Here is a 113,779-nt window from a genome sequence, read left to right on the forward strand (position 1 = left end):
GTGGCCTCCCTGGTGCTCGGTCTGGCCGGTGTCGCTCTCGGTCTGGCCGTCGTCCTGTTCTGGATGTCGTGGCTGCCGGCCCTGCTCGCCGTGATCTTCGGCTTCATCGGGCTGAGCCACGCGCGCAAGGGGCTGGCGACCAACAAGGGGATGGCGCTGGCCGGCGTGATCCTGGGCGGGGCCGGTCTGCTGATCGCGGCCGGCCTCGGGACGCTCGCCGTGGTGGGGCTGAAGATGGAGGCCGACGACGCTCGCGCGAAGAAGGCGGCGGACAGGGCGGCGGTGGCCGAGGAGAAGGACCGGCAGGCGCGGGAGAAGGAGCGCGAGGAGCGCGAGGAGCGGGCCAGGCACCTGGCCTTCGGCGAGGCGTACACGTTCAAGAACGGCCTCAAGGTCACGGTGGCCAAGCCCGAGCCCTTCGTACCGGACGAGTTCGCGTTCGGCCACACGAAGGGGAACAAGGCGATCCAGGTGACGATCACGGTCGTCAACACGGGCAAGGAGCGGCTCTCGATCGAGTCGGGGCTGCCCAGAGTCAACGACGCCGACGGGGCCTCCACGGAGATGGTGATCGACGGAAGCGGCCGCCAGAAGGTTCTCAGCGGCTACGTACTCCCCGGCAGGGAAGCCGTGGGTAAGTACGCCTTCTCCCTTCCGCCCGACGCCGCCGACAAGGTCGAGGTCGAGTTCACCCCCGACGCGGGAGAGTGGGAGGACTCCTACTGGTCAGGACCCAACTGACGCGCCGCGCCGCGCGCCCCGGCCTCACGCGCCCCGGCCTCACGCGCCCCGGCCGAATGCGGGCGGACCGGCCTGCGCGGCGGGCCCCGTAGTCGCCGGGGCCCGCCCCGCACGTGCACCGAAACGGGCGTACGGACGTAGCGGATGTACAGCTGTAACGGATGCACAGCCGTACGGCCGTAAAGCCGTCAGCGCTTGTCGTCGGGGCCCTTGGTGTCGGCCTCCGCCTCGGCCTGCTTGGCCTGGACCTCGGGGTCGAGGGTGGCGCCCGCGCTGCCGTCGACGGCGGTGAGCGGGGTGCGGTCGGAGACCTCGGTGGGGGCCGGGGGCTCCACGAGCCAGTCCGGGTTGGCCTGCTTGTCCCACCACTTCCAGACGGCCGCGGCGCCGCCCGCCAGCACTCCGAGTACCAGCAGCCGCTTCGCGAACTTGCCGGTACGGGCGCGGCGGGCGCGCTTCTTGGCGAGCTTGTCGATGTCGGCGGCCGAGACCTGGCCGCGGAGCGCCGCGATGGCCGCGCTGCCGCGGGCCACGGCCTCGTCCCGTACGGGTTCGGCGGCGGCGCGGGCCCGCAGCGCCGCCTGGTCGACCTTGGGCGGCAGGGCCTCGCGGGCGTGCTCGATCCGGGGGGCGAGGTGGGCGCGGTACTGCTCGCCGGCGGTGGAGCGGGCCTGGTGCGCGGCGGTCGACACCTTGGGCGCGAGCCGTGCGCGCGCCTCGTGCGCAAAGTGCGCGGCGGTGTCCTTGGCCGTGCCGGCGTAGGGCGCCACCACATCCGCGGCGTGCCGCACGCTGTCCTTGGCCGTGCCGGTCGCGGCTCGCACGCTGTCCTTGCGGGTCACGGTTCCTCCTCCTCGGTGGCGTGTCCGGGGGCTTGGCGTTTGTCCCCAATGAATGCAGTATCTGTCGCCTGTCCCCGCGAATGAAGATCATGCCTGTCCGGCGGCCTGACGGCATGTGCGGGCGGGCATCCGGGGCATAAGGAGCTTCGGCTGACGATGCCACGGTTGGCGGCCGGGCGCGCCCCTTCGGCGACTACTCGCGGTGGGAAGCGACGGATAAGCGCCGAGGAGGTGTCCGAAGACGCCCTTAGGCGGCGGTCGGGCGACGTCCGCGCGCGTCCGTGCGAGGATCGGGGAACGTCAGTGAAGTCTATGGAAGGTAGATCGTGGCCGAGCAGCTCTACGCCACCCTGAAGACCAACAACGGTGACATCGTGATCCGGCTGCTGCCGGACCACGCGCCCAAGACGGTCAAGAACTTCGTCGAGCTCGCCGAGGGCACTCGCGAGTGGACCAACCCGGAGACCGGCCAGAAGTCCACGGACAAGCTGTACGACGGCACGATCTTCCACCGTGTCATCAGCGGGTTCATGATCCAGGGCGGTGACCCCCTGGGCAACGGCACCGGCGGCCCCGGCTACAAGTTCGCGGACGAGTTCCACCCCGACCTCTCGTTCAACAAGCCGTACCTGCTGGCCATGGCCAACGCGGGCCCGGGCACCAACGGCTCGCAGTTCTTCCTCACGGTCTCCCCGACCACGTGGCTGACCGGCAAGCACACCATCTTCGGCGAGGTCGTCGACCCGGCGAGCCAGAAGGTCATCGACGCCATCGCGGCCACGGACACCAACCCGCGCACGGACCGCCCGGTCAACGACGTCGTGATCGAGTCCGTCGTGGTCGAGCGCCGCGAGGGCTGAGCCCTCAGCGATAGCCGTAGCGGAAGCCGCGGCGGATCCGTAGCGGAAGCCGCGGCGGAATGCGTATCGGAATCCGCGGCGGAATCCGTACGGGAACCCAGCGCCCCGCCCGTCCGTAGAGAGGGGCGGGGCCTGCGTACGTACGCGAAGGCCGGAAGCCGACCGGCAGGGGGCAAGGGGCAAGGGGAGACGATGGAGGACCAGGCGGTCTGCTGCTACCGGCATCCGGACCGGGAGACGGGCGTGCGCTGCGTGCGCTGCGAACGGCCGATCTGCCCCGATTGCATGGTCAGCGCCTCGGTGGGCTTCCAGTGCCCCGAGTGCGTGAGCACCGGCTCGGGCACCGGGCAGTCCCCGCGGGCCAACACCCCGCGCACCGTCGCGGGCGGCGCCGTGACCGCCGACCCGCGCCTGGTCACCAAGGCCCTGCTGGGCGTCAACCTCGCGGTCTTCATCGCGGTGTATTTCGTGGGGGACTCCCTCACCGACGCCCTCACCTTGATCGGGAAGGCGTACGACCCGAACCTCCCCGGCGAGGTCGGCGTCGCCAACGGCCAGTGGTACCGGCTGCTGACCTCGATGTTCGCGCATCAGGAGATCTGGCACATCGGCTTCAACATGCTCTCCCTGTGGTGGCTGGGCCCGCCGCTGGAGGCCGCCCTGGGCCGCGCCCGGTTCCTCGCGCTGTTCCTGGTGGCGGGGCTCGGCGGCAACGCGCTGGCCTATCTGCTCTCGCCCCAGAACATGGGGACGCTCGGCGCCTCCGGGGCGATCTTCGGGATGCTGGGCGCCACCGCGGTGCTGATGCGGCGCCTCAACTACGACATGCGGCCGGTCATCGCGCTGCTCGCGCTGAACCTGCTCTTCACCTTCACCTTCGCCGGCATCTCCTGGCAGGCGCACCTCGGCGGACTGGTGGTCGGCACGGTGGTCGCGTACGGGATGGTGCACGCGCCCCGCGACAAGCGGGCCCTCGTGCAGTGGGGCACCTGCGCCCTGATGCTGCTCGTGATCGCCGCCGTGGTGATCGTACGGACCGTGCAGCTCAACGGCTGACGACGGCTGACGAGGTCTGACGACGGCTGACGCGGGCTGACCACGGCCGGTCTTGCCCCCTGCCCTCCCCGCCCTCTCCCCGTGCCCTCCCCGCCCTCATCCCTGCCTTGTCCCCGCGCCTCATCCCCGCGTTGTCCACAGAGAATGACCGATCTTGTGCACGCTGTGGGGAACTGCTGTTCGCGTCGTCCCCGATCCGCGTTTGCCCAGGAAGACGGCGGTGTGATCGTGCGCACGCAGAGCGGTCACCAGTCACACCGGCGTCAACGCCGGGGAAGTTATCCACAGATCTTCTGAGTTTTTCCCCAGTGTGGATGAGGGTGTGGATAACTCGGCGACAGGCTCAGGGCAGAGCCGTCGGCTGTATGGCCCAGCAGACCCCGGCACATGGCCCAGCGAGGGCGCGACGCCTGACCCCGCTGGCCCCGCTGACCCCGTACAGGCCCGGCCGGGCTACTTCCACTGGGTGGAGACCACGAACCCCGCGGCGATGAAGCCGAAACCGATCACGATGTTCCAGTTGTGCAGGGCCGAGATCGGCAGATCTCCGCGCGTCACATAGAAGACGACGATCCATGCCAGGCCCAGGGCGAACATCGCCAGCATCAGCGGGGCCACCCAGCGGCGCCCGCTGTTGAGCCTGACGTTCTGCTGCTTGGCCGCCGGCGGCGGGGTGAAGTCGTCCTTCTTGCGGATACGTGACTTCGGCACGAGGAACTCTCCTGTCGATGCGCTGCGTGACCGCGCGGGGTACAAAACTGTCCGCCGGAACGGGCGGCGGCGGGGGTCGCCGCCGTGCCCCGGCCGTCCGTTAGCGTAGTGCTTCCGCGGCGTCGGAGAGGATAAGGGTACGTTGAGCAATTCTGCCGACTCCACCAGCACCGGCCCCCGGCGTTTCCGGCCGGTCCGGCTGCTCACCGCCGGTGTCTTCGCGCTGGCCGGCCTCATCTTCTGGATGAGCTTCAACACCGCCCAGGGCACCGATCTGCGCACCGACGACTCGATGCTCCGCCTCTCCGACCTCATCCAGGAGCGCAGCCACAAGAACGCGACCCTCGACGAGAGCGCCGCGGGCGTGCGCGCCGAGGTCGACGCGCTGGCCCGGCGCGACAACGGCAGCTCGGACGCCGAGAACAAGCGCATCGCCGCCCTGGAGAAGAGCGCCGGCACCAAGCCGCTCACCGGCAGCGGCCTGAGCGTGACCCTCACCGACGCCCCGCAGGGCGCCACCGCCCGTATCCCCGGCGTCCCGGAGCCGCAACCCAACGACCTGGTCATCCACCAGCAGGACCTCCAGGGCGTCGTCAACGCCCTGTGGCGGGGCGGCGCCAAGGGCATCCGGATCATGGACCAGCGACTGATCTCCACCAGCGCCGTGCGCTGCGTGGGCAACACCCTCATCCTCCAGGGCCGCGTCTACTCCCCGCCGTACAAGGTGACGGCCGTCGGCGACCGCGACGCCCTGCGCAAGGCGCTGGACTCCACGCCCTCGATCCAGGACTACAAGCAGTACGTGACCGCGTACGGGCTCGGCTGGAAAGTCGACCAGCACGATGCGGTGACTCTTCCCGGCTACTCGGGCACAGTGGATCTCCACTACGCGAAGCCCGCGTCCTAGCCGCCGCCGTGCCCGCGGGCGGCGGGCGCGAGGCCCCAGCCGACGACGGGAGCGGCAGTGAAGGTGAACGCGCGTGTGATCGTCCGGACCTTCAGCGAGCTGTGCGTCACCGTCGGCACCCTGATCGTCCTGTTCGTCGTCTATGTCCTGTACTGGACCGGGGTGCGGGCCGACAGCGCCATGAACGGCGAGCTCGACCACCTCCAGGACAAGTGGTCCACCGGCTCCGTGTCGTCCGGCAGCGCGCGGCCGGGCCCGTCCGGGCAGCCGGGCCGGCCCACAGGGACGCCGAACCCGCCTCCGCAGCCCTCTTATAAAGAAGGCGAGTCGTTCGCGGTGATGTACATCCCGCGATTCGGGTCCGGCTGGTCCAAGCCCGTCCTGGAGGGCACCGGCGCCTCCGTGCTGAAGAAGGGCCTCGGCCACTACTCCGGCACCGCGCGCCTCGGCGAGACGGGCAACTTCGCGGTGGCCGGGCACCGCCGCACGTACGGCGATCCGTTCAAGGACTTCCCGGAGCTGCGCCCCGGCGACGCGGTGGTGGTGCGGGACGGGGCGACCTGGTTCACGTACCGCGTCGACCGCAGGCCGTACAAGACGCTGCCCTCCGACGTCGGCGTCGTCGACCCCGTGCCGCGGAAGTCGGGGTTCAAGGGGCCCGGCCGCTATCTCACCCTCACCACCTGCGAGCCCGAGTGGGGCCACAGCCACCGGCTGATCGACTGGGCGCATCTGGACGCGACCCAGCCGGTCGAGCGGGGCAAGCCCGCGGCTTTGCCCAGGTGACCCACCCGTCACAGGCACGGGCCTTACCCTGGTGCTGCACGTGCCGCCGCGACCCGTCGCTGCGGCGGGAATTCCGTCTTCGTCATCGGCAAGTAGGGACAGCATGTACGGCTGGATCTGGCGGCATCTGCCGGGCAACGCGTGGGTGCGGGCGCTGATCTCGCTCGTACTGGTGCTGGCGATCGTCTACGTGCTCTTCCAGTACGTCTTCCCCTGGGCGGAGCCACTGCTTCCGTTCAACGACGTGACGGTCGACAACGGAATGGCGGGTACGGCCCGGTGAGCGCTCGCATCCTGGTCGTGGACAACTACGACAGCTTCGTCTTCAACCTGGTCCAGTACCTCTACCAGCTCGGCGCCGAGTGCGAGGTGGTCCGCAACGACGAGGTCGAACTCGCGCACGCCGAGGACGGCTTCGACGGCGTGCTGCTCTCCCCCGGCCCCGGCACGCCCGAGCACGCGGGCGTCTGCGTCGACATGGTCCGGCACTGCGCGGCCGGCGGCATCCCGGTCTTCGGCGTGTGCCTGGGCATGCAGTCCATGGCGGTCGCCTACGGCGGCGTCGTCGGACGCGCCCCCGAGCTGCTGCACGGCAAGACCTCGTCCGTCACCCACGAGGGCGTCGGCGTCTTCCACGGCCTGCCGTCGCCGTTCACCGCCACCCGGTACCACTCGCTGGCCCTCGAACAGGGCACGGTGCCGGACGAGTTGCAGGTCACGGCCCGTACGGACACGGGCATCGTGATGGGGCTCAGACACCGCGACCTGCCGGTGGAGGGCGTGCAGTTCCACCCCGAGTCGGTGCTCACGGAGTGGGGGCACCTGATGCTCGCCAACTGGCTGGTGATGTGCGGCGACGAGGCCGCCGTGGACCGCTCGGCGGGGCTCGCGCCGGTGGTGGGCAAGGTCGGCGCGTGACCGCACTCCGCCCCGAGCGTGAGGGCGCCGCGCAGGGCGCCCAGGAGCCCGTGCCGCCGTACGACCCGTACGAGGACACCGGCGCGTTCGCGGCGGCCGTCGAACTGCTCGACGACCCGCTGAACGACCCGCTGCCGGGGCGGCCGGCGCCGCCGCCCGCCCCCGCCCCGGAACGGGAGAGCCGGCCCCGGCACCAGCGCCCCCAGGAGCCGCAGCGGCCCCAGGAGCCCGTACAGCCGCAAGCACGGGACGTACGCGCGCAGGAGCCCGTACGAGCACAGGAGCCCGTACGAGCACAGGAACCCATACGCGCGCAGCAGCCCGTACCCGCCCACGAGCCCTCACCCGCCCACGAGCCCGTACGCCCGCAGGCGTCCCCTCCCCGGCGGCAGGCCGCGCGGCCGCTGCCGCCCGAGCGGCCCGCGGAGACCCAGGGCTCGCCCTGGTTCCGCCCCCACGACCAGCCGGAGCCGGCCGCGCCGAGGCCGCCCGTGCACAGCCGCGCCCCGCGGCCGGCCCCGCGGCCGGCCCCGCCCTCGCCTCCCGACGGCGGGACCCTGACCCTCGACCTCGGCCCGGACTTCGCCGCGGCGGCCGACCCGCGCCGCGGGGGCGATGAGGGGGCGGTGGACGACAGGACGGTCGCGCTGCGGCGGATCGACGCCGACGCGCCCCTCACGGCGGCGGCTGCGGACGAAGTGACGACGCCGCAGCCCGGTGGCCGGGCCGCCCGGCGCAAGGCCGCCCAGGACGCCGCCAAGCGCGCCGGCCGGGGCCGCCGTACGCCCACGCCCTCCCCGGCCCCCGCGCCCGAGAGTTCGACGGCCGCGCCGCGCACCAGGCTGGAGGCGCGCCGCGCGCAGCGGGCCCGCAAGGACAGCCCCGGCGTGATCGTGAGCCGGCTGCTCGGCGAGGGTTTCATCACGATCGGCGTGCTGATGCTGCTCTTCGTGACGTACCAGCTGTGGTGGACGAACGTGATAGCCCATCAGCAGGCGGGCGGCGCCGCGAACAGCCTCCAGCACAAGTGGGACGAGGGCGACGGCGACGACCGGAGCGCGGGCGCGTTCTCGCCCGGCCAGGGGTTCGCGATCATCTACATCCCGAAGCTGGACGTGAAGGCGCCGATCGCGGAGGGCATCAGCAAGCCGAAGGTCCTCGACCGCGGCATGGTCGGCCACTACGCCGACGGCGCGCTGAAGACCGCGATGCCGTGGGACAAGAAGGGCAACTTCGCGCTCGCCGGGCACCGCAACACCCATGGCGAACCGTTCCGTTACATCAACCAGCTCAAGCCGGGCGACAAGGTCGTCGTGGAGACGAAGAGCGCGTACTTCACGTACGAGATGACGAGCGCGCTGCCGCAGACCTCGCCGGCCAACACCGGCGTCATCCGCCCGGTGCCCACGGGGTCCGGTTTCACGAAGCCCGGCCGGTACATCACGCTCACGACCTGCACGCCGGAGTTCACCAGTACGTATCGAATGATCGTCTGGGGCAAGATGGTCGACGAACGGCCGCGCGGCAAGGGCAAGCCGGACGCGCTCGTCGAGTGACACCGGCCCGGCGGCCCGGCGGCGGGCGTACGGGCCGTTCGGCGGGGCGGTACATCCAACGGGGCCGACAGACCAGCGAATCAGTGAACAAGGGGTACGAGCGCCGTGGCACGGACCGAGCACGACGAGCCGCGACCGGCAGCGCGCCGCGGCCGAGGGCGGATCGCCGCCACCGTCAGCTTCATCGGCGAACTGCTGATCACCGCGGGCCTGCTGCTGGCCCTGTTCGTTGTCTACTCGCTGTGGTGGACGAACGTGCTCGCCGACCGCGAGGCGTCCCGCCAGGGCCACCACGTCCGCGACAACTGGGCCAAGGGCGGCCCGGGCGCGCTGAACACCAAGGACGGCATCGGCTTCCTGCACGTACCGGCCATGAAAAACGGCGAGGTCCTCGTAAAGAAGGGGACGAATACCGGCACGCTCAATGAGGGGGTCGCCGGGTTCTACACCTCTCCGGTGAAGTCGGCGATGCCGTGGGACAAGAAGGGCAACTTCACGCTGGCCGCGCACCGCGACGGGCACGGCGCGAAGTTCCACAACATCGACAAGCTCAAGGACGGCGACGCGGTCGTCTTCGAGACGCGCGACGTCTGGTACGTCTACAAGGTCTACGCCGAGCTGCGCCAGACCTCGAAGTACAACGTCGAGGTCATCGACCAGGTCCCCAAGGAATCCGGCAAGAAGAAGCCCGGCCGCTACCTGACGCTGACGACCTGCACCCCCGTCTACACCTCCGACTACCGCTATGTCGTCTGGGCGCAGCTGGAGCGTACGGAGAAGGTCGACGCCCGGCGCACGCCCCCGGCGGAGCTGCGGTAACAGCCCCTCCGACGAAAGGCCCCGGCGCCCTCCCCCAGAACTTCGGGGAGGGCGCCGGGGCCTTTCTCAAGCGTCGGGCGGCTCGGGTCTCAGGCGCGCCTAGTGGTGATGGCGGCCCTTCCCCTTCCCGATGAGGTCGTGCCACAGCGGGGAGTCGTTCCCGTCGCCGTCGCTGTCCCCCCAGTCGCCCGAACCGGGCGTGGTGGTCAGCGAGACCGTCTGGCCCTTGCTGACCTGGGCGCCGGGGAGCGGGTTGGACATGGCCACGGTCGCGTCGTCGTCCTGGGGGCCGGAGACGCCGCCGAGGGTCAGCTGCGCGTCGCTGATCTCCTTCTTGACGTCCTTGAGCTTCTTGCCGAGCAGCGAGGGCATCGCGAACTTCTCGGCGGCCTTGGCGACGGTCAGGGTGACCGTCGAGTTCGGCTGCGCCTGGGTGTTGCCGTCCGGGCTCTGCTTGATGACGGTGCCCGCCGGCTGGTCCGACTCCTGCTCCTGCTTCTGCGGGGTGAAGCCGACGTCGGTGAGCTGCTTGCTCGCGTCCTCCCAGCTCTTGCCGACCACCGGCGGGACCGTCTTGGTCTGCGGGGCCTGGGCGATGGTCAGGGTGACCGTCGCGCCCTTCTCCTGCTTGGAGCCGGAGGCCGGGTCCTGATTGAGGACCGTGTTGGGAGTCTTCTCGGACTCCTCCTGCTTCTGCTCGACCTTGAAGCCCTTGTCCTTCAGGGTGGACGTCGCGTCGTTCAGGGAGAGCCCGGTGACCGGCGGCACTGAGACCTTCTCGACACCCTTGGACATGACGACCTTGACCTCGCCGTCCCGGTCGACCTTGGAGCCGGCTTCCGGGGTCTGGGTGCAGACCGTGCCCTTCTTCTGGTCCTCGCAGAACTTCGAGCCGCTCTCGACGACCTTGAAGCTGCCGTTCTCACCCATCTGCTTGGCCTTCGCCAGCGTCTCGCCCGCGAGCGCCGGCACCGGCACCTGGGCGTCGTTGTGGTTCTTGCTCATGAGGGCCTTGCCGATGAAGATGGCGCCGATGAGCACCAGGATGCCCGCGGCGATCAGCAGGATCGTCGAGACGCGGCTCTTCTTGCCGCCGCTGCTGCCGCGCCGCCGGTCCGGGCGGTCGTCGTACCCGCCGTAGCCGCCGTCGTCGTCGCGCAGCGGCGGCAGCATGGAGGTCTGGCCCATGGCCGGGTCCTGGGGGCGGAGCATCGCGGTCGGCTGGTCCTCGCCGTAGCCGACCGCGCCCATGGCGGCGGTGGCGGCGACGGGCTGGCCGTCGAGGGCCGCCTCGATGTCGGCGCGCATCTCGTCGGCCGACTGGTAGCGGTAGTCCGGGTCCTTGGTGAGCGCCTTCAGCACGATCGCGTCCATCTCGGGCGTGATCTCGGGGTCGAAGTTGCTCGGCGGCTGCGGCTCCTCCCGTACGTGCTGGTAGGCGACGGCCACCGGGGAGTCGCCGACGAACGGGGGCCGGACGGTGAGCAACTCGTACAGCAGGCAGCCGGTGGAGTAGAGGTCGCTGCGCGCGTCGACCTGCTCGCCCTTGGCCTGCTCGGGGGAGAGGTACTGGGCGGTGCCGATGACGGCGGCGGTCTGCGTCATGGTCATGCCGGAGTCGCCCATGGCGCGGGCGATGCCGAAGTCCATGACCTTGACCTGCCCGGTGCGCGTCAGCATGACGTTGGCGGGCTTGATGTCGCGGTGGACGATGCCGGCGCGGTGCGAGTACTCCAGGGCCTGGAGGACCCCGATGGTCATCTCCAGGGAGCGCTCGGGCAGCAGCTTGCGGCCGGAGTGCAGGAGCTCGCGCAGGGTCGAGCCGTCGACGTACTCCATGACGATGTAGGGGATGGAGACGTTGTCGACATAGTCCTCGCCGGTGTCGTAGACGGCGACGATCGACGGGTGGTTGAGCGAGGCGGCGGACTGTGCCTCTCGGCGGAACCGGGCCTGGAAGGACGGGTCGCGGGCCAGATCCACCCGCAGGGTCTTCACAGCCACGGTGCGGCCGAGCCGGGTGTCATGGGCGAGGTAGACCTCCGCCATGCCACCGCGGCCGAGCACCGAGCCCAGCTCGTACCGGCCGCCGAGGCGACGCGGCTCTTCCATAGATCCAGCCCTCTCCGTCAATCCTGACCGCACCGGTGTGGGGTCCGGCGGTGTGCTGTCCGGGCATACCGTACCCGGCGCGCCTGTAGTGATCCGGGCGCGACCGTCACCCGATATCAGACCGGTACCGCCACGTGCGGCGCTCGGTTGCGGGGGTGACCGGGGTCACTTCTCTGTCTTGAGTACCGCCTCCATGACCGCCTTCGCGACGGGCGCGGCGAGCTTGCCGCCCGCGATGTCGTCGCGCAGGGTGTCGGAGCTCTCGATGACGCACGCGACGGCGACCGGGGAGCCCTTGTCGGTCTTGGCGTAGGAGACGAACCAGGCGTACGGGTTGGCCTTGTTGTTCTCGCCGTGCTGGGCGGTACCGGTCTTGCCGCCGACCGTGACGCCGGGGATCTTGCCGGCTTTGCCGGTGCCCTCCTCGACGACGTTCTCCATCATCTCCTGCAGCTTCTGGGCGTTGGCGCTGGAGAGCGGCCGGCTCCTCTCCTTGGGCTCCGTCTGCTCGATGACGTTGAGGTTCGGCGCCCGCAGCTTGTCGACCATGTACGGCTGCATGAGCTTGCCGTTGTTGGCGATCGCCGCCGTGACCATGGCCATTTGCAGCGGACTCGCGGTGGTGGACGCCTGGCCGATACCGGCCATGGCGTTCTGCGGCCGGTTGTCCTTGGGGTACTTGGACTCGGCGGCACGCGTCGGCGTGTCGACCTTGTCGTCGTTGAAGCCGAACTTCTCGGCTTCCTTCTTCATCGTCGCGTTGCCCAGGTCGGCGCTGATCTTGCCGAAGACGGTGTTGCAGGAATACTGGAGCGCCACCTTCATCGTGGCGTTCTCACACGGGATGTTGCCCTCGTTGGGCAGCGGCTGCTTGTTCGTGTCGGGCAGGTAGTACGGCAGCGGCGACTTCGTGGGCTCGTCGATGCTGCTGTAGAGACCGTTCTCCAGCGCCGCCGACGCGGTGACCAGCTTGAAGGTGGAGCCGGGCGGATAGGTCTCCTGCAGCGCCCGGTTGAGCATCGGCTTGTCGCCCGTGTCCGGCGACAGCTTCTTCCACATCTCCTCGTCCTTCTTGCCGCTGCCCGCGATCACGGACGGGTCGAACGACGGGGTGGAGGCCAGCGCGAGGATCTTGCCGGTGCGCGGGTCGAGGGCGGCGACGGCGCCCTTGTTCTTGCCGAGGCCCTTGAACGCGGCCTCCTGCGCCTTGGTGTTGAGGGTGGTGACGACGTCGCCGCCCTTCTTGCCCTTGCCGGTGATCATGTCGATGGTGCGGTTGAAGAAGAGCCGGTCGTCCTCGCCGGTGAGGATCTTGTCCTCCAGCTTCTCGATCCCCCGGCCGTCGTAGACCTGCGAGGCGAAGCCCGTGACGGGCGCCCACATCGGGCCGTCCTTGTACGTCCGCTTGTACTTGAAGTCGAGGCTGTCGGTCTTCGTGGAGCCGGTGATGCGCTGGCCGTCGACGATGATGTCGCCGCGCGGCTTGCTGTAGGTGGCGATCGTGACGCGGCGGTTGTGCTTGTGGTTCTTGAGCTCGTCGGCCTGGACGAACTGCACCCAGTTGTCACGGACCAGCAGCGCGAGGACCAGCAGTCCACAGAAGATCGCGATACGGCGCAGGGGTTTGTTCACGGTCGGACCACCTGGGTCATCTCGGCGTCGGGGGACGGGGCGGGGGCCGGAGCCGGTCTGCGGGCGGTGTCGCTGATCTTCATGAGGATGGCGATCAGGGCCCAGTTGGCGATCACGGACGAGCCGCCCTGGGCGAGGAACGGCATGGTCATACCGGTCATCGGGATGAGGCCCATGACGCCGCCCGCGACGACGAAGACCTGGATGGCGAAGGCGGCGGACAGGCCGACGGACAGCAGCTTGCCGAAGGGGTCGCGGGCGGCGAGTGCGGTGCGTACGCCGCGCTCCACGATCAGCCCGTAGACCAGCAGCATCGCCATCGTGCCGGCCAGCCCGAGCTCCTCGCCGACGGTGGCGAAGATGAAGTCGGAGTTGGCGGCGAAGCTGATGAGGTCGGAGTGGCCCTGGCCCCAGCCGGTGCCGAAGACGCCGCCGGAGCCGAAGGCGAAGAGCGACTGGGCGATCTGCTCGGTGCCCTGGCGGGTCGTGAAGACGTCGAAGGGGTGCAGCCAGGCCATCACGCGGACGTGCACGTGCGGCTCGAAGGTGCCGATGACCGCGGCGCCGCCGACGGACATCAGCAGACCGAAGACGATCCAGCTGGTGCGCTCGGTGGCGACGTACAGCATGACGACGAACATGCCGAAGAACAGCAGCGAGGTGCCGAGGTCGGTCTCGAAGACCAGGATGAGCAGCGACAGCACCCAGACGACGATGATCGGTCCGAGGTCGCGGCCGCGCGGCAGGTACAGGCCCATGAAGCGGCGGCTGGCCAGCGCGAGGGCGTCCCGCTTGACCATGAGGTAACCCGCGAAGAAGACCGCCAGGATGATCTTGGCGAACTCGCCGGGCTGGATGGAGCCGAGACCGGGGAGCGTGATCCAGATCTTGGCGCCGTTCTTGCCGGGGAAGAAGATCGGGGCGACCAGCAGGATCAGCGCGACCACCATGGAGATGTAGGTGTAGCGCTGGAGGATCCGGTGGTCCTTGAGGAAGATCAGGACGGCCACGAACAGGGCGATCGCGATGGCCGAGAACAGCAGCTGGTTGGGGGCCGACGCCTGGAAGGTGAAGCCCTGGGCCTTGGCGGTGCGCGCGAGCCGCTCGGACTGGTCCAGCCGCCAGATCAGTACGAGGCCGAGCCCGTTGAGCAGCGTCGCCAGCGGCAGCAGCAGCGGGTCGGCGTACGGGGCGAACTTGCGGACCACGAGGTGGCCGACGCCCGCGAGGAGGCCGAGCCCGACGCCGTAGCCGAGCATGCCGGAGGGCATCTCGTTGCTGAGCGCGAGGCCCACGTTGGCGTAGGCGAAACACGGGATGACGACGGCGAAGACCAGCAGGGCCAGTTCGGTGTTGCGCCTGCTGGGCGGCCCGATCGTGCTGATCGTGGTGGTCGCGGTGGTGGTGGCGCTGCTCATCGGTAGACGGCCCCCTATGCCTTTACTGCTGGCTGCTGCTGCACTGTGGGACCAACTTCTGCTCTTCCTCGCTCAGAGTGGGGCCGGGGGTGGGCGTCGGGGTGGAGTTGAGGCGGGTGCCGCTCTGGTTCGTCCCGTGCAGCGGCTTGGAGCCGACGGTCCCGCCCGCCTTGTCCTTCTCCGACTTCTCCTTGTCGGCCTTCTCCTGTTTCTCCTTCTGCTTCTTCGCCTCGGCCTCGGCCTTCTTGCGCTCGTCGAGCTTCTTGCAGGCGCCGGCGACCAGGCCGAGCTCCTTGGCCTTCTGCTCGGCCTGGTCGCGGTCGGCCATCGTGATGGTGTCCTGCACGCGGCTGCGCTGGTCGACCGGGAGGTACTTGAGTTCGATCTCGGGATGGTCCTGGTAGACCTTGTTCAGCTTGAACCAGGCGAGGTCCTGGCTGACGCCCTGGTAGACCGCGAGGTGCTGGTCCTTGGCGCCCACGTAGTACTGCGACTGGGTCCAGCGGTAGCCGCCGTACAGGCCGCCGCCGACGATGCCGAGCACCACCAGGGTGATCAGCGAGCGCTTGAGCCATTTGCGGCCCGCGGAGGGTTTGACGTAGTCGTCGTCGGCGTAGTCGTCGTAGGCCCCGTCGGAGGGCTGGCCGTCCTGCTGGTCGCCGCTGCCCGGCGGCCCGAAACCGCCGGGCTGCGACGGTACGGGCCGGTTGGCGCGGCCGAGCTCGGCCGCGCGGCCGGCGGGCGTCTGCATGGCGGCGCCGCCGTCGCCCATCTGGAGCTGGTTCTCGGCGACCGCGCCCACGATGACGGGGGTGTCGTTGAACTGGCTCGTGTGCGCCTCGCCGCTGTCGACGTCGAGGACGTCGGCGACGATGCAGGTGATGTTGTCGGGCCCGCCGCCGCGCAGGGCGAGCTCGATGAGCATCTGCACGGTCTCGTGCGGGCCCTGGTAGCTGGCGAGGGTCTCCTCGATCGTCTGGTGGCTGACGACCCCGCAGAGACCGTCGGAGCAGATGAGGTAGCGGTCCCCGGCCCGCACCTCCCTGATGGACAGGTCGGGCTCGACGTGGTCGCCGCTGCCCAGCGCGCGCATCAGCAGGGAGCGCTGCGGGTGGGTGGTGGCCTCTTCCTCGGTGATGCGGCCCTCGTCGACGAGGCGCTGCACCCAGGTGTGGTCCTGGGTGATCTGGGTGAGGACGCCGTCGCGCAGCAGGTACGCGCGCGAGTCGCCGACGTGTACGAGGCCGAGGCGCTGGCCGGTCCAGAGCAGGGCGGTGAGCGTGGTGCCCATGCCTTCGAGCTGGGGGTCCTCCTCGACCATGACGCGCAGCTGGTCGTTGGCGCGCTGCACGGCGGTGCCGAGCGAGGTGAGAATGTCCGAGCCCGGCACGTCGTCGTCGAGCGTGACGAGGGTGGAGATCACCTCGGAGCTGGCGACCTCGCCGGCCGCCTGGCCGCCCATGCCGTCGGCGACGGCGAGCAGCCGGGGGCCGGCGTAACCGGAGTCCTCGTTGCCCTCCCGGATCATGCCCTTGTGCGATCCGGCGGCGAAACGCAGTGACAGACTCATGCGCACCTCGCCCGTCGGCTCCGGGAACAGCCCCTTTGCTGCCACGCTGCCCACCCTCCGGTCGTCATGGTCCTACTACTTCCGCAGCTCGATGACGGTTTTGCCGATGCGGATCGGCGCGCCGAGCGGGATCGGGGTCGGGGTGGTCAATCGGGTCCGGTCCAGGTACGTGCCGTTGGTGGAGCCGAGGTCCTCGACGATCCACTTGCCGTCCCGGTCCGGATAGATCCTGGCATGCCTGCTGGAGGCGTAGTCGTCGTCGAGGACGATCGTGGAGTCGTGGGCGCGGCCCAGCGAGATGGTCTGGCCCTGGAGCGCGACGGTGGTGCCGGCCAGGGTCCCTTCGGAGACGACGAGCTTGCTGGGGGCGCCGCGGCCGCCCCCCTTGGCCCGCCGCCCGCCGGACTGCTGGCGCTGCTGCGGCGGCGTGGCGGCGGTCTGCGCCGCGGCCCCCCGCTGCGGCTGCCGGTCCTGGGCGCCGCGGCGCGAACCGCGCTGGGTCACCCGCGTGCCGAACAGATCGCTGCGGATGACCTGGACGGCCACGATGACGAACAGCCACAGTACGGCGAGGAAACCCAACCGCATGACCGTGAGGGTCAGCTCTGACATTGCCCCCGCTTCACCCTTCGGCTTGCCGGTAAACGATGGTGGTACTGCCCACGACGATCCGCGAGCCGTCGCGGAGCGTAGCGCGGGTGGTGTGCTGCCCGTCCACCACGATGCCGTTTGTGGACCCCAGGTCCTGAATTGTCGCGGGGGTGCCGACCCGGATCTCGCAGTGCCTGCGGGAGACGCCCGGGTCGTCGATGCGTACGTCCGCCTCGGTGCTGCGGCCCAGTACGAGCGTGGGCCGGGAGATCTGGTGGCGGGTGCCGTTGATCTCGATCCAGCGGCGGGTCTGGCCGCTCGGCAGGGGGCCGGCGCCGGGCGCGCCCGTACGGGGCACGGGGCGGGCGGCCGAGGGGGGCGGTGCCGAGGGCATGGGGGGCGCGCCGGTTGGCTGCGCGGGGTATCCGCCGCCGTGGCCGGAGCTCGCCCCGGAGCGCGGGGCGGTGGCCCGCTCCGCGTACGGATTGTTGTCGGTCGGCGGCTGCTGGCTCTCGCTGGAGGCGAGGGTGCGGCTGCGGACCCGGTAGAGGCCGGTGTCGAGATCGTCGGCCTTCTCCAGGTGCACCCTGATGGTGCCCATGAAGGTGTAGCGCTGCTGCTTGGCGTAGTCGCGCACCATCCCGGACAGCTCGTCGCCGAGCTGGCCGGAGTACGGGCTCAGCCGGTCGAAGTCCGGGGTGCTGAGCTCGACGATGAAGTCGTTGGGCACGACGGTGCGGTCGCGGTTCCAGATGGTGGCGTTGTTGTCGCACTCACGCTGAAGCGCGCCCGCGATCTCGACGGGCTGCACCTCGGACTTGAATACTTTGGCGAAGGTGCCGTTCACGAGACCCTCGAGACGCTGCTCGAAGCGCTTCATAACTCCCACCGGGCACCTCCTTCCTCGGTGTCGGGCCGAGTGTCGTCCTGATACTGCTTACTGATCGTATCCACGCGTCGTGGAAACGGCTGGTTCCCCTTTGAAGCCAGGAGTGACGAGTGTCGCGTTCCGTGGCCGTCTCCGCGAGGTTCCACTAGGGATCGTAGAGGCGGCCCCAAGTCAGTGTCCCGCAACCGGGGTGGTCGTCGGCGGAGCGGTCGCTCGACAAGGGATGTGAATCCACCCCCACCGGCGTGCTAATCTTCTGGATGTCGGAAGGCGCTCGCACCAGACCCGAACAGGCCAGTTCGGAAGCTGTGAGAGAGTCTGAGGACAGCACCCATGCGCGGGTGGCGGAATAGGCAGACGCGCTGGATTCAGGTTCCAGTGCCCGAAAGGGCGTGGGGGTTCAACTCCCCCCTCGCGCACGTATCAGTGATACGGGTCTCATCGGTCGGCGAAAGTCACCGATGGGGCCCGTTTCTCGTTGTCCGGGACCGTTGCCGGGACCGATGCCCCCCTTCGCGGGTCTCTGCGGTTCTCTGTGGGTCTCTGTGGGGCGCGCCCGCGACCGTATCGCTTTCATTGTTGGCGGGAATCTTTCTCTCCTGCGGGGGCATGGCCGGATCGCCGCATGTCGGCGGGGCCGCGGTGGGAGCATCGACCTGTAGTCGCACTGGGGCGCTGCGTGAGGCGTCAAGTCGCGTTGGGCGTGCGGTTGGAGCGCCGCTGGTTCGGACTTCGCCGATTCGGGTGCGTGGAGAGCCTCGTCGTCTGTGACCGGAGTACCGGAGTGGGGGACGATGTGGCGTTGGGCCAGGCGTCTTGGCTGACGGAATGGGTCCTGCCCGCGGCGGTGTGCGCGGGGGTGGCGTGGGTGGGCCTGGTCTACCGCTTCCGTGAGGACGGGCGCCTGCTCGGTACGGTCCGGTCGGCGGCGCTGGCGGTCGCCGTCGTGCTGTGGACCTCCGGGGTGGCGGCGCTGGCCAGCGGTTTTCTGCTGCCGCACGCGTCAAGCGTGCCGCCGATCGCGGTGGGCGCGGTGGCCGGTTCCGGTGTGGTCCCCAGGGGGCGCGGCGAGCAGACGAGCGGGCGCGCGCTGCTGGCCGTACTCACGCTGGGCGACTCGCTGCTGCTCGCCAGCCTCGCGCGCCGGCTGCAGGCCGACCGGGCCGACTGGTGCGACCGGCTGGTCCTCGGCTTCCACGACTGCTGGGACCTCGACGTCTTCTCCGACGAGGTCAAGCGGCACCTGCTGATGCGCGTCGATGTGCGCGGGCGTACGCAGCGGAGCCGCAGCAGCATCCGGCGCGAGATCACCGACCGCTACAAGGACGTGCAGACGGCGGCGCAGAAGTGGGCCAAGGCCGAGACGGACATCGGCAAGACCTGCCTCCAGCAGTGCCGGCCGCGCACCCGCGAGGAGGAGCGGCGCGCGAAGCGGGCGTTCGGGGAGGCCGAGCAGTACTGCCGGCATCTGCTGGAGCTGGCGCACACGCATGGGAAGCGCAGCAGCGATCGGAAGATCGCCGAACTGAGAGCGCGGCATCTGCCGATGCGGCACCCGATGGCCCTGCCCGGCGTTCCGGGACCCCGCAGACGCACCCTGGCGGGCCTGCTGCGGCACCGGCGCTGACCGACCTGAGCCGCCGGACGGCGGCGCGGCGCGGGGGAGGCTTGAGCGGGCCGTATGTGGGCGAGTCCGGACGTGGGTGAGCCCGGACGGCCATGCTCGTAAGCCCGTAAGCCCGTAAGCCCGTAAGCCCGTAAGCCCGTAAGCCCGTATTGCTGCGGCTGCGGCTGCGGCTGGCGGCAGGTGCTCAGCGGTAGGTCGGCACGAAGCGCCGGGCAGGATCGGCCTCGGGCACGGATGCCGTCGCGTTCGGATTATCCGTCGGCGAAGGGTCGTAGAACGATATCTCCACATGGGCGTTGAGGGACTCCGCGACCGCGGCCAGTGACCGCAGGGTGAGATTCTCGTCGCCGGAGAGGATCTGACTGACCCGTCCGGGGGATACTCCCAAACAGTCGGCCAGGTCCTTGCGGGTCATGCCGCGCTCCGCGAGCAGCCCGGCCAGGGACGCCGTGGCCTGTCTCGCCAGACGGGCGCCCGCCAGCTCCGCGGCACGACCGTGCTCGGCACTGTTTCGCCAGGCCATGGCGTACCCCCAAGAAGCTAGGTGGACTCTGGCGTCCTCGTCTCTAGAAGGATGCCACCTTTAGGCATGGCTAAAAGCTTAGTTTCAGCTAAAGATTGCGCCACCGTCGCCGATCACCGCCCGCCACCCCGCGCTGACCAGCGGCTACGGGGTGACCGACGGTTTTCGGTCATTCTCAACTCTGCGGCTGCGCAGCGGAGTCGGCGTGGCGGGCGGCCAGTTCCCGGCCCTTCGCGGCGGCGGCTTCGAGGGCCGCGGCGCGGGACTTCTCCGCGAGCGGCACGAGGTCGGCCATCGCGGGGTTGACGTGGGCGAGGGTCAGCTCCGGGACGATGAAGTCGACCTCGGCGCCGAACATGGTGAACACCTTCTCCAGGTAGTTCTGCACGAACTCGAAGCCCTCGCGCGGGGTGCCGGGGGCGTACGAGCCGCCGCGGCTGGCGACGACGGTGATCGGGGTGCCCGCGATGGGCTGCTTGTCCCCCGCGGTGCGGCCCATGATGATCACCTGGTCCAGCCAGGACTTGAGCGTGGAGGGGATCGTGAAGTTGTACATGGGTGCGCCTATGAGGATCGCGTCGGCGGCTTCGAGCTCCTCGACGAGCTCGGTGCGCAGGGCGGCGGCGGCCTGCTGGGCGGGGGTGCGCTCGGCCGGGTCGACGGAGCCGGCGGACGCGGCGACGGCGTCGAAGTGCGGCACCGGGGCGGCGTCGAGGTCGCGGTAGACGACCGTGCCGTCGGGGTGCTCGGCCAGCCAGGCGTCGCGGAAGGCGGCGGTGACGGTGCGGGAGGCCGAGGACTCGGCGGGGAAGACGGACGAGTCGATGTGCAGCAGCGTGGCCATGGGGGCTCCAGAGCGGGTTGGGCGTGGGTGGATGGTGGTGTCGGTGGTGTCGGTGGTGGCGCGGATCTGCGTTGACGCGGTTCGGCGCCGGTGCGGTTCGGTGCTTGCCCGGTTGGTGCTTGCCCGGTTCCGCGTGCGTAACTATTGATAGCACAGCAGCTTACTTTTCTACAGTCCCATACGGGAAAGCAGTACCCTGTCCGTATGGCGGACCGTGGGGAGCAGCAGTGCAAGAGCGTCGATGTGGGGATGACGCGTGTCTTCGAGCTGTTCGGCAAGCGCTGGACGGGGCTGATCGTGGCCACGCTGATGCCGGGGGAGGTGCACTTCGCCGAGTTGCGGCGGGCGATTCCGGGGATCAGTGAGCGCATGCTCTCGGACCGGCTCACGGAGCTGGCCGGGGCCGGGCTGGTGCTGCGGGAGGTCGACGCCGGGCCGCCGCTGCGCGTCGCCTACCGGCTGACCGCCGCGGGCGAGGCGCTGGAGCCCGCGCTCAAGGAGCTGGGGCGGTGGGCGGAGGAGCACCTGGCCGACGGGGGCGGGTGTCCGGGGCGGCCGCAGTAGCCCCGCGGGGCTTTCAGGGACTTTCGGGGGCTTTCGGGGCTTCGGGGTCCTCCGGTGAGCCGCTCACTCCATCGCTTCCTGGGCGGCGTTGTAGCGCAGCAGGTAGGAGGCGAAGCGGTCGAGGTCGGCCTCGTCCCAGTCGGCCAGGCGCTCGTGGAAGGCGACGCGGCGGCTGGCGGTGACGTTGCCGAGCATCTCGGCGCCCGCGGCCGTGAGGTGCAGCACCTGTACGCGGTGGTCGTCGGGGTCGACGCGGCGCTCGACGAAGCCGAGCCGCTCCAGCGCCGAGACCTGCCGGCTGACCGTGGACTTGTCCAGCAGGTAGTGCGCGGCGAGGTCGGTCGCGCGGCATCCCCGCTGGTCCTCCAGGTGGGCCAGGAGCGTGAAGGAGACGAGCGAGAGCTCGGGGTGCATTCGGGCGGCCGTGGCGCGGGCCCGTCGGGCGAACGCGGTCATCTCGCGCTGGATCGTCTCTACGGAGTCGTCTCGATGGGTCACGGGGCTGCCTTTCGTTCAGCTGGTTGTATAGTACAACCTGAAGTAAGAGTTGTAGAAGCCAACTACTGGGTCGGCTGCCAGGCCGGCCGTTAGAGAAGTCCGACGTCGACGTCAGAGAAGACCGACGTCTGAGAAGTCCGACGTCATAGAAGACCGATGTCAGAGAAATCCGAAATCCCGAGCAGAAGTCCGGGAAGTAGTCCGAGAAGGCCGCCCATGAGTTCCGCCCACCGCGCCGTTCCGGCCGGTCCGGCCCGCCGTTCCGGCGACGCCGCCGCCCTGCGCCACGTCCTCACCCATCTGATCACCCCGCTGCTGATGTGCGTAGGCATGGGATTCGCCTATCTGGGCGCCTTCGCGCACCCGGCGCCGCACCGGCTGCCCGTGGCGGTCGTCGGCTCCGGGCCGGCCGAGCGGGTGCTGGCGCAGACGCTCAACGACAAGTCGGGCGGCGATCTCATGGTCCGTACGGTCGCCGACCGGGGCGAGGCGGTGCGGCAGCTCAAGCAGCAGGACGTCTTCGGCGCGTATGCCGCGGGCGCGGCGCCGGAGCTGCTGGTCGCCACGGCCGGGTCGGACACCACCGCCTCCGCCGTGCAGAAGGTCTTCACGCCCGTCGCCGCGGCGCAGGGCGCGCCGCTCAAGGTCACGGACGTCGTGCCGTCGTCCGAGGGCGACCCGACCGGGCAGGGCGTCTTCTTCCTGCTGGTCGCGGTCAGCATCGGCTCGTACGCCTCGGTCGCCGTGATCGGCGGGGCGGGCGGCGCGCTGCCGATGCGGCTGCGGGCGCTGCTGGCGGCCGGCATGTCGCTCGTGGTCAGCGTCATCGGCGCGCTGTTCGCGGGGCCGGTCTTCCACCTCGTCGACCGCGGGCTGTGGGGGGTGTGGGGCATGGCCTGGCTCTATTCGGCGGGGATTCTGCTGATCGGCACCGGCCTGCACGTCTTCCTCAAGCGGTGGACCACGCTCGGGGTGATGGCGCTCTTCGTGATGCTCAACTTCACGAGTTCCGGCGGGGTGTTCCGGCCCGAGCTGCAGAACGGGTTCTTCGCGGCGCTGCACTCCTTCTGGAACGGCGCGGGATTCCTGGAGGGCACGCGCAGCCTCGTCTACTTCGACGGCACCGGGCTGGGCGGGCATGTGTGGACGCTGGCGCTGTGGCTCGTCGCCGCGCTGGCGGTGCTCGGCGCGGCGGGGGCGGTGGAGTCGCGGCGTGCCGGGCGGTCCGCCGCGGATTCTTCGGTCGCGGATTCTTCGGCCGCGGACGGCCGGGCCGAGGGGGCTTCGGGACAGGCACGGGACGGTGCTGGAGAGGCGCGGGAGCGGCAGGAGCAGGAAGGGGCGGAAGAGGAGATGGAGGAGGCGGTCGGGGTCTGACCGTTGTCAGTGGGGAGCGGTACGGTCATGGACAGTTGACGTTGCGTGACGCTGTGCCATGGGGTGAAGGGGGAGGTGGCCGCGATGTCGCGACTGCCGTACGTACCGGGGTTCGCCCGGCTGGGAGGCAAGGGCCAAAGCGGCGCCGAATCGCCGAAGGCGGCGGGGAAGGCGCTGCGGGGGCGCGTGGCGCGGCGCGACCACGCCGCGCTGGAGATCGGGGCCGGGCGGCCGGGCGCGGTCGAGGCGGTCCAAGAGTCGAATGCCGGGCGGCTGCCGGAGCTGGTGCCGATCCGGGTCGGGCGGATGGCCGTCTCCCCGTTCGCCTTTCTGCGCGGCACGTCCGCGCTGATGGCGTACGACCTGTCGACCACGCCCGTCACCGGCGCGGGCGCGCAGATATGCGGGGACGCGCACGCCGCCAACTTCGGTCTGTACGGGGACGCGCAGGGCCGGCTCGTCATCGACCTCAACGACTTCGACGACACGGTGCACGGCCCGTGGGAGTGGGATCTCAAGCGGCTCGCGGCGTCGCTGGTGCTGGCCGGCCGGGAGACGGGCGCGGACGGCGACGCCTGTCGCGGCGCGGCGCGGGACGCCGTCGGCGCGTACCGGCGCACGATGCGGCTGCTGGCCGGGCTGCCCGCCGCCGACGCGTGGAACGCCGTCGCCGACGAGGAGTTCGTCTCGCACGCCGACGCGCGGGACCTGCAAGGCGCGCTGCGGCGCGTCGCCGACAAGGCGCGGCGCAACACCGGGGCCCGCTTCGCCGAGAAGTCGACGCGGCAACTCCCGGACGGCACGCTGCGGTTCGTGAACGCGCCGCCGGTGCTGCGGCGGGTCCCGGACGGCGAGGCGGCGGCCGTGGCCCAGTCGCTCGGCGGGTATCTGCGGTCGCTCCCGGAGGACCGGCTGCCGCTGCTGGGCCGGTACGCGGTGCACGATGTGGCGTTCCGGCTGGTCGGCACGGGAAGCGTCGGGCTGCGCTCGTACGTGGTGCTGCTCCTGGACCACCGGGGCGAGGCGGTGGTGCTCCAGGTGAAGGAGGCCAGGCGGTCGGCGCTGGCGCCGCATGTGGAGAAGGCCGGGTTCGTGATACCCGAGGCCGCGCACGAGGGGCGGCGCGTGGTGCGGGGGCAGCAGCGGATGCAGACCGTCAGCGACATGCTGCTGGGCTGGACGACGGTCGAGGGGCGCCCGTACCAGGTCCGGCAGTTCCGCAACCGCCAGGGAAGCGTGGACCCGGCCGCCCTCGAACCCGGCCAGATCGACGACTACGCGCGGATGACGGGCGCGCTGCTGGCGCGGGCGCACGCGCACAGCGTGGACCCGAGGCTGATCGGCGGGTACTGCGGCAAGAACGAGGAGCTGGACGAGGCGGTGGCCGCGTTCGCGGTGGCGTACGCGAACCGGGCGGAGGCGGACCACGCGGAGCTGGTGGAGGCGATACGGGACGGGCGCATCGCGGCTGAGATGGGGGTTTGAGGGGGCTTACGGGCTCTTCGGACGGTAGGCGGGCCTGGGGTGTGCTGGGGGGCGTACGGGCTGAGGCGGGGCGCGGGTGCGTACGGGCTCGGGTGCGGTCGGGGGTAGGGGCCGGGTGCGGGGCCGCCGGTCATCGGTTTCTCGCGTCCGGAAATTCGGCCCGGCACCGGAAAACCTCGGCTCGTTTGAGACGCTGTACGGGTGACGAACCCGGAAGCCGAGCAGGCGCAGCCAGAGGCCGAAGACCACTCCGCAGATTCGGCCGCAGGCCGGGCGGCCGGTGCGGGGGGCGACCGTACTTCTGGTGCCACTCCTGGTGACGCTTCTGGCGACGCCGGCTCGGGCCATGGGGAAGGCGGCTCGGGCGATGCGGTCGGCGGTTCGGGGGACGGCGGCGAGGAGCGGGCGACGGACCGGCTGGAGCAGGCCGTGCGGACGGCCGAGCAGGCGCTGATCGAGTTCGAGATCGCGGTGGAGACGTTCCGGGTGGAGGTGGAGAACTTCTCCCGCCTGCACCACCAGCGGCTCGGCCCGATGTACTCCCGCCTCGACGAGCTGGACGCGCTGGTCGCGGAGGCCGTCGCGGCCCGTACCGGTGACGCGGAGGACATCCGCCGCGCGCGGGAGGCGCGGTCGCTGGTGCAGCCGATGCCGCAGGTGGACGAGTTGTTCGGGGGCTGGATGGACTCCGAGGGGCTCTCGCCCGAGGCGTCCTCGATGCTCACGGAGCGGCCGGTGCAGCCGCCCAAGCGGGTGCGGCCGAGCGAGGAGGCGCGGCGCGTCTTCCGGGAGCTGGTCCGCAAGGCGCACCCGGACCTGGCGCGGGACGAGGCGGACCGGGAGCGGCGCGAGGCGTTCATCGTGCGGGTCAACGCCGCGTACGGGGACGGCGACGAGAAGGCGCTGCGCACGCTCGCCGAGGAGTGGGCGGCCGGGCCGGTGGCCGAGGAGCGGCGGCCGAGCCGGAGCGAGGAGCTGTACGCGCGGCTGGAGTGGCTGGCGCAGCGCAAGGAGCTGCTGGCGGCGGTGGCGGCGGAGCTGGAGAACAGCGCGATCGGCGCGATGATCAAGATGGCGCCGGAGGACCCGGACCGGCTGCTGGAGGAGATCGCGGAGCGGTTGCAGGCCCAGGTCGCCGAGCGGGAGGCGTATCTGGCCTCGCTGGTCGGGTAGTTTCTTCCGGCCCGACCCGGGCCGACCCGGCTTCGACCGACTCCGACTCCATCCCGACTCCGATCCCGATACGCGAACCGAGAGAGGTTTCCATGAATTTCGCCCAGGTCCCCGAGGTGGACGCGGCGTCCGTGCCGTCCGACGGCTTCCTGCTGGACGTCCGGGAGGACGACGAGTGGGCGGCCGGTCATGCCGAGGGCGCTCTGCACATCCCCATGAGCGACTTCGTCGGCCGCTACGGCGAGCTGACCGAGCGGGCCCCGGAGGGCGGCAAGGTGTATGTGATCTGCCGCTCCGGCGGCCGGTCGGCCCAGGTCGCGCAGTATCTGCTGCAACAGGGGCTGGACGCCGTGAACGTCGGCGGCGGCATGCAGCTCTGGGAGGCCGCCGGCCGCCCGGTGACGGACGGTACGGGCGCCCCCGGCTCGGTCATCTAGGCCGCTGCCTGCCCGGCCGGGGCGCGCGGCACGTGGTCACCGCAGCGCCTCAGACCGTGTAAGATCATTTACGCAACTCCGGTTCGCGGAACGGGAGTCGCGCGTCTGTGGTCCAAGGCAAGACGCCCGCCATCCAGCGGGAAATGCAGGTGCAAGGCCTGCCGGGCGCTCCATATGAAGGCCCCGTACTCGGTGAGCGAGTACGGGGCCTTCATCGTTCTCCGCGCCCCCCCACATCGGTTCAGGAGCGGCTGCCGCTACCCGAGGGGGTGGGCCGCGATGAGGTCGCCGAGGGCCTCCTCGTGGGCGGCGGCCGGGCCGAGCGAGAGTTCCAGCTGCTTGGCCCAGGCGTGGTAGCGGTGCAGCGCGTAGTCGGTGTCCGCGCCGAACCCGCCGTGCAGGTGCTGCGCGCTCTGCACGACACGGCGCACCCCGTCCGCCGCCCAGATCTTGGCGACGGCGATGTCCGCGGCGGCCGGCAGCGGGCCGCCGGCCGCGGGGTTGCCGAGGCGCCAGGCGGCTTGCCAGAGGGTGGCTTCCATGGCGCGCAGGTCGATGTAGCGGTCGGCGGTCTGGACGGCCACGGCCTGGAACGTGGCGATGGGGAAGCCGAACTGCTCGCGCTTGCCCGCGTAGTCGCTCGTCATGGACAGCACGGCCTCGCCGAGGCCGAGCGCCAGCGCGCAGGTGCCGGCGGCGAGGAGGCAGCGCAGCCACTCCCAGCAGCCGTCGTCCGTGATCATGTCCTGGTCCGGGACGCGTGCGGCGTCGAGGCTCAGTCGCGCGTACCGCTCGCCGCTGGTGGAGACCTGGTCGGCGAGCGTGAGGCGGTCGTGGGAGCGGGGGAGCAGGGCGAGGACGGCGCGGCCCTCGCCGGTGTGGGCGGGCAGCAGGACGTAGTCCGCTGCCTGGGCCCAGGGGACGGCGGTGTGGACGCCGTCGAGGACCCAGTCGCCCCCGTCGTCGTCCCGGCGCGCCTCCACGGAGAGCTCGGCCGGGTCGTGGCCCGTACGCCCGTTGGAGGCGACGGTGATGACGGCTTCCCCGCGGCCGATCCGCGGCAGGAGCTCGGAGCGCGCCGCGTCGCCGCCGTAGGTCTCCAGGGCGAGCGCCGCCGCGCTCGTCTCCAGCAGTGGCACTCGGGCGAGCACCTTGGCGGACTCGCGCAGCACGAGGCAGAGCGCGACGGCGTCGAGCCCCGCTCCGCCGCGCTCGGGGGCGAGGAGAAGGCTCAGCAGGTCGGCCTCGGCCAGGCGGCGCCACAGCGGCCGGTCGAAGTCGTCGGCGACGGCGCCCGGGGTGAGCGCCGGGCTGGGCACGCTGTCGGGGGCGACGCCGGAGAAGACCGCTTCCGCCGCTTCGACGGCCGCTTGCTGCTCCTCGGTGAAGGTGAAGTCCACTGCCTGTCCTCCCGCACACCCCGACTGAACTGACGGGTCGTCAAGGTAGAACAGGTTGCAGGAATTGGGAATGGGGTTCAGCGGTCGAAGTCCAACTCCACCCTCTCCGTCGCCGGATGCGACTGGCAGGCCAGCACATACCCCGACTCGACCTCCTCCGGCTCCAGCGCGAAATTCCGGTCCATCCGCACCTCGCCCGAGACCAGGAACGCCCGGCAGGTGCCGCACACCCCGCCCTTGCACGCGTACGGAGCGTCGGCGCGGTTGCGCAGCACCGCGTCCAGCAGCGACTCCCCGTCCCGCACCGGCCACTCGCCGCCGCGCCCGTCCAGCGTCGCGGCGACCGAACTGCGCGCGGGCACCCGCGCCCCGGCGGCCTCGGCGGCGGCTCCGGACACGACGGCGGCTCCGGTCCCAGCGGCGGCTCCGGACACGGAGGTGGATCCGGTCCCGGCGGTGGTGGATCCGGTCGCGGCGTCCAGCGGCACCGCGACTGTCCCGTCCGCCACGTGGAAGATCTCCTGATGCACCCGGCGCCGGTCGACCCCGAGCCCGCGCAGCGCCCGCTCGGCGCTCCGCACCAGCCCGTACGGACCGCACAGGAACCAGCCGTCCACCTCGCCGACCGGCAGCAGCGCGGGGAGCAGCGACGACAGCCGCTCCTCGTCCAGCCGCCCGGACGCCAGGCCGGCCTGCTGCTCCTCGCGGGAGAGCGCGTGCACCAGGTGGAAGCGGTCGGGGTAGCGGTCCTTGAGGTCCGCCACCTCCTCCAGGAACATCGTGGACGCGGCCGTGCGGTCGCTGCGGATCAGGCAGAAGCTCGCGTCGGTCCGGCGCGCGAGCAGGGTCGCGGCGATGGACAGCACGGGCGTGATGCCGCTGCCGCCGACCAGCGCCGCGAAGCGGCCCGCCCGCGGCTCCAGGACGAAGCGCCCGGCCGGCGCCATCACGTCCACCGTGTGGCCGACGGCCAGCTCCTTGAGCGCGTACGTCGAGAACTCGCCCCCCTCGACCCGCCGCACCCCCACCCGCAGCGACCGCGGCCCGTCCGGGTCCGTCACGGGCGCGCAGATCGAGTACGTGCGCCGGATCTCCGCGTCGTCCACGAACAGCCGCACCGCGACATGCTGGCCCGGCGTGTAGCGGAACGTCGCGCGCAGCTCCTCGGGGACGGCGAGGGTGAGGGCGACCGCGTCGTCGGTGAGGCGGTCGACCGCCGTCACCCGCAGCGGGTGGAAGGCGCCGTGGCGGGCCCCGGCCATCTACAACTCCTTGAAGTGGTCGAAGGGTTCGCGGCACGACTCGCAGCGGCGCAGCGCCTTGCAGGCCGTGGACGAGAAGCGGCTCAGCAGGGTGGTGTCGGTCGAGCCGCAGTGCGGGCACCGGATGGCCAGCCGGAGCGCTACGGGCCCGCTCGGGACCGGCCGCGGCGGCGCCACGCCGAACTCCGCGAGCTTGCGGCGGCCCTCGGCGCTGATCGCGTCCGTGGTCCAGGGCGGCGAGAGGACCGTACGGACCTCGACCTCCGGTATGCCGTGGTCGTGCAGCACCCGCTCGATGTCCGACGACATCGTCTCTATCGCCGGGCAGCCGCTGTACGTGGGCGTCAGCTCCACCTCGACCCGGCCGGGCCCGAGCACATGCAGATCGCGCAGCACGCCCAGCTCGGACAGGGTGACCACGGGCAGCTCGGGGTCCGGCACCGAGCCGGCGAGCTCGCGCAGCTCCGCTTCGAGGGCGGTGTCGGTCACCATGCCGCCCCCGGGTGGCTGCGGTGCAGATGCTGCATCTCGGCGAGCATCCGGCCGAACGCCTCGGTGTGGATGCCCTGCCGCCCGGCGCCCGCGCTCCAGCCGCCGCGCTGCGGGCCGGTCGGCACCGTCAGCGTGGCGCGCTCCACGACGCCGGCGACGCTCGCCTGCCAGTCCTCCCGGAGCGCGTCGACGTCTGCCTCCAGCCCCTCGACGGGCTCGAAGAGCTCTCCGGTGAACCGCCACAGGGCGTCCAGCCCCCGCTGCATCCGCTCGTGGCTCTCGGCCGTGCCGTCGCCGAGCCGCAGCGTCCAGTGCTCGGCGTGGTCCCGGTGGTAGGCGACCTCCTTGACGGCCTTCGCGGCGATCGGCGCGAACGGCCCCTCGCCGTCCGCCAACTGCCCGTACAGCAGCGCCTGGTAGGTGGAGAAGTACAGCTGCCGGGCGATGGTGTGCGCGAAGTCGCCGCGCTCCTGCTCGACCAGCTGGGTGTTGCGGAAGGCGCGCTCCTCGCGGAGGTAGGCCAGCTCGTCCTCGTCGCCGACGAGGGAGAGCAGCAGCCGCGCCTGGCCCAGCAGGTCCAGCGCGATGTTGGCCAGCGCCACGTCCTCCTCCAGCACGGGCGCGTGTCCGGCCCACTCGCCCAGCCGGTGCGAGAGGACGAGCGCGTCGTCGCCGAGGGCGAGCGCGGCCGCCGTGGTCGGGCCGCTCGCCGTGGTCGGGCTGCTCACAGGTGCCGCACCCCCTCGGGGATCTCGTAGAACGTCGGGTGGCGGTAGGGCTTGTCGCCGGACGGGGCGAAGAACGGGTCCTTCTCGTCCGGTGAGGAGGCGGTGATCTCGGCGGACGGCACCACCCAGATCGAGACGCCCTCCGAGCGGCGGGTGTACAGGTCGCGCGCGTTGCGCAGGGCCATCTCGGCGTCCGGCGCGTGCAGGCTGCCGGCGTGGGTGTGGGACAGCCCGCGGCGGCTGCGCACGAACACCTCCCACAGCGGCCAGCCCGATGCGGATGTCGTCATACCCGTGCCTCCCCGTGCTTGGCGGCGTACGCGCTCGCTGCCTCGCGGACCCAGCCGCCCTCGTCGTGGGCGCGCCGCCGCTGTGCGATGCGCTGTTCGTTGCACGGACCGTTGCCGCGCAGCACCTCGTGGAACTCGGACCAGTCGATCGGCCCGAAGTCGTACGCCCCTCGCTCCTCGTTCCAGGCGAGGTCCGGGTCGGGGAGGGTGAGTCCGAGCGCTTCGGCCTGCGGGACGCAGATGTCCACGAAGCGCCGGCGCAGCTCGTCGTTGGAGTGCCGCTTGATCTTCCAGGCCATGGACTGGGCGGAGTGCGAGGACTCGTCGTCCGGCGGGCCGAACATCATCAGCGACGGCCACCACCAGCGGTCCACGGCGTCCTGGGCCATGGCGTGCTGGGCCGGGGTGCCCCGGCTCAGGGCGAGGAGCAGTTCGTACCCCTGGCGCTGGTGGAAGGACTCCTCCTTGCAGATCCGCACCATCGCGCGGGCGTACGGCCCGTACGAGCAGCGGCACAGCGGGACCTGGTTGGTGATGGCGGCGCCGTCCACGAGCCAGCCGATGGCTCCGACGTCGGCCCAGGTCAGCGTGGGGTAGTTGAAGATCGACGAGTAGCGCTGGCGGCCGGCGTGGAGCTTGTCGAGCAGCTCGTCGCGGCTCGTGCCGAGCGTCTCCGCCGCGCTGTAGAGATACAGGCCGTGGCCCGCCTCGTCCTGGACCTTGGCCATCAGGATCGCCTTGCGGCGCAGGGACGGCGCGCGGGTGATCCAGTTGGCCTCCGGCTGCATTCCGATGATCTCGGAGTGGGCGTGCTGCGCGATCTGCCGCACCAGGGAGGCGCGGTAGGCGTCGGGCATCCAGTCGCGCGGCTCGACGCGCTCGTCCGCGGCCACGGTGGCGTCGAACGCCGCTTCCAGGGCCGGCTCGTACGCCGCTTCGGTGTCCGGCGCCATCGTCGTCATGCGGTGCCCCCTGGCTCTCCACTGGCTATGTCGTCTGGCTATGTCATCGGGTCACTGGGCGCTGGTCGGGGATGCGGTCGCGCGGTCGTGCAGGCGGTGCAGGTGGTGCATGTGGTGCAGTCGCGCGGGCATCCAGCCAACCGACCGATCGTTCGGTTCAATGGTGTGCCGAGCCCTCGTAAGGTGTCAAGCCTGTGGATAACTGAAGGAGTGCTGTGCTCTGCACGGAGGCGTGGGTACGGTTCCGTGACACGACAGGGACGCGGGGACGCAGGCGTTACGCGGGATCGGGGCGGGTGTGGAGCCGGACGAGCAGGAGCCAGCACGTGGAATCGCCGCGCTCTCCCTGCCCGCCCGCATCGCCGTGGCCCTCGGCGTCGCGGTCGCGACCGTCGCCGCCACCATCCATATCGCGATGATGTTCTTGCAGGTCACACCCCCGAACACGGTCACCAAGAAGCACGGCGCGGCCGTCGATGACTACGTGTATCCGGAGTTCGAGCAGAACTGGAAGCTCTTCGCGCCCAACCCCCTCCAGCAGAACGTCGCGGTGCAGGCGCGGGCCGAGGTGCGCCGCGCGGACGGCCGCCTGGCGACCGGCGGCTGGGTCGATCTCACCGCGCAGGACGCCGCGGCCATCCGGCACAACCCGTTCCCCAGCCACACCCAGCAGAACGAGCTCCGCCGGGCCTGGGACTCCTACGTCGCCAACCACGACGCGGAGGATCGGCCGAACGGGTTGCGGGGCGAGCTGTCCGAGCAGTACCTCCGGCGCGTGGTGATGTTCCGCTTCGGCGCCGAGCGCGACGGCGGCAGGGTGCAGCGGATTCAGCTGCGGTCGGCGACGACCAACGTCGCTCCGCCGTCCTGGAGCGACGAGAAGACCGACCTCAAGACCGCGTACCACGAACTGCGCTGGTGGCCGGTGACCACCGCCGACCTTCCGGAGGCGAAGAGCCGGTGACCGACTCCCCCGAGCCGCCGGCCTCCGAGCCGTCCGCCGCCGCCCAGCCCTCCTCCGCCCGCCCCTCTGGAGTCCAGCACTCCGACGCTCGACCCTCTGCTGTACGGCCCTCCGCCGACGTGCCGCTCACCGTCCGCCTCGACCGTGTGCTCACCGGCGGCCTGGCGCGCGTCACCGGAACGTCCATCGGCCCGTACCAGACCGCCGTCATCCGCATCGGCTTCTCCTTCACCTGGCTGTTCTTCCTGCTCCGCGAGTGGCCGCACCGCCATGAGCTGTATGGGCCGGGCGGTACGTGGAACTGGGACATGGCCCGGCAGCTGGTCGCCGACAACCACTCCTTCACGGCGCTGATGTGGTCGGACGGCCGCCTCTGGTTCGAGGCCGTCTACTGCCTCGCCATCGCCGCCGGCGCGCTGCTGATGCTCGGCTGGCGCACCCGCACGATGTCCGTCCTGTTCATGCTGGGCGTGCTGTCGATGCAGAACCGCAGCGTCTTCGTGGGCGACGGCGGCGACAACGTCATCCACCTGATGTCGATGTACCTGGTCCTCACCCGCTGCGGGCAGGTGTGGTCGCTGGACGCCCGGCGGGCCCGGCGCGACGGCGAGCGGGGACGGCCGGGCCGGGATGCGACCGGCGTCGTGCTGTGGGCGGCGGCGGGCCTCGCCCTGGCGACGGCCCAGCTCCTCGGCGCCGCCCACCTCTCCTGGACGGCGGACGGACCTCTTCCCGGCCTCGGCTGGGCGACGGTGCTGTGGGTCCTGTGGCTCGTACACGCCGCGTGGTGGCTGGTGCGGCGGTACGCGCCGGGGGAGCCGCGCACCGTGCTCGACGCGTTCGCTCATCTCGCGCACAACAGCGCCCTGTTGGTGATCATGGTGCAGGTCTGCCTGATCTACGCGACCGCCGGCTGGTACAAGGTCCAGGGCTCCCGCTGGCAGGACGGCACCGCGCTCTTCTACCCGATGCACCTCGACTACTTCTCCCCGTGGCCCGCGCTGTCCGACGCCCTCACCAGCAGCGGGGTCATCACCATGGCGGTGACCTACGGGACGGTCATCGTGCAGGTCGCCTTCCCGTTCACGCTGTTCAACCGGCGGATCAAGAACGTGCTGCTGGCGCTGATGATCGTCGAGCACCTCTCCATCGCGTTCTTCCTGGGACTGCCGTTCTTCTCCCTCGCGATGATCACGGCCGACGCGGTCTTCCTGCCGACGAACTTCCTGCGGGCGGCGGGACGCCGGATCGGCGGCCTCCGCGCCCGGCTGCCCGCCGTGCGCGGAGCGGCGCTGCCCGCCCAGCGCGCGGGCGACGGGGAGGCATCGCCCCGGACGCTCGTGGGCTGAACCGTGTGCCGGCGGCAGCGCTGTGTCCAGAGCGGAGGCGTCGTGGGCCGAGCGGGGACGTCGTGCGCCGAACGGAAGCGTCGTGTGCCGAGCGGGGGCACAGTGTCGCCCGGCGCCTCTTGAGGTCTCCTCCGTAGGCTGAGGGAATGATCGAAGACGAGGCGCCGGCCGCCGCGGAGCTATGGCGGGCGAGCGCGCCCGGCGCCGTGCTGCTCGACGGCTTCCACGCGCTCAAACACGCCCTGCGGTTCGGCGCGGACGTGCCCCTGGCGCTCGCCGCCGACAAGGACTCCGTCCTGGCGCTCGCGGACGAGCTGGCCGACGACCTCACCGAGGCGCTGCGCCGGTCCGTCGTCGAGGTGCCCGCCGCCACCCTGCGCGAACTCGTGCCCAGGCTCCACCCCACGGGCGTGGCGGCGCTCGCGGCCCGCCCCGAGCGCCGCGCCAACCTCGACCGGCTCGCCGAACTGCCCCGCCCCTCGCCGGTCGTCGTCCTGGACAACCCCCGCAACCTCGGCAACGTCGGCGCGGTGATCCGGCTCGCCGCGGGCTTCGGTGCCACCGGGGTCGTGACCACCGGGGACCTCGACCCCTGGCACGGCAACGCCGTACGGGCGGGGGCGGGCCTCCACTACGCCACCGCCGTCGAACGGCTGCCGCTCGACGACCTGCCGCCCGGCCCCCTCTACGTACTGGACCCGGAGGGCGAGGACATCCGGTCCCTCGCCATCCCCGATGACGCGCTCATCGCCTTCGGCTCCGAACGGCACGGGATCTCACCCGAGCTGCGCGCCCGCGCCGAGCACCTCGTGGCACTGCCCATGCGGCCGCAGGTCTCCAGCTACAACCTCGCCACCAGTGTGGCCATGGCCCTCTTCCACTGGGGCGGCACCTCGCCCGGGGCCCCGGAAGAGGCCCCGGAAACCGCTGCCGCGTAACGGCCGGGCCGCGGGGCCGGAGCGGGGCCAGGAGCGGGTGCGCGCCCCGCTCCGGGCGGCTCAGGCGGGCTTGCGCACCTCGACCGTACGGAACCGGGACGCGACGAACGCTCCGTCGCACAGCGCCGCGTTGGCGGACGGGTTGCCGCCCGAGCCGTGGAAGTCGGAGAACGCCGCGGTCTGGTTCACGTACACCCCGCCGGTCAGGTTGAGCGACAGCTGGGCGCACTCCTCCAGGCACGCCTCCTCGACCAGGCTCTCGACCTCCGGCGAGGTGGTGTACGCGCCCACCGTCATCGCGCCCCGGTCCCGGACCGTGCGGCGCAGCAGCTCCACCGCGTCGGCCGCCGAGTCGACGGCGACGGCGAAGGACACCGGGCCGAAGTGCTCGGAGAGATAGGCGGCTTCGGCGTCGGGCTTGGCGCCGTCGAGCTTGACGATGACGGGCGTACGGACCGTGGCGCCCGGGAAGTCGGGGTTGGTGAGGGTCCGCGAGGCCAGCGCGACCTCGCCCAGCCCGGCCGCCGCCTCGACGCGCTCCTTGACCTGGGGGTTGACGATCGCGCCCAGCAGGGCGTTCGCCCGCGCGTCGTCGCCCAGCAGTCCGTCGACGGCGGACGCGAGGTCGGTGACCACCTCGTCGTACGTCTTGGGCCCGGCGTCCGTCGTGATGCCGTGGCGGGGGATGAGCAGGTTCTGCGGGGTGGTGCACATCTGGCCGCTGTAGAGCGACAGGGAGAACGCCAGGTTGGCGAGCATTCCCTTGTAGTCGTCGGTGGAGTCGACGACGACCGTGTTGACGCCGGCCTTCTCCGTGAAGACCTGGGCCTGCGGGGCGTGGGCCTCCAGCCAGTCCCCGAAGGCGGTGGAGCCGGTGTAGTCGATGATGCGGATCTCGGGCCGCTGGGCCAGGGACTTGGCGATGCCCTCGCCGTCCCGCTCGGCGGCCAGGGCCACCAGGTTCGGATCGAAGCCCGCCTCGGCGAGCACCTCGCGCGCGACGCGGACGGTGAGCGCGAGCGGCAGCACCGCGCGCGGGTGCGGCTTGACGAGGACCGCGTTGCCGGTGGCGAGGGAGGCGAACAGGCCGGGGTAGCCGTTCCAGGTGGGGAAGGTGTTGCAGCCGACCAGCAGGGAGATGCCGCGCGGCACGGCCGTGAACTCCTTGCGCAGGTCGAGCGGGTCGCGCTTGCCCTGCGGCTTGGACCAGTCGGCCCGCTGCGGCGTGCGGGTCTGCTCCTCGAACGCGTACGCCACGGCTTCCAGGCCGCGGTCCTGCGCGTGCGGCCCGCCCGCCTGGAAGGCCATCATGAACGCCTGGCCGCTGGTGTGCATGACCGCGTGCGCGAACTCGTGCGTACGGGCGCTGATGCGCGCGATGATCTCCAGACAGACCGCCGCGCGCGCCTCGGGCCCCGCGTCCCGCCAGGCGGCCATGCCCGCGCGCATGGCGGGCAGCAGCACGTCCGCGTCCGCGTGCGGATACTCGATGCCCAACTCCAGCCCGTACGGCGAGACCTCGGCGCCGGCCCAGCCGTCGGAGCCCGGCTGGTCCAGCTCGAAGCGCGCGCCGCGCAGGGCGTCGAAGGCCGCCTGACCGTCGGCGGCGCTCAGGCTGCCGCCCTCGCCGTACGCCTTCGGGTGCTCGGGGTGGGGCGACCAGTAGGCGCGGCTGCGGATCGCTTCCAGAGCCTGGTCGAGGGTGGGTCGGTGCTTCTCGATCAACTGCGCGGGGGTGAGCTCGGCGGTCACGACTGACCAACTCCTCGTCGAGCCGGTGGTGAGGAGCGCGGGCGCGCTCTCTCAGCGGGCGGTAGTGGAGACGGGCGGGCGGTGGACCGGCCCCGCGGGAAGAGCGCGGGGGCGCGGAACGGAGACAACACCGCTAGATTAACCGAACGATCGGTCGGGGCAAGGGGGCCTGGCGAACCTGTGGACAACTCATCGGGGAGGATCAGCGGCATGACCGAAATCGAGGGCAGCAGCACCGTCACCGGCACCGTGGCCGTCGTCGGGACCGGCACCATGGGCCAGGGAATCGCCCAGGTCGCACTGGTCGCCGGCCACCCGGTCCGGCTGTACGACGCCGCGCCCGGCCGCGCCGCGGAGGCGGCGGCGTCCATCGCCGCGCGCCTCGACCGCCTCGTCGAGAAGGGCCGGCTCGCGGTCGCCGACCGCGACGCGGCCCGCGACCGTCTCCACCCGGCGGCGGTGCTCGCCGAGCTGGCCGACGCCGAGCTCGTGATCGAGGCGGTGGTGGAGGAACTGGCCGTCAAGCAGAAGCTGTTCGGCGAACTCGAAGAGGTCGTCCCGGACACCTGCCTGCTCGCCACCAACACCTCCTCCCTCTCCGTGACCGCCGTCGCGGGGGCGCTGCGGGCGCCCGGCCGCTTCGTCGGACTGCACTTCTTCAACCCGGCGCCGCTGCTGCCGCTCGTCGAGGTGGTCCGCGGCTCCGCCACCGACGAGGCCGCCGCCGACCGGGCGTGCGCGACGGCTGCCGCCTGGGGCAAGACCCCCGTGCGCTGCGCGGACACCCCCGGCTTCATCGTCAACCGCATCGCCCGGCCCTTCTACGCCGAGGCGTTCCGCGTGTACGAGGAGCGCGCCGCCGACCCCGCCACCATCGACGCGGCGCTGCGCGAGAGCGGCGGCTTCACGATGGGGCCCTTCGAACTGACCGACCTCATCGGCCAGGACGTCAACGAGGCCGTCACCCGGTCCGTGTGGGAGTCCTTCTTCCAGGACCCGAAGTTCACGCCCTCCCTCGCCCAGCGTCGCCTCGTCGAGTCCGGGCTGCACGGACGCAAGTCGGGCCGCGGCTGGTACGACCACGGCCCGGACGCCGCGCCCCCCGCCCCGCACACCGCCGAGTCCCGCACGGCCCCGCGCGAGGTCACGATCGAGGGCTCCCTGGGCCCCGCGGAGGTGCTCCGCGAGCTGATCGAGGAAGCCGGAGTCAAGGTCGTAGGGGAAGACGACCCGGCGGAGCCGGCGAGCCAGGCGGGCTGCGTCGTGCTGCCCGGCGGGGCGCGGCTGCTGCTGTGCGACGGCGGCACGGCTTCGGGCTACGCGTCGTCCGGCACGCACATCTACTTCGACCTGGCGCTCGACTACCGGGCCGCCACCCGGATCGTCCTCGCGCCCGCGGATTCCGCCGCGGCCGCGGACGTGGACGAGGCGATCGGCCTCTTCCAGGCGCTCGGCAAGCAGGTCAGTGTGATCGACGACGTCCCCGGCATGATCGTGGCCCGTACGGTCGCGATGATCGCGGACTTCGCGCTCGACGCGGTGGCACGCGGCGTGGCGGGCCCGGAGGACGTCGACGTCGCCATGCGGCTCGGCGTGAACTACCCCGGCGGGCCGCTGGAGTGGGCCGGCCGGCTCGGCGCGACATGGCTGGAGGGCGTTCTGGACACGCTGCACTACGCGTACCCGACCGGCCGCTACGGGCCGTCCCCGGCGCTGCGCCGCCGTGCGTCCGACGAGGACCGGGTGCTCTAATCATGACCATGACCAAGCGCGACACCTACACGCCCGAATCGCTGCTCGCGGTCGCCGTCCAGGTGTTCAACGAGCGCGGCTACGACGGCACCTCCATGGAGCACCTCTCCAAGGCGGCCGGGATCTCCAAATCCTCGATCTACCACCACGTCAAGGGCAAGGAGGAGCTGCTCCGCCTCGCCATAGCCCGTGCGCTGGACGGCCTCTTCAGGATCCTCCAGGAGCCGGGCGCGGCCGAGGGGCGCGCGGTCGAGCGGCTGGAATACGTGACCCGGCGCACCGCCGAGGTGCTGATGGCCGAGCTGCCGTACGTCACGCTGCTGCTGCGCGTCCGGGGCAACACGGACACCGAGCGGTGGGCGATGGAGCGGCGGCGCGAGTTCGACCAGGAGGTCGCGGAGCTGCTGAAGCAGGCCGCGGCCGACGGCGACCTGCGGGCGGACGTGGACGTCCGGCTCGCGACCCGGCTGCTCTTCGGCATGATCAATTCGATTGTCGAGTGGTACCGGCCGCACAACGGCGTGGCGACGGACGGCGAGCAGGTGGCGGACGCGGTGGTGCGGATGGCCTTCAAGGGGCTGCGGACTTAAGGCCGGGACCGGGTGTCCGGGCCCGGTTTCGCCGGTCGCCCCGCGCGCGCCCGCGCGTGACGAACTAGTTCGACGGATTGGCTGAACTAGTAACGGTCGTCCCGCGCGCGCCCGCGCGTGACGGCACCGTGCGCCTACAGGAGGCCCTGGTTCTCCTGTAGGTCGGTCTCCTCGAAGACCAGCAGCGTGCGGGTGCTCAGGACCTCCTCCATCGACTGGAGGCGGGTGAGGACCAGTTCGCGCAGGGCCCGGTTGTCCTCGGTGTGGACGAGGAGCAGCACGTCGAAATCCCCGCTGACCAGCGCGATGTGGGTGGCGCCCGGCAGGGCTTGCAGCTTCTCGCGCACGCTGCGCCAGGAGTTCTGGACGATCTTCAAGGTGATGTACGCGGACGCGCCCTGACCGGCGCGCTCCTGGTCCACGCGGGCGCTGAACCCCCGGATGACCCCGTCGTCGATCAGCCGGTTGATACGCGCGTAGGCGTTGGCGCGCGAGATGTGCACCCGCTCGGCCACCGAACGTATCGAGGCGCGGCCGTCCGCCCGGAGCATGTGCAGGATGTCGCGGTCGATGTCGTCGAGCGGCCGGGCGGGCGGCCTGCCGCCGGATCCGGCCATCTGTTCGTCCCGCATGCCGTCGTGCCTTCCGCTGATGGACGTACTGCTTTCATCTCAGGCTGTGGAGAACCGTTTGTCCACAGGCTCGGGCCGCCTGTAGCCAAAATGTGCCGGCGACCGAACAATCGGTAGGGAGAGCGGGGCGGCTACTCGGCCCGGCCCTCAGCGTGCTCCCAGCCCGCCCATACGAGGAGGTGCTCGACATGACGGTCCTTGAGCAGCCCGGCTCCTACCGGCCCACGCCGCCGCCCGCCTGGCAGCCTCGCACTGACCCCGCGCCGCTGCTGCCCGACGCGGAGCCGTACCGCCTGCTGGGCACCGACGCCGCCGGCGGCCTGGACCCGCAGCTGCTGCGCCGGCTGTACGGGCAGCTCGTGCGCGGCCGCCGCTACAACACCCAGGCGACCGTCCTCACCCGGCAGGGCCGGCTCGCGGTCTACCCCTCCTCCACCGGCCAGGAGGCGTGCGAGGTCGCGGCGGCCCTCGTGCTCCAGGACCAGGACTGGCTCTTTCCCAGCTATCGCGACACCCTCGCCGTCGTTGCCCGCGGCCTCGACCCCGTGGCGGCGCTGACGCTGCTGCGCGGCGACTGGCACACCGGGTACGACCCGCGCGAGCAGCGCATCGCCCCCCTGTCCACGCCGCTGGCCACCCAGTTGCCGCACGCCGTCGGGCTCGCGCACGCCGCGCGGCTGGCGGGGGACGAGGTCGTCGCGCTCGCCATGGTCGGCGACGGCGGCACCAGCGAGGGCGACTTCCACGAGGCGCTGAACTTCGCGGCGGTCTGGCGGGCCCCGGTCGTCTTCTTCGTGCAGAACAATGGATTCGCGATCTCCGTGCCACTCGCCAAGCAGACCGCGGCCCCCTCGCTCGCCCACAAGGCGGTCGGCTACGGAATGCCCGGCCGGCTCGTGGACGGCAACGACGCGGCCGCCGTCCACGCGGTGCTCGGCGAGGCCGTCGAGCGGGCTCGGAGCGGCGGCGGCCCGACCCTGGTGGAGGCCGTCACCTACCGCGTGGAGGCCCACACCAACGCCGACGACGCCACGCGCTACCGCTCGGATTCCGAGGTCGAGGCGTGGCGCGCCCATGACCCGATCGCGCTGCTGGAGGGCGAGCTGACCAGGCGCGGCCTGATCGACGACGAGGGGATACGGGCCGAGCGGGACGCCGCCGAGCGGATGGCCGCCGACCTGCGCGACCGGATGAACGACGACCCCGCGCTCGACCCGATGGACCTCTTCGCGAACGTCTACGCGCGGCAGACCGCGCAATTGCGGGAACAGGCGGACCAGTTGCGGGCCGAGCTGGCGGCCGAGCAGCCGTCCGGAGCGGGGAGTGAGCAGCCGTCCGAGCCGACGGCCGAGCAGGTGGCCGGGCGGTCGGCAGAGGGGGAGGAGCGACGATGACGACGACGGCAGTGGAGAGCGCGCGCGGCACCGCCCGCAAGCCCGCGACGATGGGGCAGGCGCTGACCCGTGCGCTGCGGGACGCCATGGCCGAGGACCCAACCGTCCATGTGCTCGGCGAGGACGTCGGCACGCTCGGCGGGGTCTTCCGGGTCACGGACGGGCTGGCGAAGGAGTTCGGCGAGGACCGCTGTACGGACACGCCGCTGGCGGAGGCAGGCATCCTCGGGGCCGCCGTGGGCATGGCGATGTACGGGCTGCGGCCCGTCGTGGAGATGCAGTTCGACGCCTTCGCCTACCCGGCGTTCGAGCAGTTGGTCAGCCATGTCTCCCGGATGCGGAACAGGACGCGCGGCGCGCTGCCGATGCCGATCACCGTGCGGGTGCCGTACGGGGGCGGGATCGGCGGAGTCGAGCACCACAGCGACTCCTCCGAGGCGTACTACATGGCCACGCCGGGCCTCCATGTGGTGGCCCCCGCGACCGTCGCCGACGCGTATGGGCTGCTCAGGGCAGCCATCGCCTCGGACGACCCGGTTGTCTTCCTGGAGCCGAAGCGCCTGTACTGGTCCAAGGCCGACTGGTCCGCCGACCGGCCGGAACCGGTGGACCCGATCGGCCGGGCGGCCGTGCGCCGGTCCGGTACGTCCGCGACGCTGATCACCTACGGGCCGTCCGTGCCCGTATGCCTGGAGGCGGCCGAGGCCGCCACCGCCGAGGGCTGGGACCTGGAGGTCGTCGATCTGCGCTCGCTGGTGCCGTTCGACGAGGAGACGGTGTGCGCGTCCGTACGGCGCACCGGGCGGGCCGTCGTCGTCCATGAGTCGCCCGGATTCGGCGGACCGGGCGGGGAGATCGCCGCGCGGATCACGGAGCGGTGCTTCCACCACCTGGAAGCGCCGGTGCTGCGGGTCGCGGGGTTCGACATCCCGTATCCGCCGCCGATGCTGGAGCGGCACCATCTGCCCGGCGTGGACCGGGTGCTGGACGCCGTGGCGCGGTTGCAGTGGGAGTCCGAGTGGACCGAGGGCGGTGTTCGGTGATGGCCGTGGTGCGCGAGTTCACCCTGCCGGACCTCGGCGAGGGGCTTACCGAGGCGGAGATCGTCCGCTGGCTGGTGGAGGTCGGCGACGTGGTCGCCGTGGACCAGCCGGTGGTCGAGGTGGAGACGGCCAAGGCGATGGTCGAGGTGCCGTGCCCGTACGGGGGCGTGGTGACGGCCCGCTTCGGCGAGGAGGGTTCGGAACGGCCGGTGGGATCGCCCCTGTTGACGGTCGCTGTGGGGGAGCGGCCCGGGGGCGGGAGCGGTTCCGGTGCTGGTGGGGGCGGGGCCGGGAGCGGTGTCGGGGATGTGGCCGGGAGCGGTGATGGTGCCGGTGCCGGTGCCGGTGGGGACGCGGCGGGCGGTGAGGGGTCCGGCAATGTGCTCGTCGGCTACGGCACGGCGGCCCCGGCGGCGCGTCGCCGCCGGTTGCGGCCTGCGGCCTCGATCCCGGCTTCGGTCTCGGCGGCTTCGGTGCCTGCGGCCTCGGTTCCGGCTGGTCAGCTGCCGGTGAACGGCGGCGGTTCCGGCCCGGACCGGGCTGTTGGTCTAACCGGTACGGATACGGGCTCGGGTACGGGTACGGGTTCGGGTGAGCGTTCTGTGATGGGCGCGGGCTCCGCCGCCGGGACTGCCACCGCTGCCACCGCCGCTGCTGCCGCGAGCGGGCCGTTGGCGGTGATCTCGCCGTTGGTGCGGCGGATCGCGCGGGAGAGCGGGGTGGACCTGCGGGAGGTGTCCGGGTCCGGACCGGAGGGGCTGATCCTGCGCTCGGATGTCGAGGGTGCGGTGCGGAGGAGGAGCGCGCGGGAGAGCACGGAGCCGGTGGGGAGCGTTCCGGCTGCCCCGGGAGCGGCGTCCGGCAGGGAAAGGGAAGGCGAGCGCGTACCGCTTCGCGGGGTGCGGGGAGCGGTGGCGGACAAGCTGGCGCGCAGCCGCCGGGAGATCCCCGACGCGACGTGCTGGGTCGATGCCGACGCGACCGAGCTGCTGGCGGCGCGGGCCGCGATGAACGCGGCCGAGGGGCCGAAGGTCTCGCTGCTCGCCGTTCTGGCCCGGATCTGCACGGCCGCGCTCGCGCGGTACCCCGAGCTCAACGCCACGGTGGACGCCGACGCGCGGGAGATCGTACGGCTGACCGGTATCCACCTGGGGTTCGCCGCGCAGACGGACCGCGGGCTGGTCGTACCCGTCGTGCGGGACGCGCAGGCGCGCGACGCGGTGTCGCTGTCCGAGGAGATCGCCCGGCTGACGGAGGCGGCCCGAGCCGGTTCGCTGAGCCCGGCGGAGCTGACGGGCGGCACGTTCACGCTGAACAACTACGGGGTGTTCGGGGTGGACGGTTCGACCCCGATCATCAACCATCCCGAGGCGGCGATGCTCGGCGTGGGCCGGATAGCGGCCAAGCCGTGGGTGGTGAACGGGGAGTTGGCGGTACGGCGGGTGGTACAGCTCTCCTTCACCTTCGACCACCGCGTCTGCGACGGAGGCACCGCCGGGGGCTTCCTGCGGTACGTGGCCGACTGCGTGGAACAGCCGGCGGTGCTGCTGCGGTCGCTCTGAACCGCCGGTTCCGCTGCCCTCCGTAGGCGTTGCCCTCTGTGGGCGTCGCCTGTCGGTTCCGGAGGGTTCCAGCGTTGGGGGGCTGATCAGTCGTCCGACGACGGTTCGGTGTTCTGGAGGGGCGGCGGCCGGTGGGCTGGTGATGTGACGCGTTAGGAGGGGCGCGGCTGACGGGCCGTTAGCCCGAGGGAGGGCAGACAGGCGGTTGGGGCGGCGTTCGGGCGCGGGGCGGTCGGCGGTGCTGCTGCCGGGCTGACGGGCTGCCGGGCTGACAGGCGGGGGCTCTGGCGGGCGGCTGGTCCTGGTGGTGCGGTGGTGGCGGCGGTTCTGGCAGGGGGTGTCGGGGGCGACGGGCGGGGGTGGTGATACTCGGGGTATGAGTGGTTTTGACGCTGTGGTGCTGGCCGGCGGGGCGGCGCGGAGGCTGGGCGGGGTCGACAAGCCTTCGGTGCGGGTGGGCGGGCGGACGTTGCTCGACCGGGTGCTCAGTGCCTGCGCGGACGCCGAAAGCGTCGTCGTCGTGGGACCCGAGCGGCCGACCGCCACCCCGGTGACGTGGACGCGGGAAGACCCGCCCGGCGGCGGTCCCGTCGCGGCGCTCGCGGCCGGGCTGCGGCGCGTACGGGCCGGGACCGCCGTCGTGCTCTCCGCCGACCTGCCCTTCCTGGACGCGCACACAGTGCGGGGGCTGCTCGCCGCCCTGGACGGCGAAGCCGACAGGGGTGACGGACGCGAAGGGGCACTGCTCGCCGACGCCGACGGGCGCGATCAGCCGCTCGTCGCCGCCTACCGAACCGAACCCTTGCGCGGGGGGCTCGCGCGGCTCGCGGCGGAGCACGGTTCGCTCGTCGGGCTGCCGCTGCGGCTGCTCACCGCCGGGTTCTCGCTCACCCGGCTGCCGCACCCCACCGCCTCCCTCGACTGCGACACCTGGGAAGACATCACCACGGCACGCGCGCGGATCAGGGACGATGGGAACGTGTTGGATGAATGGATTGCCGCAGTCAAGGCCGAACTGGGCATCGAACTCGATGTCGACACGGCCGCCCTCCTCGATCTCGCGCGCGATGCCGCGCACGGCGTCGCCCGCCCCGCCGCGCCGCTGACCACCTTCCTCGTCGGTTACGCCGCCGCTCAGCAAGGCGGCGGCGCCGAAGCCCTCGCCGAGGCGACGCGCAAGGCGTCCGAGCTCGCGACGCGCTGGTCCGAAGAGCCGGAATGAACGACCCGGAGGCGGACGCCGCACTGGACCGTGCCGCGGACGAGGCACTGGCGCTGTTGTCCGAGGACCGTGGCAGTCGCGATGTGCGCGACGGTCGCGATGTGCGCGACTGCCGCGATGTGCGTGATGGGCGCGACGGCCGGGGCGGGCGAGAGGGCACGAGCGGGAGCGGGGAGGGGCGGCGTGAGCCCGACCGTGCCCATGGACTTCCCGACGGAGCCCATGGAACCGACGGAACCGACGGTCCTGACGGCTCCGACGGCTGTACGCACACCGGTTCCGGTTCCGGCCCCGAACCGGACTCCGACTCCGACCCCGCCCCCGCTCCGTACGCCAACCTCGCCTGGGACGACGCCCGTACCCGTGCGGCGCGTTCGGTGCGCGTCCTGGAACCGGTGGTGAAGGACCTCGCCGACGCGCTCGGCCACGTACTCGCCGAACCCCTCGTCGCCCTCACCGATCTGCCTCCCTTCGACACCTCCGCCATGGACGGCTGGACGGTCGCCGGCCCCGGCCCCTGGCGCATCGCCGCCGTCGGCCCCGGCATCCTCGCCGGTCACGCCCGTACCGAACCGCTCCCAGACGGCCGCGCGGTCCGTATCGCCACCGGCGCCCGCGTACCGCCCGGCGCGACCGCCGTCCTGCGCAGCGAACACGGCACCGTCTCGGAGCCGAACGCGGAGAGCGCGGCGGAGGAGGCGGCCTGGCTGTACGCGGACCGGTCCGTGACCACCGGTCAGGACATCCGCCCGCGCGGCCAGGAGTGCCGCAGCGGCGACCGGCTCCTGCCTGCGCGTACGTTCGTGACGCCGGCCGTGCTGGGGATGGCGGCGGCGGCCGGTTACGACGCGCTGCGCGTCGTACCGCGCCCCCGCGCCGAGGTGCTCGTGCTGGGCGACGAGTTGCTGGACGAGGGGCTGCCCCGCGACGGCCGCATCCGCGACGCCCTCGGCCCGATGCTCGCCCCCTGGCTGCGGTCCCTCGGTGCGGAGGTCATCGCCACCCGCCGCCTCAAGGACGACTCCGAAGCGCTGTACGAGGCCGTCGCGGCCTCCGGCGCCGACGTGATCGTCACCACCGGAGGCACCGCCTCCGGGCCGGTCGACCACGTTCACCCGACGCTGCGCCGCGTCTTCGCCGAACCCCTCGTCGACGGCGTCGCGGTACGCCCCGGCCACCCCATGGTCCTCGCCCGCCTCGTGCCGCACCGTCACTTCATCGGCCTCCCCGGCAACCCGCTCGCCGCCGTCTCAGGCCTGCTGACCCTCGCCGGGCCCCTGCTGCGTACGCTCGCGGGCCGCGCGGCACCGGTCCCGTACAGCGCGCCGCTCACCGAAGCCGTCCACGGCCATCCCGAGGACACGCGCCTGGTCCCCGTCGCCTACGCGCACGACGAGGTGCGGCCGTTGCGGTTTCACGGCCCCGCCATGCTCCGCGGCATCGCCGCCGCCGACGCGCTCGCGGTCATCCCGCCGGGCGGGGTGGGGCGCGGGGGCGTCGTCGAGACGCTGGATCTGCCGTGGGGGGCGGGGAGCGACCCAAATGCGGATGCCGATGCCGGTGCCAATGCCGGTGCCGGTACCGGCACCGGTACTGGCACCGGTGTCAGCGGCTCCGTTCACACCGGCAACCCCGGCCGCATCGACCTTGCCGATCTCGCCGACCTGGGCGGTACGGGCGGGACGACCGGTTCGCGTGGGCTGGGCGCTCAGGGCTGGCAGGGCGTTCTCGACGGGCCCGACAGGCAGGACCCGCCGGGCGGTACGAGCCGACCCGGCCGGTCGGGCGGGCAGAGCCGTCCGGACTCCACGGCCACGGACGACCTGCGCTGGGCGTACGAGCCCGAACAGCGGAAGCGGCCGCAGGAACCACCGCAGGCCCAGCCCGGCGAACGGCCACGCGAACGCTCGCAGGAACGGTCGGCCGAACGGCCGCAGGAACGACCCGCCAAGCGGTCGGCCGCGCGGCCGACAACACAGCCGTCCGCAGGCCCCACCGCCCGTCCCACCGCCCGCCCCACCGGGCAACCGACGGGGACGGGGTGGCCGGTCGGGCGGCCCATGGCACATGAAACGCTGAACACCCCGCGCCGACTGGACGCCCCGCTGCCGTTCGGCCCCGACTCCGGAGCCCTCTCGTGAAGTTGCCAGCCCACGACGCGGCTGCCCGGCAGGACCCCACCGAGCCCCCCGCCGCGCATCACGACCCGCAGAACAGCGGTTACCGCGTCCAGCTCCCCCGGCAGAGCGTGGGGCCGCTGCGGCAGGTCATACGCCGGCTGCTCATGGCGCTGCTCGTGATGGTCGCGACGGTCTTCATCGTCTACGCGGACCGCGGCGGCTACCACGACAACGCCGACGGCGACGTCGACTTCCTCGACGCCGTCTACTACTCCACCGTCACCCTGTCCACCACCGGATACGGCGACATCGTCCCGTACAGCGACAGCGCCCGGCTGTCCAACGTGCTCCTCGTGACGCCGCTCCGCGTCCTGTTCCTGATCATTCTGGTCGGCACCACCCTTGAGGTCCTCACCGAGCGCACCCGTGAGCAGTGGCGTCTTACCCGTTGGAGGTCCGCCTTGCGCGATCACACCGTCGTCGTCGGTTTCGGCACCAAGGGCCGGTCGGCCGTGCAGACCATATGCGCGACCGGGCTGTCCAAGGAGCGGGTCGTGGTCGTCGACCCGAGCCCGAAGGCGATCGAGTCGGCGATCGGGCAGGGTTACGCGGGCGTCGTCGGCGATGCGACGCGCAGCGACGTGTTGCTGCGCGCCGAGATCGAGAAGGCGCGGCAGATCATCATCGCGACGCAGCGCGACGATACGGCCGTACTCGTCACGCTCACCGCGCGCCAGCTCAACCGCGCCGCCAACATCGTCGCGGCCGTCCGCGAGGAGGAGAACGCGCCGCTGCTGCGCCAGTCCGGCGCGGACTCCGTGATCACGAGCGCGAGCGCGGCCGGGCGGCTGCTGGGGCTGTCCGTGCTGAGCCCGAGCGCCGGCACGGTCATGGAGGACCTGATCCAGCAGGGCAGCGGCCTCGACATAGTGGAACGGCCGGTGGTGAAGGCCGAGGTCGGCAAGTCCGTACGGGACACGGACGACCTCGTCGTGTCCGTGCTGCGCGGCCACCGCCTGCTCGGCTACGACGACCCGGAGGCGAGCCCGCTCAAGTCGACGGACCGCCTGATCACGATCGTACGGGCGCGACCGGCGGCCCTCCGGTAGAGCAACTGCCGACTCCCGAACGGGCACGGGCACGGGCGCGGGCGCGGGCATGGGGACGGGCACGGCCACGGGCACGGGCGCGGAGCACCGGAAGCGCGTGGATCAGGTCCCAGGACGCCCCCGTCGCCCCGGAGTAGCCTCGCGGGCATGTATGCGATCACCATTCCTGAACCCGGTGGACCCGAGGCCCTGGTGTGGGCCGAGGTTCCGGACCCCGTGCCCGGTGAGGGCGAAGTGCTGGTCGAGGTCGTGGCCAGCGCGGTCAACCGCGCCGATGTGATGCAGCGGCAGGGCTTCTACGACCCGCCGCCCGGCGCCTCCCCGTACCCCGGCCTGGAGTGTTCGGGCCGGATCGCTGAGCTCGGGCCCGGCGTGCGCGGCTGGGAGGTCGGCGACGAGGTGTGCGCGCTGCTGGCGGGCGGCGGGTACGCAGAGAAGGTGTGCGTACCGGCCGGGCAGCTGCTGCCCGTGCCCGACGGCGTCGACACCGTCACGGCCGCCGGGCTGCCCGAGGTCGCGGCCACCGTATGGTCGAACGTCTTCCTCACCGCCCACCTGCGGCCCGGCGAGACGCTGCTCGTGCACGGCGGCTCCAGCGGCATCGGCACCATGGCCATCCAACTGGCGAAGGCGGTCGGCGCGCGCGTCGCCGTCACGGCGGGCGGCGCGGCCAAGCTGGAGCGCTGCCGCGAACTGGGCGCGGACATCCTCATCGACTACCGCGAGCAGGATTTCGTCGAGGAGTTGGCGAAGGCGACCGGCGGCGCGGGCGCGGACGTCATCCTCGACATCGTCGGCGCGAAGTACCTCGAACGGAACGTGCAGGCCCTCGCCGTCAACGGCCGGCTCGTGATCATCGGCCTCCAGGGCGGCCGCAAGGGCGAGCTGAACCTCGGCGCGCTCCTCGCCAAGCGCGCCTCGGTCACCGCGACGTCGCTGCGCGGGCGGCCGCACGAGGAGAAGGCGGAGATCGTCGCGGCGGTCCGCGAACACGTCTGGCCGCTGATCGCCGGCGGTCGCGTCAAGCCGGTGGTGGACCGCACGCTTCCGATGCGCGAGGCGACCCAGGCGCACGAGGTGCTGGAGAGCAGCGCGCACGTCGGCAAGCTGCTGCTGACGACCTGAGCCCGAAGACCGGGCCGGGAGCGGGACGAAGAGCGGGACGAAGAGCGGGGCAGGGAGCGGGGTGAAGAGCGGGGCGGATAGCGGGGCGGGGACCGGAACGAAGAGCGGGCGGTGCGTCCGAGATGCCGGTTCTGTTGTGACATGTGAATCTGGGACCGGACATGACGGCTCGGCACGGGAGGCTCACAGCCGTGGCTCCAGCACTTCGTTCGCTCCCCGCGGTCGGCCTGTTGACCGTCGGCGGACTCTGCCCCGCACTGCTCTTCCTCGGCCCCGCCGCGTACGCCGCGCCCGCCGGACCCGCGACGCCCGCCCCCGAACGGTCCTCGGCCCCGGCAGCGGTACGTACGGGTCCTGCGGCACGTACAGGCCCTGCGGTACGTACGGGCGAGGCGGTACGTAAGGGGCCCGCGGTACGTAGGGGGCCCGCGTCTCGTACGGGCGAGGCGTGGCTCACGGGCCCGGCGGACCGGTTCGGCGTGGCAGTACGGCCGGGCGCGGGTGCGTCTCCGGACGCGGCGATACGCCCGTACGGACACGGATCCGGGCTCGGACGCGTACCCGGTTCCTCGGCCAATCCGCCCGTCGCCGGGCTCACCTCCGGCGACGGGCGGTTCGCGGGAGGGCACGCCGGGGAGGGCCGTACGCATCCGGGGCGCCCTTCCTCACCGGGTGCCGGCGACGACACTTCCGGCACTCCGAGCGCTCCCACCTCCTCGGCCACCACATCCCCCACGGACTCGCCGACATCCACGGCCACCACGTCCCCCGCTCCCACCGCCAGCCCCACACCCACCCCCACCTCCACCTCCGCCCCTTCCGAATCCCCGTCCTCGCCCGCCCCTTCCTCCACCGCCGACACGTCGTCGCCCGCCCCCACACCCCCGTCCACCAGGGAAGATCACCTCGGTGCGGCTCAGCGGCCGCTCGGTCCGCCGCGGGAGCAGTACGCGATGGTGCGGCCGCCCGCCCCCGACTCGTCGCCGCCCGTCCGCCCGCCGTACGCGCCCGAGACCGAGGCCGTCGCCGGCGCCTCGCAGGACGCGGTGGCCGCGCCCGCGCCGACCGGCCACGTGATGCGCGTACTGCCGCTCGGCACGGGCCTGGCGCTCACCGGGCTCGGGCTGGCCTTCGCCGGGCTGCGGCTCCGGCGGCGCTGACCGCGCGACCATCGAGCCGACACCGGGGCCGACACCGGGGCCGACACCGGGGCCGGCACCGGGGCCGACCGCCGGGGCGGCCTCGGGCGGCCGTCGCCGGGTCCGGCGACGGAGTGGTCGATCGGATCTACCTCGAACAGCGCAAAGCGGGTATACATACGCGGTATACCGACCCGCCGCGGCCGCTCTGACCAGGTGGCCGACGCGGCGGGTCCGACCCACCCAAGGGGAACACCGCACCATGTCCGCTCAGCCACCACAGCCGAACGCGATATCGCGGGTGATATCGAAGGCCATGCCGAAGGGGAGGGACCGGAGCGGAGGGGGACCGAAGAGAGGGCACGAGCAGGAACAGGGGAAAGGGCGGGGGCAAGGGCAGGGGGAGGGGCAGGAACGGGCGGCGCGACCGCAGTCCGCGCGGGCCGCACGGGGTTCGCGGGGCGCGCGGTACGAGCGCTCCTCGCGCGACGCCGTTCTGGAGCTCAAGGAGCTCACCCGGACCCACGGGACCGGTATGACCGAGGTCCACGCCCTGCGCGGTGTGGACCTCAGCGTCATGCCCGGCGAACTCGTCGCCGTCATGGGCCCCTCCGGCTCCGGCAAGTCGACGCTGCTGACCCTCGCCGGGGGGCTGGACGCGCCGACCAGCGGGCAGGTGTTCGTCGAGGGGCGCGACCTGGCGCGGCTCAGCCGCGGTGCGCTGGCCGCCACGCGGCGCCGTTCCATCGGCTATGTCTTCCAGGACTACAACCTCATCCCGGCGCTGACCGCGGCCGAGAACATCGCCCTCCCCAGGGAGCTGGACGGGCTCCCGCTGCGCAAGGCGCGGCGAGAGGCCATGGAATCCCTGGAGGAGCTGAACCTCACCGCGGTCGCCAACCGCTTCCCGGACGAGATGTCCGGCGGCCAGCAGCAGCGCGTGGCCATCGCGCGCGCCCTCGTCGGCGACCGCCGGCTGGTCCTGGCCGACGAGCCGACGGGCGCTCTGGACTCCCAGACCGGGGAGGCCGTGCTCGCGCTGCTGCGGGCCCGCTGCGACGCGGGCGCGGCGGGGGTGATGGTGACGCACGAGCCCCGGTACGCGGCCTGGGCCGACCGGGTGGTCTATCTGCGCGACGGCACGATGGTCGACCAGACACTCACGGCACGGGCCAATAGCGCCGAACGCGCCGAACGCGCCGAACGCGCCGAACGCGCCGAACGCGCCGACCAGGTTGAACGTTCCGGCGGCTCCGGCGGCTCCGGCCACGCCGATCGAGCCGATCGAGCCGATGGCGACGACCAGTCCGCAGACCACCCCCGCTCAGCGGACGCCCCGCACACGGACCCCCACCCCGCAGACGCCCCATCCGCGGCCGACGCCCGCAGGGCCGACCGGTGATCCGTATCCCCGTCCCGCGCTGGCTCCCGCGCCTTCTCCCGCGCCTCCCCAACCTTCCCGCCTGGCGCGCCGCCCTGCGTATCGCCCGCCGGGACGCGTTGCGGGCCAAGGCCCGTAGCGCCCTCGTCGTGGCGATGATCGCGCTGCCCGTGCTCGCCGTCACCGCGGCCGACGTCATCTACCGCAGTGGCACCCCGTCCCGCGCGGAGGCGGTGGACCGGACGCTGGGGGCCGCCGACGCGCGGTTCACCGACGGCGGCTTCGGGCCGGTCCCCCTGATCCAGACGCCGAACGCGCAGCGGTACGGCAGACCGTCGGACTACCACCACGACGATGACGACAGCGACAGCAACAGCGACAGCAACAGCAACAGCGGAGACGCGGACGACGACGGGGACGACGACGCGGACGACAGCACCGTCGTCCCCGTAGACCCCCGCCCCGTCGATCTCCGCGCCGCCCTGCCGCCCGGCGCCCGCGTCCTCACCTCGCAGGACGTCGACGCCATGGTCCACAGCGCCCACGGGCTCCGGCGCTCCACCATCCGGGAGCTGCGCGTCGCCGACCCGATGATGCGCGGCAAGGTGCGGCTCAACCGCGGCGCCTTCCCCTCTGGGCCCGGCGAGATGGCGGCGACCGGCGCCTATCTTGAGGCCTCGGGGCTGCACGTGGGCTCGCGGACGAAGGTCAAGGGGCTGAACCGGGTCTTCCGGATCACCGGTGAGCTGGAGCTGCCGGGCGAGCTGGGCGACGAGGTGCTCTTCGCCGACCCCGGCGCCGTCATCGCCCCCTGGCGGGCGCAGGCGAAGCGCGACGCGGTCGCCGCGCCGCCGCACCCGTCGGACAAGGAGTACTACGTCACGGCCAAGGGGCACAGCGTGGCGTGGAGCGACGTGCTGGCCGCCAATCGGCGCGGCGTGGTCGTCTACTCCCGCCAGGTCGCCCTGGACCCGCCGCCGGTCGCCGAGGTTCCGGCGTCGCGGATCATGGGCGGCGGCCCCGGGTCCGGTTACGACGGTGCGTACGGGGAGACGGACTCGTCCATCGTGAACTGGCGCAACGCGTCCGTGGCCGCGGTCGGCGGGCTGGCCCTGCTGGAGATCGTGCTGCTCGCGGGCCCGGCCTTCGCGGTCGGCGCGCGCCGCTCCCGCCGTCAGCTCGGGCTGGTCGGGGTGTGCGGCGGGGACCGCGCGCAGGTACGGGCCGTGGTGCTGGCCGGCGGCGTGGTGCTGGGCGCGGTGGGGGCCGCGCTCGGGGTGGCCGGCGGGCTCGGGCTGACCGCGCTGGGCCGGTCGCTGATCGAGCAGGAGGCGGGGCGGCGCTTCGGGACGATCGACATCCGCCCGCTGGAGCTCCTCGCCATCGGCGCGACCGGGCTGCTCACGGGCGTGCTCGCGGCCCTGGCGCCCGCCCTCGTCGCGGCCCGGCAGTCCGTGCTGACCTCGCTGACGGACCGGCGCGGGGTGCGCCGGTCCTCCCGTACGCTCCCGGTCCTGGGGCTCGCGGCGCTGCTGCTGGGCGCGGGGCTGGCGGTCGTCGCGGCGCTGACCGAGCTGAACTCGCTCGTCGTGGCGGCCGGCTCGGTGATCGCCGAGCTGGGGGTGCTGGCGCTCGTACCGGCGCTGGTCGGGGCCTGCGGGCGGCTCGGCCGCAGGCTGCCGCTGACGCCTCGGCTGGCGCTGCGCGACGCGGCCCGCAACCGGGGCCGTACCGCCCCCGCCGTGAGCGCCGTGCTGGCCGCGGTGGCGGGGACCGTCGCCGTGGCCACGTACTCGGTGAGCCTGAACGCGGAGGAACGGTTCGGCTATATGCCGACCCTCAAGCAGGGCACGGTGGCGCTGATGGTGGACGCGTTCGCCGATCAGGGCGGCCACCCGGAGAAGGCGCTGCCCGCGCTGCGGCGGACCCTGGAACATACCCTTCCGGTCTCCGGCGAGCGCGCCGACGTCGACCGGGTGTGGGCGGGCGGCGACTGCTACGCGCGGGAGGCGGTGGAGTGCGGCTCCATCGAGCTGGTCCGGCCCAAGGACAGCGAGTGCCCGCTGCTCGGCCCGGACGGCGCGCGGATCGCCGCCGGGCTCAGCGCCGCGGAGCACCGGGACCTGATGCGGACCCCGCGGTGCGTGGACTCCGCGGGCCCGGCCTCGGTGATCGGGGACATCGACGACCGCATGGTCGTGGGGGACGCGCGGCTGCTGCGCAACTACATCGGGCTGCGGGACCCGGCGGCCGAGAAGGCGCTGGCGGAGGGCAGACCGGTGCTGCTCAACCCCGCGTACGCGCACAACGGCCGCCTCACGCTGAAGATCACCGGGCTGCACAGCGGCCCCACCGGCCCCCGTGAGGACCAGAAGGCCACGCACGTCTCCCTGGCCACGTACACGGCCCCCGCCTCCTACGCGGACACGCCAGGCATCCGGCTCGTGCTGCCCGCCGTCCTCGCGCACCGGCTGGGCCTGCACACCGCCCCCTCCGGCTCCTTCTACCCGGTCAGCCGCACCCCGACCAGGGCCGAGCAGCGGCGGGCCGAGTCCGAACTGGCCCACGGCGACGCGGCCACCAACCTCTACGTCGAACGCGGCTATCCGGATACGGACGACGCGGGCCTGCTCGTCCTCGCCGTCTTCGCCGGCATCGTCACCATCGGCGCCGCCGCCATCGCCACCGGGCTCGCCAAGGCCGACGCCGAGGCCGACCTGACGACGCTCGGCGCGGTCGGGGCGCCGCCACGGGTACGCCGGTTCTATACGGGCTTCCAGTGCGCGGTCGTCGCCGGAATGGGCGTCGTGCTCGGCATGGTCACCGGGGTGCTGCCGGCCGTCGCGCTGCGGCTCGCCGAAAGCCGGCACGCCCTCGCGCACATGCGCGAGGACCCGATGTCGTCCGCGTACACGCCCATCGAGCTGCCCTGGCCGACGCTGGCCGTCCTCGCGGTGGGCGTGCCGGTGCTGGCGGGGCTGCTGGCGGCCCTCTGCACGCGCTCCCGCCTCCTCGCGCCGCGGCGGGCGACCTGACGTGCGAGGACGGCCGTGCCCGGAATGCCCGCCGCGCCGTGCGCCCTGAGGCGGCAGGGACGAAAATCGAAGCAGAGGGGCGCACGGTGGTGGATCAGGCGTATTCGGGGGCACCAATGTGGGGAGGTTCGGGTGCGAGAGAATGGCGGCATGGATATGCCGAGGAGTGAACGGTCGCAGGAGAGCCCGCAGGTCCTGGTGGTAGGCCCGGACGGGATGGCTCTCGGCAGCGCCAACCCCGGCGGCGGGGAGGGTGACGACGAGTCGCGCGAGGTCCCGGTGACGGAAATGGTGGAGCAACCCGCGAAGGTCATGCGCATCGGCAGCATGATCAAGCAGCTGTTGGAGGAGGTGCGGGCGGCGCCTCTGGACGAGGCGAGCCGGGCCCGGCTCAAGGACATTCACGCCAGCTCGGTCAAGGAGCTGGAGGACGGGCTCGCGCCCGAGCTCGTGGAGGAGCTGGAGCGGCTCTCGCTGCCGTTCACCGAGGACACCATCCCCACGGAGGCCGAGCTGCGCATCGCCCAGGCCCAGCTGGTCGGCTGGCTGGAGGGGCTTTTCCACGGCATCCAGACCGCGCTGTTCGCCCAGCAGATGGCGGCGCGCGCCCAGTTGGAGCAGATGCGCCGCGCGCTGCCGCCCGGTGTGAGCCTCGGTGAGGAAGAGGAGAGCGGCATCCAGCACAGCGGCGGCGCCCGCTCCGGCCCGTACCTCTGACCGGCTTTTCGACCAGCGATTCGGCGGTCAGTGATTCAGCGGTCAGTGATTCGGCGGTCAGTGATTCAGCGGTCAGGGATCAGCGATCGGCGATCAGCGGCGATTGCGTAGGACTACTACAACTTTCAGACACGACTACTACTGCTGCTGCTACTGCTGCGCCTGCCTGTGATGCCCGGCCCGCCGGGCGCCGCACGCAGGCGCAGCCGCGTCTCCGCCTCGCCCGTCGGCGCCACAAGCGCCGCGGCGTCGCGTCCCCGCCTTACTCGCCGCTGGCCGCCTTCCCCGTGGAGACCGTGAGAACGAACTGGTCGCTGGGCGAATTCGGGTCGAACGGGTCGCCGTTGGCGGGGGTCTGGCTCATCACCGTGCCCTTGCCCCAGGTGTTCTCGTCCGTGTACTCGACGCGGTAGCGCCAGCCCGCGGCGGTGAGGCAGTCCTTCGCCGAGTTGATGTAGACGAACTTGAAGTCGGGCGCGGTCTTCTTCTTTTTGTCGTTGAAGTAGTCGTAGGCGCCCGTGCACTTCTCTTTGCTGATGGTCTTGGTCTGGTCGCCCTGCTTGACCGGTGTCGTGGCGTCCCCGTCGGGGCCCGCGTCGGAGGAGCCGCCGGGCCCGTCCCCGCTGCCGTGACCGCTCCCGCTCCCCTGCCCGTTCCCCTGACCGTTCCCCTGTCCGTTTCCGTTCGCGGATGTTCCGGAATCGCCCGAGCCGGAACCGCCGTTGTGCGCCTGGCCACCGTCGTTGCCGCCGCCGCCATTGCCGCTGCCGCCGCCGTTGCCGGTGTCGCCCTGGGCCTGGTTGCCGCCCTTGGAGCCCTCGTCGCCCTTGTTCATCGACATCGCGACGAACACGCCGCCGACGGCCAGCGCCGCGACCACGGCCACGGCGACGAGCAGCCCCCGGCCCCCGCCGCGCCGCCCGCCGCCCGCCGGCACCGGCGCGGGCGGCTGCGGGCTGATCGTGTACGGGGGCGGGGTGGCCGGACCGGGGTAGCCGTACCCCTGCTGCGGCTGTGCGTGCGGCTGCGCACCCGGTCCGTACCCGCCCCCGTACTGCTGCTGAGGGGGCTGCTGGTGCTGCGGGTGCTGAGCGGGCGGCGTGGGCTGGTACGGCGTCTGCACCCCCTGCGGGGGCGGCGTCGGGCCGCCGACCGGCGGGAATACCGCCGAGCCGACGCCCGCGCCGCTGCGCGCCGGCGGGCCGCCCGAGATGATCAGCGGAGTGTTGCCGGCCTGCGCCGCGCCCGACACCCGCGCGCACTCGTCGCGCATCGCCTCGGCGCTGGGGAAGCGCTCATTCGGGTTCTTCCGCAGGGCGCGGGCGACCAGCGCGTCCACGGCCGGGGGCACCGACCGGTTGACGGCGGAGGGCGGCGGCGCCTCCTCCTGCACATGCGCGTACGCGATGGCCAGCGGCGAGTCCGCGTCGAAGGGCAGCCGCCCGGTCAGCAGCTCGAAGAGCATGATGCCGACCGAGTACAGGTCGGAGCGGGCATCGACGCCGCGGCCCAGGGCCTGCTCGGGGGAGAGGTACTGCGGGGTGCCGACGACCATGCCGGTCTGGGTCATCGAGGTGACGCCGGACTGCATGGCGCGCGCGATGCCGAAGTCCATGACCTTGACGACGCCGCGCTTGCTCATCATCACGTTGCCGGGCTTGATGTCCCGGTGGACCAGGCCCATTTCGTGGCTGACCTCCAGGGCGGCCAGCACATCCGCTGTGATCTTGAGCGCCTTTTCGGCGGGCATCGCGCCGTACTGCCGTACGTCCGCGTCGAGCACGGAGCGTAGCGGCTGCCCCTCGACGTACTCCATGACGATGTACGGCATCGTCGAACCGGCCAGTTCGTCCTCGCCGGTGTCGAAGACCGAGACGATGTTGGTGTGCGTGAGCTTGGCCACCGACTGGGCCTCGCGGCGGAACCGCTCGCGGAAGGACGACTCGCGCCCCAGCTCGGTGTGGAGGGTCTTGATCGCGACGTCCCGGTCCAGCACCGTGTCGTGCGCCAGGTGCACAGAGGCCATGCCGCCCTCGCCGAGCAGGTCGCGCAGCATGTAACGGCCGCCCGCGATAGCGCGGCCCGTATAGCGGCCCTGCGCGCCGTCCTGGCTCATCGTCGACTTCCCCCTCGGCGCACTGCCTGATGTAATGATCCTCTGTATCGTGGCCAAGTCTGCCCCAGGCCACCGACACGTCAAGCCACGTGCCCGTTCCGTGACCGGATGTGCGAGAAGCCGTCACGAGATTTGCCTCGCCCCGGCCGCGACAGGTTTGATGACCCGCCCTTCTGGGATCGGCGGGTGGCGCGAAGCCTGTAGCGTGCCTTAACGAAAGACCGTACCGCCCCCCACGCGAGCGGGCAGATACCGACGGCGAGGACTGATGGCAGAGACGCATAACGCCCAGGAGCCGTCCGAACCGGACGCCACCGGGGCGGGCATGCCTGATTCGCCGGAGCTGTGGGGCAACGGCGGGCTCGTAGGCGACGGCCGGTACCGCCTGACCGGCCGCCTCGGCCGCGGCGGCATGGCGGAGGTCTTCGCCGCGGAGGACGTGCGCCTCGGCCGCACGGTCGCGGTCAAGCTGCTCCGCGCCGACCTCGCCGAGGACCCGGTCTCCAAGGCCCGCTTCACCCGCGAGGCCCAGTCCGTGGCGGGACTGAACCACCACGCCGTCGTCGCCGTCTACGACTCCGGCGAGGACACCGTCACCACGCAGGGCGGCTACGGCGCCGGCGGCCCCAACGTCGTGCCGTACATCGTGATGGAGCTGGTCGAGGGCCGCACCATCCGGGAGCTGCTGCTCAACGCGGAGGCCCCGCCGCCGGAGCAGGCGCTGATCATCGTCTCCGGCGTGCTGGAGGCCCTGGCCTACAGCCACCAGCACGGCATCGTGCACCGCGACATCAAGCCCGCCAACGTGATCATCACGAACAGCGGCGCGGTCAAGGTGATGGACTTCGGCATCGCCCGCGCCCTGCACGGCGCGGCCTCCACCATGACCCAGACCGGCATGGTCATGGGCACCCCGCAGTACCTCTCCCCCGAGCAGGCGCTCGGCAAGACCGTGGACGCCCGCTCCGACCTCTACGCCACCGGCTGCCTGCTCTACGAACTCCTCGCGCTGCGCCCGCCGTTCACCGGCGAGACGCCGCTGTCGGTGGTCTACCAACACGTGCAGGACACCCCGGTGCCGCCGTCGCAGGTCTCCGCGGGCGTGCCGCCGGAGCTCGACGGGCTCGTGATGCGCTCGCTCGCCAAGGACCCGGACGACCGGTTCCAGAGCGCGGAGGAGATGCGCGGGCTGGTCCAGTACGGGCTCCAGATGCTCCAGGAGGCCGGCGGCCACACCGGCACGTGGGACACCGGCCCCGTCGCCCACATGGCGTCCGGTACGCCCGCCATGGGCATCGCGGGCACCACGGCCATGCCGCACCCGCCGCACGGCGGCGACACCTCGCAGCAGCGCATCCTGCCGCCGGGCGTGGGCGGCGTCGGTGACGACGGCGGGTTCGACGGCCGTTCCGGGCCGCCGCGCAACAGCGGCGGGCGGGGCAGGATCTGGCTGCTGGCGGCCCTCGCGGTGATCGCCATCGCGGTCGGTGTGGTCTTCGCGCTGGACCACGGCTCGGACACGGGCAAGAAGCCGAAGCAGAGCCCGTCCCCGACCGTCACGCAGTCGCCGAGCGACGAGCCCTCCGAGACGCCGTCGGACGAGCCGACGAACACGTACGGGGAGGACGACCCCACCGGCGAGTCGGACGGCCAGAGCGAGGGCGGCTACCCGACGTACCACTCCACCAAGGGGCCGACGCACCACACGACCACGCCGCCGCCGAACACCAACCCGACGCATCCGACGGGCGGCCCCACGACGGCGCCGACCCACTCCGGCGGCGGCGGTGACGACGGCGGCAAGCCGACGGGGAAGCCGACCGGCGGCGGCCAGAGCCCGCCGCCGGGCGGCGACCCGGACCCGGGCAAGACGGGCGGCGGGAGCGACGGCTCCGGAAGCGACGACGACTGACACCACGGGCCGGTCCGTACGGAAGAGCCGGGGGCTGCGCTGGACGGCGCCGCCCCCGGCTCTTCCGTATCCGCCCCCGTTTCAGCCCCGTACCGACCCTGCTCCTGCCCGTTTCCGTCCGCTCAGTCGCAGAACGCGCCGCGTACGGCGGCGTATTCGCGCGTCCACCACACCGACAGGGCGGAGGACGCGGGGAATCCGGGGTCGGCGCGGCGGTCGTCGAGCTGGTAGCGCCAGCGCAGCATCCAGAAGTCGTTGAGCCGCTCCCACCACACCCGGTGCGCGGCGGCGGCCAGTTCGGCGCTGTCCGCGCCCGCCGTCGCCCGGTACGCGCGCGCGTACGCGCGTACCTTCACGAGGTCCAGGGTGCCTCCGGGCCGTACGAAGAAGATCGCCGCGGCGCGTACCGCCTCCTCCGCGCGGGGCTGGACGCCGAGCCGGTCCCAGTCGACGATCGCGGCCGGTTCGCCGCCCCGGTAGAGGAGGTTGAGGGGGTGGAAGTCGCCGTGCACCCAGCCGCGGGCGGGCGTGGCGGACGGCGCGGGGCGCCGGTGGGCGTGGCGCTCCAGGAGGGCGCGGCGCTCGACGAGGCGGTGTTCGGCCAGCTCGCCGAAGACGTCGCGCGGGCCGCCGCGTACGAGCTCCAGCAGCTCTTCGATGAGGGCGAAGGTGTCCTCGGCCCTGGCCGCCGCGTCCGAGGGCGGCGCCGAGGCCGGCCGCGCCGTCGCCGGAGGGCCGTGCGGCGGGCCGTCAGCGCCTCCCTGCGGGCCCGGCATGATCTCTTCGAGGCAGGTGTGCACCCGGCCGAGCAGCGTGCCCAGGCGGCGCGACTGGGGTTCCGACAGTTCGGCGCCGTCGTGGTGCCGGCCGTCGACCCAGGGGTGCAGGGCGTAGCAGCGGCCGCCGATGACGGCGACGGTGCGCCCGTCGCCGTCGGCCACGGGCGGGGCGACCGGCAGGCCGAGGGCGCGGAGCCGCAGGGTCGCGTGGTGCTGGCGGGCGATGGCGGCGCGGTCGACGGTGCCGTCGGCGCCGTCGGCGTCGAGGTGGTGCTTGAGGAAGTACCGGCCGTGGGTGGTGGCCAGGCGGTAGCCGCGGTTCAGCAGGCCCTGCGTCAGGGGTTCGCAGGTCAGGGCCTCACCGGTGTGCTCGTAGCGGCGCAGCAGGGCGCGCAGGGTGCCGCTGTCGGGGCCTTGGTCCGCCGCCGCGCCGCGGCCCTGGGGGCTGTGCGTCGCCTGAACGGTTCTGCTTCTGCCTTGGGCGGGGGCGGTGCGGCCCGGAGGCCGGGCGGGGACATGCGGAAGGGCCCCGGCGGGGGCGACAAGTGAGCGTGGCACCTGCCAGATGCTAGATCACGCAGAGTGCGCGGGTTGTCGCGCTGGGACGTCTCCGAGGTGGTGAACGGTGATGAACTGCGGTTCGACGCACAGATATGTGGGGTCGAAGGGCGCTCCGTCGGCGGTGCGCGGGGCCCCTCCGAAGAGCTCCAACTCGCGTGTGCCGGGGGTGAAGATCTTGGCGGTGCCCACGAATTGCACGGTCCAGACCTGGGCGTCGCCGTCGCCGATGTTGTCCGCGCCGTACGCCACGACGCTGCCGTCGCACGCCTGCGCGTAGCCGAATCCGCCGTGCAGCCGCAGCATGACGTGCCCGCCCACGACGATGTGGCGGGCGACGGTGACGAACGGCAGGGCGCGCATGCTCACCGAGACCCGGCCATAGGGGGTGCGGCCGAGGAGGTCGATCGCTCGGTATTCGTGGGTGGGCATGGGGACTACTCTGCCCGCCTTGGTACGGGCCAAGTAGGGGCACCCGCCCTTTTGGTCAGGGACGTTGGTCCCGATTACGGCGTACTGGGGCGGTTTGGGACGGGTGCCGCGGGGCGCCCGGCGGCGCGGGTCAGCGCTTCTCGGCCTGGAGCCGGGCGACGTACGCGGCGGCCTGCGACCGCCGCTCCATGCCGAGCTTCGAGAGCAGGCTGGAGACGTAGTTCTTGATGGTCTTCTCGGCGAGGTGCAGCCGCTCGCCGATGGCGCGGTTGGTCATGCCCTCGCCGATCAGGTCGAGGATCTTGCGTTCCTGCTCGGTCAGGCCCGCGAGCCGGTCGTCCCCCTTGGGCGTATTGCCGTCGCGCAGCCTTTCCAGGACGCGGGCGGTCGCGACGGGGTCGAGCAGGGATTTCCCGGCGGCCACGTCCCGGACGGCGGACAGCAGCTCATTGCCGCGGATCGCCTTGAGGACATAGCCGGAGGCGCCTGCCATGATCGCGTCGAAAAGGGCCTCGTCGTCGGCGAAAGACGTCAGCATCAGGCATTTGATGCCCTCGTCCTGCGAACGGATCTCGCGGCACACCTCGACCCCGCTGCCGTCCGGCAGCCGCACGTCGAGCACCGCGACATCAGGCCGGGTGGCCGGAATGCGCACCAGCGCGTCCGCCGCCGTACCGGCCTCGCCGACCACCTCGATGTCCTCCTCGACGGAGAGCATCTCGTGGACTCCGCGCCGGACGACTTCGTGGTCATCGAGTAGAAATACAGTGATTTTGCCATGTTCGCGCACGACGTCAGTCTCACACACGAAGTCTTCCCCTGCTCTTGTTACTCGGGATAACGTGCCGTCGTTCCGGCAGCCTGCAAGGCTGTGACCAGTGGCGTTTCCCCGCTTTCCCGATTTACTTGGAAATCCAAGCAAAATCGCAGGTCAGATAGGGTTTCGCAGAGTTGTGACGCACTGGGTAACGTGCCTGTTGCAGGCCATTCGCCGGGGCGCCTGTCACGCCCGGTTCCGGCCTCGGCACACCCACCCTGTGTGCCGTCGGACACCGAGCGAGCCTCCCCCACCTCACGGTGGGAGGGACCCCCTCTGGCCGCCGGCGACCCCGGGGGCCGGACAGACGGAGGAGCACACGTGACCGCGGAAAGCACGGCGCAGACACCGCGCCGCAGCAGCAAGCGCACCACCAGCGCGAAGAAGCCCGCCGGCAGCGCGAAGAAGACGGCCGCGGGCAAGAAGACGCAGGCCGGGACCCCCGAGCTGGTACAGCTGCTGACGCCGGAAGGCGAACGGGTCGAGCACCCGGACTACTCCATCGACCTCACCCCCGAAGAGCTGCGCGGCCTCTACCGCGACATGGTGCTCACCCGGCGCTTCGACGGCGAGGCCACCACCCTCCAGCGCCAGGGCGAACTGGGCCTGTGGGCGTCCCTGCTCGGCCAGGAAGCCGCCCAGATCGGCTCCGGACGGGCGACCGACCCCGACGACTACGTCTTCCCGACCTACCGGGAGCACGGCGTCGCCTGGTGCCGCGGAGTGGACCCGACCAACCTGCTCGGCATGTTCCGCGGAGTGAACCACGGAGGCTGGGACCCGAACGAGAACAACTTCCACCTCTACACGATCGTCATCGGCTCGCAGGCCCTGCACGCCACCGGCTACGCGATGGGCGTGGCCAAGGACGGCGCCGACTCGGCCGTCATCGCCTACTTCGGCGACGGCGCGTCCAGCCAGGGCGACGTGGCCGAATCCTTCACCTTCGCCGCCGTCTACAACGCCCCCGTCGTCTTCTTCTGCCAGAACAACCAGTGGGCGATCTCCGAGCCCACCGAGAAGCAGACCCGCGTCCCGCTCTACCAGCGCGCGCAGGGCTACGGCTTCCCCGGCGTCCGCGTCGACGGCAACGACGTCCTCGCCTGCCTCGCCGTCACCAAGGCCGCCCTGGAGCGCGCCCGTACGGGGCAGGGCCCGATGCTCGTCGAGGCGTTCACGTACCGCATGGGCGCCCACACCACCTCCGACGACCCGACCAAGTACCGGCGGGACGAGGAGCGGGAGCTGTGGGAGGCCAAGGACCCCATCCAGCGGCTGAAGACCTATCTGGAGAAGACCGGCGCCGCTGACGACGAGTTCTTCGCCGCGCTGGAGACCGAGAGCGACGCCCTCGCCAAGCGGGTGCGCGACGCCGTACGGAACATGCCCAACCCCGACAACATGGCGATCTTCGAGCACATCTACGCCGACGGGCACGCGCTCGTCGACGAGGAGCGCGCCCAGTTCGCCGCCTACCAGGCGTCGTTCGCCGAGGAGGGCAACTGACATGGCCGCCGAGAAGCTCTCGATCTCCAAGGCGATCAACGCCTCCCTGCGCACCGCGCTGGAGAACGACCCCAAGGTCCTGATCATGGGAGAGGACGTCGGCAAGCTCGGCGGCGTCTTCCGCGTCACCGACGGCCTGTACAAGGACTTCGGCGAGGACCGGGTCATCGACACCCCGCTCGCCGAGTCCGGCATCGTCGGCACCGCCGTCGGCCTCGCGCTGCGCGGCTACCGGCCCGTCGTGGAGATCCAGTTCGACGGGTTCGTCTTCCCCGCGTACGACCAGATCGTCACCCAGCTCGCCAAGATGCACGCCCGCGCGCTCGGCAAGATCAAGCTGCCGGTCGTCATCCGCATCCCCTACGGCGGCGCGATCGGCGCCGTCGAGCACCACAGCGAGTCCCCCGAAGCGCTCTTCGCGCACGTCGCGGGCCTCAAGTGCGTATCGCCGTCGAACGCCTCCGACGCCTACTGGATGCTCCAGCAGGCCATACAGAGCGATGACCCGGTCATCTTCTTCGAGCCCAAGCGCCGCTACCACGACAAGTCGGAGCTGGACCGCTCCGCCGTGCCGGCCGCGCTGCACGCCGCCCGTACGGCCCGTACCGGCACCGACCTGACGCTCGCCGCCTACGGACCGATGGTCAAGACCTGCCTGGAGGCCGCCGCGGCGGCCGAGGAGGAGGGCAAGTCGATCGAGGTCCTCGACCTGCGGTCCATGTCGCCCATCGACTTCGACGCCATCCAGGCGTCGGTCGAGAAGACCCGCCGCCTGGTCGTGGTCCACGAGGCGCCCGTCTTCCTGGGCACCGGCTCCGAGATCGCCGCGCGGATCACCGAACGGTGCTTCTACCACCTGGAGGCCCCCGTCCTGCGCGTCGGCGGCTACCACGCCCCGTACCCGCCGTCGCGGCTGGAGGACGAGTACCTTCCGGGACTGGACCGGGTACTGGACGCCGTCGACCGCGCGTTGGCGTACTGAAGGGCTTGAGGGGAGTCGAGAAGATGACTGCGAGCACAACGAACGCGAACACGGCGAACGACCAGCGTTTTCGCGAGTTCAAGATGCCGGACGTGGGCGAAGGTCTCACCGAGGCCGAGATCCTCAAGTGGTACGTGGCCGCCGGGGACACCGTCTCCGACGGGCAGGTGGTCTGCGAGGTGGAGACCGCCAAGGCCGCCGTCGAACTGCCCATCCCCTTCGACGGAGCGGTGCACGAACTGCGCTTCGACGAGGGCGTGACGGTGGACGTGGGCACCGCCATCATCGTGGTGGACACCCAGCCGGGCGCGGGCCCGGCGGAGCCGTCGGCGACGGTGCCGGACCAGCAGACGTACTACCCGCCGAAGGACCGGACCGCCGAGGAGGAGCCGGGGGAGGGCGAGGGCGAGGGCCGTAAGGCCGTGCTCGTCGGATACGGCGCGGCGCCGTCCTCCACCAAGCGCCGGGCGCGCAAGCCGCAGCCGGGGGCGGGCGCTCCGGAGCTGAACGGGCACGGGGCGGCCCCCGCCGCTCCCGCGCCTGCCCCTGAGGCTCCCGCTTCGGGCGGGCGGGCGCTGGCCAAGCCGCCGGTCCGCAAGCTCGCCAAGGACCTCGGCATCGACCTGGCCTCGGTCGCCGCGACCGGCCCGGACGGCACCGTCACCCGCGAGGACGTCCACGCGGCAGCCGCCACCGCGGTCGCGCCGGCGGAACCGGAGACCGTGGCCGCCGCCCCGGAGGCCGCCCCGCAGCCGGCGGGCCCGGCCGCGCGCGAGGTCCGCATCCCCATCAAGGGCGTACGGAAGGCCACCGCGCAGGCGATGGTCGCGAGCGCCTTCACCGCGCCGCACGTTACGGAGTTCATCACCGTCGACGTGACCCGCACGATGAAGCTCGTACAGGAGCTCAAGTCGGACCCGGACATGGCCGGGCTCCGCGTGAACCCCCTGCTGCTCGTCGCCAAGGCGTTCCTCGTCGCGATCCGGCGGCACCCGGAGGTCAACGCGGCCTGGGACGAGGCCAACCAGGAGATCGTGCGCAAGGAGTATGTGAACCTGGGCATCGCGGCGGCCACGCCGCGCGGCCTCATCGTCCCGAACATCAAGGACGCGGGGGCCAAGACCCTCCCGGAACTGTCGGCCGCGCTCGGCGACCTGGTCGCCACCGCCCGCGAGGGGAAGACCAGCCCGGCGGACATGGCCGGCGGCACGGTCACGATCACCAACGTCGGCGTCTTCGGCGTCGACACCGGCACGCCCATCCTCAACCCGGGCGAGTCCGCGATCCTGGCCTTCGGCACGGTCAAGCTCCAGCCCTGGGTGCACAAGGGCAAGGTCAAGCCCCGCCAGGTCACCACCCTGGCGCTCTCCTTCGACCACCGGCTGGTCGACGGCGAGCTGGGCTCCAAGGTCCTCGCCGACGTGGCGGCGGTCCTGGAGCACCCCAAGCGCCTGATCACCTGGGGATAGCCGGTACGTACCGCGGGGGCCGGACGCGCGTCGTGCGCGTCCGGCCCCCGCGGCTTTTCGGACAGACCCCCGAGACTGTCCGAAGCCTCGAAATACTTCAGCCTCGAAATACTTCGCAAAATTCAAATATTGTGAAAGATAGGGCCCGGACGCCCTCTCCTCGCCCCCCTCCAGCGAGGAGAGACCACATAGTCCGGGCCCCTGTCAGGCGTGAGCGGCCTGGGGGTTCCACATGGGGAGGAGCGTGGAATCGCCCGTGCTGGGGAATTTACCTAGGATTGACCGACACTTGCAGTGTCGGATCTGGAGGACTTTTTGACCGAGGCAGCGGACGGCGAATCCATCAGCCGCCTCCTCCGCGCCTGGCGCGCCCGTACGGACGCCAGGCAGATCCGCGAGCTCCGCGGCGTCGAGCCCCGGCCCGGCCGCCGCCTCTCCCAGGCCCACGTCGCCCGGCTGACCGGCGTCAGCGAGGGCTGGTACCGCGCGCTGGAATCCGGCCGGCGGCAGGACTTCTCGGAGGGCTTCCTGCTCCGGGTCGCCCGCGCGCTCGACCTGAGCGAGGCGGAGACCCTCACCCTCTTCCTCGCCGTCTGCGGCCGCCGCCCGCCGGAGGCGACGCCGCGCGACCCGCGCGGACTGCCCGAGGGCGTCAAGGCGCTCCTGGAACAGCAGGTCAGCTACCCCGCGTACCTCTCGGACATCGCCTGGAACGTGGTCGCGGTCAACGACCTCATGGCCGAGTGGTTCCCCTGGTCCGTACGCCCGGGCGCCAACCTCATCCGCTGGGCCCTGCTCTCCCCCGAGGCGCGGGAACAGATGCTGGACTGGGAGCACAGCTGCGCCCGCGCGTACCTGGCCATGCTCCGCGTGGCCGCCAACAGCAACCCGGACAACGCCGAGCTGCGCGCCCTGGTCCGCGAGGTGCTGGACGCCGACGCGGACTGCCGCCGCATCTGGGCACAGGGAAGCGAGGTGGTCGAGCACCGGGACGGACACGTCTTCCGCCTGCGCCTGCCGTACCACCACGACCGGGAGATCAGGGTGGCGAGCCATGTGCTCCTCCCGATACAGCGGCCGGACCTGCGGTTCGTATTCATCACACCGGTGGAGGAGACGGGGGCGGGGGCGGGGCGTGAGGCGGGTCCGGGGGCGTAGGGGCGTAGAGGGGCGTACGGGGAGGGGCCGCGCCCGCGGATGGGCGGTGCGCCGAGCCCGCGGCGGCATCATGAGCTGATGAGGCAGGGCTGACGGGGCTGACCCGGTGCGGGCCTCAGGACATTCGGGCACTCGCCCGTGTCCAGGTGGCCCGGTGGCCTGCCCCGGTATACCTGGCGGCTCGTAAGTCCGGTCGGGTATACCGGAAGGCTGAAGATCGGCGCCGGAAGGAACTGCGATGTACGAGCGAGTGAGCAGGTAGGCGCCGAAGGGGCGGGAAGCGTCGCAGGGACGCACCTCCCCGGCCAGGAGGACGCCGTCGGCCGCCCCGCTGGCCGCCCTCAACGCCACGGCCGGCAACGCCGCCGTGGCCCAGATGATGCGTGCGCCCGCTCAGGACCAGCACGTACACGGGGCCGGCTGCGGGCACGGGAAGCAGCAGCAGGCGGTGCAGCGCGCGGTTCTGCCCGCCGTGCAGTGCCTGGACCACCCGGCCAAGTTCGACGGCGAGGTGCGCAGGCTGGTCGATCAGGCGGAGGGCGACATCGCCAAGTTCGTCGCCGGTTACGACACCTGGCAGGCGAAGGTGAGCGCCGGCGACTTTAAGTGGATGGAGAAGAACGCCGAGCTCAACGACGCGTGCGAGTACCTGGAGAACCTGGTGGGCGAGCCCGCCGGGCGCAGCGAGGCGGAGCTGCTGGCCGCGCTGGAGGCGGCCATCCGCGCCGAGGTGACGGCCACTTCGGCGGAGACGGTGGCGAACACCCGGGCCGCGGCGAACATCGCCAAGCACAAGCTCGTACTCGGCCGCACGAGCGACACCGGCAAGTGGGCCGAGTACCAGCAGAGCAAGCCCCAGACCGGGGACCGGCTGTCCGGGGACGCGCGCATGGGCCGGCGGCTGAACACCGCCAAGTGGTCCGTTCGTCAACTACGCCTTCATGGACGGCGGCATCGTGGAGCGCGCGGAGTTCAAGCTGGTCACCAGCCTCGGTTCGCAGATCGAAGGCATGCTGGTCGCCGGGAAACTGCACGCGGGCAACTTCTGGAAGACGATCGAGAGCCTGGGCAACAGCGCGCTCTGGGACAGCAGCAAGTCGGACGAGAACGGCGGCCCCCAGGCGATGCTGGGACACGAGATCCTCCAGCTCATCGAGGCCGGCTACCGCTTCTACGGCCGTGAGAGCGGCTACGCACAGGGCGACGCCAGACTGGTAGCGGTCCACCCGGACCGCCCCGCCCCCGACCCGGGCGACGAGACCAAGCCGCTGACGCTGCCTGCTTAGGGCTGGGCTGGGCGTCCGCGGGTGGGGCGGTATTGCCGGTGGGTGGGTGCGGGTTTCGTCTCGGACCCTGCGGGTCCAGAGCGCCAGCAGCGGCAGGGGAGGGGGCGGGCCGGGGTCGGTTCGCTGCCTGCGGGTGGGTTCGCGGCTGGGGTTAGGGAGGCTCGCTGCGCATAGCGCTGGCCGCTGCCGCGAAGTGGTCGTGGTGGGGGCTTTGGGTGCGGGCGGGGGGGCGCGGGCCTGTGGCCCAAGGGATCAGCGGCGGTGGGGTTGGGGTTGGTTCGCTACGTGCTGCCCGGTGTGGGGTTGGGGTCACGGATGGCTGTCGGGTGGGGCGGCATTGCGCCCGGGTGGGTGCGGGTTTCGTCTCGGACCCTGCGGGTCCAGAGCGCCAGCAGCGGCAGGGGAGGGGGCGGCCTGGGGCCGGTTCACTGCCTGCGGGTGGGTGCGCGGCCGGGGTTAGAGAGGCTCGCTGCGCATAGCGCTGGCCGCTGCCGCGAAGTGGTCGTGGTGGGGTCGTCGAGCGTGGGTGCGGGTGGCCTTGGGCCTGTGATTCAAGGGATCAGCGGTGGTGGGGCGGGGGTCGGTTGGCTACCAGTCGCCCGGTGCGAGTTGGGGTCACGGATGGCTGCCGCGTGGGGCGGCATTGCGCTCGGTTGGGTGCGGGCATCGTCTCGGACCCTTCGGGTCCAAAGCGCCAGCAGCGGCAGGGGAGGGGGCGGGCCGGGGTCGGTTCACTGCCTGCGGGCGGGTTCGTGGCCGGGGTTAGGGAGGCTCGCTGCGCATAGCGCTGGCCGCTGCCGCGAAGTGGCGGTGGTGGGGCTTCGGGTGCGGGTGCGGGGTGGCTCGGGCCTGTGATCACAAGCAGGGGCGGCGGGGCGCGGCTCGCTGCGCGTGGGGCGGGGCTTGGAGCCCGGGGGTAGTTTCCGCCCGCTGGGCGGGGCCTTGAGGTGGGGAAACCCCCATCTGACGGCTGGCGTGCCTGATATGCCCAGCCTGTGAAGTTGATGGGGCAACGGGGTGGGGTTGCCGTCCACTTTCGTGTCCGGTAAGGCGCTTTTGTCGGGCGGTAACTCCACTCTGCCCACGAGTACCCCTGCGGAGCGCAGCGCAGCTTCTTGCAGCCCGGCCTCGGGCCGGGCGACGGACAGCGAACGGACCCCAGGCCCCTCCCCGCCACCCCCGCACCCCACCAACTCACCACGACCACCTCGCGGTAGCGGCCAGCGGCGGCAGAGGAGGGGGTGGCCCGGGGGCGGCTCGTCGGCTACTCATAGGTAGGGTTGAGTTGCCACCCGGCAAAAGCGCCATACCGGACCCAGAACCGGGCGGTAGGCGCACTCTGTTGAACGGCGGGCCTGGCCTATCGGGCATACCGGGCACACTGGCCGCCGGAGTGGGATTTCCCCAGCCCCGGGCCGCTCTTCTACGGGCGGGAACCCTCCCCGGCCGGTACTCCCGGGTGCAGCGCCGCGCGCCACTGCCCCTGCTTGTGATCACAGGCCCGCGCCACCGCGCCCCCGCACCCGAAGTCCCCACCGCAACCACTTCGCGGCAGCGGCCAGCGCTATGCGCAGCGAGCCTCTCTAACCTCAGCCACGAACCCGCCCGCAGGCAGTGAACCGGCCCTGACCCGCCCCCTTCCCTGCCGCTGCCGGCGCTTTGGACCCGCAGGGTCCGAGACGAACCCCGCACCCACCCACCAGCAATACCGACCCACCCAGCTCAGCAACGCCCGCCACCCGTCCCCCAATTCCCCCACCAATACCAAGACTTCACCAAAAAACAGCCACCCCCTCCGCCCCCCGTTGTTTGAAGATGGTCGAAAATGGCCGAAGGGAAGCCCCGTCAGGTACCGGCAACGCAGCGACATGTTTGTATGTGTTGGTGATCGTTAACGTACAAGAGACAACCGAGCCGCAGCCGCAGACGTACGTGGACCGCATCGTGGAGCGCTGGTGCAAGGACGAGGACGCCGAGGCGCTCGTCCAGGGGACGCAGCGGCTGACCAGGGGCGAGGCTCGGCAGCAACTGTTCAGACTGGGGCACGCGCTGCGCGGGCAGGGACTTGAGCCCGGCGACAGCGTGGGACTGTTCCTGGCCAACCGTGTGGAATCCGTCCTGGCGCAGCTCGCCGTCCACCTCATCGGCTGCCGCGTCGTCTTCCTGCCGCCCGAGCCCGGCCCCGGCGAGCTCGCCGCACTGGTCGAGCAGTCCCGTGCCCGCGCCGTCGTCACCGATCCGCTCTTCGCGGACCGCGCCGCCGACGCGGCCGGCCGCAGCGCCCACGCGCCCGTACTGCTCAGCCTCGGCCCCTGCGAGCAGCAGGCCGCCGACCTGCTGGCCCTGGCCGCCGAGTGCCCGGACACGCGCCCCGAGGGCGTGCCCGCCCCGGCGGCGGACGACGTCGCCACCGTCTTCTACACCGGCGGAACCCTTGGCCGCCCCAAGCTCGCCGCGCACACCCACCACCTCTACCAAGTGCTGGTGAACCGGGCGGATGAGGCTCCGCGGGAACCCGCCCCGCAGGGGTTCTCGAACATGTACGACGGCACGGACCGGGTGCTCGTCTCCACGCTGCTCACGCACGGCAGCGGCCACATGACCTCGGTTCAGGCCGTGGCGACCGGGTCCGTCGTCGTCGTTCTGCCCGAGTTCGAGCCGGGCGAGGCGCTGAAGGTGATGCGCGAGGAGCGGATCACCGGCACCATGTTCGTACCGCCCATGATGTACGCGGTGCTCGACCACCCGGATTGCGTGCCGGGCGCCCTGCCCGCGCTGCGCCGGATCTTCGTCGGCGGCGCGGCCACCTCGCCGAGCCGTCTACAGCAGGCGATCAAGGTGTTCGGGCCCGTGGTCGGCCAGGGGTACGGGCAGTCGGAGGCGCTCGGCATCGCCGTGTTCGGCGCGGCGGACCTCGCCGAGGAGAGCGACCGGCGCCCCGAGCTCTTGCGCAGCACCGGCCGCCCGATACCCGACGTCGAGGTCGAGATCCGCCCCGAGGACAGCACGGAGGCGCTGTCGGCCATGCAGGTCGGCGAGGTGTGCGTCCGCGGCGAGACGGTGATGCTCGGCTACTACGAGGACCCGGAGCGTACGGCCGCAGCCATCCAGGACGGCTGGCTGCGCACCGGTGACATGGGCTACCTCGACGCCGAGGGGTACCTCTACCTCGTCGACCGGGCCAAGGACATCATCGTCACCGGCAGCACCAGCGACAACGTCTACTCCAGGGTCCTGGAGGACTTCCTGCTCACGCTGCCCGGCGTGCTCAACGCGGCTGCATTGGGCGTGCCGGACGAGGAGTTCGGGGAAGCCGTTCAGATCTTCCTGGCCACGGCCGAGGGCGCGGACGTCGATCCGGCGTCGGTCGGCGTCGCGGTGACCGACGCGTTGGGAGAGCTGTACACGCCGCGCAAGACGGTGCTGCTCGACAAGCTGCCGATGACCAAGGTCGGCAAGGTGGACAAGAAGGCGCTGCGCACCGCGTGGGCGAACGGGGATTACGACACTCCGTAGGACCAGTCCGTAGGCAAGTCCGGAAGGCCAGTCCGTAGGGCGGGCGGTCGTCATCCCGTTCACCCCGTCCAGCCCGCCCACCGCGCCGACCCCGTCCGCCCCGTCCGCCCCGTCCACCCCGTGTGGCGCAGCCAGCCCTCGAAGGTCATCAAGGCCGGGTGCAGGCCGCGCAGCAGGGTGATGTCCCGGTCCCGCCCGTAGAGATCGCGGTCGGCGAAGAACTGGAACATCGCCGCGTAGTCGTGGGCGAAGCGGGGTACGGCGGCGCGCAGTTCGGCGTGCGGCATCGGGGTGTACGTACTGGGGACGCCCGTGACCCGGGTGAAGGCGGCGGCGATCTCATCGCCGGTGAGGCTGTCGCCGATCACCGCGAGGTCGCGGGCGCCCCAGGACTGCCAGTTCTCGAAGATGTGACCCGCGAACCAGGCGATGTCGCCGAGGGCGACGAGCGGGTAGCGGGCGTCGCCGAGGGGGAGCTTGAAGGCCAGCCCGCCGCGGCCGTCCGGCCGGGGGGTGAGCCGGTCGCGGAGGTTCTCGAAGTACGGGGCCGTCGTCAGTACCGAGACGTGGTTCGTGTACCAGCCGTCGCTCTCCCCGCGGAGCATTTCCTCCGATCGCATCAAGTTGATGTGGGCGGCGACGGCGGCCTTGCTGTCGAAGTGCGGTACGGGATGGCCGGTCAGCGTCACCGCGCTGTCCAGGGAGGACCAGATGAAACGGTCCACACCGGCCCGTTCCGCGGCGGCCAGGAGATCCAGGCCCTGCCGGTACTCGCCCACGGCGCTGCCCGTGGAGAAGAAGTCGGTGTTGGCGAACACGCGGTCGGCCGACCCCATCAGCTCGTCCAGAGCCGCCGAGCCGTTAGCCTCCGGGTTCGCCGAGCCGTGAGTCTCCGCTGCCGCCGGGTCGTAGCGGACCAGGCGCAAGCGGCCGGGCGCGGTGTCGGCGACGCCGGCGGCGAGCGCGGCGGCGTGAGCGGACTCCGGGCGGCGGGTGGGGACGGTGACGGTGGCGTCGGTGGTGGTGAGCAGGTGCCGGACCACGTGCCGGCCCATCGCTCCGGTGCCTCCGACGACGAGGACGTGGGTCATGGCGTCTTTCCTTGTTCTGTGAGGTGTACGAGGACGTGTTCGGCCGCCTGGGCATGGGTGGCGACCCAGACGTCACCGGACGTACGGACGTGGTCGAGGATCTGGCCGACCATGCCGGCCAGCAGCGGCCGGCCCCCGACGTGGGCGTGGACGGTCAGGTGGAAGACACCGGGGCCGGGCTGGGCGAGCAGTTGGTCCAGCAGCGCGCGGAGCAGGTCGCGGTAGGCGTACGGGCCGCCCGCGGCGTCGCGTACGTCGGAGTGTTCGCTGTGCATGAGGGAGACCAGCGGCCCGTGAGCGGTGGGCAGGACCTGCGGGAGGTCGTGGTCGCTGTGGTCGCCGGTCCAGCGGTAACCGGCCTCGGCGAGCAACTCGCCGGTGCGCCGCGAACCCGTGGCGCGCGGGCTCATCCAACCGGTCGGCCGCACCCCGGTGACCTGCTGGAGGATGTCGGTACAGCGCCGGATGTTCCCCCGCTCGGCGTCCGCGTCGAGCAGCGCCGGTACGACGTCCTGGGCCCAGGAGTGCCCGGCGACCTCGTGCCCCGCCTCGTGCACGGCCACCACGGTGTCGGGGTACCGCTCGGCGACGAGCCCGTTGACGCCGACGGTCACGGGCAGGTCCCCGAGAACGTCGAGCAGCCGCCAGATGCCGGTGGTGACGCCGTACTCCGTCCAGGAGGCGCTGTGCGTGTCCTCGACGCCGGGCGGCAGCGGCCAGGCCGCCGCCATCGGCGCGTACGCGGGGCTCCGCCCCGGTGACCACAGCTCCAACGCGACGGTGACCAGCATGGCGACCTTCCGCCCGCCCGGCCACTCGATCTCTGTCCTCATGCGTTTCCCCTGCGTCGGCCTTCAGGTCCCGGGCCCTGGGCCCTGGTCCCGAAACCTGGGTCCCGGGCCTCCGGGAGCTTCCGCTGTGGACGCTATGGAGGCGGCGGTTACCTCCAGGTTCCCGGCGACGGACTAGCATCGCGGGCGTGCGTGAGTACCCCGGCAGCGTCTTCCTCGCCGACTGCCCGGCCCGGTTGGCGATCGAGATCATCGCCGACAAGTGGGCGGTGGTCGTGCTGTTCGCCCTGAGCCGGAAGCCGTGTCGCCACGGTGAGTTGGTCGACCAGATCGGCGGCATCTCCCGGAAGGTGCTGACGCAGACGCTCCGGCGTTTGCAGGGTTACGGCCTGGTCGCCCGCCATGCCGAGGGTGGCAGGGTCGAGTACGTGCTGACGGACTTGGGCCGGACGCTGACGCGGCCGATCGCCGTACTGACGGAGTGGGCCCATGAGTACGGCGGGGCCGTGGCGGAGTTCCAGGAGTGTGCCGAATCCACCGAGTCCGGTGAATCCGGTGAATCCACTACGGCCGGTGACGTGTCCTCGCCGTAGCCCTGACGGGCGGCCGGCCCCGGCCCCGGCGCCGGAGAAGCCGAACGGCGACCTCTCCGGCGCTGCCGCCCGTTCTCCTGCCTACCGCGCCTGCTCGGGGGCCCCGGTGTTGAGTTCCGCCCAGACGGTTTTGCCGACCGTACGGCCCTCCACGCCCCAGCGGTTCGCCAGCGAACGGACGATGAGCAGGCCGCGGCCGAACTGGTCGGAGTACGGATCGGCTGCTCGCGGGCGCGGCCGGCGTTCCCCCTTCGGATCGGTCACGGCCACCCGCAGCACGGACCCGCTGAGAAACAGCTCCACCCGGAACAGCCGCTCCCGCAGACAGCCGTGCAGCAGCGCGTTCGTGATCAGCTCACTCGCCAGCAACGCCGCGTCCCCGGCCACCGCTGGGCACCCCCAGTCGGCGGCGAGTTGGGCCACGCGGCGGCGTGCTGCGGGCACGTTGTACGGGTACGGGGTGTAGTCGACGACGTCGTAGTGATCGTCTGGCTCTTTGGTCTCTACAGCCATGGACGCGCACCTCCAAGTGCGGTCGCAGGAGCCCGTACATGGAGCGCTTGGCCTCGGCAGTGTCGATGCCACACCTGCGCGGGGCAGGCCGGTGCACTTCCGCCAGTGGCTGCGCCGCTGTGCGAGCGATTGGGTACTGACGGTAGCGATGTGGTGGCAATCGGTGCAAGCGGTCTTGGGGATATATATCTCCACGTTTTGCTTGTGCCGCTCCGTGATCGGCTGCAGACTGAGCGGGACCAGGGAGGTGCGGCGAGATGGCGAGGGGCCAAGTGGGTCTCGGCAACCGTGTATCGACGGTGCTGGCACGGAGGTTGGGTGCTGAACTGCTACGGCTGCGCGACTCGGCCGGGCTCACGCAGCCGCAAGCGGCAGAGGCGCTGAGCGCCACTGCCGCGAAGGTCGCGAAGATGGAACGGGGTTGGGTGCCGTTCCGGGATCCGGACGTTCTGGCGCTCGCAACGCTGTATGGGCTGGAGGACCCGGAAGCAGTCGACGGCCTTCTGCAGCTGGCCAAACTCGACCGCGAACGCCGCAAGGCCAAGGGCTGGTGGCAGCATTCGCCGCGAGTGGGGGGAATGGCTGAGTACATCGCCATCGAAGACGTCGCGACACGAGTACGTTCATGGCAGCAGGCGTTGGTGCCCGGCTTGTTCCAAACCGCTTCATACACCCGCGCGTTGTGTGTGGCCTCCGGGCCGTCGGAGGACCCGGGTGAAATCGAGCGCATCGTTGAGGTCCGTACGAAGAGGCAAGCCCGACTGATCGGCGAAAAGCCACTAGAGGTGTACGTGGTGATTTGGGAAGCTGCGCTGCGTCAAGTTGTCGGTGGGCGTGAAGTGATGCGCGAGCAGCTGGAGCGCGTGTTGGAAGTGGCTCAGTTCCCGAACGTACGGCTTCAGGTGCTGCCGTTCCGGGCTGGTGGGCACCCCTGCATGGCGGGAGCTTTCAACATCGTTTCGTTTGCCGAGGACGAGGCGGTGGACGTGGTCCACGTGGATACCATGACGGCTACCGTGTGGGTTGAAAACGAGGATGAAAGCGCCGCGTGCAGAACGTATTTCGACAGCGCCACTCGGCTGAGTCTATCGCCGCATGACTCCCTTTCCCTTATCAGCAGCATCTGCAAGGAAATGTAACCATGGCACTGTTTGAGTTCGTGAAATCAAGCTATAGCACGGTGAATGGCGAGTGCGTCGAGGTGGCCACGAACCTGTCCCATACCGTGGCTGTTCGTGACTCCAAGGACGCGGCGGGACCGGTCCTGCGCTTCGAGCCTGCCGCGTGGGCATCCTTTCGGCAAGCTGTTGTCGGAGGCGGATTCTGCTCGGATTGATCACACCTGGAGGTGTGACAGGTGACCGTATGCGACTTCGTGAAGTCCAGCTACAGCTCTTCAAAGCTGGAGTGCGTCGAGGTAGCTATCAACGTCCCCGGAACCGTCGCGATCCGCGACTCGAAATCCCCCTTCGGCCCCACCATCCACGTATCGCCCGCCGCCTGGGCGGCCTTTCAGGAAGTCATAGCCCACGGGAGCGCAACCTAAGAGATCACAGGCGGTCAGCCACTGGCTGACCGCCTATGGTCAAGGAACGTGCGTGACGCCGCCCGCGCAGGGCCTAGCGCCAGAGCTGGTGGTCGTTGGAGCCGCCGGCGCAGCCGATCGTGCGGAGGCCGTATGAGCTGTCGTCAAGGCACTTGTTGGTGGCCTGGCTCTGGAAGGAGATGGAGTCGGCGCGGTGGTGGGTGATCCACCAGCTCTGCTGGGGGGTCGAGTTGCAGGGGCGGGTGGCGAGGGTGACGCCGTCGTCATAGAGGCAGCGGTTGGTGTTCACGTTCTTGATCTGGCGGGTGCCGTCGTTCCAGACGTGGATGCTCCACTTCTGGAAGTCCAGCCCGTTGCAACCGAATCCGCGCAGACCGTAGTTGCTGTCGTCAAGACAAGAGCCGGTAGCCATGTTGCCGAATGTCTGGACCGCGTCGGTGATCTTGGGCGACGGCGCGGAGGTGGTGGCCATGGCCGGTGCGGCCATGGCTCCGGAGAGCAGGAGGGTCGAGGAGATGGCGAGGGCGAATTTCGTGCGCTTCTGGAGCAGCAAAACGTGCCTCCTGTAGTACTGGGACGATCGTTGTGACCGTGTAAGAGTGAGCGCCGCGGTGCTGGTTGGACAACGGGGGAAAGGCACGGCTTAAAACCCCAGCCGGGGGGCTGGCGGGGGTGCGGCGACAGGTAATCGTGGGGATGTAGTTCGTTGACATTGCGCGGGGGGCGTTGTGTTGCGAGTGGTGTTCGGTTCGGAGGATCTCGCGCGGGTTCGGGTGGCGATGGGGCCGGACCATATGTGGGAGATAGCCAACAGTGTGCAGACGCTCCAACGCCGGGACGGGGCATCGGCGTTCGGGGACTGGCGGCGGGCGGTGCGGGGCAGGATTTCGCGGGAGGGCAGGCGGCTGGCTTCGTTGTTGCCGCCGCGCGGCTATTCGCCGGATTTCCTGACGCCGACGGAGTTACCGGCACCGGGGGCGGCGGGGGACTCGTACGGGTTCGGCACGCTCGATGCGGAGATCGACACCGTACTGAGCACGCCCCGCCCCCGACTGGCGGCGGAAGTGACGCGGCTCGCGGCCGGCAGGGAAGCGCCGGGGTGGGTGGGGCGGTTGGCGCGTGGGGAGGCGGAGGCGTTACGCGGCCTGGGGGCGGCCATACGCACGTACCAGGAGGAGGCGGTCGCACCGTACTGGCCGCGGGTTCACGCGCATGTGGAGGCGGACCGGGTCAGTCGCCTGCGCGCCATGCTCGACGGCGGCGTGGACGGGCTGCTCGCGAGCCTGGGGCCACAAATACGCTGGCGGGCACCGGTGTTGGAGGTCGCGTACCCGGTGCGGCGGACGCTGCGCCTGGAGGGCCGGGGGCTGGTCCTGCAACCGTCGTTCTTCTGCTGGCCGACCCCGGTGAGCCTGGCCGACGACGATCTGCCGCCGGTCCTGGTCTACCCCGTACGGCATGAGGCGCTGCGCGTTTCCGGGGCCGATGACGCCCGTACCGCGCGGGACGCGGCGCTGGGGTCGCTGATGGGGTCCACGCGGGCGGCGGTGCTCGTCGCGGCGCTGACGGGTTGCGGTACCGGTGACGTGGCCCGGCGGCTGGGGGTGTCGCATCCGGCCGTGAGCCAGCACATCGCGGTGCTGCGCGGGGCGGGCCTGCTCGTGACGGTGCGGGAGGCGGGGCGGACCCTGCACGTAGCCACGGCGCAGGGCCGCGCGCTCACGCACGCCGCCCGTGACGGCAGCCTTCAGTGATGGCTGCCTTCAGTAGCGGCAGCCTCCCGTGGCGACGGCCCCCCGTGACGGCAGCCCCGGCCCGTACTCGTGATGCGGATGCTGATGAGGCGTCGTCGGGCATCAGGTCGTGATGACGAGCTTGCCGCCCTTGGGTGTGCCCTTGAGTTCGAGTTCCGTGAGCGCCGCGATCGCCTCCGTGAGCGGCACCGTACGGGCGATCGGCACCTGAAGCGTGCCCTGTTCGGCGGCGCGGGCGACCTCCTCCAGATCCTCCGTGACCGGCCGGGCGATCAAGACCTGGAAGGGGCCCGGGAGAGCGGCTTTCGCGAGCCGCGCGGGGGTGGGGTGGATGCTGACGACGCGTCCGCCGGGCTTCAGCATCTTCTGCGCGTCCTTGACCGCGAGTGTGCCGGCGGTGTCGAGTACGAGGTCGAATCGTCCGCGTCCGCTGAGCGACGCCGGGTCGAAGTCGAATTCGACGATCGGATCGATGCCGAGGCCGCGTGCCTCCTGCGCGGCGGTGGCGCGGCAGCTGCCCCCCACCGAGGCCCCGCGGGCCAGGGCGATCTGGGCGGCGGCTCGGCCTACTCCGCCGAGGCACCCGTGGACGAACACGCTCTGCCGGGGCTGGAGCTTCCCCTTCTTGGTCATGGCCTGGAGGGCGGTTATCCCTACGGTGGGGATCGCGGCGGCTTGTTCGTAGGAGAGGTTCGACGGCTTCATCACGAGGCCCTTCTCCTCGGCGAGGACCATCTCGGCGATGGCTCCGGACCCTTTGATCGTCGGTCCGCCGAGCACTTCGTCGCCGACGGTCAGGCGGGTGACGTTCGCACCTACCGCCTCGACGACGCCCGAGAGGTCGTTTCCCAGCCCGCGCGGGAAGCTCCGTCCGGTCACCATCTTCATGGCGCCGCCGCGGATCCCCCAGTCCATCGGGTTCGCCGCCGCGGCCCGTACGCGGACCAGGACCTGGCCGGGGCCGGGCCGCGCCGGTTCGAAGTCCTCCAGCCGCATGACCTCGGGGCCGCCGTACTGGTGGTACTGGATGCGCTTCATGATGGCCTCCACAGGCGATGTCATCTGATGACATCAATCACCGTACACCCTGATGTCACCTGATGACATCAGGGTGGGGGCAGAACGGGCGACGGGGTGGGTGGCAGGGTGGCCGGCAGGGTGTGTCATCGGGTGACATCACCTACACTCGCGGCATGGGACGGTGGGAGCCTGGGGCCGGTGACCGACTGCGCGAGGCGGCACTGTCGCTGTATCTGGAGCGCGGCTTCGAGCAGACGATGGTGGCCGACATAGCCGAACGCGCCGGGGTCACCGCCCGTACCTTCTTCCGGTACTTCGCCGACAAGCGCGAAGTTCTCTTCGACGGCTCGTCCGACCTGGCGACGAAGCCGCTGGCCGCCCTGGAGACGGTGCCGGCCACGGCGTCGGCGCTCGATGCCGTCGCGGCGGTACTCGACGCCGTGGCCGAGATGGTGGGCGGCGACCGCGAGCTCGCACGGGCCCGGCAAACGGTGATCCTGGCCAACGCCGAACTCCGCGAACGAGAACTGATCAAGCTCGCATCCATGTCGGCCGCCCTCGCCGACGGGCTTCGGCAGCGGGGCATCGGCGATATCGACGCCAACCTGGCCGCCGAGACCAGCATCGCCGTGTTCCGCGTCGCATTCTCACGATGGGTCGCCGCCGACGAGGACCACGACTTGCGTGATGTCATCCGCGAGACCCTGGCCCGGCTGCGGGCCCTGACCGCCTCCGGTTGAACCGCCTACCAGCGAGGCACGCCCGTACCGGTACCGGCACGGACTGGTTGCCCGTACACGCCGTCAACGGCACCCGCCGTCAGCGGCCACGTCGTCAGCCGTACGCACGGTCAACCACACCCGTCCGCCGGGTGTGGACCAATCGTCGGCGCGCCCGCTGACCCGCCGCCCCGCTCACCCAGCGGGCCGCCCGGCCTGCCCGGCCCGGCCGCCGTCCGTATCGGGTCCGTAGCCGTGGGCATGGGCCCAGGCGACGGCCTCCGCGCGGGAGCGGACCTGGAGCTTGGCGAACAGGTGGTTGATGTGGGTCTTGACGGTGGACTCCCCCACCAGCAGGCGCCGGCCGATCGCGCTGTTCGACAGCCCTCGGGCGAGCAGCCGCAGGACGTCGGACTCGCGCGGGGTCAGCAGGTCCTGCGACGGTTCGGACTGGGACGGTTCGGTCCGGGACGGTTTGGCCCGCGACGATTCGGTCTGCCGCTGTTCGGTCCGCTGCCGTTCGGTCGTATGGTCGGTTTCGGCGCCGCGCATGGCGGCGGCCAGCAGCCGTTCCTGGACGATCGGGTCCAAGGTGGTGTGCCGGGCGAGCGCGGCCTCGATCGCGCGGACGATCTCGGTCTTGCCGGCGTCCTTGGTCAGGTAGGCGCGGGCGCCGGCCTGCAATGCGTCGAGGATCAGCTGATCGTCCGCCATGGTCGTCAGCACCACGACGGCCACGTCCGGGTGCGCCGCCACGATCCGGCGGGTGGCCTCCACGCCGCCCATCCCCGGCATGCTCAGGTCCATCAGCACCGCGTCGGGGAGCGTTTCGGCGACCGCGGCGACGCCCTCCTCGCCGTTCGCGCCACCGGCGACGACGTCGATGCCGGGCATCATGTCCAGCAGGGTCATCAGACCTTCGCGGACCACCGCCTGGTCGTCGACGACCACGACCCGAGCACTCACGCGGGCACCTCCGCCTGTACGCGCCACCCCTCCGGGGTGGGGCCGACCGTCAGGTCGCCGCCGACCAGCAGCAGCCGCTCACGCATGCCGGCCAGACCGTAGCCGCCGCTCATCCCCGCCACTCGGGGCCGCGGGCCGGTCTCGCCGTCGCCGGAGCTGCCGGAGTCGCCGGAGCCGCCGGAGCCGTCGGAGTCGCCGGAGCCGCCGGAGCCGTCGGAGTCGCCAGAGCCGTCGGAGCTGCCGGAGTCGCCGGAGCCGGCGGGCCCGGACAGCACGGTCAGCCTCACCTGGTCCTCTTCGTAGTCCAAAGTGGCGGTCAGCTCCTGTCCGCGGGCGTGCTTGGCGGCGTTCGCCAGGGACTCCTGGGCGACTCTCAGCAACGCTAGCCCGACGTCCGGTTCGAGCGCGCGCGGGGTGCCGACCGGGGTGAAGGTCGCGGGCGCGCCGGAGGCGGTGCGGTGGTCGTGGACCAGCGCGGCGAGGGCCTCCGGCAGGGGCGGGGTGTCCGCACGCAGGACCGCGATCGCGCGGCGGGTCTCGGTCAGTCCGTCGACGGCGATGCGGCGGGCGTTGTGGACCCGTTCCACCGCCTCTCCGGTGCGCGGGGGGTCCGCGGTGAGCAGCGAGTCGGTCACGTCCAACTGCACTGCCAGGGCGCCCAGCGACTGCGCCAGGACGTCGTGGATCTCGCGGGCGATCCGGGTCCGTTCGGCCAGCGCCGCGGCCCGCTGCTCCTCCTCGCGCACCCGCCGGGTCTGGAGCAGCAGTTCCTCCGCCTGCGCGTGCTGAGTCCCGATGTTGCGCCGGGTCGCGCCGGCGAGCTGGCAGGCCAGCAGGGCGGCGATCCAGGCGGCGACGCTCGCCCAGGCCGGCCCGGGGAGGCCGGCCACGATTCCGCCGATCGCCAGCGCCAGGATGCCGGCCGCCAGCACGGCCGCGCTGACCAGCGTGGACAGGAACACTCCGGACGACACCGCCGCCATGCCGACGATCGCCGTGGCCAGCATGGCCTTGGGTTCGAGGGTGATCAGGAGGTTCCCGCTGATCATCGCGACGCTCAGGATCGGCACGGCCCACGCCTCGGACACCGGAGCCCCCGAACGGAAGCCGGCCGCGCACCACAGCGCCCAGGCGCCGCTCATCAGCGCCACCAGCACCCAGGTGGTGGCGGACCAGACGATCTCGTTCGAGAACGGCAGGCCGACCAGCACCAGAGCCAGCCCGAGCACTCGGGGCAGCGCGTGCTGCCAGAGGTCGGGGCGCGGCAGGGGCGGCCGCGGTGGCACGGGGTGCGCCGACGACGGCTTGTCTTCGGTGGTGACGACCATGGATTCAGCTTGGCACGCACCTCTTCCCCGCGGTCCGGGCCGGGGCCCGGCGGCAGGTGGAGGAGGGTGGAGGAGGGTGGAGGCGGCCCGCGCTCCACCCTCCTCGGTTCCTCGGCCGACGCCCGGACCGTGGCTCGGATTCGACGCTGTATGGACACGAACCCCCTTCACCTCCGGGCGGAATCCATGTCCACTCTGCAGAGCGCTCTCCTCATCAACCTCGTCGTGCTGATCACGACCCTGTACGCCGACCTCGGCACCAAGGCGGTGAACCGCGGACGCCTGCTCCGCCCGCTGATCGTCGCGGTGATCATCGTCCCCGTGTTCGTCCACACCTTCTTCGGCAGCGGAATCGGCCTGGCCATCGAGATCTGCGGCCTCGCGGCCGGGGTACTGTTCGGGCTGATCGCGGTCAGCCAGGTCCAGGTCTTCCGGGAGCCGGAGGGCGGGGTCGTCTCCCGGGCCGGCCGCAGCTACGCGGCGCTGTGGATCGGCCTGGTCGTCGCCCGCTCGGTGTTCTCCATCGGCGCCACCTACTGGTACGAGTCCGAGCTGGGCCGCTTCTTCTTCCGGCACGGCGCCATGCCCCAGGACATCCCCTCGATCGTCGCCAACGGGCTGGTGTTCATGGCGATCGCCGCGCTGCTCACCCGCTCGGGAGCGCTGATGGTGCGCGCCTCCGGGCAGCGCTGAGCCCCGGCCCGCCCGAGGTCGCGGAGGGGGGCGGCGCGACGTGCGCCGCCAGTAGCCGTTTACCCAATCACCCTTGTACAGCTACAGCTTGTACAGCTACAGCCAGACATCGGGGTCCGCCCCGGTCGTGGGCGCCGCCGCAGCCGGCAGCCCCCGGCCCGACGGACCGGACTACCGGACTACCGGACAACCGGACAACCGGACTACCGGACAGAAGAAAGGTGCAACACGCATGAGTGCCAGCAACGCCGTCGACGGAACCGGCACGGGAGGAAATGACCCGGCTCAGCCGCCGGTTCCCGCGCAGGGCAAAGGCGAAGGGGGCGCCTCGGGGGAACGGCTGGTGCTGTTCACCGACGCGGTCACCGCGATCTCGATCACTCTGCTGGTCCTGCCGCTGGTCGATCTCGTCCCGGAGGCCGCGTCCGCCCACGAGCCGGCCAGCAAGGTCTTCGCCGGTCACCTCGACCAGATCTGGAGCTTCCTGCTCAGCTTCGCGGTCATCGCGAACATCTGGCGGGAGCACCACCGGACCTTCTCGTCGGTCACGAGGGTCACCCGCTCCTTGACGGCGTGGAACATGGGGTGGCTGCTGTCCGTCGTCGTGCTCCCCCTGCCGACGGAGATGATCGGCGCCTACGGCCGTGACCGGTTCGTGGCGGGGTTCTACTACACGGTTCTCCTGGTGAGCATGGTGTGCCGGCTGGCGATGCTGAGGATCGTGAAAACCACACCGGGGCTGCTCGACGAGAACGACCAGGAACCGGGCAAGCTCCAGGAGACCTACACCGAGAGCTACCTCAACGTCCTCCTTCTGGTCCTCGCCCTTGTCGTCGCCCTCGCCGTACCCGTGCTCCAGTACTACAGCCTGCTGCTCCTCGTCCTGCCCAGGCGGGTACTCCTCCGGGGGCGGCGCACCCGCTGACCGGCGGCAGCGGGCCGGCGGCCCTGCCTGCTCTCGCCCGGACGCGGAACGGGGCGTTGGTCGCACGCGACAAGGCGAGCCCCGCACCTGAGCGAGGACGCCGGCTCCCGTCGCAATTCACCAGCGGTGAACCGTGAAGTCCACCGGCTGCGGGCGCAGTTTCTGGGTGCGTACGGCCAAGTCGCGCATGCGGCGGGACATTTCGTCGGCCGGGAGGCGGCGGCGGTCGCCGTGGCCGGCGAGGAGCCATTCGAAGCGGAGGCGGCCGGCGGTGCGGGCGAGGGAGGCGGCCAGTACCTCGATGGAGTACCAGGTGACGTGCTCGGCGACCTCGATGTCGTCCGTGGTGCGGCACCAGTAGAAGCTGTCGCCGCTGAAGCAGTAGCGGTCGTCGGCCACGTACAGGACGCTGCCCTCGGTGTGGCCCGGCAGGGGGTGGGCGATCACGCCGTCGGCGACCTCGACCGGGTCGAGGCCCCGTAGGACCTGGTCGGCGTCCGGCGCGGCGTCGAGGTCGCCCTCGTGGATCCAGAGGCGGGCGCCGTACCGGTCGGCGTAGCGGCGGCCGTGGGCGACGTGGTCGCGGTGGGTGAGGAGGACGTCGGTGATGGGGCCCAAGGACTCGTAACGGGTGGCCAGTTCGGCGTTCCAGCGCGGGGTGTCGATCATCAGGACCTGGCCGGACGGCCGTTTCAGCAGGTAGGCGTTGGCGGCGGCCGTGTGCGTGGAGTTGTGGCCGCAGAAGTAGAGGCCGTCGTCCAGCTCCATCGGGTACGGGTCCAGGGCCGGGTCCAGTCGCAGTGACGGGTGGCGGACGGAACGGGTGTGGCAGGCGTACGCGGCGGCGTGCAGCTGGGCCAACTCGCGCTCGTCGCGCGGCTGGTGGTGGAGTTCCGAGCGGCCGCCGACCTCGATGAACAGGTCGGGGGCCACCTGCCGTACTACGTCGCAGTTCGTGCAGCGGTCGTCCACGTACCAGCCGTCATCGGCCCCTGTAGCCGCTGTAGCCCCTGTAGCCGCTGTCGGCTCGGTGATCGGGTCGGTCGTCATGAAGTGGCTCCCTCCAAGGTCCTTCCCCTCCAGCGTTTCCCGCGCCGCCCCGAAAGAGGAAGGGGGCCGGGGCCTTGTCGTTCGCGCCGGGGTCCGCTCTCGCAGCGGCGCACGCGCACTCCTTGACTTGAACCAATGTTTAAGTTGGACGCTCTTCCCGTGAACACCATGAACTCCATGGACACCGCGAACACCACCGCGCAGGCCCTGCGCGCCCTCCTCGACCGCTCCGAGATCGACGCCCTCATCACCGACCACATCCACCCCCCCCAGAGGTCCTCGCCTCCCACCGGGCGTGAAAAGGCGGCGGGTCAGGCTGCCGTGGGGTAGTCACTGAGCGGGCAGCTTCCTGACCGTCTCCGCGTACTCGTTCCAGATCGCCCAGGACGATTCGAAGTCGATCTGCTGGATAACGCTTCCTGCCTTCTCCGTACTCGCGTCCTCAAGCTCCTCGGCAGCCGCCTTGTAGTCGTTCGCGAAAGTGCCCAGTGAGCCGATGAGGCGGGAGAGCACGTCGGCGGCGCCCGTCGCGTGGTTCAGGACGGCGTTGACCGCCGGCGCCTGCTCGGCAAGCACCAGCGGCACGGTCTTGCGGACTTCGTCGGCGTAGTTCAGCAGCTTCTGCCGGCCGCATTCGTGCTCCGGCAGCTGGGCGCTGCGCTCGTAGTTCTTCACCTCCGTTTCCCCGTGCTCGCGGAGGTACTTCTGGCCTTGGATGATTCTGGTCTCGCACTCCCGGGTGCTGATGGCCCGTTGGGCAAGAATTTCTGTGATGTCGGTCCATACTCGCGGGGGCGCGAGGCGGTCGTGCAAGGAGCGGAACGCCTCGGTGAGGCAGAAGCGGGTCTGCTGGGTGAGCTTCTTCTGCTTGACCTCTTCCACGGCGGTGGCGAGCACGTCGGCGACGGCCTTGTATTGGGTGGTGACGGGCGGGATGGCGTCCGCCGCGGTCTTGATGACCGTGCGCATGTCGTTGGCATTGTCCGCGTCCGAGTCCGTGATTTCCTCGAACTGCAGTCGCAGTTGCCTGAGGTGGGTCTTCAGCTGGAACCATGGATGCGCTTCGTAGAGCCCTCCGTCCTTATTCCAACAGCCGATGAAGCATTCGATATCAGGACGATCCGCGGTACCCAGCAGGGTGGCCTTCATCTGCTGGGACTGGTCCGTGAACGCCCCGGCGGCCAACACCGCCGACTTCGCCGCGTCGAGGTTCCAGGAGTAGGCGGTGGTGTCCGGTGCCATGCCGTTCCTTAATTCGGGAGGTGGGGGCCTGCCCGCCCGGGTCCGGACGGTTCCCGTCGGTCCTGGGCGGGCAGATCCCTTGGGCCGTTGAGGCTCTAGCGGTCGCGGTCCCAGCTGTCCTGGAGCTGGAGCTCAGTGCCGAACGGCGTGTCCGTGGGCATCACCAGGGCGTTCTGCGTGAACCACTCCGTGGCGTCGGAGACCTTCTGCCACTCCGTCGTCGCCCCTTCCAGGTCGAGTACGTCGTTGATGTTCTCCTTGTTGCCGAGCTGGCTGTCGTCCAATGCGGCGAGCTGCGTGATCGTTTGGTTCGTGTTCTGCCACTTCCCGAGGATGAGTTCGAGCTTCTGCTGAAAGGCGTTGGTGTACTTCGGGAGCGGCGTCACCTGGGTCTGCATGCCTTCGAGGTCGGTCACCAGCTGGATCTTCTTCTGGACCTTGTCCTGTTCCTTCTGGACCTTGTCGAGGAGGGCCTTCCACTTCTTGCGGAGGGTTGCCGCCCAGATGCCCAGTCCGATCGCGACGAGAGCTCCGAGGAAGCCGAAGGGAGCGACGCAGCAGGCCGCGGTCGTCACCTTCTTCCATTTGGCGTACGCGGCATCGGCCTCCTTCTGGAGCTCCTTGGCCTCTTCCTCGCAGTTCTTCCGCGCGGCGACCGCGTGCTTGTAGATGTTGCCTTCCTTGGCGATGTAGAGCTTCATCTGGTCGTTCTGTCCGCGGAAGTCCGTGGAGAACGACGCGAGGCTCTTGATGAGCTTGTCGAGATGCCCCTCCATGGTGACGACCAGGTCTTTGAGCCCCTTGTCGCCGGTCAGGAACTCTCGCACGAGGGCCGCATTCGGCTTGGTCGCGCCCTTGCCGTCGGTCAGATGACCCTTGATTTTGCCGCAGCGGTTGGTGAACTTCTTCGCGGTGTTCTGGACCTGGTAGGCCATCCAGATGTTGTGTGCGTACAGCTCGGACGGCGGGTTGGCGCCCGTTACGTACGTAGCGTTGTCCTTGACCTTCTGAATGATGGTGACCGGGTCGCCGAAGCGCACCCCCAGCTTCTGCATTTCCTTCGTGGCCCCGAGGAAGTTCTGGATCTCCTTCTTGTCGCCGGGGTCGATGTCTCCGTAGCGCTGGGTGAAGTCGGCCGTTGCGATGGGCATCTTGAGGATGGCGTTGACGAACACCTGGATGTGCATCCAGTCCTCGCCGAACATGGCGTAGGTGAAGTCCGGCTGGTTCTTCGGGTATGCCTTGTTCGTCGCCCTGAGGAGGAGTTCCGGCGGGGGCAGCAGGTTGAGCGTCATGGGGCGTCTCCATTCGGGAGCGAAAGTTTTCGGGAAGCTACGGCGGGTTGCGGGTTGCGGGTTGCGAGATGGGGGCGCGGGTCGGGGCCGTGCGCCGAAGACTCGCCTCGGCGGACCGTTGTAAGCGCCGTTCAGAGGGGCGATCGTGCCCGGCGCCGGGCACGGGGCCGGGCACTCACGTGATGTCGAGAGGCAGTCCCCACGGCGTGAATGTCGGTGCGACGAGCGCTTTGGCGGTGAATTGTTCGGCCGCAGTGGCGAGTTTGCTCCACTTCTGCGCGCCGGCGTTGAAGTCGAGCGTGTCGTTCAGCTTCGTGGGATCGCCGAGGACGTCGTCGGAGAGCGCGGCGGCGCTGGTGAGCCCGGCCGATACCGCTTCCCACGCCGCGGACATGTTGGCCGCGCGTTCACGCATCTCGGTCAGTGCGGCGGGCAACGCCTTGAGCTGGCGGTCGAAGCCGGCGAGGTCGCTCGCCAGGCACGCCTTGTGCTGCACTTCTTCGTCCGCCTCGTTCACGGCGTCCAACAGCGCTTTGTACGCCTTGCGTGCCGTGACCGCCTGGGTCTCGGGAGCCTGCCCGCCGAGCTCGGCGACCCCCGCGGGAACGCCGCAGTTCACGACAGCCACGTCCAGGGGCTGGGCGGCCTGGGCCCCGCGGTACTCCAGCCATTCCGTCCACGCCGCCGCGGCCGCGCCGTCGAAGGCGGTGGCCTGACTCTCATACGCCTTGCGCGTCGCCTTGGCGCTCGCGTACGTCTTGGAGTCCTTCCCCATGCACTCCGTGAGCGATTCCTTGACGCCCTCGAAGGCCGCAGCCGTCTTCTCGGCCGTGGACCGCAGCACGTCGCAGCGCTTCTTCTGCTCCGCGCACAGTGACGTCAGGCCGCCGGAACCGGTGAACACGTCCCGGACAAGGGCGGCGTTCTTCTTGATGTCCTTCGGGGATTTTTCGAGTAGGCTCCACAGTTTTTGAGCCCTGGAGGAGAAAGTGCTCGCGGCGGACTTTGCCCCATGGGCCGACCATAGCTCCTGGGCGTAGAACTCGGACGGCGCATTCGATTTCGTCAGGTAATCGCCGTCGTCCCCGAGCTTCTTGTTCACCGTGATGGGATCGCCGTAGGCGGTGAGAATTTTCTGTGCGTCCTTGACCGCCGACACGAGTTTCTTGTGCTCCACGGTGTCCTCGATCTTTCCGTAGGTACCCGTGAAGTCCTCGTCCGCCAAGGGGAACTTGAGAAGCCCGCTGACGTATACGGGGACGCGCGGCCGCGCCTCGCACACCATGCCGTACGAACCGGTGCTCGCCTGAAGGAGTTCCTTCGGTGGACCATAGGGAGAATGTGACATAGGACTCTCTTCTTCGCTCATAGGAGGGTGATGCGCATGTTCACATGAACAGGGGAAAGGCATCTGCCGTCCCGCGCGGCAGAGGATATGGATGGATGGGTGGCGGAATCTCGTCGCCGTGGGCGAGAGTAGCCGATGGCTGTTGCGCGTAAACATCGCCTATCGAGTGAACTTGGATTGGTGGAATCGATGGCGGGGTAATGCAATGAAGGTCCCTGTTTTCCGCGTGCTGAATCGTTTGGGCATTCAGGAATCTCGGTGAGGCTCCTGGGCCGTCGAAATCGGCGCATTGGGGGAAGCAAGCGTTGGGGGTGCGTATCCCGGCCCTGTGCGGGTGTCCGGGGCGGCGCGCGTCGGCGGCTCGGGTCGGTGTCGGCGAAGAGCGCGGTGTGTCCGGATAGTGGACAGGGGCTCCTTTACGCATACCTGATGTATCTATGCTGTGCGCATGTCACCCGCCCCGGCCCCCGCGCCAGCTCACGCCCCCGCATCAGCAACATCACCCGCATCAGCAACACCGGCCGCCCCCGCCTCCGCCCCCAAGCCGCCCCCCGCCGCCGAGCGCGTCTACGCGCACGTCAAGGAGGCGGTACTGGACCGTCGTTACGAGGGCGGGACCCTGCTGACCGAAGGGGACCTGGCCGAGGCCGTCGGGGTGTCGCGTACGCCCGTACGCGAAGCGCTGCTGCGGCTGGAGGTCGAGGGGCTGATCAAGCTCTATCCGAAGAAGGGCGCGCTGGTCCTGGCCGTATCCGCGCAGGAGATCTCCGACGTGGTGGAGACGCGGCTGCTCGTCGAGAAGTTCGCGGTGGCCAAGGCCGTGCCCGCGCCCGCCGGGCTCATCGACCGGCTGACGGAGCTGCTGGCCGACATGCGGCGGCAGACCGAGGCCGGGGACCTGGCGGCGCTCTCCGTCAGCGACCGGGCCTTCCACGCCGAGATCGTGCGCAGCGCGGGCAACCAGATCCTCTCGCGCCTCTACGACCAGCTCCGCGACCGGCAGCTGCGGATGGGCGTCGCCCTGATGCACGCCCATCCGGACCGGATCGCGAAGAACATCACCGAGCACACGGAGATCCTCGACGCCCTGCGCGCCGGGGACGAGGCGGCGGCCACCGAGGCCGTGCACCAGCACGTGAGCTGGGTGCGGAACCTGGCACAGGGGGATGTGCGATGAGCGGTGCGAGTACCGGCGCCGGCGGCGGGTCCATAGGACTGCCCGGTGACCCGCCGGGCGGTCGGCGGGCACTGGGCATCTGGGGACTCGGCGTCGGCGTCTACTTCGTCGCGATCATCTTCCGTACGAGCCTGGGCGTCGCGGGCATCGACGCCGCCGAGCGGTTCCACATCAACGCGTCCGCCCTCTCCACGTTCTCGATCCTGCAACTCCTGGTCTACGCGGGCATGCAGATACCCGTGGGGCTGATGGTCGACCGGCTCGGGACCAAGAAGGTCCTGGCGCTGGGGGTGGTGCTGTTCACCGTGGGGCAGTTCGGGTTCGCGTTCTCGCACTCGTACGGGATGGCGCTGGCCTCCCGCGCCCTGCTCGGCTCCGGCGACGCGATGACCTTCATCAGCGTGCTGCGGCTCGGCTCCCGCTGGTTCCCCGCCCGCCGCGGCCCGATGATCGCGCAGGTCGCCGCGCTCTTCGGGATGGCCGGCAACCTCGTCTCGACGATGGTGCTGGCCCGGCTGCTGCACAGCGCCGGCTGGGAGCGGACGTTCGCGGGCAGCGCGCTGGCGGGCGTCGCCGTCCTCGCCCTGCTGCTGATCTTCCTCAAGGACCACCCCGAGGGGTACGAGCCCGCGCCCCACCCCCACCTCGGCAAGGGCTTCGTACGCCGCCAGATCGCCCTGGCCTGGCGGGAACCCGGCACCCGGCTCGGGATGTGGGTGCACTTCACGACGCAGTTCCCGGCGATGGTCTTCCTGCTGCTGTGGGGGATGCCGTTCCTGGTCGAGTCGCAGGGGCTCTCACGCGGCGCGGCGGGCGAACTGCTGACGCTGATCGTCCTCTCCAACATGGCCGTCGGCCTCATCTACGGGCAGCTCATCGGCCGCCACCACGGCGCCAGGCTGCCGCTCGCCCTCGGCACGGTCGCGGCCACCGCCACGCTCTGGGCCCTGACGATCTTCTGGCCCGCCCCCGGCCCCGCTCCGATGTGGCTGCTCGTCGTGTTGAGCGTCGTACTCGGCGCGTGCGGACCCGCGTCGATGATCGGCTTCGACTTCGCGCGCCCGGCCAATCCGCCGGAGCGGCAGGGGACGGCCTCCGGCATCGTGAACATGGGCGGCTTCATCGCGTCGATGACGACCCTGCTCGCCGTGGGCGTGCTGCTGGACGCGTCCGGCCACAGCTACCGGATCGCGTTCGCGTCGGTCTTCGTCCTGGAGGCGTTGGGACTCTCCCAGATCCTGCGGCTACGGGCCCGCGCCCACCGCCGCGAGAAGGAGCGGGTACTGGCGTCGAGGGTGGAGACGGTGCACGTACCGGCGTGATCGGGCAGGCGGGTTGGCGTACGGACGGACGTACAGCCGTGTTCGTACGGGTGCAGAAATGGAACGATACCGAGCTACGGAGTGACCGCGAACTCCCGCAGGATCGCCTCCGCCAGCGGCCGGTCGCCCTCGATCTTGACCTGGTCGCCCACCGCCTCCGGCCGGACCCGCCCGCACGCCAGCCGCAGATACGTCTCCCAGTCCAGGACCAGCGTCGCCGTCGGCCCCAGCGACACGCTGCCGTCGATGGTGCCCTTGCCCTCCGCGTCGACCCGCACCGTCCGCATGAACTCCAACGGGCCGTGCACATCGAAGACCACCGCCGAACCGGGCGGCGCGCCCGCGTCGTTCGCGACGACCTTGGGGAGGGCGCGGAGCAGGAAGTCGCGGGTGAGCTGGGCGCCCGCGGAGTCGAGATTGCCCGGTACGCCCAGCGCGCGGCGCAGGTCCTGCTCGTGCACCCAGACGTCGAAGGCACGGACCTTCAGGGCCCGTTCGAGGGTCTGCTCGGTGGAGCTGCCGAGCGGCCAGCGGATCGGCGTCTGCGGGTCGCGGGTCTCGTTGCGCAGCTGCCGTGAGCGGCGGATGAGCGTGTACTCCAGCTCGGAGGTCATCTCCGGCGAGGTGTGGCAGCGCCGCACGTCCACCTGGACCTCGATGTAGCGCGAGAACTCGTCGGTGACGTGGTAGAGATCGCGCGGCAGCGTATGGATGGGGCGCGGGTCGCCGAGCATCTCGCACTCGATCCCGATGACGTGCGAGACGATGTCGCGCACGGACCAGCCGGGGCACTCGGTGGCCCGGTTCCACTCGCTCTCGACGAGCGGTGTCACCAACTCCGATATCGCTTCGATCGAATGGGTCCAGGCGTCGATGGAGGTCTGAAGGCTTGGGTGGACGGTCACGGAACCCCTCGGGCGGTTCGTACGCGGTCTGGGTGCTGTTGTGCAGTTAAGTTACGCTGCGCAAGAGCACCCCGGCAGTGCTTTCGTCTCTGATCGTAGGCCCGGATCGACGGCTCGAATTATTAGGCGGTGGTAGTGTGCGCGCCTCTCTCATCCAGATCGAGGTAGACCCGGACGAAACGGTTGAATCCCGCCGGGTGCGCGCCGGTTCACTCGTACGAGAGCAGCGCGGCAGCGACCTGGTGGTGCTCCCCGAGCTCTGGCCGGTGGGGGCCTTCGCCTTCGATTCGTTCGCGGCCGAGGCCGAGCCGCTGGACGGCCCCACGGCCGAGGCCATGTCGACGGCCGCGCTGGACGCGGGGGTCTGGCTGCACGCCGGCTCGATCGTCGAGCGGGACCCGGACGGGCCGCTCTACAACACCTCCCTGATCTTCTCCCCGGACGGCGAACTCGCCCGTACGTACCGCAAGATCCACCGCTTCGGCTTCGACAAGGGCGAGGCCGTGCTGATGAGCGCGGGCGACGAGCTCGTCACCGTCGGCCTGCCCGACACCAGGGTCGGCGTCGCCACCTGCTACGACCTGCGCTTCCCGGAGCTGTTCCGGGCCCTGGTGGACGCGGGCGCGCAGACCCTCGTCGTCCCGGCGGGCTGGCCGGCCCGCCGCCGCGCCCACTGGTCGCTCCTCGCCCGCGCCCGCGCCGTCGAGAACCAGGCGTACGTCCTGGCCTGCGGCACGGCCGGCACGCACGCCGGGGTGGAGCAGGCCGGGTACAGCGTCGTCGTCGACCCGTGGGGCGAGGTCCTCGCCGAGGCGGGCGCGGGAGAAGAGGTGCTGACCGTGGAGCTGGACATGGCGCGGGTGGCGAAGACGCGGGAAGAGTTCCCGGCGCTGAAGGACCGGGTGCTGGGGCGCTGAGCCCGGCCGCACGGCGGCCGGGAGAGGGCGGCCCCGCCCCGGAAGCGGCGGCCTGTGGCGTCCGATGGGGTGATAGGCGAAGCCGGACGTTAGACCCCGGAATTCCCATGGAATAACGGCCCCTGGAAACTACCCGGGGAGTTGGATACCGCATGGCTGCCGTACCGCCGTCGAGCATCGCCGACGTGATGAGGGAACAGTCCGAAGCGTGGTGCGATACGCCCTGGAAGGCGCTGGACGCCCGTCTGGGCGACGACGGGCGATACCACGGCTCCTACGCGGTGGACATGCCCTCGGACGTCGGCGAGCGTGCGCCCCACGGGCCGCTGCTGCACGCCTCGCTCCTCGCTGAGCTGGTCAACTTCCACGCCCTGCTGTCGATGACGTTCGCCTACGTCACGGGGAGCCACCCGGCTTTCGCCAAGCTTCCCAGGGTCGAGCTGCCGGAGTTTCGGCGCCGTACGCTGCTCACCGGTCTGAAGCTTTCGCTCAAGGAGCCCGTTTTCGAGAGCACCGTCCCCCTCATCCTTTCTTTTGACGGCATCGTCGACAAATGGGATCGGCATCGCCTGCTCTTCCTGACGGGTTCCGCCGACGCGGCCGAGGGGAAGCACACCGCGAAAATTGAGGGCTGCATCAATTTTCGCGATGAGATCGACTTCTAGATCGGCCTGCGGAAGAACCGAGCGCCCGCCGGCCTCCCGCCTCCGCCCTCAGTGCCCGTGCCCGTGCTCCTCATGTTCCTCGTGCTCGTGCTCCGCGAGGCGGTCCACGCATACCGCCACCGCGATGAGCAGGGCGGGGTCGGCGTCCTCGCGGACCACGTTCACGGCGTAGGTCTCCCGGAGCCGGAACCACTTCCGCGAGATGTGGGCGAGGAGCTCGCCGTCGTACTCGATGCCGTACTCCTTGTCGAGGACGTCCCCCGACACATCCAGTTCCGTGCCGTCCGAGAGCTCGACGCGGTAGTGGTCGCGCAGCGGCGAGAAGCGTTTCTTCTTGACGGTCGCGAGCGTCTCGCCGTCCCGGTCGATCTCCATGGTGTCGCGGAAGGCGAACATCTTCTTGTGGATCACGGCGAGTACCGGTCCGTGCGCGGCCTTCAGCTCGAACGTCTCGCGCAGCCGCAGCGCTTTCCCGTCCACGAGGAAGGCTTTCTCGCCGTGCTCGTCGGTGATCCAGTAGTCGTCGCCGATGGCGAGCATGCGTTCACGCACCTGGTATTTCATGGCAGACAGGTTCCCCCGGCGGCCGCAGGAATGCGCGGAGGGGCGCGTGATGTTGGATGGGGGCATGGCTTCACGTGCACGCGTCCGCGCCCCCGAACTCATCGGCAAGGGCGGTTGGCTCAACACCGGCGGCAACCCGCTCACCCTCGCTGACCTGCGAGGACGCATCGTCATCCTGGACTTTTGGACGTTCTGCTGTGTGAACTGCCTGCATGTTCTGGACGAGCTGCGGGAGCTGGAGGAGAAGCACCGCGACACCGTCGTGATCGTCGGCGTGCACTCCCCGAAGTTCGTGCACGAGGCGGAGCACCAGGCGGTCGTCGACGCGGTGGAGCGGTACGAGGTGCACCACCCGGTGCTGGACGACCCCGAGCTCGCCACCTGGAAGCAGTACGCCGTACGGGCCTGGCCCACGCTCGTCGTCATCGACCCCGAGGGGTACGTCGTCGCCCAGCACGCCGGCGAGGGCCACGCCCACGCCCTCGAAAAGCTGGTGGCGGAGCTGGAGGCCGTACACGGGGAGCGCGGGACGCTGCGGCGCGGCGACGGCCCGTACGTGGCCCCCGAACCCGTCGCCACGGATCTGCGCTTCCCCGGCAAGGCGCTGGCGCTTCCCGGCGGGAACCTGCTGGTCACGGACTCGACGCGGCACGCGCTCGTGGAGCTGGCGGCGGACGGCGAGACCGTGGTCCGGCGGATCGGCACGGGCGAGAGGGGGCTCGTGGACGGCGGGCCGGAGACGGCGCGGTTCAGCGAGCCGCAGGGGCTGGCGCTGCTGCCGGACGGACGGGTGATCGTCGCCGACACCGTCAACCACGCCCTGCGCGCGTACGACCCGGAGAGCGGCGAGGTCACGACGGTCGCCGGTACCGGGCGGCAGTGGTGGCAGGGGTCGCCGACGAGCGGCGGCGCGCGCGAGGTGGACCTGTCGTCGCCGTGGGACGTGGCGTGGTTCGCGGACCGGGTGTGGATCGCGATGGCGGGCGTGCACCAGCTGTGGTCGTACGATCCGGCCGCCGGAACGGTACGGGCCGAGGCCGGCACCACCAATGAGGGGCTGGTGGACGGGGCGGCCGCCGACGCGTGGTTCGCGCAGCCGTCGGGGCTGTCGGCGTCGGCCGACGGGCAGCGGCTGTGGATCGCGGACTCGGAGACGAGCGCGGTGCGGTGGGCCGAGCGGTCCGTAGACGGCGACGGCTTCGTGATCCGTACGGCCGTGGGGACCGGGCTCTTCGACTTCGGGCACCGGGACGGGGCCGCCGGCCAGGCACTGCTCCAGCACCCGCTGGGCGTGACGGCGCTGCCCGACGGCTCGGTCGCCGTCTCGGACACGTACAACCACGCGCTGCGCCGCTACGACCCGGCGGCGGACGAGGTCACCACGCTCGCCACCGATCTGCGCGAGCCCTCGGGCGCGGTCCTCGTCGACGGCGACATCGTCGTGGTCGAGTCCGCGCGGCACCGGCTGACCCGGCTGCGGCTGCCGGAGGAGGCGGTGCGGGTGGAGTCCGTAGCGCACCGCACGCAGCGCGCGGCGACCGACGTCAGCGCGGGCAAGCTCACCGTGGACGTCGTCTTCCAGGCCCCGGCGGGCCAGAAGCTCGACACGCGCTACGGCCCCTCGACCCGCCTCCTGATCAGCTCCACCCCGCCGGAACTCCTGGCGGAGGGCTCGGGCGCGGGTACGGACCTGCGGCGGGACGTGCTCCTCGCGGACGGCGCGACCGAAGGCGTCCTGCACGTCTCCGCCATGGCCGCCTCCTGCGACGACGACCCGGCGAACGAATACCCCGCGTGCCACGTCCACCAGCAGGACTGGGGCGTTCCGGTCCGCGTCGCGGCGGACGGCACGGCCCGGCTCGCGCTCGTACTCGCGGGGCTGGACGAGTCGTAGGCGAGCGGTAACTCAGCCGCTCCGCAGCGCCGGCCGGGCCGTAGCAGCCCAGCGGGGCCCTGACGCGGACGATCCGTAGCTCAGCCGAGCCTCGGGCGGACGAGCGCGGCCCCGGCCCGAAGGGGGCCGGGGCCGGGGACGTCAGCGGATGTAGCGGTGGTCTTCCTCGACGACGGGGGCCGCCGGGGGCGGGGGCTGCATGCGGCGGCGCTTGAAGATGCTGATGTAGGCGCAGATGCCGATGATGCCGACCGCCATCAGGATCAGGCCGACCAGGTGGACGTTCACGCCCTGCATCTGCCAGTCGACGGCGAATGTGAGGATCGCGCCGATCGCGACGAGACCGATGCACCATCCCATGCCCATGGATAACGCCTCCGAACTGAAGCTGATTTGGCCGTTCCGGGCTCTGGTACGCCTTCGGGTACCCGGGCTCGGAACGGCTAATCAGCTTCAGTCGCGGCCGCGGCGGTCAGCCGATCGGGTTGACGAAGGTGCCGGGGTGGGTGGCGCCGTCCTGCTTGACGAGGGTGCCCCAGGGCCAGTTCAGGTTCAGCGAGGTGGTCTCGTTGGGCGGGGTGACCTCGACGTGGGCGGGCTGGTAGAAGTTCTCGTCGTCCTTGGTCATGAGGACGTTGAGCTTGAAGTCGGTGCTGTCACCGGGGTTCAGGGTGATCGAGCTGAACTTGGCCGACGAGCGGGCCAGCGACCAGCGCTCGCCGCCGTTCTCCGAGGTCAGGTCCACACCGGGGAAGCCGCCGATCACGCAGGTGCGGCTGCCCTTGTTGGTCAGCACGATGCTGGTGGTCGTCGCACCGTCCGCGTTCTCGTCCGGGGCCGCGTCCTCGCCCGTCGCGAAGGCGCCCCGGAGCTCGGAGGTGTGGCAGCGCTTGGAGGCGGAGGCGCCGCCGCTGTTGGCGCTGCTGCCCGCCTTGCTGCCGCTCACGCCCGCCGACTTGTCGGTCGTCCCCTTCGCACCCTCGCCCTTCCCGCTGTCGCCCTTGGCGGCGGAACCGCCCTTGGCGCCCGAACCGCCCTGCTCGTCCGAACCGCCCTGCTCGTTCGAGCCCGAGCCCGGGAGGGAGGAGTCGTTCCCGGAGCGGTCCGAGGCGCCCGCCGCCGTGTCCGCCTTGCCGGTGGTCTTCGTGCCCGAGGCGTCGTCCGAGCCGGAGCAGGCGGTGAGGGTCAGCGCGGCGGCGGCGGTCAGGACGGCGGCGGCGACGCGAAGGCTGCGGGTGCGGCGAGCGATGGCGTTCATGGCGGGTTCCCCCCGGGTCGGTCGGTGTCGTTCTCTCGGTGTGACACCAATCCTGGCCGGGGGCGCTTCCGCACCGCTGCCGCTGCGCTAATGCTCCGCTAACAACCCTTCAAGCCCCAGGTCAGGGCCGGTCAGGGCTCTCTTTTCTCTTCCTCCCGGTCTTCCTTCTTCTCCTTGCGCTGGGCGAAGAGCTTCACCAAGTCGCTCATCACATAGCGGTTGGTGGCCTCCTCGTCGATCAGGTGCATCTCCGCCAGCCGGTCCAGCCCGTCCCGCGTCACATCGGGGTCGGCCCCGTCCAGCGCCGCCACCGCCGAGGCGTCCACGACCCGCGTGAAGCTCGTGCCGAGCGAACGCAGCAGCCGCGCGTCGTCCGCCGAGAGCCGCGCCACGGACGTACGCAGCGCCGCCGCCACCCCCGTGTCCTCGGCGGACAGCAGCGCGAGGCGCCGGCGTTCGTCGCGCAGCGCCGTGGCCAGGCGCGCCAGCCGCCACCGGGGGCGGGCCGTGAGCTGCGCCGCCGCCGCGCGCAGCGCCAGCGGCAGCCCGTCGCACAGCGCCGCCAGCTCGTGCGCCGCCTCCGGGTCCTCGGCGACCCGCTCCTGCCCCAGCAGCGCGCCGAGCAGCGCCACGCCGTCGGCGGGCGCGAGCGGATGCAGCCGCGCGGGCCGGGCGGAGTCCGTGGCGACCAGCCCGTCCAGCCTGCTGCGGCTGGTGACCAGGGTGGTGCAGCCGGGGCCCGCCGGGAGCAGCGGGCGCACCTGCGCGGAGCCGCTGGCGTTGTCGAGGATGACGAGCAGCCTGCGGTTCGCCGCCAGCGACCGGTACAGCGCTGCCGCCGCCTGCGGCGACGTCGGGATGCGGTCCGGCGGGGTGCCGAGCGCCAGCAGGAACTCGCTCAGCACCTCTATCGGCGCCGCCTCGTCGCCCTCCCCGAACCCGCGCAGGTCCGCGAAGAGCAGCCCGTCGGGGAAGTGCGCCTCGTGGGTGTGTCCCCACCGCACCGAGCAGGCCGTCTTGCCGACCCCGGCGGGGCCGGTGACGAGCACCACGGTGCTGTCCGCGTCCGGCGGCAGCGGCGCGCCGGTGGCGGCGCCGGGCAGCGCCAGCCTGGTGATCTCCGCCAACTCCTCCTCACGGCCGAGGAATCCGGCCGGTGGCCGCGGGAGCAGACGCGGCGCCGCTACGCGCATGCCCTGGCCTTGGCCCGGACCGTAGCTCTGGCCTTGGCCTTGGCCTTGGCCCTGACCGTAGCCGTACCCCTGCTGCTGCCCCTGGCCTTGTCCTTGTCCTTGTCCTTGTCCCTGAACCTGCTCCGGGCCGTAGCCCGTGCCGCTCGCCGTCCTGGGGTCGCGGGCCGCCGCGCCGGGGCGGCCCGTACCGGCCGCGATCCGGGGATCGGCGGCAGGCGCGCGCCCGCCGCCCGGCTGCCCGCCCGCACCGGGCCGTACGGGACGCCCGCCCGCGGCCGGCCGGGTAGGCGCCTGCTTCGACGCGGCGGACGCAGCGGACGCAGCCGACGACGGCGCCGGAGCCGGCGGGCCGCCTGCCCGCAGGATCTGCTCGTACGACGAGCGGAGCTGCTCGCCGGGGTCGACGCCGAGGTCGTCGGAGAGCAGCCGCCGCGTGCGGTGGTACCAGTCGATGGCGTCGGACTGGCGGCCCGCCCGGTAGAGGGCCTGCATGAGGGCGGCGATCAGCCCCTCGCGCAGCGGGTTGGCGACGGCGGCCGAGTGCAGCGTCGCGGCGGCGCGGCTGTGGTCGCCGAGGGCGCCGTGGGCGGCGGCCAGGGCCTCCACGCCGGTCAGCCGGCGCTCCTCCAGGGCGTGCGCGGCGGCCGCCAGCGGCGGGCTGGAGACGGTGCCGGAGAGCGCGGGGCCCCGCCACAGCGCCAGCGCCTCGCGGAGCAGCGGAACGGCGTCGTCCGGAGCCTCCTCGGGGCGCGCCAGATTGACCAGTTCGCTGAACCGGTAGGTGTCGATCAACTCCTCGGGCAGCCGCAGCAGATACGCCGAGCCGCGGGTGGTCAGCTCGATGCCGTACGCCTCCGCGCCGCCGTCGGCGAGGGTGGCGCGGAGCTTGGAGACATGGCCCTGGATGACCGTACGGGCGTGCTCGGGCGGTTCGTCCTCCCATACGGATCCGGTCAACTGCTCGACGGAGACGGTGGTGTTGGGGCGCAGCAGCAGCATGGCGAGCACGCTGCGGCGTTTGGCCGGGCCCAGCGGCAGCTCTCCGGACTGGGTGGAGACAGCGACCGGGCCCAGTAGTGAGAACTCCAAATCAGCCCTCCAGGAAGGCGCTCAGCGCGGAGGCGAGCAGGTGTGGGTCGTCCGCGCCGCACAGCTCGCGGGCGGAGTGCATGGAGAGGATCGCGGCGCCGATGTCGATGGTGGTGATCCCGTGCCGGGCGGCGGTGATGGGACCGATCGTGGTGCCGCACGGCATGGAGTTGATGGAGACGAAGCTCTGCCAGGGTACGTCGGCGCGCTCGCACGCGGCGGCGAAGACGGACCGGCCGCTGCCGTCGGTGGCGTAGCGCTGGTTGACGTTGACCTTGAGGATGGGGCCGGCGTTGGGCATCGGGTGGTGGCCCGGCTCGTGGCGCTCGGCGTAGTTGGGGTGCACGGCGTGGCCGGTGTCGGAGGAGAGGCAGACGGTGCCGGCGAAGGCGCGGGCCTTGTCCTCGTAGCCGCCGCCGCGGGCGAACACGGAGCGCTCCAGGACGTTGCCGAGGAGCGGGCCGTCGGCGCCGGTGTCGGCCTGGCTGCCGTTCTCCTCGTGGTCGAAGGCGGCGAGCACCGGGATGTACGGGAGGTCACCGCCGGCCTCCGCGGCGCCGGCCACGGCGGCGAGGGCGGCCGTCCCGGCGTGCACGGACAGCAGGTTGTCCATCCGGGGGCCGGCGACGAGCTCGCGGTCGCGGCCGAGGTAGGCGGGGGGCTCGACGCTGTGGGCCATCAGGTCCCAGCCGGTGACGTCGGCGGCCGGCACGCCCGCCTCTTCGGCGACGAAGGAGATCAGGTCGCCCTCGTGGACGTCGCCGAGGCCCCAGATCGGCGTCATGTGGCGCTGCTTGTCGAGCTTGAGACCCTCGGCGTGCACGGACCGGTCGAGGTGGACGGCGAGCTGGGGCACGCGCAGCAGCGGGCGGTCCACGTTGACGAGCCGGGTGGTGCCGTCGCGCAGCGAGAGCCGGCCGGAGAGGCCGAGGTCGCGGTCGAGCCAGGTGTTGAGCAGCGCGCCGCCGTAGATCTCCACGGCGACCTGCCGCCAGCCGTGCGCGCCGGTGTCGGGGATGGGTTTGACGCGCAGGTTGGGGGAGTCCGTGTGGGCTCCGACGATGCGGTACGGGGTGGCCGGGGTCGCGCCGCGCGGTACGTACCAGGCGATGATCGCGCCGCCTCTGAGTACGTACTTGCCGCCGGCCGTCTCGTCGGACCCGGCCGCGCCGGCGGGCAGGGTCCACGATTCGGTCTCGGAGACCTGGCGGAATCCGGCCTTCTCCAGCCGCGCGGCCGCGTTCGCCACCGCGTGGTACGGCGACGGGCTCGCGGCGAGGTAGGACATCATGTCGTCGGTGTGGCCGCGGTCGAAGCGGTGCGCAGAGCTCATGGCCTCAGGATAAGGATCAGAACAGGAGAACGGACGGGGTCCGGTCCCCTCTGTGAGGGAATCGGACCCCGTCCGCGGGAACTGCCGACGGTTTTCGGACCGGATCTCCGGTCAGCTGCCCGTTTTATGGCTTGTAAGAGCCCCTGGTGACGCCCCGGCGACGCCCTGGCGGCGCCCTGGTGGCGGCCCTTCGCGAGGCGGCTCGGAACCGGCTCAGAAGGAGTTCTCGTCCAGCTCCATCAGGGACTGGTCCACGGACTCGGCCTGCGCGCGGGCGACGGAGACGTGCGGCAGGACGTTGTGCGCGAAGAACTTCGCGGCGGCGACCTTGCCCGCGTAGAACGCCTTGTCCTTGGCGGAGGCGTCCGCGATCTTGCCGGCGGCCACGGCCGCGCCCTTGAGCAGCAGGTAGCCGATGACGACGTCGCCGGAGGCGAGCAGCAGCCGGGTGGTGTTGAGGCCGACCTTGTAGATGGACTTGACGTCCTGCTCGGTGGCGGCGAGGTCGGTGAGCATCGCGCCGACGATCGCCTCCAGGTCGACGGCGGCCTTGGCGAGCTCGTCGCGGGCGGGCGCGAGGTCCTCGCCGCCGGCGGCCTCGGCCAGGAACTTCTTGATCTCCTCGGAGAGGGCGGTCAGCGCCTGGCCCTGGTCGCGGACGATCTTCCGGAAGAAGAAGTCCTGGCCCTGGATGGCGGTGGTGCCCTCGTAGAGGGTGTCGATCTTGGCGTCCCGGATGTACTGCTCGATCGGGTACTCCTGGAGGTACCCGGAGCCGCCGAAGGTCTGGAGGGACTGCGCGAGCTGTTCGTACGACTTCTCGGAGCCGTAGCCCTTGACGATGGGGAGCAGCAGGTCGTTGAGCCGGTGCGCGGCCTTGGCCTCGGCCTCCTCGCCGGCGGCCTCCCGGACGATGATCTCGTCCTGTACGGACGCGGTGTAGAGCACCAGGGCGCGCATGCCCTCGGCGTACGCCTTCTGCGTCATGAGCGAGCGGCGCACGTCGGGGTGGTGGGTGATGGTGACGCGCGGCGCGGACTTGTCGGTGAAGGCGGCGAGGTCGGGGCCCTGTACGCGCTCCTTGGCGTACTCCAGGGCGTTGAGGTAGCCGGTGGAGAGGGCGGCGATGGCCTTCGTGCCGACCATCATCCGCGCGAACTCGATGATCTTGAACATCTGGCGGATGCCGTCGTGCTTCTCGCCGAGCAGCCAGCCCTTGGCGGGGTGGTTGGCGCCGAACGTCATCTCGCAGGTGTTGGACGCCTTGAGGCCCATCTTGTGCTCGACGTTGGTGGCGTAGACGCCGTTGCGCTCGCCGAGCTCGCCGGTCTCCCAGTCGAAGTCGTACTTGGGCACGATGAAGAGGGAGAGGCCCTTGGTGCCGGGGCCGTGGCCCTCGGGGCGGGCGAGGACGAAGTGGATGATGTTCTCGGACATGTCGTGCTCGCCCGAGGTGATGAAGCGCTTGACGCCCTCGATGTGCCAGGAGCCGTCGTCCTGCTGGACGGCCTTCGTGCGGCCCGCGCCGACGTCGGAGCCCGCGTCGGGCTCGGTGAGGACCATGGTGGAGCCCCACTGGCGGTCGACCATGCGCTGCGCGACGGCGTGCTGCTCCTCGGTGCCCTCCTCGTGCAGGACGCCGGCGAAGGCGGGGCCGGAGGCGTACATCCAGATGGCGGGGTTGGCGCCGAGCACGGTCTCGGCGAAGGCCCAGAGCAGGGAGCGGGGCGAGGTGGTGCCGCCGATCTCCTCCGGGATGCCGAGCCGCCACCAGTCGGCGTCCATGTACGCCTGGTAGCTCTTCTTGAAGGTCTCGGGGACCGGCGCCGTGCTGGTCTCCGGGTCGAAGACCGGGGGGTTGCGGTCGGCGTCGGTGTAGGAGTCGGCCAGCTCGTTCTCGGCGAGGCGGGCGATCTCGGAAAGGATGCTCTTGGCGGTGTCGACGTCCGTCTCCGCGAACGGGCCGGTGCCGTACAGCTGGTCGCGGCCGAGGACCTCGAAGAGGTTGAACTCGATGTCGCGGAGATTCGACTTGTAATGCCCCATGGCGACGGCTCCGTAAGGCTCGGGAGACAGTGATCTCTTATGCATACCAATCGGTAACCACCATGATGCTACCCGTGGGTAATAACAGGCAACCCCCAAAGGGCCAACTGTGACCCAGCACGCTCGGTACGCTCGTAGGCATGTACGGCTACGACCAGAACGCGGGCGCGGGGCAGGGGTACGCCGCGCCGCCCCCGCCGCCGCAGCAGCATGCGCAGCAGCCCGGCGGCTACGGCGGGCAGCCGCTCTACCCCGAGCCGTCGCCGCCGTCCCTCGCGGACGCGGTACGCGCCTTCACGACCGGCTCGATGTCGGCCGAGGACTTCCAGGGCATCTTCTCCACGTCCAAGGTCTACTGCCCGCGCGGTGACAATCCGGGCTTCCTGGCGCTGCACAACACGCAGCAGCCGGTGATCCCGATGTTCACCTCGCTCAAGGAGCTGCGGCGGTACGCCGGGAAGGAGTCCAAGTACTTCGTGATCACCGGTGCCGAGGTGATCGACCTGCTGCCGACGGGGTACGGCTTCGTGCTCGACATGGAGGGTGATCACCGCATGGTGTTCGACGCGAAGTCGGTGGAGCAGATGGTCGACTTCGCGATGCGCCGCATGTACGGATAGGTCCTGCTGTTCCGCCTCTTATCGGGGCCCGCCGCGTGAAGCGGCGGGCCCTTTCGCGTGGTCCGGGCCCCTCTCGCTCCCTCCTCGCGCTCGGCGGGGAATACCGCCCTCCTTGCTAGATGTTCACTGTTCAACTAAATTGGGGGCGAGAGCCGAGGAGGCCCGTTATGCCAGCAGTGACCGTGGAGAACCCGTTGACCCTGCCGCGCGTGGCCGCGCCGGCGGCCGCCGAGCAGCGGCCGGTGCTGCACGTGGCGACCGCGCCGAGCGGCTTCGAGGGCGAAGGCTTTCCGGTGCGCCGGGCCTTCGCGGGGATCAACTACAAGTACCTCGACCCGTTCATCATGATGGACCAGATGGGCGAGGTGGAGTACGCGCCCGGGGAGCCCAAGGGCACCCCCTGGCACCCGCACCGGGGCTTCGAGACCGTCACGTACATCATGGACGGGACGTTCATCCACCGGGACTCGCACGGTGGCGGCGGCACGATCAACGACGGCGACACGCAGTGGATGACCGCCGGGTCGGGGCTGCTGCACATCGAGACGCCGCCGGAGTCGCTGGTCATGAGCGGCGGGCTGTTCCACGGCCTCCAGCTGTGGGTCAACCTGCCCAAGAGCGACAAGATGATGGCGCCGCGCTACCAGGACATCGGCGGCGGCCAGGTCAAGCTGCTCACGTCGGCCGACGGCGGGGCGCTGCTGCGCCTGATCGCCGGCGACATCGACGGGCACGCCGGGCCCGGGATCACGCACACGCCCATCACGATGATGCACGTGTCGATCACCCCGGGCGCGGAGCTGACGCTGCCGTGGCGCTCCGACTTCAACGCCCTCGCGTACGGGCTCGCCGGACGCGGCGCCGCGGGCGCGGAGGGCCGCCCGTTCCGGATGGGCCAGGCGGTGGTCTTCGGCAACGGCGACTCGATCACCATCAAGGCCGACGCGACACAGGAGTCCCGCAGCCCCAACTTCGAGGTCGTCCTCCTGGGCGGCCGCCCCATCCGGGAGCCGATGATGCACTACGGCCCCTTCGTCATGAACACCCACGCCGAACTGGCCCAGGCCTTCGACGACTTCCAGGCGGGCCGGCTGGGGACGGTGCCGGCGGAGGAGCGCTGACGCGCGCCTGCCCCGCACGACGGCAAAGGACCGCGCCTCTTCGGAGGCGCGGTCCTTTTCTGTGTTGTGGGTGGGGTGTGCGGCGGCTATTCCGCGGTTGCGGCTTCCGTTTCGGTGAACAGCTCCTCGGCGCTGGCGGCTGTGATCGCGCGGTCGAACCAGCGGTTCAGGGTGTCGAGGTCGGTGCAGCCGGTGACGCGTTCGCGGACGGACTCGGGGACGGGGACGCCGCGGCCCTCCAGCAGCTGCAGAATCAACTGGGCCTCGGTCTCGGCCTTGCCCCTCAGATAGGTCTCCTCGATGATCGTGCCGCGGCCGGGGAAGTAGGTGCCGGGGAAGTCGGCGGGCAGGGGCATCGGGTTTCTCCATGTTGTCTCGCCGGGGTGGCCAGGCGGCTGGGGTGAGCGGCGGCTACTGCCCGAGTTCGACGTCCGCGTCGGCGAACAGTTCCTCGGCGTCGGTGGCTGTGACGGCGCGGTTGAACCAGTGGTTCAGGGTGTCGAGGTCGGTGCAGTTGGTGATGCGGTCCCGGGCGGGCTCGGGGACGGAGACGTTACGGGCCGCCAGGAGTTGCAGAATTGCCTGAGCCTTTCCCTTGGCCTCCCCCTTCAGGTAGGTCTCCTCGATGAGGGTGCCGCGGCCGGGGAAGTAGGTGCCGGGGGCGTCGGGGTCCAAGCGCATCAGGTTCCTCCAAATGTCTCTTGCCGGGGTGTCACCCAGGCCGATCTCCAGCATTTCCGTGTAGTACTGCAGAGTCGCCGACTCGGCCGTTCCCAGGGCGTTCGCGAGTGCTTCCAGTATGGCCGTGGCGTCCGGGGCTTTTGCGTGAGTCATGGCGGAGAAGGCGGCCAGGTCGAGGTTGCGCGCCGCCTCGGTGGGGCTGGTGATGACGGGGATGTTGTCGGGGCCGATGACCAGCGGGTGGGCGCTGAGGGCGGTCCAGCCCTCCACGCCCGTTCGGAAGGGGCCGGTCGCCCAGCGGGCCGTTGCCCGGTCCTGGCAGATGACCAGGAGCAGGGCGGGGATGCCGTATTTCGCGCTGAGATAGGCCAGGTAGTACGTCCAGCTCGCCGCCTTGTCCGGGTCGCGGCGGCCCTGGGCCTCGATGGCCAACAGGAACGCGCCGCCGTCGGACGGTTCGACGCGCAGCACGCTGTCCACTCGCCGCTCCAGCGGACGGATCTCGGTGACGTCGCCGGTGAGTACGTCGACGGTTACTTTCGCGGCCAGGGGTACGCCCAGGATGCGAAAGACGGGGGTCACGAGTTCGGGCCGGTCCTGGAAGATCCGGTGCGACGCCTCGTGCGAGGAGTTGACCATGAGCGGACGGTAGGACCGTTTAAACACCGATCACCGGCGTTCGTCGTGTGATCACTCGTATGAGTGGGCTGGTCAGACGGGTGGTTCGATGGAACGTTCGGAGGTGTCATGCACGTACGGCATATGACGCTCCATCACCCGCCTGCACCGTCCCGCGTGCCCCGGCCTCGCCCCCATGATCCGGTGAGGTGGTGGAGAACGACGCGGAGGCCGGGCGGGCGTTGTTGCCTGATGGGGTGCGGCGGGTGGCGGCCTGGTGTGTGGTGGTGCTGTTGCTGGCCGCGGTGGGGGCGGTCGGGGTGTGGTTGTGCGTGCAGTTGAAGGCCGCCGTCACGCCTGTGCTGCTGGCCCTGCTCGGCGCCGGGCTGCTCGGGCCGCTCTACCGGCGGCTCGTCGCCATGAAGGTGCAGCGGTCCCTGGCCGCCGGGCTGACCTGCGCCGCGCTCGTCGCCGTCGTCGGCGGCGCCGGGTACATCGTGGTCAGCGCGCTCATCGACACCGGCGACGAGATCGTGGCCTCGCTGAAGGACGCGGCGCGTTCGCTGTCCGACCATTTCGGGGCCGCCGGGACCTCCCTCGACGACATGGCCTCCAACGCCAAGGGCTGGCTCGGCAAGTTCGGCGGCACCGCCGCCTCCGGGCTGCTCTCCGGGATCAGCGTCGTGGGGCAGGCCGCCGCCGCTGCCGTGCTCGCGCTGCTGCTGACCTTCTTCTTCCTGCGGGACTCGGACCGGGCCGCGGCCACCCTGCGATCCCTCGCGCCCGGGTCGAGCGGTCCGCAGCTGGAGGCCGTCGCGCGGCGCGCCTTCCGGGCGGTCGAGGGGTTCATGCGGGGGACGACCGTCATCGCGCTGATCGACGCGGTCTGCATCACCGTCGGGCTGCTGATCCTGGGGGTGCCGGGGGCGGTGGGGCTGGGGGCGCTGGTTTTCGTGGGCGCGTACATCCCGTACCTCGGCGCGTTCATCTCCGGCGCGGTGGCCGTTCTCGTCGCCCTCGCGGACCGCGGCTTCGTGATCGCCCTGTGGGCGCTCGGCGTGGTCCTCGCCGTGCAGGTGCTGGAGGGGCACGTGCTCCAGCCGGTGATCCAGAGCCGCACGGTGCAGATGCATCCCGCCGTGGTGATGGTGGCGATCACCGCGGGCGCGAGCGTCGCCGGGATCGTCGGGATGCTGCTGGCCGTGCCGCTGACGGCCGCCGCCTTCGGGGTCTTCGCCGAGCTGCGGGAGCGTTACGCGGCGGGCTCCACGGAGGGGACCGCGGGGGCCGACGAGCCCTCGTAGAGCTCGAACCAGATCGACTTCCCCTCGCCCCGCGGATCCACCCCCCACGTCTCCGCGAGCAGCTCCATCAGCACCAGCCCGCGCCCCGACGACGCCATCTCGCCCGGCTGCCGCAGGTGCGGCATGTCGTCGCTGGCGTCCGAGACCTCGACGTGGATGCGGCGCCGGGCGTGCTCCCCGGTGATCTCGGCGACGAGGAGCGCGTCCCCGTCGGTGTGCACCAGGACGTTGGTGACCATCTCGGAGACCATCAGGACCGCCGAGTCGACCTGGTCCTCGTCCGCCCAGTCGTGCATGAGGTCGCGCAGCTGCTGGCGGGCCGCCGCTATGCGCTCGGGCTCGGCCTGGGCGACGGTCAGCACGGTGCGGCGGACGGGCGCGGGGGCCTGGCCGTACGAGCCGACGCCGCAGCTGCCGCCCTCGCGGCACAGCAGCAGCACCGCGATGTCGTCCTCGCGCCGGTCCACGAGCGGCCCCGTGGTGTGGTGCGAGGACGGCCCGTGCACGGCCTGTACGAGCGCGTCGGCGAGGGCCTCCAGGCCGCCGGAGCCCTCGGTCCCCCACAGGTCGTGGCCCTCGATGATGGAGCGGAGCCGGCTCCAGCCCGTCTCCAGGTCGTGGCCGCCGGTCTCGATGAGGCCGTCGGTGCAGACCATCATCGTCTCGCCGGGTTCGAGGACGATCCGGGTGGTGGGGTAGTCGGTGTCCGGGTCGATGCCCAGCGGCAGGCCGCCCGCGGTCGCCCGTACCAGCATCGTGCCGTCGACCAGCCTGATCGCCGGCTCCGGGTGGCCGGCGCGGGCGATGTCGAGGAGGCCGGTGCCGGGGTCCACCTCGATGTACAGGCAGGTCGCGAAGCGCGGGTCGGCAGCCGTGTCGGAGGCGTCCAGGTCGTTGATGCCGGCCAGGAAGCGGGAGGCGCGGGAGAGGACCGCGTCCGGGTGGTGGCCCTCGGAGGCGTAGGCGCGCAGCGCGATCCGCAGCTGGCCCATCAGCCCGGCGGCCCGTACGTCGTGGCCCTGCACATCCCCGATGACCAGGGCGATCTTCCCGGACGGCAGCGTGATCATGTCGTACCAGTCGCCGCCGACCTCCAGCCCGCCGCCGGTCGGCACATAGCGGGCCGCCACCGCCATGCCGGGGATGTCCGGCTGCACGGTCGGCATCATCGAGCGCTGGAGCCCGTCGGTCAGCTCCCGCTCCGACTCGTGGACGCTGGCGCGCGAGAGGGCCTGGGCGAGCATCCGGGCGACCGTGGTCAGCACGGAGCGCTCGTCGGGGCTGAACGTGACCGGTATGGAGAACCCGGCCATCCAGGCGCCGATGGTGCGCCCCGCGTTGATCAGCGGCAGGAAGGCCCAGGAGCGGCGGTCGAACTTCTCGGCCAGCGGCCAGGTGGTGGGGAAGCGGCGGCGGTACTCGCCGGGGTCCGGCAGGTAGATCGCCCGGCCGGTGCGGATGACCTCGGCGGCCGGGTAGTCCGTGGCCAGCGGCATGTCCAGGAAGGGCTCCTCCTCGCCCTGCCGGTGCCCGTGGTGGCCGATGACCCGTATCCGGTCGCCGTCGACGCCGAAGACGGCCAGCCCGGCCGGCTCGAACCCCGGCATGGACAGCCCGGCCGCGACCCGCAGCACCTCGGCCGTGGACCGCGCCTCGGCGAGCGCCCGGCCCGCGTCGAGCAGGAACGCCTCGCGGTTGCGCCGCCAGTCGCCGGTGACGGGGGCGCGGGCGGCGGAGGTGCCGGGCTGCGGCTCGGGGACCTCCGCCAGGGTGCCGACGAGCTCGTACGAGCCGTCGACGGCGAGCGGCTTGGTGCGGCTGCGCACGGTGCGCAGCACCCGGCCCTCGTGGTCGACGACGCGCAGCCGGGCCTCGGCGAGGGTGCCCTCGGCGACGGCGAGGCTGACGATGCCCTGGACCTCGACCCAGTCGACGGGGTGGAAGCGGGCGCGCGCGGCGGACTCGGTCACCTCCACGGGCGCGGCGGCCAGCCCCATCAGCCGGGCCGCCTCCGCGTCGAAGCTCACGAGGCCCGTGACGTTGTTCCAGCGCCATAGGCCGGTCGCGACGGCGGCCAGGACATCCTCGGTGCGCATTGCCCCACTTTATGTGGACTTAAGTCAGGGATACCAGCGAGGGGCGTAACGGTAGGCTTGCACACTGGCCTGTAGTGGACGAGCTCAGGCCCCGCCCCCGGCCACCCGCCCCCGATCAGACGACTTGGATGAACGATGCATCGGTACCGGTCCCACACCTGCGGCGAGCTCCGTGCGGCTGACGTCGACACCGACGTCCGGCTGAGCGGCTGGCTGCACAATCGTCGTGATCTGGGCGGCATCCTCTTCATCGATCTGCGCGACCACTACGGCCTCGTGCAGCTCGTCGCCCGCCCCGGCACCCCCGCCAACGAGGCGCTGGGCTCGCTGACCAAGGAGTCCGTCGTCCGCATCGACGGCCGGGTCAGCGCCCGCGGCGCGGACAACGTCAACCCCGACCTGCCGACCGGCGAGGTCGAGGTCGAGGTCACCGCCGTCGAGGTGCTGGGCGCCGCCGAGCAGATCCCCTTCACGATCAACGCCGAGGACGGGGTCAACGAGGAGCGGCGGCTCGAATACCGCTTCCTCGACCTGCGCCGCGAGCGCATGCACCGCAACCTCATGCTGCGCACCGCCGTGATCTCCGCCATCCGGCACAAGATGACCGCGCTGGGCTTCAACGAGATGGCGACCCCGATCCTGTCCGCGACGTCCCCCGAGGGCGCCCGCGACTTCCTGGTCCCCTCCCGGCTGCACGCCGGCAAGTTCTACGCGCTGCCGCAGGCCCCGCAGCAGTTCAAGCAGCTGCTGATGATCGCGGGCTTCGACCGCTACTTCCAGATCGCGCCCTGCTTCCGCGACGAGGACGCCCGCGCCGACCGCTCGCCGGGCGAGTTCTACCAGCTCGACGTGGAGATGAGCTTCGTCGAGCAGGAGGACGTCTTCGGGCCGATCGAGCAGCTCATGACCGAGCTGTTCACCGAGTTCGGCGGCGGCCGCACGGTGACCTCCCCGTTCCCGCGCATCCCGTTCCGCGAGTCGATGCTGAAGTACGGCTCCGACAAGCCGGACCTCCGCGCCGAGCTGGAGCTGGTGGACGTCTCCTCCGTCTTCGCCGGCTCCGGCTTCAAGGCGTTCGCCGACAAGCACGTACGGGCGCTGGCCGTGCCGGACACCGCGGAGCAGCCGCGGAAGTTCTTCGACCAGATGGGTGACTTCGCCGTCCAGCAGGGCGCGAAGGGCCTGGCCTGGGTCCGCGTCGGCGACGAGAACGCGCTGTCCGGCCCGATCGCCAAGTTCCTCACCGAGGACGACGTGAAGTCGCTGGTCGAGGCGCTGGACCTGAAGCCCGGCCACGCGGTGTTCTTCGGCGCCGGCGAGTTCGACGAGGTCTCCAAGATCATGGGCGCGGTCCGCGTCGAGGCGGCCAAGCGCACCGGCCACTTCGTCGAGGGCGAGTTCCGGTTCTGCTGGATCGTCGACTTCCCGATGTTCGAGAAGGACGAGGACACCGGCAAGATCGAGTTCTCGCACAACCCGTTCTCCATGCCGCAGGGCGGCCTGGAGGCCCTGGAGAACAAGGACCCGCTCGACATCCTCGCCTGGCAGTACGACATCGTCTGCAACGGCGTCGAGCTGTCCTCCGGCGCGATCCGCAACCACGAGCCCGAGGTCATGTACAAGGCGTTCGCCATCGCCGGGTACGACAAGGAGACCGTGGAGGCGGAGTTCGGCGGCATGCTCCGCGCCTTCAAGTTCGGCGCCCCGCCGCACGGCGGCATCGCCCCGGGCGTGGACCGCATCGTGATGCTCCTGGCGGACGAGCCCAACATCCGCGAGACCATCGCGTTCCCGCTCAACGGCAACGCGCAGGACCTGCTGATGGGCGCGCCGAGCGAGGTGGACGAGGCGCGGCTGAAGGAGCTGCACCTGTCGCTGCGCAAGCCGCCGCTGAAGTAGTACCGGCACGCACGGAAAAGCACGGAAGACGGCCCCTGAACCGCTCGGTTCAGGGGCCTCTCCGTGTGCCGGATCAGTTCGAGTTCGTCGCGCGGCGGAAGAACTCCAGCTCGGCGATGGCCACCTGCTTGTCCTTGCCCGTGCCGTACGCGGAGCGGATGACGAAGCGCGCGGTGACCGCGTCGCGCACCCGCACGTCGATCTTCTGCACGCCGCCGTCGTTGAGGGTGTGGTGCGAGGTGTGCGTCTTGCCCGCGGAGTCCGTCACGATCAGGTCGAAGTCCATCGGGCGGGCCTCGTCCGCGGACTGCGCCGAACGGGCCGAGGAGCCCGGCGTGACCAGCATCGCCAGCAGGTCGGTGGGCTGCTGGAACCGCGCCTCGATCCACTGGCCCGCCGAGTCGCCCGCGTACCCGGTGCCCCACCAGGTGTTGGAGTAGCCGTCGCCGGCGTTCTCCGGCTCGTGCTTGGGCGAGTGGTGCTTGTCCGCCCACGACGTGGGGTGCACGGGCACCCGCTTGGCGAAGTGGTCCTGAATGGCGCGGGCGGCCGGCGGGCCGCCGAAGATGCCGCCGACGATCACGCCGACCAGCAGCAGTGTGAGGAGGACGCGGGTGACCCAGCGGCCGTGCTCGCGGTGCAGCCGCGGGCGCTGACCGGCGTACGGGCCCTCGGCGATCGCGTCCCGCTCGTCCGAGAGCGGGCTGGCGCACTGCCGGCAGAAGTGCCGCCGCGGCGGGTTCACCGTGCTGCAGTACCGGCAGGGGTCCCCGAAGTCGGCCGCGGGCACGCCCGGTGTACGGACGCGGGGCCGCTGCGTCTCGGGGCGGCCGGGCAGCACCGAGCCGGGGGCCTCCGGCGGGGCGGACGGCGGGGTGGCGTCCGGTACGGGCACGAGCAGCGCGCGGATCGCGGTGTCGGACCGGTTCGGGGGCTCCGCGGGGCGGTGCGGCTCCCAGTCGGCGCCGGGCTGCGCGGGCGGCGCGGTGGGCGTTTCCGGGGCCTCCGGGGCCTGCGGTGTCTGCGGTGTGTGCTGGGCCGGTTCGGCGGGTTCGGCGGCGTTCTGCGCCATGGGCCAGTCGTCGTCGGCGTCCCGCCGCGCGCGCCGGTCGCCGGGCGCCGGGGGCAGCGGAATGGTGGACTCCGTGTCGGGGTCCTCGAAACCGGGCTGCCCCTGCTGAGCCGCTCCGCCGGCCGCGCCCGGAGCCGCCGCGCCCGGCATGGGGCCCGCGGGGGGCAGCGGCGCGGAAGCGGGCGGGCCGGCCGGGCCGGGCGCCTGCTCGGCGTACGGGCCGGAGCGCGGGTCGGCCGCCGGAGCGGGGTGCGAGCCGTGCGGACCGCCCTGCGGGCCGGAGCCCGCCCCCGCTCCCGGCCCCGCGTCCGTACCGCCGCCGGACTCCCCGGACTTCCGCCCGGAGTACGGGCCGGAGGCCGGGCCCCTGGCCGGGCCGTCCGCCGGGGCCAGCCGCCCGCCCTGGATGGTGCCGCCGTCCTTCGGGGCCGGGGCCTGCCTCGGGGGCGGGGCCGTGTCCACCTCCGGCGTGTTCTTCGAGGGGGAGCTGTCGGCAGGCGACGTGGCCGGGGAGGAGTCCCAGCGCAGGAAGCCGCCGCAGGAGTCGCAGAAGGACTGGCCTTCCTGGCGCGCCGGGGTGCCGCAGTCCGGGCAGGCGGCGGCGGGGGCGTCAGACATGGTCGGATCCCTTCGGATCGGCGGGGGCCGAAACTACCTCGGCGGTGAAAGGGAGGTGCGCGGGGCGGGCCGCGGAGACGATGGCGTGCAGCCGGTGGGCGTCGACCGCCGCGGCGTCCGGGACGTACAGCGTCACCTTCAGAAACGCTTCGGGCGTGCCGGGGAACGCGCCCAGGGGACGCGCCGACCACGTGGCGCCGCCGCTCTCCGTGATCTCGGGCCGTACGCCGAACGCCAGCCGCACGGCGTCGGACAGCCCCTGGTAGGTGCCCCGCACCCGGTGCAGGGAGATGGCCGTCGCCACCGCGTGGCGGCGCAGCGCCACCGGCTCCGTGCCGTCCAGCTCCGCGCCCACCCAGGTGGTCAGCCAGTCGATGAAGTCGTCCGGCGCGAGGGCTGGCATGAAGTACGCCTCCAGGCAGTCCAGGACGTTGAACAGCGGCGCCAGCACCATGTCCAGGCCCTCGACGAAGCGCAGCGCGAAATCGTCCTCGGCGTAGATGCCGGGGAGCTGGTCGCCGAGCGGGTACGGGGTGCCGAGCCCGTCGACCGAGCCCCGGTAGGCGGGCGGCGGCGCCGCCTCGATCGGTGTCGTCATCGTCGGTTACCGGGCCTCAATCACGCGGACGCGGTGGTCGAAGGGGAAGAGCAGCGCCGACGGCGCGAGCTCTATGCGGTCGGTGGCGTCGCCGCGCCGCCCGGTCAGCGGGTCGGCGGGGTGCAGCAGCACCTCGTCCACCAGCTCCACGCCGGGCACCCGCTGGAGCGCCGCGAAGATCTCGCCGGAGCGCAGCGGCCGGCCGAACGGCCAGCCCTCGCCGTGCGCGCCGCCCGTCAGCGGGTCGAGGTAGTCGTAGAGCGCGTCGAGCGCCTCGGCCCGTACCCGCTCGGCCTGCGCGGCGCGGAACGAGTGCAGCGTCGCGACGACCGTGACGCCCTGGTAGAACGGCGGGCCCACCGACAGCCGGGTGCCCAGCGGGCGGCGCTCGTCGAGGAACTCCGTGACCCGGCCCAGCAGTTCGTCGCCGGGCACCAGCTGCTCGAAGCGGAGCCGGCCGCCGCGGTCGGAGACGGCCTGCGGGACGACG

Annotated in this window: 103 protein-coding genes, 1 tRNA gene and 1 pseudogene (2 of these 105 only partly in view); 57 read left to right on the forward strand and 48 right to left on the reverse strand. The window is 71.4% G+C overall.

From position 1 onward, the window contains the following. A protein-coding gene (locus tag AB0I49_RS04330) for a DUF4190 domain-containing protein (RefSeq protein WP_363225291.1) crosses the window boundary here: on the forward strand, positions 1-741 show its 3' portion. The gene continues 444 nt to the left of window position 1, outside the view; only the last 741 of its 1,185 coding nucleotides appear in the window; its start codon lies off the left edge, out of view; its stop codon occupies positions 739-741. 188 nt (positions 742-929) lie between these two features. On the opposite strand, the gene AB0I49_RS04335 is transcribed toward AB0I49_RS04330, so the two are convergent. Beyond that, positions 930-1,583, reverse strand: coding sequence for a DUF5324 family protein (locus tag AB0I49_RS04335; protein ID WP_363225292.1), 654 nt, complete (start codon positions 1,581-1,583; stop codon positions 930-932). A 326-nt stretch (positions 1,584-1,909) separates the two neighbouring features. Here AB0I49_RS04335 and AB0I49_RS04340 point away from each other — a divergent pair, with 326 nt between their 5' ends. Together AB0I49_RS04340 and AB0I49_RS04345 are read left to right on the forward strand one after the other, a co-directional pair. Further along, positions 1,910-2,443, forward strand: a complete 534-nt coding sequence (locus AB0I49_RS04340) for a peptidylprolyl isomerase (protein ID WP_363225293.1) — start codon at positions 1,910-1,912, stop codon at positions 2,441-2,443. 192 nt (positions 2,444-2,635) lie between these two features. Next, positions 2,636-3,499, forward strand: a complete 864-nt coding sequence (locus tag AB0I49_RS04345; RefSeq protein WP_363225294.1) for a rhomboid family intramembrane serine protease — start codon at positions 2,636-2,638, stop codon at positions 3,497-3,499. A 453-nt stretch (positions 3,500-3,952) separates the two neighbouring features. On the opposite strand, the gene crgA is transcribed toward AB0I49_RS04345, so the two are convergent. After that, positions 3,953-4,210 (reverse strand): cell division protein CrgA, encoded by a 258-nt coding sequence (gene crgA / locus AB0I49_RS04350; RefSeq protein ID WP_363225295.1) that lies wholly within the window; start codon positions 4,208-4,210, stop codon positions 3,953-3,955. Between the two features lie 142 nt (positions 4,211-4,352). Here crgA and AB0I49_RS04355 point away from each other — a divergent pair, with 142 nt between their 5' ends. From AB0I49_RS04355 to AB0I49_RS04380, 6 genes are all read left to right on the forward strand, one after another. After that, complete coding sequence (locus AB0I49_RS04355; RefSeq protein ID WP_363225296.1) at positions 4,353-5,117, forward strand: DUF881 domain-containing protein; 765 nt, start codon at positions 4,353-4,355, stop codon at positions 5,115-5,117. Between the two features lie 63 nt (positions 5,118-5,180). Next, positions 5,181-5,903 (forward strand): class E sortase, encoded by a 723-nt coding sequence (locus AB0I49_RS04360; protein ID WP_363225297.1) that lies wholly within the window; start codon positions 5,181-5,183, stop codon positions 5,901-5,903. 103 nt (positions 5,904-6,006) lie between these two features. Then, positions 6,007-6,186 carry a hypothetical protein gene (locus AB0I49_RS04365; RefSeq protein WP_030888691.1) on the forward strand — a complete coding sequence of 60 codons (180 nt, stop codon included), beginning with the start codon at positions 6,007-6,009 and terminating at the stop codon, positions 6,184-6,186. Next, positions 6,183-6,821 carry an aminodeoxychorismate/anthranilate synthase component II gene (locus tag AB0I49_RS04370; RefSeq protein ID WP_363225298.1) on the forward strand — a complete coding sequence of 213 codons (639 nt, stop codon included), beginning with the start codon at positions 6,183-6,185 and terminating at the stop codon, positions 6,819-6,821. Before AB0I49_RS04365 ends, AB0I49_RS04370 begins: the two co-directional genes overlap by 4 nt. Beyond that, positions 6,818-8,377, forward strand: a complete 1,560-nt coding sequence (locus AB0I49_RS04375) for a class E sortase (protein WP_363225299.1) — start codon at positions 6,818-6,820, stop codon at positions 8,375-8,377. Before AB0I49_RS04370 ends, AB0I49_RS04375 begins: the two co-directional genes overlap by 4 nt. A gap of 105 nt (positions 8,378-8,482) precedes the next feature. Beyond that, positions 8,483-9,196, forward strand: a complete 714-nt coding sequence (locus tag AB0I49_RS04380; protein ID WP_363225300.1) for a class E sortase — start codon at positions 8,483-8,485, stop codon at positions 9,194-9,196. A 99-nt stretch (positions 9,197-9,295) separates the two neighbouring features. On the opposite strand, the gene pknB is transcribed toward AB0I49_RS04380, so the two are convergent. The 6 genes from pknB to AB0I49_RS04410 form a co-directional block, all read right to left on the reverse strand. Continuing rightward, positions 9,296-11,308 carry a Stk1 family PASTA domain-containing Ser/Thr kinase gene (gene pknB / locus AB0I49_RS04385; protein ID WP_363225301.1) on the reverse strand — a complete coding sequence of 671 codons (2,013 nt, stop codon included), beginning with the start codon at positions 11,306-11,308 and terminating at the stop codon, positions 9,296-9,298. Between the two features lie 165 nt (positions 11,309-11,473). Beyond that, on the reverse strand, positions 11,474-12,940 hold the full coding sequence (locus tag AB0I49_RS04390; protein WP_363225302.1) for a penicillin-binding protein 2: 1,467 nt from the start codon (positions 12,938-12,940) through the stop codon (positions 11,474-11,476). Beyond that, a complete protein-coding gene (locus tag AB0I49_RS04395) occupies positions 12,937-14,358 on the reverse strand; it encodes an FtsW/RodA/SpoVE family cell cycle protein (RefSeq protein ID WP_363225303.1) in 1,422 nt (473 codons plus the stop codon). Before AB0I49_RS04395 ends, AB0I49_RS04390 begins: the two co-directional genes overlap by 4 nt. Positions 14,359-14,380: 22 nt before the next feature. After that, the gene (locus AB0I49_RS04400) at positions 14,381-15,928 is read right to left on the reverse strand and encodes a PP2C family serine/threonine-protein phosphatase (RefSeq protein WP_363225304.1); all 1,548 of its coding nucleotides are present in this window, start codon (positions 15,926-15,928) and stop codon (positions 14,381-14,383) included. 75 nt (positions 15,929-16,003) lie between these two features. Then, complete coding sequence (locus tag AB0I49_RS04405; protein ID WP_363225305.1) at positions 16,004-16,540, reverse strand: FHA domain-containing protein; 537 nt, start codon at positions 16,538-16,540, stop codon at positions 16,004-16,006. Between the two features lie 10 nt (positions 16,541-16,550). Then, on the reverse strand, positions 16,551-17,408 hold the full coding sequence (locus AB0I49_RS04410) for a DUF3662 and FHA domain-containing protein (protein WP_363225306.1): 858 nt from the start codon (positions 17,406-17,408) through the stop codon (positions 16,551-16,553). 335 nt (positions 17,409-17,743) lie between these two features. Here AB0I49_RS04410 and AB0I49_RS04415 point away from each other — a divergent pair. Together AB0I49_RS04415 and AB0I49_RS04420 are read left to right on the forward strand one after the other, a co-directional pair. Then, positions 17,744-17,827: transfer RNA gene (locus AB0I49_RS04415), tRNA-Leu, on the forward strand. Between the two features lie 365 nt (positions 17,828-18,192). After that, positions 18,193-19,035, forward strand: coding sequence for a hypothetical protein (locus AB0I49_RS04420; RefSeq protein ID WP_363225307.1), 843 nt, complete (start codon positions 18,193-18,195; stop codon positions 19,033-19,035). 184 nt (positions 19,036-19,219) lie between these two features. Here AB0I49_RS04420 and AB0I49_RS04425 read toward each other — a convergent pair whose 3' ends face one another. Then, positions 19,220-19,558 carry a helix-turn-helix transcriptional regulator gene (locus tag AB0I49_RS04425; protein ID WP_363225308.1) on the reverse strand — a complete coding sequence of 113 codons (339 nt, stop codon included), beginning with the start codon at positions 19,556-19,558 and terminating at the stop codon, positions 19,220-19,222. Positions 19,559-19,733: 175 nt separating this feature from the next. After that, on the reverse strand, positions 19,734-20,402 hold the full coding sequence (locus AB0I49_RS04430) for an NAD(P)H-dependent oxidoreductase (protein WP_363225309.1): 669 nt from the start codon (positions 20,400-20,402) through the stop codon (positions 19,734-19,736). A gap of 204 nt (positions 20,403-20,606) precedes the next feature. On the opposite strand from AB0I49_RS04430, the gene AB0I49_RS04435 reads away from it, so the two are divergent. Then, on the forward strand, positions 20,607-20,966 hold the full coding sequence (locus tag AB0I49_RS04435; protein WP_363225310.1) for a helix-turn-helix domain-containing protein: 360 nt from the start codon (positions 20,607-20,609) through the stop codon (positions 20,964-20,966). Positions 20,967-21,029: 63 nt separating this feature from the next. On the opposite strand, the gene AB0I49_RS04440 is transcribed toward AB0I49_RS04435, so the two are convergent. Beyond that, positions 21,030-21,464, reverse strand: a complete 435-nt coding sequence (locus AB0I49_RS04440) for a MarR family winged helix-turn-helix transcriptional regulator (protein WP_363225312.1) — start codon at positions 21,462-21,464, stop codon at positions 21,030-21,032. A 216-nt stretch (positions 21,465-21,680) separates the two neighbouring features. Here AB0I49_RS04440 and AB0I49_RS04445 point away from each other — a divergent pair, with 216 nt between their 5' ends. From AB0I49_RS04445 to AB0I49_RS04460, 4 genes are all read left to right on the forward strand, one after another. Continuing rightward, entirely contained in the window at positions 21,681-22,841 is a 1,161-nt protein-coding gene (locus tag AB0I49_RS04445; protein ID WP_363225313.1) for a hypothetical protein, read from the forward strand. An 84-nt stretch (positions 22,842-22,925) separates the two neighbouring features. Then, positions 22,926-24,326 carry a DUF2252 domain-containing protein gene (locus AB0I49_RS04450; protein WP_363225314.1) on the forward strand — a complete coding sequence of 467 codons (1,401 nt, stop codon included), beginning with the start codon at positions 22,926-22,928 and terminating at the stop codon, positions 24,324-24,326. 201 nt (positions 24,327-24,527) lie between these two features. Beyond that, complete coding sequence (locus AB0I49_RS04455) at positions 24,528-25,499, forward strand: hypothetical protein (RefSeq protein WP_363225315.1); 972 nt, start codon at positions 24,528-24,530, stop codon at positions 25,497-25,499. 92 nt (positions 25,500-25,591) lie between these two features. After that, on the forward strand, positions 25,592-25,936 hold the full coding sequence (locus tag AB0I49_RS04460) for a rhodanese-like domain-containing protein (protein WP_363225316.1): 345 nt from the start codon (positions 25,592-25,594) through the stop codon (positions 25,934-25,936). Positions 25,937-26,193: 257 nt separating this feature from the next. On the opposite strand, the gene AB0I49_RS04465 is transcribed toward AB0I49_RS04460, so the two are convergent. The 6 genes from AB0I49_RS04465 to paaA all read right to left on the reverse strand — a co-directional run bounded on the left by AB0I49_RS04465 (position 26,194) and on the right by paaA (position 31,070). Then, on the reverse strand, positions 26,194-27,336 hold the full coding sequence (locus AB0I49_RS04465; RefSeq protein ID WP_363225317.1) for an acyl-CoA dehydrogenase family protein: 1,143 nt from the start codon (positions 27,334-27,336) through the stop codon (positions 26,194-26,196). A gap of 77 nt (positions 27,337-27,413) precedes the next feature. Beyond that, positions 27,414-28,598 carry a 2Fe-2S iron-sulfur cluster-binding protein gene (locus AB0I49_RS04470; RefSeq protein WP_363225318.1) on the reverse strand — a complete coding sequence of 395 codons (1,185 nt, stop codon included), beginning with the start codon at positions 28,596-28,598 and terminating at the stop codon, positions 27,414-27,416. Continuing rightward, entirely contained in the window at positions 28,599-29,090 is a 492-nt protein-coding gene (gene paaD, locus AB0I49_RS04475; protein WP_363128493.1) for a 1,2-phenylacetyl-CoA epoxidase subunit PaaD, read from the reverse strand. Beyond that, positions 29,084-29,818 carry a 1,2-phenylacetyl-CoA epoxidase subunit PaaC gene (gene paaC, locus AB0I49_RS04480; RefSeq protein ID WP_363225319.1) on the reverse strand — a complete coding sequence of 245 codons (735 nt, stop codon included), beginning with the start codon at positions 29,816-29,818 and terminating at the stop codon, positions 29,084-29,086. Before paaC ends, paaD begins: the two co-directional genes overlap by 7 nt. Then, positions 29,815-30,108, reverse strand: a complete 294-nt coding sequence (paaB, locus tag AB0I49_RS04485) for a 1,2-phenylacetyl-CoA epoxidase subunit PaaB (protein WP_363225320.1) — start codon at positions 30,106-30,108, stop codon at positions 29,815-29,817. The genes paaC and paaB overlap by 4 nt, the downstream gene beginning before the upstream one ends. Continuing rightward, positions 30,105-31,070 (reverse strand): 1,2-phenylacetyl-CoA epoxidase subunit PaaA, encoded by a 966-nt coding sequence (gene paaA, locus AB0I49_RS04490; protein ID WP_363225321.1) that lies wholly within the window; start codon positions 31,068-31,070, stop codon positions 30,105-30,107. The genes paaB and paaA overlap by 4 nt, the downstream gene beginning before the upstream one ends. Positions 31,071-31,368: 298 nt before the next feature. Here paaA and AB0I49_RS04495 point away from each other — a divergent pair, with 298 nt between their 5' ends. From AB0I49_RS04495 to AB0I49_RS04505, 3 genes are all read left to right on the forward strand, one after another. Next, a complete protein-coding gene (locus tag AB0I49_RS04495) occupies positions 31,369-32,034 on the forward strand; it encodes a DUF5819 family protein (RefSeq protein ID WP_363225322.1) in 666 nt (221 codons plus the stop codon). Beyond that, the gene (locus AB0I49_RS04500; protein WP_363225323.1) at positions 32,031-33,383 is read left to right on the forward strand and encodes an HTTM domain-containing protein; all 1,353 of its coding nucleotides are present in this window, start codon (positions 32,031-32,033) and stop codon (positions 33,381-33,383) included. The genes AB0I49_RS04495 and AB0I49_RS04500 overlap by 4 nt, the downstream gene beginning before the upstream one ends. A gap of 146 nt (positions 33,384-33,529) precedes the next feature. Next, positions 33,530-34,321 carry a TrmH family RNA methyltransferase gene (locus AB0I49_RS04505; protein WP_363225324.1) on the forward strand — a complete coding sequence of 264 codons (792 nt, stop codon included), beginning with the start codon at positions 33,530-33,532 and terminating at the stop codon, positions 34,319-34,321. Positions 34,322-34,381: 60 nt separating this feature from the next. Here AB0I49_RS04505 and paaN read toward each other — a convergent pair whose 3' ends face one another. After that, positions 34,382-36,073 carry a phenylacetic acid degradation protein PaaN gene (gene paaN, locus AB0I49_RS04510; protein WP_363225325.1) on the reverse strand — a complete coding sequence of 564 codons (1,692 nt, stop codon included), beginning with the start codon at positions 36,071-36,073 and terminating at the stop codon, positions 34,382-34,384. A gap of 210 nt (positions 36,074-36,283) precedes the next feature. On the opposite strand from paaN, the gene AB0I49_RS04515 reads away from it, so the two are divergent. Together AB0I49_RS04515 and AB0I49_RS04520 are read left to right on the forward strand one after the other, a co-directional pair. After that, complete coding sequence (locus AB0I49_RS04515) at positions 36,284-37,825, forward strand: 3-hydroxyacyl-CoA dehydrogenase (RefSeq protein ID WP_363225326.1); 1,542 nt, start codon at positions 36,284-36,286, stop codon at positions 37,823-37,825. 2 nt (positions 37,826-37,827) lie between these two features. After that, positions 37,828-38,415: a TetR/AcrR family transcriptional regulator gene (locus AB0I49_RS04520; protein WP_363225327.1), complete on the forward strand. Its 588-nt coding sequence runs from the start codon at positions 37,828-37,830 to the stop codon at positions 38,413-38,415. Between the two features lie 134 nt (positions 38,416-38,549). On the opposite strand, the gene AB0I49_RS04525 is transcribed toward AB0I49_RS04520, so the two are convergent. Then, positions 38,550-39,047 carry an Lrp/AsnC family transcriptional regulator gene (locus tag AB0I49_RS04525; protein ID WP_363225328.1) on the reverse strand — a complete coding sequence of 166 codons (498 nt, stop codon included), beginning with the start codon at positions 39,045-39,047 and terminating at the stop codon, positions 38,550-38,552. A gap of 188 nt (positions 39,048-39,235) precedes the next feature. Here AB0I49_RS04525 and pdhA (AB0I49_RS04530) point away from each other — a divergent pair, with 188 nt between their 5' ends. The 11 genes and pseudogenes from pdhA (AB0I49_RS04530) to AB0I49_RS04580 all read left to right on the forward strand — a co-directional run bounded on the left by pdhA (AB0I49_RS04530) (position 39,236) and on the right by AB0I49_RS04580 (position 54,894). Next, a complete protein-coding gene (gene pdhA / locus AB0I49_RS04530; protein ID WP_363225329.1) occupies positions 39,236-40,441 on the forward strand; it encodes a pyruvate dehydrogenase (acetyl-transferring) E1 component subunit alpha in 1,206 nt (401 codons plus the stop codon). Then, positions 40,438-41,484, forward strand: a complete 1,047-nt coding sequence (locus AB0I49_RS04535; protein WP_363225331.1) for an alpha-ketoacid dehydrogenase subunit beta — start codon at positions 40,438-40,440, stop codon at positions 41,482-41,484. The genes pdhA (AB0I49_RS04530) and AB0I49_RS04535 overlap by 4 nt, the downstream gene beginning before the upstream one ends. Then, complete coding sequence (locus AB0I49_RS04540) at positions 41,484-43,046, forward strand: dihydrolipoamide acetyltransferase family protein (protein WP_363225332.1); 1,563 nt, start codon at positions 41,484-41,486, stop codon at positions 43,044-43,046. Before AB0I49_RS04535 ends, AB0I49_RS04540 begins: the two co-directional genes overlap by 1 nt. A gap of 376 nt (positions 43,047-43,422) precedes the next feature. Beyond that, the gene (locus tag AB0I49_RS04545; RefSeq protein ID WP_363225333.1) at positions 43,423-44,268 is read left to right on the forward strand and encodes an NTP transferase domain-containing protein; all 846 of its coding nucleotides are present in this window, start codon (positions 43,423-43,425) and stop codon (positions 44,266-44,268) included. After that, a complete protein-coding gene (locus tag AB0I49_RS04550) occupies positions 44,265-46,409 on the forward strand; it encodes a molybdopterin-binding protein (RefSeq protein ID WP_363225334.1) in 2,145 nt (714 codons plus the stop codon). The genes AB0I49_RS04545 and AB0I49_RS04550 overlap by 4 nt, the downstream gene beginning before the upstream one ends. Further along, positions 46,406-47,497, forward strand: a complete 1,092-nt coding sequence (locus tag AB0I49_RS04555) for a potassium channel family protein (RefSeq protein ID WP_363225335.1) — start codon at positions 46,406-46,408, stop codon at positions 47,495-47,497. The genes AB0I49_RS04550 and AB0I49_RS04555 overlap by 4 nt, the downstream gene beginning before the upstream one ends. A 147-nt stretch (positions 47,498-47,644) precedes the next feature. After that, positions 47,645-48,622, forward strand: coding sequence for an NAD(P)H-quinone oxidoreductase (locus AB0I49_RS04560; protein ID WP_363225336.1), 978 nt, complete (start codon positions 47,645-47,647; stop codon positions 48,620-48,622). 953 nt (positions 48,623-49,575) lie between these two features. Continuing rightward, positions 49,576-49,782 carry a hypothetical protein gene (locus tag AB0I49_RS04565; RefSeq protein WP_363225337.1) on the forward strand — a complete coding sequence of 69 codons (207 nt, stop codon included), beginning with the start codon at positions 49,576-49,578 and terminating at the stop codon, positions 49,780-49,782. Between the two features lie 514 nt (positions 49,783-50,296). Next, positions 50,297-50,941 (forward strand): annotated as a pseudogene (locus AB0I49_RS04570) (ABC transporter ATP-binding protein); the annotation flags it as partial. A gap of 227 nt (positions 50,942-51,168) precedes the next feature. Beyond that, positions 51,169-54,177 carry an ABC transporter permease gene (locus AB0I49_RS04575; protein ID WP_363225439.1) on the forward strand — a complete coding sequence of 1,003 codons (3,009 nt, stop codon included), beginning with the start codon at positions 51,169-51,171 and terminating at the stop codon, positions 54,175-54,177. 150 nt (positions 54,178-54,327) lie between these two features. Beyond that, positions 54,328-54,894, forward strand: coding sequence for a bacterial proteasome activator family protein (locus tag AB0I49_RS04580; RefSeq protein ID WP_363225338.1), 567 nt, complete (start codon positions 54,328-54,330; stop codon positions 54,892-54,894). A 262-nt stretch (positions 54,895-55,156) separates the two neighbouring features. Here AB0I49_RS04580 and AB0I49_RS04585 read toward each other — a convergent pair whose 3' ends face one another. Continuing rightward, on the reverse strand, positions 55,157-57,010 hold the full coding sequence (locus tag AB0I49_RS04585; RefSeq protein ID WP_363225339.1) for a protein kinase: 1,854 nt from the start codon (positions 57,008-57,010) through the stop codon (positions 55,157-55,159). 268 nt (positions 57,011-57,278) lie between these two features. On the opposite strand from AB0I49_RS04585, the gene AB0I49_RS04590 reads away from it, so the two are divergent. Beyond that, entirely contained in the window at positions 57,279-58,922 is a 1,644-nt protein-coding gene (locus AB0I49_RS04590) for a protein kinase (RefSeq protein WP_363225340.1), read from the forward strand. Positions 58,923-59,044: 122 nt separating this feature from the next. On the opposite strand, the gene AB0I49_RS04595 is transcribed toward AB0I49_RS04590, so the two are convergent. The 3 genes from AB0I49_RS04595 to AB0I49_RS04605 form a co-directional block, all read right to left on the reverse strand. Beyond that, positions 59,045-60,097, reverse strand: coding sequence for a phosphotransferase (locus tag AB0I49_RS04595; RefSeq protein WP_363225440.1), 1,053 nt, complete (start codon positions 60,095-60,097; stop codon positions 59,045-59,047). A 177-nt stretch (positions 60,098-60,274) separates the two neighbouring features. After that, the gene (locus AB0I49_RS04600) at positions 60,275-60,691 is read right to left on the reverse strand and encodes a pyridoxamine 5'-phosphate oxidase family protein (RefSeq protein ID WP_363225341.1); all 417 of its coding nucleotides are present in this window, start codon (positions 60,689-60,691) and stop codon (positions 60,275-60,277) included. A gap of 130 nt (positions 60,692-60,821) precedes the next feature. Beyond that, on the reverse strand, positions 60,822-61,481 hold the full coding sequence (locus tag AB0I49_RS04605; RefSeq protein WP_363128469.1) for a response regulator transcription factor: 660 nt from the start codon (positions 61,479-61,481) through the stop codon (positions 60,822-60,824). Positions 61,482-61,829: 348 nt separating this feature from the next. On the opposite strand from AB0I49_RS04605, the gene pdhA (AB0I49_RS04610) reads away from it, so the two are divergent. The 4 genes from pdhA (AB0I49_RS04610) to AB0I49_RS04625 all read left to right on the forward strand — a co-directional run bounded on the left by pdhA (AB0I49_RS04610) (position 61,830) and on the right by AB0I49_RS04625 (position 66,623). After that, positions 61,830-63,014 (forward strand): pyruvate dehydrogenase (acetyl-transferring) E1 component subunit alpha, encoded by a 1,185-nt coding sequence (gene pdhA / locus AB0I49_RS04610; RefSeq protein WP_363225342.1) that lies wholly within the window; start codon positions 61,830-61,832, stop codon positions 63,012-63,014. A 1-nt stretch (position 63,015) separates the two neighbouring features. Beyond that, positions 63,016-63,996, forward strand: coding sequence for an alpha-ketoacid dehydrogenase subunit beta (locus AB0I49_RS04615; RefSeq protein ID WP_363225343.1), 981 nt, complete (start codon positions 63,016-63,018; stop codon positions 63,994-63,996). 23 nt (positions 63,997-64,019) lie between these two features. Then, positions 64,020-65,465, forward strand: coding sequence for a dihydrolipoamide acetyltransferase family protein (locus AB0I49_RS04620; protein ID WP_363225344.1), 1,446 nt, complete (start codon positions 64,020-64,022; stop codon positions 65,463-65,465). A 315-nt stretch (positions 65,466-65,780) separates the two neighbouring features. Continuing rightward, positions 65,781-66,623, forward strand: coding sequence for a helix-turn-helix domain-containing protein (locus AB0I49_RS04625; protein WP_363225345.1), 843 nt, complete (start codon positions 65,781-65,783; stop codon positions 66,621-66,623). Between the two features lie 564 nt (positions 66,624-67,187). Here AB0I49_RS04625 and AB0I49_RS04630 read toward each other — a convergent pair. Beyond that, entirely contained in the window at positions 67,188-67,412 is a 225-nt protein-coding gene (locus tag AB0I49_RS04630) for a hypothetical protein (protein WP_363225346.1), read from the reverse strand. 152 nt (positions 67,413-67,564) lie between these two features. Between AB0I49_RS04630 and AB0I49_RS04635 the strand changes: the two genes are divergently transcribed. After that, positions 67,565-67,909: a hypothetical protein gene (locus AB0I49_RS04635; protein ID WP_363225347.1), complete on the forward strand. Its 345-nt coding sequence runs from the start codon at positions 67,565-67,567 to the stop codon at positions 67,907-67,909. 1,884 nt (positions 67,910-69,793) lie between these two features. Then, positions 69,794-71,425, forward strand: coding sequence for an AMP-binding protein (locus AB0I49_RS04640; protein WP_363225348.1), 1,632 nt, complete (start codon positions 69,794-69,796; stop codon positions 71,423-71,425). A gap of 59 nt (positions 71,426-71,484) precedes the next feature. On the opposite strand, the gene AB0I49_RS04645 is transcribed toward AB0I49_RS04640, so the two are convergent. Together AB0I49_RS04645 and AB0I49_RS04650 are read right to left on the reverse strand one after the other, a co-directional pair. Next, the gene (locus tag AB0I49_RS04645; protein WP_363225349.1) at positions 71,485-72,516 is read right to left on the reverse strand and encodes an NmrA family NAD(P)-binding protein; all 1,032 of its coding nucleotides are present in this window, start codon (positions 72,514-72,516) and stop codon (positions 71,485-71,487) included. Continuing rightward, positions 72,513-73,349 (reverse strand): polysaccharide deacetylase family protein, encoded by an 837-nt coding sequence (locus AB0I49_RS04650; RefSeq protein WP_363225350.1) that lies wholly within the window; start codon positions 73,347-73,349, stop codon positions 72,513-72,515. Before AB0I49_RS04650 ends, AB0I49_RS04645 begins: the two co-directional genes overlap by 4 nt. Positions 73,350-73,495: 146 nt before the next feature. On the opposite strand from AB0I49_RS04650, the gene AB0I49_RS04655 reads away from it, so the two are divergent. Beyond that, on the forward strand, positions 73,496-73,900 hold the full coding sequence (locus AB0I49_RS04655) for a helix-turn-helix domain-containing protein (RefSeq protein WP_363225351.1): 405 nt from the start codon (positions 73,496-73,498) through the stop codon (positions 73,898-73,900). An 81-nt stretch (positions 73,901-73,981) separates the two neighbouring features. Here the strand turns inward: AB0I49_RS04655 and AB0I49_RS04660 are convergent, their stop codons facing one another. Beyond that, positions 73,982-74,413 carry an ATP-binding protein gene (locus tag AB0I49_RS04660; RefSeq protein WP_363225352.1) on the reverse strand — a complete coding sequence of 144 codons (432 nt, stop codon included), beginning with the start codon at positions 74,411-74,413 and terminating at the stop codon, positions 73,982-73,984. A 272-nt stretch (positions 74,414-74,685) separates the two neighbouring features. Here AB0I49_RS04660 and AB0I49_RS04665 point away from each other — a divergent pair, with 272 nt between their 5' ends. From AB0I49_RS04665 to AB0I49_RS04675, 3 genes are read left to right on the forward strand one after another with little or no spacing between them, the layout of a single operon-like run. After that, entirely contained in the window at positions 74,686-75,552 is an 867-nt protein-coding gene (locus AB0I49_RS04665) for a helix-turn-helix transcriptional regulator (protein ID WP_363225353.1), read from the forward strand. 2 nt (positions 75,553-75,554) lie between these two features. After that, on the forward strand, positions 75,555-75,749 hold the full coding sequence (locus AB0I49_RS04670) for a DUF397 domain-containing protein (protein ID WP_363225354.1): 195 nt from the start codon (positions 75,555-75,557) through the stop codon (positions 75,747-75,749). 21 nt (positions 75,750-75,770) lie between these two features. Further along, positions 75,771-75,959, forward strand: coding sequence for a DUF397 domain-containing protein (locus tag AB0I49_RS04675; protein ID WP_363225355.1), 189 nt, complete (start codon positions 75,771-75,773; stop codon positions 75,957-75,959). Between the two features lie 73 nt (positions 75,960-76,032). Here the strand turns inward: AB0I49_RS04675 and AB0I49_RS04680 are convergent, their stop codons facing one another. Continuing rightward, positions 76,033-76,512 carry an RICIN domain-containing protein gene (locus AB0I49_RS04680; RefSeq protein ID WP_363225356.1) on the reverse strand — a complete coding sequence of 160 codons (480 nt, stop codon included), beginning with the start codon at positions 76,510-76,512 and terminating at the stop codon, positions 76,033-76,035. A 175-nt stretch (positions 76,513-76,687) separates the two neighbouring features. Here AB0I49_RS04680 and AB0I49_RS04685 point away from each other — a divergent pair, with 175 nt between their 5' ends. Next, entirely contained in the window at positions 76,688-77,713 is a 1,026-nt protein-coding gene (locus tag AB0I49_RS04685; protein ID WP_363225357.1) for an ArsR family transcriptional regulator, read from the forward strand. 102 nt (positions 77,714-77,815) lie between these two features. Here AB0I49_RS04685 and AB0I49_RS04690 read toward each other — a convergent pair whose 3' ends face one another. After that, on the reverse strand, positions 77,816-78,751 hold the full coding sequence (locus tag AB0I49_RS04690; protein WP_363225358.1) for an NADP-dependent oxidoreductase: 936 nt from the start codon (positions 78,749-78,751) through the stop codon (positions 77,816-77,818). A gap of 155 nt (positions 78,752-78,906) precedes the next feature. Here AB0I49_RS04690 and AB0I49_RS04695 point away from each other — a divergent pair, with 155 nt between their 5' ends. Further along, complete coding sequence (locus AB0I49_RS04695; RefSeq protein WP_363225360.1) at positions 78,907-79,473, forward strand: TetR family transcriptional regulator; 567 nt, start codon at positions 78,907-78,909, stop codon at positions 79,471-79,473. A gap of 174 nt (positions 79,474-79,647) precedes the next feature. Here the strand turns inward: AB0I49_RS04695 and AB0I49_RS04700 are convergent, their stop codons facing one another. After that, positions 79,648-80,418: a response regulator transcription factor gene (locus tag AB0I49_RS04700; protein WP_363225362.1), complete on the reverse strand. Its 771-nt coding sequence runs from the start codon at positions 80,416-80,418 to the stop codon at positions 79,648-79,650. Beyond that, positions 80,415-81,746 carry a histidine kinase gene (locus tag AB0I49_RS04705; RefSeq protein WP_363225363.1) on the reverse strand — a complete coding sequence of 444 codons (1,332 nt, stop codon included), beginning with the start codon at positions 81,744-81,746 and terminating at the stop codon, positions 80,415-80,417. The genes AB0I49_RS04700 and AB0I49_RS04705 overlap by 4 nt, the downstream gene beginning before the upstream one ends. Positions 81,747-81,932: 186 nt before the next feature. Here AB0I49_RS04705 and AB0I49_RS04710 point away from each other — a divergent pair, with 186 nt between their 5' ends. Then, on the forward strand, positions 81,933-82,439 hold the full coding sequence (locus AB0I49_RS04710) for a hypothetical protein (RefSeq protein ID WP_363225364.1): 507 nt from the start codon (positions 81,933-81,935) through the stop codon (positions 82,437-82,439). A 232-nt stretch (positions 82,440-82,671) separates the two neighbouring features. After that, positions 82,672-83,364, forward strand: coding sequence for a TMEM175 family protein (locus tag AB0I49_RS04715; protein ID WP_363225365.1), 693 nt, complete (start codon positions 82,672-82,674; stop codon positions 83,362-83,364). Positions 83,365-83,481: 117 nt separating this feature from the next. Here AB0I49_RS04715 and AB0I49_RS04720 read toward each other — a convergent pair whose 3' ends face one another. Then, on the reverse strand, positions 83,482-84,414 hold the full coding sequence (locus AB0I49_RS04720; protein WP_363225366.1) for an MBL fold metallo-hydrolase: 933 nt from the start codon (positions 84,412-84,414) through the stop codon (positions 83,482-83,484). Between the two features lie 159 nt (positions 84,415-84,573). On the opposite strand from AB0I49_RS04720, the gene AB0I49_RS04725 reads away from it, so the two are divergent. Beyond that, positions 84,574-84,744: a hypothetical protein gene (locus AB0I49_RS04725; protein ID WP_363225367.1), complete on the forward strand. Its 171-nt coding sequence runs from the start codon at positions 84,574-84,576 to the stop codon at positions 84,742-84,744. On the opposite strand, the gene AB0I49_RS04730 is transcribed toward AB0I49_RS04725, so the two are convergent. The 3 genes from AB0I49_RS04730 to AB0I49_RS04740 form a co-directional block, all read right to left on the reverse strand. Then, positions 84,745-85,656: a hypothetical protein gene (locus AB0I49_RS04730; protein WP_363225368.1), complete on the reverse strand. Its 912-nt coding sequence runs from the start codon at positions 85,654-85,656 to the stop codon at positions 84,745-84,747. 95 nt (positions 85,657-85,751) lie between these two features. After that, a complete protein-coding gene (locus tag AB0I49_RS04735; protein WP_363225369.1) occupies positions 85,752-86,951 on the reverse strand; it encodes a hypothetical protein in 1,200 nt (399 codons plus the stop codon). Positions 86,952-87,126: 175 nt separating this feature from the next. Next, positions 87,127-88,320, reverse strand: coding sequence for a hypothetical protein (locus AB0I49_RS04740; protein WP_363225370.1), 1,194 nt, complete (start codon positions 88,318-88,320; stop codon positions 87,127-87,129). A gap of 427 nt (positions 88,321-88,747) precedes the next feature. Here AB0I49_RS04740 and AB0I49_RS04745 point away from each other — a divergent pair, with 427 nt between their 5' ends. Further along, positions 88,748-89,476, forward strand: a complete 729-nt coding sequence (locus AB0I49_RS04745) for a GntR family transcriptional regulator (RefSeq protein ID WP_363225371.1) — start codon at positions 88,748-88,750, stop codon at positions 89,474-89,476. Next, positions 89,473-90,798 (forward strand): MFS transporter, encoded by a 1,326-nt coding sequence (locus AB0I49_RS04750; protein ID WP_363225372.1) that lies wholly within the window; start codon positions 89,473-89,475, stop codon positions 90,796-90,798. Before AB0I49_RS04745 ends, AB0I49_RS04750 begins: the two co-directional genes overlap by 4 nt. Before the next feature lie 74 nt (positions 90,799-90,872). Here the strand turns inward: AB0I49_RS04750 and AB0I49_RS04755 are convergent, their stop codons facing one another. Further along, positions 90,873-91,703, reverse strand: coding sequence for a maleylpyruvate isomerase family mycothiol-dependent enzyme (locus tag AB0I49_RS04755; protein ID WP_363225373.1), 831 nt, complete (start codon positions 91,701-91,703; stop codon positions 90,873-90,875). 137 nt (positions 91,704-91,840) lie between these two features. Here AB0I49_RS04755 and AB0I49_RS04760 point away from each other — a divergent pair, with 137 nt between their 5' ends. Beyond that, positions 91,841-92,620, forward strand: a complete 780-nt coding sequence (locus AB0I49_RS04760) for a carbon-nitrogen family hydrolase (protein WP_363225374.1) — start codon at positions 91,841-91,843, stop codon at positions 92,618-92,620. A gap of 152 nt (positions 92,621-92,772) precedes the next feature. Beyond that, entirely contained in the window at positions 92,773-93,285 is a 513-nt protein-coding gene (locus tag AB0I49_RS04765) for a hypothetical protein (RefSeq protein WP_363225375.1), read from the forward strand. Between the two features lie 48 nt (positions 93,286-93,333). Here the strand turns inward: AB0I49_RS04765 and AB0I49_RS04770 are convergent, their stop codons facing one another. Further along, on the reverse strand, positions 93,334-93,849 hold the full coding sequence (locus tag AB0I49_RS04770) for an LURP-one-related family protein (RefSeq protein ID WP_363225376.1): 516 nt from the start codon (positions 93,847-93,849) through the stop codon (positions 93,334-93,336). A gap of 64 nt (positions 93,850-93,913) precedes the next feature. Between AB0I49_RS04770 and AB0I49_RS04775 the strand changes: the two genes are divergently transcribed. Then, on the forward strand, positions 93,914-95,743 hold the full coding sequence (locus AB0I49_RS04775; protein ID WP_363225377.1) for an NHL domain-containing thioredoxin family protein: 1,830 nt from the start codon (positions 93,914-93,916) through the stop codon (positions 95,741-95,743). A 141-nt stretch (positions 95,744-95,884) separates the two neighbouring features. On the opposite strand, the gene AB0I49_RS04780 is transcribed toward AB0I49_RS04775, so the two are convergent. The 5 genes from AB0I49_RS04780 to AB0I49_RS04800 form a co-directional block, all read right to left on the reverse strand. Continuing rightward, positions 95,885-96,109: a DUF6458 family protein gene (locus tag AB0I49_RS04780; RefSeq protein WP_363225378.1), complete on the reverse strand. Its 225-nt coding sequence runs from the start codon at positions 96,107-96,109 to the stop codon at positions 95,885-95,887. A gap of 106 nt (positions 96,110-96,215) precedes the next feature. Further along, positions 96,216-97,001, reverse strand: a complete 786-nt coding sequence (locus AB0I49_RS04785; protein ID WP_363225379.1) for a DUF4232 domain-containing protein — start codon at positions 96,999-97,001, stop codon at positions 96,216-96,218. Positions 97,002-97,132: 131 nt separating this feature from the next. After that, complete coding sequence (locus tag AB0I49_RS04790; protein ID WP_363225380.1) at positions 97,133-99,283, reverse strand: BTAD domain-containing putative transcriptional regulator; 2,151 nt, start codon at positions 99,281-99,283, stop codon at positions 97,133-97,135. Position 99,284: 1 nt separating this feature from the next. Beyond that, positions 99,285-100,616 (reverse strand): M18 family aminopeptidase, encoded by a 1,332-nt coding sequence (locus tag AB0I49_RS04795; protein WP_363225381.1) that lies wholly within the window; start codon positions 100,614-100,616, stop codon positions 99,285-99,287. Positions 100,617-100,829: 213 nt separating this feature from the next. Further along, complete coding sequence (locus AB0I49_RS04800; RefSeq protein WP_363225382.1) at positions 100,830-102,662, reverse strand: acyl-CoA dehydrogenase; 1,833 nt, start codon at positions 102,660-102,662, stop codon at positions 100,830-100,832. Between the two features lie 140 nt (positions 102,663-102,802). Here AB0I49_RS04800 and AB0I49_RS04805 point away from each other — a divergent pair, with 140 nt between their 5' ends. Continuing rightward, positions 102,803-103,282 carry an SseB family protein gene (locus AB0I49_RS04805; protein ID WP_363225383.1) on the forward strand — a complete coding sequence of 160 codons (480 nt, stop codon included), beginning with the start codon at positions 102,803-102,805 and terminating at the stop codon, positions 103,280-103,282. 167 nt (positions 103,283-103,449) lie between these two features. Then, positions 103,450-104,403 carry a pirin family protein gene (locus AB0I49_RS04810; RefSeq protein ID WP_363225384.1) on the forward strand — a complete coding sequence of 318 codons (954 nt, stop codon included), beginning with the start codon at positions 103,450-103,452 and terminating at the stop codon, positions 104,401-104,403. 86 nt (positions 104,404-104,489) lie between these two features. Here the strand turns inward: AB0I49_RS04810 and AB0I49_RS04815 are convergent, their stop codons facing one another. Then, complete coding sequence (locus tag AB0I49_RS04815; RefSeq protein WP_363225385.1) at positions 104,490-104,759, reverse strand: hypothetical protein; 270 nt, start codon at positions 104,757-104,759, stop codon at positions 104,490-104,492. Between the two features lie 55 nt (positions 104,760-104,814). Next, positions 104,815-105,723 (reverse strand): hypothetical protein, encoded by a 909-nt coding sequence (locus AB0I49_RS04820; protein WP_363225386.1) that lies wholly within the window; start codon positions 105,721-105,723, stop codon positions 104,815-104,817. A gap of 191 nt (positions 105,724-105,914) precedes the next feature. Between AB0I49_RS04820 and AB0I49_RS04825 the strand changes: the two genes are divergently transcribed. After that, the gene (locus tag AB0I49_RS04825; RefSeq protein ID WP_363225441.1) at positions 105,915-107,006 is read left to right on the forward strand and encodes an AI-2E family transporter; all 1,092 of its coding nucleotides are present in this window, start codon (positions 105,915-105,917) and stop codon (positions 107,004-107,006) included. Here AB0I49_RS04825 and AB0I49_RS04830 read toward each other — a convergent pair. Continuing rightward, the gene (locus tag AB0I49_RS04830; RefSeq protein ID WP_363225387.1) at positions 106,955-109,102 is read right to left on the reverse strand and encodes a SpoIIE family protein phosphatase; all 2,148 of its coding nucleotides are present in this window, start codon (positions 109,100-109,102) and stop codon (positions 106,955-106,957) included. The genes AB0I49_RS04825 and AB0I49_RS04830 overlap by 52 nt on opposite strands. Before the next feature lie 135 nt (positions 109,103-109,237). On the opposite strand from AB0I49_RS04830, the gene aspS reads away from it, so the two are divergent. Next, positions 109,238-111,001, forward strand: coding sequence for an aspartate--tRNA ligase (gene aspS / locus AB0I49_RS04835; protein WP_363225388.1), 1,764 nt, complete (start codon positions 109,238-109,240; stop codon positions 110,999-111,001). A gap of 73 nt (positions 111,002-111,074) precedes the next feature. On the opposite strand, the gene AB0I49_RS04840 is transcribed toward aspS, so the two are convergent. The 3 genes in view from AB0I49_RS04840 to AB0I49_RS04850 are tightly spaced (at most 6 nt apart) and all read right to left on the reverse strand, a layout consistent with a single transcriptional unit that may run on beyond the window. Beyond that, a complete protein-coding gene (locus tag AB0I49_RS04840; RefSeq protein ID WP_363225389.1) occupies positions 111,075-112,691 on the reverse strand; it encodes a hypothetical protein in 1,617 nt (538 codons plus the stop codon). Beyond that, positions 112,684-113,289 carry a phage tail protein gene (locus AB0I49_RS04845; protein ID WP_363225390.1) on the reverse strand — a complete coding sequence of 202 codons (606 nt, stop codon included), beginning with the start codon at positions 113,287-113,289 and terminating at the stop codon, positions 112,684-112,686. Before AB0I49_RS04845 ends, AB0I49_RS04840 begins: the two co-directional genes overlap by 8 nt. Before the next feature lie 6 nt (positions 113,290-113,295). Further along, positions 113,296-113,779, reverse strand: partial view of a putative baseplate assembly protein gene (locus AB0I49_RS04850; RefSeq protein WP_363225391.1) — the 3' end only. 1,472 nt of this gene lie beyond the right edge of the window; 484 of the gene's 1,956 nt are visible here — the last part of the coding sequence; its start codon lies beyond the right edge, outside the window; its stop codon occupies positions 113,296-113,298.

Source organism: Streptomyces sp. NPDC050617 (assembly GCF_040654795.1).
GTDB lineage: Bacteria > Actinomycetota > Actinomycetes > Streptomycetales > Streptomycetaceae > Streptomyces.

Coding starts and splice junctions, on each gene's coding strand:
- AB0I49_RS04345 (WP_363225294.1), top strand. CDS start 2,636: ATGGAGGACCAGGCGGTCTGCTGCTACCGGCATCCGGACCGGGAGACG.
- AB0I49_RS04365 (WP_030888691.1), top strand. CDS start 6,007: ATGTACGGCTGGATCTGGCGGCATCTGCCGGGCAACGCGTGGGTGCGG.
- pknB (WP_363225301.1), bottom strand. CDS start 11,308: ATGGAAGAGCCGCGTCGCCTCGGCGGCCGGTACGAGCTGGGCTCGGTG.
- AB0I49_RS04395 (WP_363225303.1), bottom strand. CDS start 14,358: ATGAGCAGCGCCACCACCACCGCGACCACCACGATCAGCACGATCGGG.
- AB0I49_RS04400 (WP_363225304.1), bottom strand. CDS start 15,928: ATGAGTCTGTCACTGCGTTTCGCCGCCGGATCGCACAAGGGCATGATC.
- AB0I49_RS04405 (WP_363225305.1), bottom strand. CDS start 16,540: ATGTCAGAGCTGACCCTCACGGTCATGCGGTTGGGTTTCCTCGCCGTA.
- AB0I49_RS04425 (WP_363225308.1), bottom strand. CDS start 19,558: ATGGCCTGGCGAAACAGTGCCGAGCACGGTCGTGCCGCGGAGCTGGCG.
- AB0I49_RS04430 (WP_363225309.1), bottom strand. CDS start 20,402: ATGGCCACGCTGCTGCACATCGACTCGTCCGTCTTCCCCGCCGAGTCC.
- AB0I49_RS04435 (WP_363225310.1), top strand. CDS start 20,607: ATGGCGGACCGTGGGGAGCAGCAGTGCAAGAGCGTCGATGTGGGGATG.
- AB0I49_RS04445 (WP_363225313.1), top strand. CDS start 21,681: ATGAGTTCCGCCCACCGCGCCGTTCCGGCCGGTCCGGCCCGCCGTTCC.
- AB0I49_RS04450 (WP_363225314.1), top strand. CDS start 22,926: ATGTCGCGACTGCCGTACGTACCGGGGTTCGCCCGGCTGGGAGGCAAG.
- AB0I49_RS04460 (WP_363225316.1), top strand. CDS start 25,592: ATGAATTTCGCCCAGGTCCCCGAGGTGGACGCGGCGTCCGTGCCGTCC.
- AB0I49_RS04470 (WP_363225318.1), bottom strand. CDS start 28,598: ATGGCCGGGGCCCGCCACGGCGCCTTCCACCCGCTGCGGGTGACGGCG.
- paaD (WP_363128493.1), bottom strand. CDS start 29,090: ATGGTGACCGACACCGCCCTCGAAGCGGAGCTGCGCGAGCTCGCCGGC.
- paaB (WP_363225320.1), bottom strand. CDS start 30,108: ATGACGACATCCGCATCGGGCTGGCCGCTGTGGGAGGTGTTCGTGCGC.
- paaA (WP_363225321.1), bottom strand. CDS start 31,070: ATGACGACGATGGCGCCGGACACCGAAGCGGCGTACGAGCCGGCCCTG.
- AB0I49_RS04505 (WP_363225324.1), top strand. CDS start 33,530: ATGATCGAAGACGAGGCGCCGGCCGCCGCGGAGCTATGGCGGGCGAGC.
- AB0I49_RS04515 (WP_363225326.1), top strand. CDS start 36,284: ATGACCGAAATCGAGGGCAGCAGCACCGTCACCGGCACCGTGGCCGTC.
- AB0I49_RS04520 (WP_363225327.1), top strand. CDS start 37,828: ATGACCATGACCAAGCGCGACACCTACACGCCCGAATCGCTGCTCGCG.
- AB0I49_RS04525 (WP_363225328.1), bottom strand. CDS start 39,047: ATGCGGGACGAACAGATGGCCGGATCCGGCGGCAGGCCGCCCGCCCGG.
- pdhA (WP_363225329.1), top strand. CDS start 39,236: ATGACGGTCCTTGAGCAGCCCGGCTCCTACCGGCCCACGCCGCCGCCC.
- AB0I49_RS04535 (WP_363225331.1), top strand. CDS start 40,438: ATGACGACGACGGCAGTGGAGAGCGCGCGCGGCACCGCCCGCAAGCCC.
- AB0I49_RS04540 (WP_363225332.1), top strand. CDS start 41,484: ATGGCCGTGGTGCGCGAGTTCACCCTGCCGGACCTCGGCGAGGGGCTT.
- AB0I49_RS04545 (WP_363225333.1), top strand. CDS start 43,423: ATGAGTGGTTTTGACGCTGTGGTGCTGGCCGGCGGGGCGGCGCGGAGG.
- AB0I49_RS04550 (WP_363225334.1), top strand. CDS start 44,265: ATGAACGACCCGGAGGCGGACGCCGCACTGGACCGTGCCGCGGACGAG.
- AB0I49_RS04560 (WP_363225336.1), top strand. CDS start 47,645: ATGTATGCGATCACCATTCCTGAACCCGGTGGACCCGAGGCCCTGGTG.
- AB0I49_RS04565 (WP_363225337.1), top strand. CDS start 49,576: ATGGTGCGGCCGCCCGCCCCCGACTCGTCGCCGCCCGTCCGCCCGCCG.
- AB0I49_RS04580 (WP_363225338.1), top strand. CDS start 54,328: ATGGATATGCCGAGGAGTGAACGGTCGCAGGAGAGCCCGCAGGTCCTG.
- AB0I49_RS04585 (WP_363225339.1), bottom strand. CDS start 57,010: ATGAGCCAGGACGGCGCGCAGGGCCGCTATACGGGCCGCGCTATCGCG.
- AB0I49_RS04590 (WP_363225340.1), top strand. CDS start 57,279: ATGGCAGAGACGCATAACGCCCAGGAGCCGTCCGAACCGGACGCCACC.
- AB0I49_RS04600 (WP_363225341.1), bottom strand. CDS start 60,691: ATGCCCACCCACGAATACCGAGCGATCGACCTCCTCGGCCGCACCCCC.
- AB0I49_RS04615 (WP_363225343.1), top strand. CDS start 63,016: ATGGCCGCCGAGAAGCTCTCGATCTCCAAGGCGATCAACGCCTCCCTG.
- AB0I49_RS04620 (WP_363225344.1), top strand. CDS start 64,020: ATGACTGCGAGCACAACGAACGCGAACACGGCGAACGACCAGCGTTTT.
- AB0I49_RS04635 (WP_363225347.1), top strand. CDS start 67,565: ATGGACGGCGGCATCGTGGAGCGCGCGGAGTTCAAGCTGGTCACCAGC.
- AB0I49_RS04645 (WP_363225349.1), bottom strand. CDS start 72,516: ATGACCCACGTCCTCGTCGTCGGAGGCACCGGAGCGATGGGCCGGCAC.
- AB0I49_RS04650 (WP_363225350.1), bottom strand. CDS start 73,349: ATGAGGACAGAGATCGAGTGGCCGGGCGGGCGGAAGGTCGCCATGCTG.
- AB0I49_RS04660 (WP_363225352.1), bottom strand. CDS start 74,413: ATGGCTGTAGAGACCAAAGAGCCAGACGATCACTACGACGTCGTCGAC.
- AB0I49_RS04670 (WP_363225354.1), top strand. CDS start 75,555: ATGGCACTGTTTGAGTTCGTGAAATCAAGCTATAGCACGGTGAATGGC.
- AB0I49_RS04690 (WP_363225358.1), bottom strand. CDS start 78,751: ATGAAGCGCATCCAGTACCACCAGTACGGCGGCCCCGAGGTCATGCGG.
- AB0I49_RS04695 (WP_363225360.1), top strand. CDS start 78,907: ATGGGACGGTGGGAGCCTGGGGCCGGTGACCGACTGCGCGAGGCGGCA.
- AB0I49_RS04705 (WP_363225363.1), bottom strand. CDS start 81,746: ATGGTCGTCACCACCGAAGACAAGCCGTCGTCGGCGCACCCCGTGCCA.
- AB0I49_RS04710 (WP_363225364.1), top strand. CDS start 81,933: ATGTCCACTCTGCAGAGCGCTCTCCTCATCAACCTCGTCGTGCTGATC.
- AB0I49_RS04715 (WP_363225365.1), top strand. CDS start 82,672: ATGAGTGCCAGCAACGCCGTCGACGGAACCGGCACGGGAGGAAATGAC.
- AB0I49_RS04720 (WP_363225366.1), bottom strand. CDS start 84,414: ATGACGACCGACCCGATCACCGAGCCGACAGCGGCTACAGGGGCTACA.
- AB0I49_RS04730 (WP_363225368.1), bottom strand. CDS start 85,656: ATGGCACCGGACACCACCGCCTACTCCTGGAACCTCGACGCGGCGAAG.
- AB0I49_RS04735 (WP_363225369.1), bottom strand. CDS start 86,951: ATGACGCTCAACCTGCTGCCCCCGCCGGAACTCCTCCTCAGGGCGACG.
- AB0I49_RS04740 (WP_363225370.1), bottom strand. CDS start 88,320: ATGAGCGAAGAAGAGAGTCCTATGTCACATTCTCCCTATGGTCCACCG.
- AB0I49_RS04745 (WP_363225371.1), top strand. CDS start 88,748: ATGTCACCCGCCCCGGCCCCCGCGCCAGCTCACGCCCCCGCATCAGCA.
- AB0I49_RS04750 (WP_363225372.1), top strand. CDS start 89,473: ATGAGCGGTGCGAGTACCGGCGCCGGCGGCGGGTCCATAGGACTGCCC.
- AB0I49_RS04765 (WP_363225375.1), top strand. CDS start 92,773: ATGGCTGCCGTACCGCCGTCGAGCATCGCCGACGTGATGAGGGAACAG.
- AB0I49_RS04770 (WP_363225376.1), bottom strand. CDS start 93,849: ATGAAATACCAGGTGCGTGAACGCATGCTCGCCATCGGCGACGACTAC.
- AB0I49_RS04775 (WP_363225377.1), top strand. CDS start 93,914: ATGGCTTCACGTGCACGCGTCCGCGCCCCCGAACTCATCGGCAAGGGC.
- AB0I49_RS04780 (WP_363225378.1), bottom strand. CDS start 96,109: ATGGGCATGGGATGGTGCATCGGTCTCGTCGCGATCGGCGCGATCCTC.
- AB0I49_RS04785 (WP_363225379.1), bottom strand. CDS start 97,001: ATGAACGCCATCGCTCGCCGCACCCGCAGCCTTCGCGTCGCCGCCGCC.
- AB0I49_RS04795 (WP_363225381.1), bottom strand. CDS start 100,616: ATGAGCTCTGCGCACCGCTTCGACCGCGGCCACACCGACGACATGATG.
- AB0I49_RS04800 (WP_363225382.1), bottom strand. CDS start 102,662: ATGGGGCATTACAAGTCGAATCTCCGCGACATCGAGTTCAACCTCTTC.
- AB0I49_RS04805 (WP_363225383.1), top strand. CDS start 102,803: ATGTACGGCTACGACCAGAACGCGGGCGCGGGGCAGGGGTACGCCGCG.
- AB0I49_RS04810 (WP_363225384.1), top strand. CDS start 103,450: ATGCCAGCAGTGACCGTGGAGAACCCGTTGACCCTGCCGCGCGTGGCC.
- AB0I49_RS04815 (WP_363225385.1), bottom strand. CDS start 104,759: ATGCCCCTGCCCGCCGACTTCCCCGGCACCTACTTCCCCGGCCGCGGC.
- AB0I49_RS04820 (WP_363225386.1), bottom strand. CDS start 105,723: ATGGTCAACTCCTCGCACGAGGCGTCGCACCGGATCTTCCAGGACCGG.
- AB0I49_RS04830 (WP_363225387.1), bottom strand. CDS start 109,102: ATGCGCACCGAGGATGTCCTGGCCGCCGTCGCGACCGGCCTATGGCGC.
- aspS (WP_363225388.1), top strand. CDS start 109,238: ATGCATCGGTACCGGTCCCACACCTGCGGCGAGCTCCGTGCGGCTGAC.
- AB0I49_RS04840 (WP_363225389.1), bottom strand. CDS start 112,691: ATGTCTGACGCCCCCGCCGCCGCCTGCCCGGACTGCGGCACCCCGGCG.
- AB0I49_RS04845 (WP_363225390.1), bottom strand. CDS start 113,289: ATGACGACACCGATCGAGGCGGCGCCGCCGCCCGCCTACCGGGGCTCG.